53 protein-coding genes (2 of these 53 only partly in view) are annotated in these 115343 nt (G+C 73.2%); 34 read left to right on the forward strand and 19 right to left on the reverse strand.

Annotated features, from left to right (window positions below):
• Window positions 1-3971, forward strand: partial view of an SDR family NAD(P)-dependent oxidoreductase gene (locus ACZ59A_RS15220; protein WP_470958430.1) — the final stretch only. Its footprint begins 6160 nt before the window's first position; only the last 3971 of its 10131 coding nucleotides appear in the window; the start codon falls outside the window, past its left edge; the stop codon is at window positions 3969-3971.
• Between the two features lie 85 nt (window positions 3972-4056).
• The gene (locus tag ACZ59A_RS15225; protein WP_470958433.1) at window positions 4057-5295 is read left to right on the forward strand and encodes a cytochrome P450; all 1239 of its coding nucleotides are present in this window, start codon (window positions 4057-4059) and stop codon (window positions 5293-5295) included.
• A 92-nt stretch (window positions 5296-5387) separates the two neighbouring features.
• On the opposite strand, the gene ACZ59A_RS15230 is transcribed toward ACZ59A_RS15225, so the two are convergent.
• Window positions 5388-6980, reverse strand: a complete 1593-nt coding sequence (locus ACZ59A_RS15230; protein WP_470958436.1) for an MFS transporter — start codon at window positions 6978-6980, stop codon at window positions 5388-5390.
• 85 nt (window positions 6981-7065) lie between these two features.
• Between ACZ59A_RS15230 and ACZ59A_RS15235 the strand changes: the two genes are divergently transcribed.
• Entirely contained in the window at window positions 7066-7662 is a 597-nt protein-coding gene (locus ACZ59A_RS15235) for a TetR/AcrR family transcriptional regulator (protein WP_470958437.1), read from the forward strand.
• Window positions 7663-7696: 34 nt separating this feature from the next.
• Here the strand turns inward: ACZ59A_RS15235 and ACZ59A_RS15240 are convergent, their stop codons facing one another.
• Entirely contained in the window at window positions 7697-9211 is a 1515-nt protein-coding gene (locus ACZ59A_RS15240; protein WP_470958440.1) for an AMP-binding protein, read from the reverse strand.
• A gap of 134 nt (window positions 9212-9345) precedes the next feature.
• Between ACZ59A_RS15240 and ACZ59A_RS15245 the strand changes: the two genes are divergently transcribed.
• Window positions 9346-9582 (forward strand): acyl carrier protein, encoded by a 237-nt coding sequence (locus ACZ59A_RS15245; protein WP_468044963.1) that lies wholly within the window; start codon window positions 9346-9348, stop codon window positions 9580-9582.
• 35 nt (window positions 9583-9617) lie between these two features.
• Here ACZ59A_RS15245 and ACZ59A_RS15250 read toward each other — a convergent pair whose 3' ends face one another.
• Window positions 9618-10559, reverse strand: a complete 942-nt coding sequence (locus ACZ59A_RS15250; protein WP_470958443.1) for an ACP S-malonyltransferase — start codon at window positions 10557-10559, stop codon at window positions 9618-9620.
• A 262-nt stretch (window positions 10560-10821) separates the two neighbouring features.
• Here ACZ59A_RS15250 and ACZ59A_RS15255 point away from each other — a divergent pair, with 262 nt between their 5' ends.
• Genes ACZ59A_RS15255 through thiO form a run of 5 tightly spaced genes read left to right on the forward strand, consistent with a single transcriptional unit; the run spans window position 10822 to window position 26854 of the window.
• Window positions 10822-12420 carry an AMP-binding protein gene (locus ACZ59A_RS15255; RefSeq protein WP_470958446.1) on the forward strand — a complete coding sequence of 533 codons (1599 nt, stop codon included), beginning with the start codon at window positions 10822-10824 and terminating at the stop codon, window positions 12418-12420.
• Between the two features lie 56 nt (window positions 12421-12476).
• Window positions 12477-23081 carry an SDR family NAD(P)-dependent oxidoreductase gene (locus ACZ59A_RS15260; RefSeq protein ID WP_470958449.1) on the forward strand — a complete coding sequence of 3535 codons (10605 nt, stop codon included), beginning with the start codon at window positions 12477-12479 and terminating at the stop codon, window positions 23079-23081.
• Window positions 23078-23641: an FcoT family thioesterase gene (locus ACZ59A_RS15265; RefSeq protein WP_468044971.1), complete on the forward strand. Its 564-nt coding sequence runs from the start codon at window positions 23078-23080 to the stop codon at window positions 23639-23641. The genes ACZ59A_RS15260 and ACZ59A_RS15265 overlap by 4 nt, the downstream gene beginning before the upstream one ends.
• Window positions 23642-23666: 25 nt before the next feature.
• The gene (locus tag ACZ59A_RS15270; RefSeq protein WP_470958452.1) at window positions 23667-25760 is read left to right on the forward strand and encodes a type I polyketide synthase; all 2094 of its coding nucleotides are present in this window, start codon (window positions 23667-23669) and stop codon (window positions 25758-25760) included.
• Entirely contained in the window at window positions 25757-26854 is a 1098-nt protein-coding gene (gene thiO / locus ACZ59A_RS15275) for a glycine oxidase ThiO (RefSeq protein WP_470958453.1), read from the forward strand. Before ACZ59A_RS15270 ends, thiO begins: the two co-directional genes overlap by 4 nt.
• A 70-nt stretch (window positions 26855-26924) precedes the next feature.
• On the opposite strand, the gene ACZ59A_RS15280 is transcribed toward thiO, so the two are convergent.
• The 4 genes from ACZ59A_RS15280 to ACZ59A_RS15295 form a co-directional block, all read right to left on the reverse strand.
• Window positions 26925-30038 carry a type I polyketide synthase gene (locus ACZ59A_RS15280; protein ID WP_470958456.1) on the reverse strand — a complete coding sequence of 1038 codons (3114 nt, stop codon included), beginning with the start codon at window positions 30036-30038 and terminating at the stop codon, window positions 26925-26927.
• 55 nt (window positions 30039-30093) lie between these two features.
• A complete protein-coding gene (locus ACZ59A_RS15285) occupies window positions 30094-49158 on the reverse strand; it encodes a type I polyketide synthase (protein WP_470958459.1) in 19065 nt (6354 codons plus the stop codon).
• A gap of 203 nt (window positions 49159-49361) precedes the next feature.
• The gene (locus ACZ59A_RS15290; RefSeq protein WP_470958462.1) at window positions 49362-52145 is read right to left on the reverse strand and encodes an AAA family ATPase; all 2784 of its coding nucleotides are present in this window, start codon (window positions 52143-52145) and stop codon (window positions 49362-49364) included.
• Window positions 52146-52529: 384 nt separating this feature from the next.
• On the reverse strand, window positions 52530-53390 hold the full coding sequence (locus tag ACZ59A_RS15295) for a calcium-binding protein (RefSeq protein WP_470958464.1): 861 nt from the start codon (window positions 53388-53390) through the stop codon (window positions 52530-52532).
• Window positions 53391-55656: 2266 nt separating this feature from the next.
• Here ACZ59A_RS15295 and ACZ59A_RS15300 point away from each other — a divergent pair.
• Entirely contained in the window at window positions 55657-56118 is a 462-nt protein-coding gene (locus tag ACZ59A_RS15300; protein WP_470959659.1) for an ATP-binding cassette domain-containing protein, read from the forward strand.
• Here ACZ59A_RS15300 and ACZ59A_RS15305 read toward each other — a convergent pair.
• A complete protein-coding gene (locus ACZ59A_RS15305; RefSeq protein ID WP_470958466.1) occupies window positions 56103-56813 on the reverse strand; it encodes a haloacid dehalogenase type II in 711 nt (236 codons plus the stop codon). The two genes, ACZ59A_RS15300 and ACZ59A_RS15305, sit on opposite strands and share 16 nt — an antisense overlap.
• 84 nt (window positions 56814-56897) lie before the next feature.
• On the opposite strand from ACZ59A_RS15305, the gene ACZ59A_RS15310 reads away from it, so the two are divergent.
• Window positions 56898-57470, forward strand: a complete 573-nt coding sequence (locus ACZ59A_RS15310; protein ID WP_470958469.1) for a CGNR zinc finger domain-containing protein — start codon at window positions 56898-56900, stop codon at window positions 57468-57470.
• Between the two features lie 183 nt (window positions 57471-57653).
• A complete protein-coding gene (locus ACZ59A_RS15315; protein WP_470958472.1) occupies window positions 57654-58523 on the forward strand; it encodes an MBL fold metallo-hydrolase in 870 nt (289 codons plus the stop codon).
• A 14-nt stretch (window positions 58524-58537) separates the two neighbouring features.
• On the opposite strand, the gene ACZ59A_RS15320 is transcribed toward ACZ59A_RS15315, so the two are convergent.
• Window positions 58538-59410, reverse strand: coding sequence for an SAM-dependent methyltransferase (locus tag ACZ59A_RS15320; RefSeq protein WP_470958474.1), 873 nt, complete (start codon window positions 59408-59410; stop codon window positions 58538-58540).
• A 154-nt stretch (window positions 59411-59564) separates the two neighbouring features.
• Between ACZ59A_RS15320 and ACZ59A_RS15325 the strand changes: the two genes are divergently transcribed.
• Entirely contained in the window at window positions 59565-59792 is a 228-nt protein-coding gene (locus tag ACZ59A_RS15325) for a VOC family protein (RefSeq protein WP_470958477.1), read from the forward strand.
• A 189-nt stretch (window positions 59793-59981) separates the two neighbouring features.
• Window positions 59982-60917 carry a D-alanyl-D-alanine carboxypeptidase family protein gene (locus ACZ59A_RS15330; protein WP_470958480.1) on the forward strand — a complete coding sequence of 312 codons (936 nt, stop codon included), beginning with the start codon at window positions 59982-59984 and terminating at the stop codon, window positions 60915-60917.
• 68 nt (window positions 60918-60985) lie between these two features.
• On the opposite strand, the gene ACZ59A_RS15335 is transcribed toward ACZ59A_RS15330, so the two are convergent.
• The 3 genes from ACZ59A_RS15335 to ACZ59A_RS15345 all read right to left on the reverse strand — a co-directional run bounded on the left by ACZ59A_RS15335 (window position 60986) and on the right by ACZ59A_RS15345 (window position 75286).
• Complete coding sequence (locus ACZ59A_RS15335) at window positions 60986-73003, reverse strand: amino acid adenylation domain-containing protein (RefSeq protein WP_470958483.1); 12018 nt, start codon at window positions 73001-73003, stop codon at window positions 60986-60988.
• A gap of 102 nt (window positions 73004-73105) precedes the next feature.
• A complete protein-coding gene (locus tag ACZ59A_RS15340) occupies window positions 73106-74368 on the reverse strand; it encodes an MFS transporter (protein ID WP_470958485.1) in 1263 nt (420 codons plus the stop codon).
• Between the two features lie 114 nt (window positions 74369-74482).
• Window positions 74483-75286: a DeoR/GlpR family DNA-binding transcription regulator gene (locus tag ACZ59A_RS15345; protein WP_470958486.1), complete on the reverse strand. Its 804-nt coding sequence runs from the start codon at window positions 75284-75286 to the stop codon at window positions 74483-74485.
• Between the two features lie 108 nt (window positions 75287-75394).
• Here ACZ59A_RS15345 and ACZ59A_RS15350 point away from each other — a divergent pair, with 108 nt between their 5' ends.
• Genes ACZ59A_RS15350 through ACZ59A_RS15370 form a run of 5 tightly spaced genes read left to right on the forward strand, consistent with a single transcriptional unit; the run spans window position 75395 to window position 80811 of the window.
• On the forward strand, window positions 75395-76063 hold the full coding sequence (locus ACZ59A_RS15350) for an HAD family hydrolase (RefSeq protein WP_470958489.1): 669 nt from the start codon (window positions 75395-75397) through the stop codon (window positions 76061-76063).
• Window positions 76064-76068: 5 nt separating this feature from the next.
• On the forward strand, window positions 76069-77151 hold the full coding sequence (locus ACZ59A_RS15355) for a 2-hydroxyacid dehydrogenase (RefSeq protein ID WP_470958491.1): 1083 nt from the start codon (window positions 76069-76071) through the stop codon (window positions 77149-77151).
• Window positions 77148-78608: an FGGY family carbohydrate kinase gene (locus ACZ59A_RS15360; protein WP_470958493.1), complete on the forward strand. Its 1461-nt coding sequence runs from the start codon at window positions 77148-77150 to the stop codon at window positions 78606-78608. The genes ACZ59A_RS15355 and ACZ59A_RS15360 overlap by 4 nt, the downstream gene beginning before the upstream one ends.
• The gene (locus tag ACZ59A_RS15365; RefSeq protein WP_470958495.1) at window positions 78605-80350 is read left to right on the forward strand and encodes a dihydroxyacetone kinase family protein; all 1746 of its coding nucleotides are present in this window, start codon (window positions 78605-78607) and stop codon (window positions 80348-80350) included. Before ACZ59A_RS15360 ends, ACZ59A_RS15365 begins: the two co-directional genes overlap by 4 nt.
• The gene (locus ACZ59A_RS15370) at window positions 80347-80811 is read left to right on the forward strand and encodes a ribose-5-phosphate isomerase (RefSeq protein WP_468045009.1); all 465 of its coding nucleotides are present in this window, start codon (window positions 80347-80349) and stop codon (window positions 80809-80811) included. The genes ACZ59A_RS15365 and ACZ59A_RS15370 overlap by 4 nt, the downstream gene beginning before the upstream one ends.
• A gap of 4 nt (window positions 80812-80815) precedes the next feature.
• Here ACZ59A_RS15370 and ACZ59A_RS15375 read toward each other — a convergent pair whose 3' ends face one another.
• Window positions 80816-82342: an amidase family protein gene (locus tag ACZ59A_RS15375; protein WP_470958498.1), complete on the reverse strand. Its 1527-nt coding sequence runs from the start codon at window positions 82340-82342 to the stop codon at window positions 80816-80818.
• Window positions 82343-82652: 310 nt separating this feature from the next.
• On the opposite strand from ACZ59A_RS15375, the gene ACZ59A_RS15380 reads away from it, so the two are divergent.
• Window positions 82653-83933: a YeeE/YedE family protein gene (locus ACZ59A_RS15380; protein WP_470958501.1), complete on the forward strand. Its 1281-nt coding sequence runs from the start codon at window positions 82653-82655 to the stop codon at window positions 83931-83933.
• Between the two features lie 33 nt (window positions 83934-83966).
• On the opposite strand, the gene ACZ59A_RS15385 is transcribed toward ACZ59A_RS15380, so the two are convergent.
• From ACZ59A_RS15385 to ACZ59A_RS15400, 4 genes are all read right to left on the reverse strand, one after another.
• Window positions 83967-84545 carry a toxin gene (locus tag ACZ59A_RS15385; protein WP_470958504.1) on the reverse strand — a complete coding sequence of 193 codons (579 nt, stop codon included), beginning with the start codon at window positions 84543-84545 and terminating at the stop codon, window positions 83967-83969.
• Window positions 84542-85006 carry a helix-turn-helix domain-containing protein gene (locus ACZ59A_RS15390; RefSeq protein WP_470958506.1) on the reverse strand — a complete coding sequence of 155 codons (465 nt, stop codon included), beginning with the start codon at window positions 85004-85006 and terminating at the stop codon, window positions 84542-84544. Before ACZ59A_RS15390 ends, ACZ59A_RS15385 begins: the two co-directional genes overlap by 4 nt.
• A gap of 248 nt (window positions 85007-85254) precedes the next feature.
• Window positions 85255-86418 (reverse strand): MAB_1171c family putative transporter, encoded by a 1164-nt coding sequence (locus ACZ59A_RS15395; RefSeq protein WP_470958509.1) that lies wholly within the window; start codon window positions 86416-86418, stop codon window positions 85255-85257.
• Between the two features lie 12 nt (window positions 86419-86430).
• Entirely contained in the window at window positions 86431-87369 is a 939-nt protein-coding gene (locus ACZ59A_RS15400; RefSeq protein ID WP_470958512.1) for a GlxA family transcriptional regulator, read from the reverse strand.
• A gap of 210 nt (window positions 87370-87579) precedes the next feature.
• Between ACZ59A_RS15400 and ACZ59A_RS15405 the strand changes: the two genes are divergently transcribed.
• The 11 genes from ACZ59A_RS15405 (at window position 87580) to ACZ59A_RS15455 (ending at window position 108880) form a co-directional block, all read left to right on the forward strand.
• On the forward strand, window positions 87580-88269 hold the full coding sequence (locus ACZ59A_RS15405; protein WP_470958515.1) for a DJ-1/PfpI family protein: 690 nt from the start codon (window positions 87580-87582) through the stop codon (window positions 88267-88269).
• A gap of 26 nt (window positions 88270-88295) precedes the next feature.
• Window positions 88296-88760 (forward strand): hypothetical protein, encoded by a 465-nt coding sequence (locus ACZ59A_RS15410; RefSeq protein WP_470958517.1) that lies wholly within the window; start codon window positions 88296-88298, stop codon window positions 88758-88760.
• 3 nt (window positions 88761-88763) lie between these two features.
• The gene (locus tag ACZ59A_RS15415; protein WP_470958520.1) at window positions 88764-89108 is read left to right on the forward strand and encodes a DUF3817 domain-containing protein; all 345 of its coding nucleotides are present in this window, start codon (window positions 88764-88766) and stop codon (window positions 89106-89108) included.
• A gap of 112 nt (window positions 89109-89220) precedes the next feature.
• Window positions 89221-90087, forward strand: coding sequence for an AraC family transcriptional regulator (locus ACZ59A_RS15420; RefSeq protein WP_470958522.1), 867 nt, complete (start codon window positions 89221-89223; stop codon window positions 90085-90087).
• A gap of 77 nt (window positions 90088-90164) precedes the next feature.
• The gene (locus tag ACZ59A_RS15425; RefSeq protein ID WP_470958525.1) at window positions 90165-90647 is read left to right on the forward strand and encodes a hypothetical protein; all 483 of its coding nucleotides are present in this window, start codon (window positions 90165-90167) and stop codon (window positions 90645-90647) included.
• A 519-nt stretch (window positions 90648-91166) separates the two neighbouring features.
• Complete coding sequence (locus ACZ59A_RS15430; protein ID WP_470958526.1) at window positions 91167-102851, forward strand: amino acid adenylation domain-containing protein; 11685 nt, start codon at window positions 91167-91169, stop codon at window positions 102849-102851.
• Complete coding sequence (locus tag ACZ59A_RS15435) at window positions 102848-104833, forward strand: class I adenylate-forming enzyme family protein (RefSeq protein WP_470958528.1); 1986 nt, start codon at window positions 102848-102850, stop codon at window positions 104831-104833. The genes ACZ59A_RS15430 and ACZ59A_RS15435 overlap by 4 nt, the downstream gene beginning before the upstream one ends.
• A 1-nt stretch (window position 104834) precedes the next feature.
• Window positions 104835-105401, forward strand: coding sequence for a cupin domain-containing protein (locus ACZ59A_RS15440; RefSeq protein WP_470958531.1), 567 nt, complete (start codon window positions 104835-104837; stop codon window positions 105399-105401).
• 118 nt (window positions 105402-105519) lie between these two features.
• A complete protein-coding gene (locus tag ACZ59A_RS15445) occupies window positions 105520-106974 on the forward strand; it encodes a glyceraldehyde-3-phosphate dehydrogenase (RefSeq protein WP_470958534.1) in 1455 nt (484 codons plus the stop codon).
• A 203-nt stretch (window positions 106975-107177) separates the two neighbouring features.
• Complete coding sequence (locus ACZ59A_RS15450) at window positions 107178-108089, forward strand: helix-turn-helix transcriptional regulator (RefSeq protein ID WP_470958537.1); 912 nt, start codon at window positions 107178-107180, stop codon at window positions 108087-108089.
• Entirely contained in the window at window positions 108086-108880 is a 795-nt protein-coding gene (locus ACZ59A_RS15455) for an SDR family NAD(P)-dependent oxidoreductase (RefSeq protein WP_470958540.1), read from the forward strand. The genes ACZ59A_RS15450 and ACZ59A_RS15455 overlap by 4 nt, the downstream gene beginning before the upstream one ends.
• A 51-nt stretch (window positions 108881-108931) precedes the next feature.
• Here ACZ59A_RS15455 and ACZ59A_RS15460 read toward each other — a convergent pair whose 3' ends face one another.
• Window positions 108932-111151, reverse strand: a complete 2220-nt coding sequence (locus ACZ59A_RS15460; protein ID WP_470958541.1) for a glycoside hydrolase family 43 protein — start codon at window positions 111149-111151, stop codon at window positions 108932-108934.
• Window positions 111152-111290: 139 nt separating this feature from the next.
• Window positions 111291-112535 carry a cytochrome P450 gene (locus ACZ59A_RS15465; RefSeq protein WP_470958542.1) on the reverse strand — a complete coding sequence of 415 codons (1245 nt, stop codon included), beginning with the start codon at window positions 112533-112535 and terminating at the stop codon, window positions 111291-111293.
• 265 nt (window positions 112536-112800) lie between these two features.
• On the opposite strand from ACZ59A_RS15465, the gene ACZ59A_RS15470 reads away from it, so the two are divergent.
• From ACZ59A_RS15470 to ACZ59A_RS15480, 3 genes are all read left to right on the forward strand, one after another.
• A complete protein-coding gene (locus ACZ59A_RS15470; RefSeq protein ID WP_470959661.1) occupies window positions 112801-113583 on the forward strand; it encodes a PaaX family transcriptional regulator in 783 nt (260 codons plus the stop codon).
• A gap of 199 nt (window positions 113584-113782) precedes the next feature.
• Window positions 113783-115171, forward strand: a complete 1389-nt coding sequence (locus ACZ59A_RS15475; RefSeq protein WP_470958545.1) for an MFS transporter — start codon at window positions 113783-113785, stop codon at window positions 115169-115171.
• Window positions 115168-115343, forward strand: partial view of a hypothetical protein gene (locus tag ACZ59A_RS15480; RefSeq protein WP_470958548.1) — the beginning only. 1252 nt of this gene lie beyond the right edge of the window; the window shows 176 of its 1428 coding nt (coding positions 1-176); the start codon lies at window positions 115168-115170; the stop codon falls past the right edge of the window. The genes ACZ59A_RS15475 and ACZ59A_RS15480 overlap by 4 nt, the downstream gene beginning before the upstream one ends.

Below are 115343 nucleotides of genomic sequence, written 5' to 3' on the forward strand. Positions count from 1 at the left end.
CCGAGCCGAGGGAGTGGCCGCGTGGCGAGCGGCCCCGCCGCGCGGGGATCTCCTCCTTCGGCATCAGTGGGACGAACGCCCATGTGATCGTGGAGGAAGCCCCGCCCGTCGAGGACGAACCCGAAGAGCGCCGTGAACTCCCGGTGGCGCCCATCGTGGTGTCGGCGAAGACACGTGACGCCCTCCACGCCCAGATTCAGCGGATCGGTACTTTCGCGGCAGACCACGATGAGCTCGATGTGGCGTTCTCGGCGGCGACGGGGCGTGCCGCGCTGGAGCATCGTGCGGTGCTGGTCGGGTCGGAGACGGTCAGCGATGCGGCGGTGGGCGGGGGTGGCAAGGTCGCGTTTCTGTTCACCGGGCAGGGGAGTCAACGTCTGGGGATGGGGCGGGAGCTGTATGACACCTTCCCGGTTTTCGCGGCGGCGTTCGATGCGGTGTGCGAGGCGTCGGGGCTGCCGTTGAAGGAGGTGATGTGGGGCGATGACGCGGCGGCGTTGCACCGCACCGAGTTCACCCAGCCCGCCATCTTCGCCCTCGAAGTGGCCCTGTTCCGGCTGATGGAGTCCTGGGGTCTCCGCCCGGATTACCTGGCCGGTCACTCCATCGGCGAACTGGCCGCCGCCCATGTCGGGGGAGTGCTGAGTCTGGAGGACGCCGCGCGGCTGATCGTGGCGCGGGGTCGGCTGATGGGGGCGCTGCCGTCGGGTGGGGCGATGGTGGCGATTCAGGCCACGGAGGAGGAAGTGGCGCCATTGCTGGTGGGCGAGGTGGGGATCGCGGCCGTCAATGGCCCCTCGTCGGTCGTCGTCTCCGGCGCCGAGGAGGCGGTCACCGCGATTGCCGCCCACTTCAGCGACCGTAAGACGAGCCGCCTGTCGGTCTCGCACGCGTTCCACTCGCCGTTGATGGACCCCATGCTGGAGGACTTCCGTAAGGTCGCGGAGAGCGTGGAGTACCGCGAGCCGGTCGTCCGCTTCGTCAAGGATGTGGCGTCGGCGGAGTACTGGGTGCGGCATGTGCGGGAGGCGGTGCGGTTCGCCGATGACGTACGGCAGCTGCACGCCGAGGGCGTGACCCGGTTCCTGGAGATCGGCCCGGATGGTGTGCTGACGGCGATGGCGCAGCAGTCCGTCGAGGGCGCGATGGCGGCCACGCTGCGGCGCGACCGTCCCGAGGTGGAGAGCTTGTTCGCCGGGGTCGGGCGGTTGTATGCGGCGGGTGTGGCGGTGGACTGGGCCCAGGTCTTCGCGGGGCGCGGGGCGCGGCGGGTGGAGTTGCCCACGTACCCCTTCCAGCGCAAGCGCTACTGGGCGATCGAGCAGCAGACGGCCCTCGCCGGGGCCGACTCCGTCGACCATCCGCTGCTGGGCGCGAGGGTCGTGCTGCCGGACACCGGCGGGGCCGTGTTCACCGGGCGGCTCTCCCCCGACTCCCAGCCCTGGCTTGCCGATCACGATGTGCTGGGTACCTTGCTGCTGCCCGGGACCGGACTGGTCGAGCTGGCGTTGCAAGCCGCCCATCAGGTGGGGTGTGAGGCCATCGACGAGCTGACGCTCGAAGCGCCACTCGTGGTGCCCGAGAAGGGCGGAGCAGCGGTACGGGTCGTGGCAGGCGGCCCGGACACCTCCGGCGCGCGCACCATCGAGATCTACTCCTCCCTCGACGACGAGACGTGGACCCGGAACGCGACCGGTGGCATCATCCCGTCCGCCACACCACCGTCGTCCGATCTGCGCGTCTGGCCTCCGGCCGACGCGACGCCGCTTCCGGTGGACGGCGCCTATGAGGCTCTGCTCGCCCGCGGTTATGGCTACGGTCCGGCCTTCCAGGGGCTCAGGGCGGCCTGGCGGCGCGGCGATGACGTCGTGTTCGCCGAGGTCACGCTGCCGGAAGGGGCGGAGGCGGCCCGGTTCGGTGTGCATCCGGCGCTGCTGGACGCGGCCATGCACGTCGGGCTGATCGAAGACGAGAACGACACCGGGGCGGCGCCCGAGTTGCCGTTCTCCTGGGGCGGCGTCTCACTCCATCGGGCCGGTGCCGCGGCGCTGCGCGTGCGGCTGTCGCGCCGGGACGGGGGCGACGGTACGGAGGTGCTGGTCGCCGACGAGACCGGGGCGCCCGTCCTCTCCGTCGCGAACCTGGTGTCGAGGCCCGTTTCGGCCGAGCAGCTGCGGAGCGGCGGTGACCACCGCGAGTCGCTGTTCGCCCTCACCTGGACCAAGGCCACCGCCCGCCCCCGCCCGGAGGCACCCGTCGAGGTGTACGAGGTCCCGCGGGCGGCGGGGGACACGCCCGAGGCCGTACGGGCGGTCCTGGGCGAGGTGCTGGCGCGCCTCCAAGAGTGGCTGGCCGACCACGGCAAGGACGAGGAGAAGCTCGCGGTCATCACCCGTCGTGCGGTACCGGTCGAGGGGGAGGACGTCGATCTGGGCCGGGCGCCCGTGTGGGGTCTGGTGCGGGCGGCCGCGGCGGAGAACCCCGGCCGGTTCCTGCTGCTCGACCTCGATGACGATGCCACCGTGCCGCCCCCGGCCGATGTGGTCGACGCGCCCGAGATGGCGATCCGGGGCGGTGAATTGCTCGTTCCCGAGTTCGCCCGCGTTCCCGCCGCGGCGGTGGACGAGGCCCACACCCCATGGGACCGGGCGTCCACGGTGCTGATCACGGGCGGGACCAGTGGCCTCGGCGCCCTGGTGGCCCGCCACCTGGTGAGCGCACACGGCGTCCGGCGGCTCGTCCTGACCAGCCGCCGGGGCGAGAGCGCGCCGGGCGCGGCGGAACTGCGCGCCGAACTGGCGGCCCACGGTGCGCACGTGGCGATCGAGGCGTGTGATGTGGCCGATCGCGCCGCGCTCGCCGGGGTGCTGGACCGGCATCCGGTCGACGCGGTCGTACACGCGGCCGGTGTCGTGGACAACGGGCTGGTCCGAGGGCTGACGCCGGAGCGGATGGACGCGGTCCTGCGGCCCAAGGTGGACGGAGCCTGGAACCTGCACGAGCTGACGGCCGGCCGCGACCTGTCGGCGTTCGTCCTGTTCTCCTCGCTCGCCGGGCTCGTGCTGGCCGCGGGGCAGGGCAACTACGCCGCCGCGAACGTGTTCCTGGACGCGCTCGCCCGCCACCGCCACCACGCCGGGCTGCCGGTGACCTCGCTGGCGTTCGGGCTGTGGGAGGCCGACACCGGGCTCGGCGAGCTGGCCGAGGCCGACCGGAAGCGCATGCTGCGCATGGGCCTGCCCGCGCTGTCGCAGAAGGAGGGGCTGGCGCTGCTGGACGACGCGTTGCGTACGCGGGAGCCCGCGCTGGCACCGTTCCGGCTGGACACGGCCGCCCTGCGGGCACGCCCCGCCGACCGGCTTCCCGGGATGCTGCGCAACCTGGTGCCCACCCCGCGCCGCAGGGCCGGGGGCCCGGGCGTGGCGGGTGACGGAGACGGCGGCGCGGGGCTGCGCCGGAGGCTGGCGGCGCTGGCCGACGACGCCGAACGCGACGGCCTGCTCATGGACCTGGTACGGACCCAGGTGGCGGCGGTGCTCGGCCACGACGGGGCCGACGCCATCCGGTCCGACCGGGCGTTCAAGGACCTGGGCTTCGACTCGCTCACCGCCGTGGAACTGCGCAACGGGCTGCGCGCGGCGACCGGGCTGAAGCTGCCCGCCACCCTGGTGTTCGACCACCCGACGCCCGTCGAGGTCGCCGACGAACTGCGCGCACAGCTGGGCGCGGACCAAGCACCGACCGCATCCCCGCTGGAATCCGAACTCGCCCGGCTGGAGGCGTCGTTGGCGTCGGCGACACCGGACGAGGAGGCGTACGGGCGTGTCGCCGACCGACTGCGCGCCCTGACGGCCGGGTGGATCGAGACCCATCGGCCGGTCGAGAGCGAGGAGACCGATCTCGCCTCGCTGTCGGCCGACGAACTGTTCGACGTCCTGGACGACGAGCTGGACACGAGGTCCGCGCCGTAGCAACGCGCCGGACCCGACCATCACCGCACCGAGGCACCACACCGAAGCACCGCCCAGAAGCACCACACCGAGGAGAACGCCCCACATGACCACCGAAACGACCCCGACGTCCCAGCAGGCCGACGAAGCGCTGATCGCGCTGATCTCGCCGCCCTTCCCCGCCGACCCCTTCCCCCTCTACGAGACGCTGCAGTCGGTGAACCGGGTCCACCACGCGTCCGCGCTCGGCGTATGGGTGATGTCCGGGTACGAGGAGGTCACCGAGTTCCTGCGGCTGCCCGACGTCCAGAGCGGCGCCCGCGCCGCCACCCAGATGCGCGAGGACTGGGCCGACCATCTCTCCCTGCGCATGTACCTGAACTCGATGGTCACCCTCAACCACCCCGACCACGGCCGGATTCGCGGCCTGGCCGCCCGCGTCTTCACCCCCAACAAGATCAAGACGATGCAGCCCGCGGTGGAGCGGCTGACCGCCGGGCTCATCGACAACCTCATCGAGCGGTCCGATGGTGGCGAGCCGGTCGACCTCGTGGACCTGCTCGCCGTGCCCTTCCCGGTCGCGGTCATCAGCGACATGCTCGGGCTTCCGTACGAGGACGGGAAACACCTCTGGAAGCTGGCCGACGACTGGTCGCACGTCTTCTCCGGCCTCTACACCGAGGAGGACCTGACGCGTGCCGACGCCGCGGCCGAGGAACTGGCCGGGTATTTCCGTGAGGTGATCAAGAATCGTCGCGCCGAACCGCGTGAGGACCTGATGTCCTCGCTCGTCCAGGAGGCCACCAACGGCCGTCTCGACGACGACGAGCTGATGGCGCTCATCCTGTTCCTGTTCACCGCGGGCTTCGCGGCCACCACCAACCTCGTGGCGACCGGGGTGCTCGCGCTCCTCGACCACCCCGACGAGCTGAACCGCTGGCGCGCGGACAAGAGCATCACGCCGTCGGCCGTGGAGGAATTACTGCGCCACACCACCCACACCACCGCGGCGAGCCGGGTCACCACCCGGCCGGTTTCCATCGGCGGTGCCGAGATACCCGAGGGCGTTCTCGTCCTGACCCTGCTCGCCGCCGCCAACCGCGACCCGCGCCGGTTCCCCGACCCGCACCGCCTGAACCTGACCCGCGACAACGGCCCCCACCTGAGCTTCAGCGCCGGAGCCCACTACTGCTTCGGCGGCAGCCTCGCGCGCATCGAGGGCGCCGAACTCTTCCCGAAGCTGATCGACACCTTCCCGAAGATCGAGCAGGCCGGTACGCCCGAGCGCCGCGCCATCATGGGCCTGACCGGCTACACCACCCTCCCGGTGACCCTCGGCCGCTGACGGCCCAACGGCCCCTGCGGACGGAGGCCCCGGTGTACGACGGAGTCCCTGCGCGACCTTCGCGCAGGGACTCCGTCGTACACCGGGGGCTGCTACTCCGGACCGGAGGCGGGCGCGGGCTCGGCCTTCGCAGGGGCGGCCGCAGCCGGTGCGGCGGCGGGAGTCGCGACGTGGCGCATGAGCAGTACGGCACCCGCGGCGCCCGCCAGCATGACGGCCCCGGCGACCACGGCGCTGATGTTCATCCCGCGGGTGAACGCCTCCCCGGCGACCCGGAGGAGCGGCTCGCTCGCCCGGTCGGACAGGTGCTTGGCCACCTCCGTGGCGCCGCCGAGCGAACCCTTGGCGGCGTCGGCGGCCTCGTGCGGAAGTGCGGACGTCGCGTCGGAGACCTCGCGGGTGTAGACGGCGGATCCGATGCTGCCCAGGAGCGCCACACCGAGCGCCCCGCCGAGCTGGTTGCTGGTCTCCGGCAGCGCCGAGGCCGCGCCCACGCGCTCCGGTGGTGCCGAGGAGACGATCAGGTCGGCGGTCAGGGGGATCGCCATGCCCACCCCGGCCGAGATGACCGACGCGCCGACCACCGCGACGGCCAGGCTCGAATCGGCGCGCAGCTGCGTCATGATGGCGAATCCGGCCGTGGCGATGACCATCCCGACGCCGATGATGTAGCCGGGGCGGATCGACTTGGCCAGCACGGCGGCGACCGATGTCGTCACCACGACCGCCAACGGCGCGGGCAGGGTCCATAACCCGGCCTCCAGCGGGCTCAGCCCGTAGACCAGCTGGATCCACTGAGTGGAGAACAGCAGGAAGCCGACCATCGCGAACAGGGCCACCAGGTTGACGCCGATGGACGCGCTGAACCCCCGGTCGCGGAAGAGACTCAGGTCGATCAGCGGATTGGCGGCCGAGCGCTGGCGCAGGAAGAACAGCACGCCGACGACGACTCCGGCGGCCGTGCTGGCGGCGTACTTCCAGGCGAAGCCGTCGTCGGCGAGTTCCTTGATGCCGTAGATGACCGGGAGCACGGTGCCGAGCGACAGGACGGCGCCGAGGATGTCGAAGCGGCCGGGCCGCGGGGCGCGGTACTCCGGCAGAAGGAACGGGCCCAGCAGCAGGATCAGGGCCATGACCGGGATGTTGATCAGGAAGACCGAGCCCCACCAGAACTTCTCCAGCAGCAGCCCCGACACGATCGGGCCCAGAGCGGCGCCCCCGGAAAGCCCGGCCGTCCAGATCGCGATGGCGGTACGCCGCTCGGTGGGATCGTGGAACATGTTGCGGATCAGCGCGAGCGTGGACGGCGCGAGCACGGCCCCGGAGATGCCCAGGACGGCACGCGCGGCGATCAGCAGCTCGGCGCTGCCCGCGTAGGCGGCGGCCAACGACGAGGCGCCGAACACCACGGCGCCGAGCATGAGCAGCAGCCGACGTCCGATGTGGTCGCCGAGGGTGCCCATGGTGATGAGCAGCCCGGCGAGCATGAACGCGTAGATGTCCACGATCCACAACTGCTGTGTGGCACTCGGTTCCAGGGACGCGCTGAGGAACGGCAGCGCGAAGTACAGGACGGTCATGTCCATCGACATCACGAGGACCGGGATGACGAGGACGGCGAGGCCGATCCAGTCCTTCCGGCTCGCTCGTTGGCGGCTCATGGGCTCAGGCGTGGGCTCACTCATGGGCGCGACTATAGATTTGTATAAGTAGTCTGTCTAGGACGCTTGTCTAAGACAGATCTCTGACGCTGCGGTTAGACTCGGCCGCATGGGACACCGACAGGACCTGCTGGCCGGGGCGAAGCGCTGCCTGTACGAGAAGGGGTACACCCGCACCACCGCGCGGGACATCGTCCAGGCGTCCGGCGCCAACCTGGCCTCGATCGGCTACCACTACGGCACCAAGGAGGCCCTGCTCAACGCCGCGCTCATGGAGGCGCTGGAGGAGTGGGCCCAGGAGCTGAAGGGGGTCCTCGCCGACGCGGGGGACCTGCCCGACGACCCGATCGGGCGGTTCGAGCGGGCGTGGACACGGGTGACCGAGCTGTTCGAGCGGCACCGCCCGGTGTGGGCCGCCCAGTTCGACGCGATCTCCCAGATCGAGCATGTGCCCGAGGTCCGTGACTTCATCGTCGAGGCGCAGCAGCAGGCCCAGAACGGCCTGGTCGAACTGCTCCTGGGCGGCGAGGAGCTGCCCCCGCACACCCGGGCCGCGGTCGGGCAGTTCTACCACGCGCTGCTCAGCGGCGTGATGATGCAGTGGGTCATCGACCCCGAGCACGCCTCGACGGGCGCGTCGCTCGCCGAGGCGCTGCGCACGGTCGTGGAGGACGCCCGCCGCTTCGGGTCGGGGATGGCCGTCTGAGCCGTGGCTCACGGGTGGCCGTCCGAGCTCTGGGTTACGGATGGCCGTCCGACATCGCGGCCGCCTCGCGGGCCAGCCGCCCCCGGTCGACCTTGTGATTGGCGTTCAGGGGGAACTCCGCCACGTGCCGGAACACCTTGGGCACCATGGGGTCGGGCAGATGCGCGGACAGCTCGCGGCGCAGCGCCACCGGGTGCACGCGGTCACCGGTGTAGTAGAGGACGAGTTCCAGCCCGCCGCCCGGCGCCGGGCGGGTCACGGTGGCGGCGTTCTGCACGCCCGCACACCGCCGCACGACATGGTCCACCTCGGCCAGTTCGACCCGGAAGCCCTGGATCTGCACCTGGGTGTCGAGGCGGCCGAGGTACACCAGCTCGCCGTCGTCCAGCCGTCGCACCCGGTCGCCCGTCCGGTACCAGCGGCGGCCGTCGCGCTCGAGGAACCGGCCCTCGTCGTCCTGGGGATCGAGGTAGCCGGGTGTCATCTGCGGCCCGGTGATGCACAGTTCGCCCTCGACCGCCGACTCGGTGTCCCCGTCGAGCAGCAGATGGTCATGGCCGGGATGCACCGCGCCGATCGGGACGACGCCGTTCACCGCCCGGCTCGGCGAGGTCTCCGGTGACCAGCGGTGGCCGGTGATGGTGACGGTCAGCTCGGTCGGCCCGTAGAGGTTCTCGATCCGCGAGTTCGGCGCGGCGGCCTGCCACGCGGCGGCGTCCTCGCACAGCAGCGCCTCGCCCGCGAAGAAGCTCCACCGCAGTGTGGGCATCGCCCCTGGGGTCAGGCCGCCCATCCGCCGGATGAAAGACGTGCCGCTCGGGGTGGAGAACCACACGGTCATGCGCCGCTCGGCCAGGAACCCCGGCAGGTCCCGGTGGGCCGCGGGGGGAATGGCGTGCACCGGGGCGCCGCGGCCCCAGGCGCAGAACAGCTCGAACATGGCGCAGTCGAAGTTGAGGCCCACGTTCTGGCAGAACACGTCGCCGGGTCCGAAGTCGTAGCGCCGGTCCAGCAGGGAGAAGTAGTGGTCGTTGGCGCCGTGTGTCATCGGCACGCCCTTGGGGCGGCCCGTCGACCCCGAGGTGAACAGGACGTACGCGATGTCGGACGGCCGGACGGCCACCGGCGCGTCCAGTGGGGGAGCGGTGGCGGCCTCGTCCAGGACGGGCAGGTCCAGCTCGGTTTCGGTGAGCGCGGCTCGGCCGACCGGATCGGCGATGACCGTCGAGACCCCCGCCGCGGTGAGCATGCGCCGGGTGCGCTCGGCGGGGAACCGCGGATGGAGCGGCACGATGGTGGCGCCCGAGTACAGCGCCGCCAGGATCCCCACATACGCGGTCAGGCTCTTGTCCGCGAGGATGGCGACGGTGTGCGGCCCCCGCGGGGCCCGGGCCAGCAGCGCCCCGGCCCGGCGCAGCGCCAGTTCGTGCATCTCCTCGTACGTCAGGGTCTCGTCGTCCACGCGGATCGCGGCCCGGCCGGGCGACAGCGCCAGGCCGCGCAGAAACCGTTCGTGCAGACCGTGTCCGGGGACAGGTGTTTCGATCATGTTCCTTCCTCCGGGGAGGGAAAAGGGGTGGATAGGGGTGCCGAATCGCGGGAGGCAGGGCCTAGGTTGGCCGCGACGCCGACTATTCGGCAGCCGGTAACTCCATAAAGGCCAGGAAAAACAGGGGAGCGCTCATGTGGGACGAGTCTTTCGGGCAACTGCTCCGCAAGCACCTTCCTTTGCTGGAATCGGGAGACGAACTCACCGCCGACCTGAGCCTGCGTGACTTCGGCCTCGATTCCATGGGAATGGTCGCGCTGCTGTCCTCGCTGGAGGACATGTACGGCGTCCGTTTCCTCGACGACGCGCTCAACGGCGACAACTTCGCCACCCCCGAGACCCTGTGGAAAACACTGGCGGCCATGCGCTGACCCGCTTTCCGTCCGCTGATGCGCTCTCCATCCGCTTATGCGATCGCGCTGCGCCGGCGCGGTCGCATGGCCGTCTCCGGCCGCACCGCCACCACCTCGAACGCCTGGGTCATGACGTCCACCCGGCCCCACAGCCCGTCCTGCCCGGTGACGTGCACCCGCTCGACGCCGAGCCCCTTGAGCGTCTCCACCACGGACGGCCAGCGCACCGTGCGGGTCACCGCGTCCAGCAGCAGCGTCCGCACCCCCGCGCCCGTCCGCACCAGCGACCCGTCGTGGTCGGACACCACGGGAATCGCGGGATCGCGGAACGGGACGGCCGTGGCGACGTCCGCCTCGATCTCCTCCCGCAGCGCGTCGAACACGGTCGAGTGCATCGGCGGCCGCATGACGTACAGCGGCAGGCCGCCCACCGCCTTGAGCCGCTTCTGCAGCCAGTCCACCATCTCCTCGCGGACCGACAGCATGTGGAAGTCGTGGTCGACGTGGCAGGCCACCTCGTTCCACTCGCCGCGCGCGTCCAGCTCCGCGCGGATCTCGGCCAGCCGGTCGGCCGGGACGCGGGCGAACGACTGGGCGACGAGGTCGCGGTGCTCGCGCGCGAAGTACGCGTCCACCAGACGGCCCCACGCCGCGGTCATCGCCACGGCCTCGGCGAACGGCAGCGCCCCGGCGAACACCGCCGCGGCCGTGCCGCCGAAGCTGGCACCGGCGCATGCCACCGGCGCCACCTCGTGCTCGGCGACCGTCCATTCGGCCAGCGCCAGGCAGGAGACCAGGAAGGCGATCCGGGCCGGTTCGGGGAACGCGCCCTGGTCGCCGCGGGCCTCGGCCTCCCGGTACCGGTCGAGCAGGGAATAGCCCAGGGCCCGGTCCGCCTCGGCGACGAGCCGGCGCGCCACCGGATGGACCGCCAGGAACCGCGCCGAGTCGGCGAACCGCGTCGGGCCGATTCCAGGAAAGACAATCGCCGACATATTCTCGCTCTCCCTTTTGTCACGCTCGTCGCGTGTGCATTCTGAAAGCCCAACAGTTCGATCTGATGCAGTTCGATCTTATTGTTTCCGGCCAGTCTTGTGGGCCCCCGGTACCCGCATAACCCCTAACGCCCCCTAGTTCACGGGCGGGTGGGCGAGAGTTCTTGTGGGCCGTAAAAGCACCCTGTTAGAAACAGCCTGGCATTTAGTGAGAAGGATGCCGAGAAGGCTGCTGAGAAGGACCGAATCGGAAGGGTGGCGCATGAGCCCGAATGGAGCGCGTCCAGCCCGGGCGCACGCATCGGTGGACAACCTGCGGACCTATCTGCTGGCCGCCGCCCGGAAGGATCCCGACCGGCCCGCCGTGATCCAGGCCGCGCCGGACGGCGGTCTGGAGACGGTTACCTACGGCGAACTCCAGTCCCGCACCGACCGCTGCGCCGAGGCGCTCGACGCGCTCGGCCTCGATGTCGGCGACCGCGTCATCCTGGAGTCGGACACCGACGCCGACGCCATCGCCGCCCTCCTCGCCTGCGCCACTCTGGGGCTGCCGTTCGTCCCGGCCAGTCCCGAGACCCCGGACGAACGGCTCCTGACGATCATCGACAGCGCCCGGCCCGCGCTGTATCTCCAGTCGGCGCGCGGACGGCGCACCGGCATTCCCGAGACGGTCGGCACCGCCCGGTTCGGCGCGGACGGACTCACCGTGGAGCGTCCGCCCGCGCCGCGCGTCCGCCGTCGCCGCGCGGTCACCTCCGTCGACACCGCGTACATCACCTTCACCTCGGGCACCACGGGGCGGCCCAAGGGCGTGGTCATGAGCCACCGCGGGGTCATCGCGTTCCTGCGCGGGGCGGAGGCCGCGGAGCTGATCACGGCCGAGGACCGGGTGGCGGGCACCGCGCCGCTGCAGTTCGACTTCGCCCTGTTCGACATCGGGTTCGCCCTCAGCCACGGCGCCGCGCTGGTGCCCGTACCGCGCGACCGGCTGGGCTGGCCCCGCCGCTTCCTGTCGTTCCTGCGCGACACCGGAACCACCCAGGTCGACGCCGTCCCGTCGGCGTGGCGTCCGGTGCTGCGCCACGAGCCCGGGCTGCTGGCCGAGCTGGGTGAGCAGGGCGTGCTGCGGCGCATCGCGTTCTCCGGGGAGGACTTCCCGCTGGAGGAACTGCGCGCCCTTCAGGAGCTGTTGCCGAAGGTGCGCTTCACCAACGGCTACGGCGCCACCGAGACGATGGCCGCGTCCATCACCGAAGTGCCCAACCCGCTGCCGCCCGGCACCGAACGCCTGTCGATCGGCTACGCGGTGGCGGGCGCGGAGATGATGCTCATCGGGCCCGACGGCGCTCCCGTGGACGAGCCCGGGGTGCTCGGCGAGATCTATCTGCGCAGCCCGTCGCTGTTCTCCGGGTACTGGAACGACCCGGAGGCCACCCGCGCCGTCGTCGTCCCCGATCCGCTCGACCCCAGGTCGGGGCAGCGGGTGTTCAAGACCGGCGACCTGGCCACCAGGGGAGCGGACGGCGAGCTGTACTTCCGCGGCCGCGCCGACTCCCAGGTGCAGATCCGTGGCAACCGCGTCGAACTGGGCGAGGTGGAGCGCCGCATCGGCGAGTACACCGGCGTCACCGGCGCGGTCGCGATGCTTCTGCCGCGCACCGACGGCGACCCGGTGCTGCACGCGTTCGTCACCCACGCCCCCGGTGGCCCCGCGCCGGACGCCAAGGAGGTGGTCGCGTTCTGCCGTGCCGCGCTGCCCGCGTACATGATCCCCCAGGGCGTGCACGTGGTGGACGCGTTCCCGCTGACCGTCAACGGCAAGGTCGACCGCGCCGCCCTGACCGCCCTCGCGGCGCCCTGAGCACTCCTGACCATCCCGATCACCCCCATGCCTCTTCTTCGTTGCGGAGTATGCACATGACCGAGCAGTCACAGGCCGCGATGCTGGAACTGGTGCTGACGCAGGCCGCTGCCGTGCTGCGGGCCGCCTACCCCGACGCCTACGGGGACGGGCCCGCCGACGTGGCGGCCGACCGCCCGTTCCTGGCGGAGGGGCTGGACTCGCTCGGCCTGGTCCAGCTGCACCGGCGGCTCACCGCCGAACTGGGCGTGGAACTCCCCGTCACCATCGGCTTCGACCATCCGACCCCGGCCGCCCTGGCCCGCCACCTGGCGGCCGTGGTGCACGGTGCCACCGGGCCGGAAGACCAGCCCGTGGCACCCGCCGCACCCGCCGCACCCCCCGTGTCCGACGAGCCGATCGCCATCGTCGGGATCGGCTGCCGCTACCCCGGCGGGGTGACCTCGCCCGAGGACCTGTGGCGGCTCCTGGCCGACGGCACCCACGTGCTCACCGACTTCCCCGCCGACCGCGGCTGGGACCTCGACCGCCTCTACGACCCGGACCCGTCCGCCACCGGCACCAGCTATGTGCGGCGCGGCGGATTCCTGCCGGACGCCGCCGACTTCGACGCGGACTTCTTCCAGATCAACCCCAAAGAGGCGCTGGCCATGGACCCCCAGCAGCGGCTGCTGCTGGAGACCTCCTGGGAGGCGCTGGAGCGCGCCGGCATCGACCCGGGCCGTCTGCGCGGCACCCCGTCGGGCGTGTTCATCGGCGTGGAGCCGCACGAGTACGGGCCCCGTACGCACGAGGCGCCGGACGGCCTCGACGGCTACGTCCTGGGCGGCAGCCTGCCCAGCGTCGTATCCGGCCGCGTCGCCTACACGCTCGGCCTCGAAGGGCCCACGCTCACCGTCGACACCGCCTGCTCGGGCTCGCTCACCGCCCTCCACCTGGCCGTACGGTCCCTCCAGCGCGGGGAGTGCGGGCTGGCGCTGGCGGGCGGCGTCACGGTCATCTCCAGCCCCGGTACGTTCACCACGTTCAGCCGCCAGCGCGGCCTGGCCCCGGACGGCCGCATCAAAGCGTTCGCCGCGGCGGCGGACGGCACCTCCTTCGCCGAGGGCGCGGGCGTGTTCGTCCTGGCCCGCCTGACCGACGCGCTGCGCGACGGACACCCGGTGCTGGCCGTGATCCGCGGCACCGCCATCAACCAGGACGGCGCCAGCAACGGCCTCGCCGCGCCCAACGGCCTCGCCCAGCAGCGCGTCATCCGCCAGGCGCTCGCCGACGCGCGCCTGGCCCCCGGCGAGGTCGACGCGGTCGAGGCACACGGCACCGGCACCACGCTCGGCGACCCCATCGAGGGACAGGCCCTGGTCGCCGCCTACGGGCCCGGACGCGCGGCCGACAAGCCCCTGTGGCTGGGGTCGGTGAAGTCCAACATCGGGCACACCGGCGCGGCGGCGGGGGCCGCCGGGATCATCAAGATGGTGCAGGCGATGCGCAACCGCACGCTGCCCCGCACCCTGCACGTGGACGCGCCGACCCCGCACGTCGACTGGTCGGACGGCACCGTCCGGCTGCTCACCGAGCCCGTCCCGTGGGAGGCCGCGGACGCCCCGCGCCGGGCCGGGATCTCCTCGTTCGGCGCGAGCGGCACCAACGCCCACGTCATCATCGAAGAGCCGCCCGCCCCGGCCCCGGAAACCCCGGAGGCCCCCGCGGCCGACCGCCCCGTCCCCGTCGTGCTGTCCGCGCAGGGCGAGGACGCCCTGCGCGGCCAGGCCGCACGGCTCCTGACGGCCGTGGACAAGGCGTCGCCGCTGGACCTCGCGTACGCGGCCGCCACCACCCGCGCCGCGCTGCGCCACCGGGCCACGGTCGTCGCCACCGACCGCGACCAGCTGCGCCGCGCCCTGACCGCCCTCGCCGAGGGCACGGCCGCGCCCGGGCTGCTCACCGGCACGACGCGGGCGACGGGCCGGACCGCGTTCCTGTTCACCGGCCAGGGCAGCCAGCGCGTCGGCATGGGACGCGAACTGGCCCGGGCCTTCCCGGTGTTCGCCCAGGCGCTCCAGGAGGCCGCCGACCACCTCGACCTCCATCTCGACGAGCCCCTGGGCGAGGTGCTGTTCGCCGCGCCCGGCTCGCCGCGGGCCGAACTCCTGCACCGGACCGGGTACGCGCAGGCCGCGCTCTTCGCCGTCGAGACGGCCCTGTTCCGGCTGCTGGAGTCGTGGGGCGTCACCCCCGGCCTCGTCGCCGGACACTCCATCGGCGAGATCGCCGCCGCACACGCCGCCGGGGTCATGACCCTGGCGGACGCGGCCCTGCTGGTCGGGGCGCGCGGCACGCTGATGGACGAACTTCCCGGCGGCGGCGCGATGGTGGCCGTGCAGGCCGAGGAGGCGGAGGTCACCCCGTATCTGACCGGGCGGGTGGGACTCGCCGCCGTCAACGGCCCGGCCGCGGTGGTGCTGTCCGGTGAGGCCGACGCCGTCCTCGCCGTCGCCGCCCGCTTCGCCGAGCAGGGCCGCAAGACGCGACGGCTGCGCGTCTCGCACGCGTTCCACTCGCCGCTGATGGACCCCATGCTCGACGACTTCCGCCGGGTCGCCGAGACCCTGACGTACGCGCCGCCGCGCATCCCCCTGGTGTCCGCCCTGACCGGGGAGGCCGGTACCGCGTTCGACGCCGACCACTGGGTGCGCCATGTGCGCGAGCCGGTGCGGTTCGCCGACGCCATGCACCGGCTGGAGGCGCACGGCGTCACCACGTATCTGGAGCTGGGCCCCGACGCCGTGCTGTCGGCGATGGGCCGCGACTGCCTCGCCGACGGCGGCCCCGACACCGCGTTCGCCGCGCTGCTGCGCGATGGGCACGACGAGGAGCGCCAGGCCGTCACCGCGCTCGGCGTGGCGCACGCCCATGGTGTCGCCGTCGACTGGGAGCGCTTCTTCGCGGGCCGGGGCGCCCGCCGGACCGCGCTGCCCACCTACGCGTTCCAGCGCAAGCGGTACTGGCTGGACGCCGGGAGCGGCCCGGGCACCATCGGACACCCGATGCTGGACACCGCCGTCAGCCTCGCGGGCGTCGACGGACTGGTCCTGACGGGCCTGCTGTCCACCCGGTCCCAGCCCTGGCTGGCCGACCACGTCATCGCGGGCGTCGTCCTCGTCCCCGGCACCGCCCTGGTCGAGCTGGCGGTGCGGGCCGGGGACGAGGCGGGCTGCGGGGTGGTGGAGGAACTCACCCTGGAGACGCCGCTGTCGCTGGCCGGGGACGCCGCGGTGGAGGTACAGGTCGTCGTCGGCGCGCCCGACGCGGCGGGCCGCCGTACCGTCGAGATCTACTCGCGCCCCGCGCGCAGCGAGGAGAGCTGGACCCGGCACGCCAGCGGGGTGCTGGCCGAACACGGCGAGGGCACGGCCGCCGACGGGGCCGTGTTCGCCCAGTGGCCACCGGCCGACGCCGAGCCCATCGACGTGGACGGCCTCTACGAGCGCCAGGCCGCCCAGGGGTACGGCTACGGGCCCGCGTTCCAGGGCGTGCGCGCCGCGTGGCGCCGCGGGGACGAGGTGTTCGCCGAAGTCGCCCTGGACGAGGCGGGCGCCGACCGGTTCGGGCTGCATCCGGCGCTGCTGGACGCCAGCCTGCACGCCGCCGAAGGGCCGGAGGACGACGGTCAGGTACGGCTCCCGTTCGCCTGGCTCGGCCTCGAACTGCACGCTGCGGGCGCCACCGCCGTACGCGTCCATCTGCGCCGGACGGCCCCCGACGAGGTCGCGGTCGAACTGGCCGACACCACCGGCGCACCGGTCGCCACCGTACGGTCCCTCGTGCAGCGGCCCGTGCCGCTGAACGGGGTGCTGGCCGGGGCGCGGGACGGCGCGCTGCTGCGCGTCGAATGGACCGAGATCCCGGCCCCGCCGGAGCCGGACGCCACGGCCGGGGAGTTCCGGCTCGCGTTCGTCCCCGCCACCTTCCCCGGCGCCCCCGCCGAGGCGGCGCGGGAGGCCACGCTGTACGGCCTGAAGCTCATCGAGGACGCGCTGCGCGACGACACCCGGCTGGCCATCGTCACCCGTGAGGCGCCGGGCGATCTGACGCTCGCGCCCCTGTGGGCGCTGGTGCGCTCCGCCCAGGCCGAGAACCCCGGGCGGTTCGTCCTCGTCGGCACCGGCCGCGAGGTACCCGAACGCGACATACGCGCCGCCCTGGCCACCGGAGAACCCCAACTGGTTCTGCGCGACGGCGCGGTGCTCGTGCCACGCCTGGCGCGTACGCCGCTGCCGGACGCCCCGCGGCCCGTCGCCTGGGACCCGGACGGCACGGTGCTGATCACCGGCGGCACCGGAGGGCTGGGCGGCCTGGTCGCCCGCCATCTCGTGCGCCGGTACGGGGTGAAGCACCTGCTGCTCACCGGGCGGCGCGGCCCGGACGGCCCCGGGGCGGCCGAACTCGCCGCCGAACTGGGTACGTTGGGCGCCCGGGCGACCGTGGCCGCGTGCGACGTGGCCGACCCCGCCGCCCTGGCGGCGCTGCTGGCGGCGATCCCCGACGAGCATCCGCTGACGGCCGTCGTCCACGGCGCCGGAGTCATCGACGACGGGCTGGCCGGATCGCTCACCCCCGAGCAGGTCCGCACCGTCTTCCACGGTAAGGCGGAGGGCGCCTGGCAGCTGCACGAGCTGACCCGGGACCGTCCGCTGGCCGCGTTCGTGCTGTTCTCCTCCGCGGCCGGGACGCTGGAGTCCGCCGGACAGGGCAACTACGCCGCCGCCAACGCGTTCCTCGACGCGCTCGCCGAACACCGGGCCGCCCGCGGCCTCACCGCCACGTCCCTGGCCTGGAACCTGTGGGCGGGCGACGCGGGCATGGGCGCCCGGCTGGACGAGGTGACCCTGCGCCGCGCCGCACGGTCCGGGCTCCCCGCCCTCGGCTCCGAGGAGAACCTCGCCCTCTTCGACCAGGCGCTCACCTCCGGCGTACCCGCCCTGGTGCCGCTGCGCCTCGACGTCCCCGCGCTCCGGGCCCGCCCCGACGGCATCCCGCCGATGCTGCGCGGCCTGGTCCGCACCCCCGCCCGCCGCACCGCCGCCACCACGGCCGCGGGCGCCCCGGGCGGCGCGCTGGCCGACCGGCTGGCCGGGAAACCCGACGCCGAACGGGCCCGGATCGTCCTCGACCTGGTCCGCGCGCAGATCGCCGTCGTACTCGGCCACGACAGCGGCACCGCCATCGACCCCCGCCGCGCCTTCACCGAGCTGGGCTTCGACTCCCTGGCCGCCGTCGAGCTGCGCAACGCGCTCGGCGAGGCCACCGGGCTCCGGCTCACCTCCACGCTGATCTTCGACCACCCGACCCCCGGCGCCCTCGCCGATCACGTGCTCGACAAGGTGCGCGGCACCGTGCCCGCCACCACCCCGGCGCGGACCACCGCGCGGGCCGCGGCGGACGAGCCCATCGCGATCGTGGCGATGGCCTGCCGCTACCCCGGCGGCGTCACCTCACCCGAGGAGCTGTGGCGCCTGGTGGCCGACGGCACCGACGCGATCGCCGACTTCCCCGAGGACCGGGGCTGGAACCTGGAGGAGATCTACCACCCCGAGCCCGGCAGACACGGCACCACCGCCACCCGCGAAGGCGGCTTCCTCTACGACGCCGCCGACTTCGACCCCGCCTTCTTCGGCATCAGCCCGAAGGAGGCCCAGGCGATGGACCCGCAGCACCGGCTGCTGCTGGAAACCGCGTGGGAGGCGCTGGAGCGCGGCGGCATCGACCCGCTGTCCCTGAAGGGCAGCGCCACCGGGGTGTTCGCCGGGGTCATGTACCACGACTGGGCGCCGCCGTCGGGCTCCGTCCCCGAAGACCTCGCGGGCTTCACCGCGGGCGGCGGCCTCGGCAGCGTCGCGTCCGGCCGTATCGCCTACACCCTCGGACTCCAGGGCCCGGCGGTCACCATCGACACCGCCTGTTCCTCCTCCCTGGTGGCGATGCACTGGGCCATGCAGGCGCTGCGCCAGGGCGAGTGCGCGTACGCCCTCGCGGGCGGCGTCACCGTGATGGCCACGCCCGAGACGTTCATCGGGATGAGCCTGCAGGGCGGACTCGCCGCCGACGGCCGCTGCAAGGCGTACGGCGCGTCCGCCGACGGCACCGGCTGGGGCGAGGGCGCGGGACTGCTGCTGCTGGAACGCCTGTCGGACGCGCGCCGCGCCGGACACCCGGTGCTCGCGGTGGTCCGCGGCTCGGCCGTCAACCAGGACGGCGCGTCCAACGGCCTGTCCGCGCCCAACGGGCCCGCACAGGCGCGGGTGATCCGGCAGGCCGTGGCCGCCGCGGGCCTGACCCCCGCCGACGTCGACGTGGTCGAGGGCCATGGCACCGGCACCACCCTCGGCGACCCGATCGAGGCCCAGGCGCTGATGGCCACGTACGGGCAGGAGCGGGGCGCGGACGGCGAACCGCTGTGGCTGGGATCGGTCAAGTCCAACCTGGGACACACCCAGGCCGCCGCCGGAGTGGCGGGCGTCATCAAGATGGTGATGGCGATGCGCCACGGTGTGCTGCCCCGCACCCTGCACGCCGACACCCCCTCCCCGCACATCGACTGGACCGAGGGCGCCGTCGAACTGCTCACCGAGGCCAGGGAGTGGCCGGGACACGGCCGCCCGCGGCGCGCCGCGGTGTCCTCGTTCGGCGTCAGCGGCACCAATGCCCATGTGGTGCTGGAGGAGGCGCCGCCGTCCGGCCCGCGCGAACCGCGCGGCGAGCGGCCCCCGGTCGTGCCGCTGACCCTCTCGGCGGCATCCGCCGAGGCGCTGCGCGCCCAAGCGGCGCGCATCGCCGCCCAGCTGCGCGGCAACCTCAGCACCGACCCCCTCGACGTCGCCGCCTCGCTCGCCCGTGGCCGCGCCGCGCTGGAACACCGGGCCGTGATCGTGGACGGCGACCGCGACGGGCTGCTCGCCGGGCTCGACGCGGTGGCGGCCGGGAAGACGCCCGCCTCCGTCGTCCAGGGCGTGCGGCGCGGCGACCCGCGCGCCGTGTTCGTCTTCCCCGGGCAGGGCTCGCAGTGGCCCGGCATGGGCGTGGAACTGCTGGAGCACTCACCGGCCTTCGCCACCCGCCTCGGCGAATGCGCCAAGGCCCTGGAACCGTACGTCGACTGGGACCTGCTCGACGTGCTGCACGGCGCGCCCGGCGCACCGCCGCTGGAGGCCGTCGACGTCGTACAGCCCGCGCTGTGGGCGCTGATGGTGTCCCTGGCCGAGGCGTGGCGCGCCGCCGGGGTCGAACCGGCCGCCGTCGTCGGCCACTCCCAGGGCGAGATCGCCGCCGCCTGCGTCGCCGGAGCGCTGTCGCTGGAGGACGGCGCGCGCGTCGTCGCCCTGCGCAGCCGAGTCATCCGCCAGGACCTGGCGGGCCGGGGCGGCATGATGTCGGTGGCCCTGTCCGCCGACGTCACCTCCGGACACCTGGCCGACTGGGACGGCCGCCTCCAGCTCGCCGTCATCAACGGCCCCGGCTCCGTCGTCGTCTGTGGCGACCCGCGGGCGCTGGACGAGCTGCGGGACCGGCTGGACGCCGAGGGGGTCCAGACCCGACGCATCCGCGTGGACTACGCCTCCCACTCGGTGTTCGTGGAGGAGATCCGCGACCGGCTGCTCGCCGAGCTGACCGGTCTGACCCCGCGCGCCTCGGCCATCCCGTTCTACTCCACCGTCACCGCCGGGCAGCTGGACACCGAGGGTCTGGACGCCGCGTACTGGTACACCAACCTGCGGCAGCCCGTACGGTTCGAGGAGACCACGCGGGCGCTGCTGGCCGACGGCTTCGAGATCTTCGTGGAGGCCAGCCCGCACCCGGGCCTGCTGGCCGGGCTCGGCGAGACCGCCGAATCCGCCGGGGCGGCCGCCACCCTCGTCGGCACGCTGCGCCGCGACGCCGGAGGCCCGCGCACCTTCCTCACCTCGCTGGCCGAGGCGTACGTACGGGGCGCCACCGTCGACTGGGAGACCCGGTTCGCCGGAACCGGAGCCCGGCGCGTGGACCTGCCCACGTACCCGTTCCAGCGCAAGCGGTACTGGCTGCCCGCGCCCGAACACACCGGCGACGCGCGGGGCATCGGCCAGCTGCCCGCCGACCATCCGCTGCTGGGCGCGGCGGTGCCGGTCGCCGGGGCCGGGGGAGTGCTGCTCACCGGGCGGCTGTCGCGCTCCGCCCAGCCGTGGCTGGCGGACCACGCCGTCGGCGGCACCGTCCTGTTCCCCGGCTCCGGCTTCGTGGAACTGGCCGTCCGCGCCGGTGACGAGGTGGGCCGGGGGCGCGTGGCGGACCTGACGCTGGAGACGCCGCTCGCCCTCCCGGCGCGCGGCGGCGTGGCGATTCAGGTCGTCGTCGGCGCCGATCTGCGCACCGTGTCGATCCACTCCCGGCCGGACGACGCCCCCGCCGACACCGCGTGGACCCGCCACGCCCAGGGCACGCTGGCCGACGCCGGACCGGAGCCGGCGCCCGGCCCCGCACCCTGGCCGCCGCCGGGCGCCGAACCGGTCGACCTGGCGGACTTCTACACGCCGTCGTCCGCCGACGGACCGGTCTACGGCCCCGCCTTCCAGGGGCTGCGCGCCGCCTGGCGGTCCGGCGGCTCCGGCGACCTTGAGGTGTACGCGGACATCGCGCTGCCCGAGCAGGCCGCCGCCCAGGCCGCCCGGTTCGGGCTGCACCCGGCCGCACTCGACGCGGCGCTGCACGCCACCGCGCTGCTCGCCTCCGACGCCGAGCGGGTCACGCTGCCGTTCGCCTGGACGGGGATCGATCTGCACGCCTCGGGAGCCGCCGCGCTCAGACTGCGGATGACCCGGCTGGGCGAGGACGAGGTGGCGCTGCGCCTCACCGACACCGCGGGCCGCCCCGTCGCCTCCGTCGACTCGCTCGTCCTGCGCCCGATGGCCACCGGCCCCCTGACACCCGCGGACGCGTCCCACGACGCGCTGTACGAACTCGCCTGGGCACCCGCCACCTCGCACGAGGCCACCCCGTCCCGGACGGTCGTGCACCGCTGCGCGGGCGGCACGACCGCCGAGGCCGTACACACCGCGACCGCCGAGGCGCTAGCGGTCCTCCGGACTTGGCCGGAGGAGGAACGGGACGACGACGCCACGCTCGTGGTCGTCACCCGCGGCGCCGTGGCGGTGGACGGCGAGGACGTCACCGATCTCGCCGGGGCCGCGGTCTGGGGGCTGGTCCGCAGCGCCCAGACCGAGAACCCGGGGCGCATCGTCCTCCTCGACCTCGACCCCTCCGGCACGGGGGCCGCCGACCCCACCGAGGCCGGTCTCGGCGCGGCGGTGGCCACCGGAGAAGCACAGCTCGCCATGCGCTCCGGCACCCTCCACCGGCCGCGCCTGACCCGCGTGGCCGCACCTGAACACGGCGCTCCCGCCACCGCCTTCGGCGACCGGCCCGGCACCGTGCTGATCACCGGCGGCACCGGCACCCTGGGCGGCCTGGTCGCCCGCCACCTCGTCACAACCCACGGCGTCACCGACCTGCTGCTCACCAGCCGCCGCGGCCCCGGCGCGCCCGGCGCCGACGGCCTGGCCGCCGACCTCACCGCGCTCGGCGCCCGCGTCGAGGTGGCCGCCTGCGACGCCGCCGACCGCGACGCGCTGGCCGCCGTGCTGGCGGGCCGTACCCTCGCCGGAGTCGTGCACACCGCGGGCGTTCTCGACGACGGGATCATCTCCTCGCTGACACCGGAGAAGATGGCCACCGTGCTGCGCCCCAAGGTCGACGCGGCGCTCAACCTCCATGAACTCACCGCCGGTCAGGACCTCTCGGCGTTCGTGCTGTTCTCGTCCGCCGCGGGCGTGACCGGAGGCGCCGGTCAGGGCAACTACGCCGCCGCCAACACCTTCCTCGACGGCCTCGCCGCGCACCGCCGCGCCCATGGCCTGCCCGCGCAGTCCCTGGCCTGGGGGCTGTGGGAGGAGGCCAGCGGCATGACCGGCGCGCTGGAGGCCGCCGACTTGGCGGACATGCGGCGCGACGGCGTCCTGCCCCTCGCCTCCGACGAGGGCATGGCGCTGCTGGACGCCGCCGGAGCGCTCGACCGGGCGTTCCTGGCGCCCGTACGGCTCGACCTGACGGGGCAGCGCCGCGCCGACGTGCCGTATCTGATGCGCGACCTGGTACGCGGCCCGGCCCGCCGGGCCGTCGACCCCGCCGCGTCCCTCCCCGAGCCCGCCGAGAGCCTGCGCGACCGGCTCGCCCGCCTGGCGCCCGCCCGCCGCGAACAGGCCCTGCTCGACGTCGTCCGCGACCGGGCCGCCGCCACCCTCGGCTTCGCCGACGCCGACGAGGTCGACGCCGAACGGTCGTTCCGCGACATGGGCTTCGACTCCCTCGCCGCCGTGCGGTTCCGCAACGCCCTCGGCGAGGCCGTCGGGGAACGCCTGTCCGCGACGCTCGTCTTCGACCATCCGACCGCGCTCGTCCTCACCCGCCACCTGCTGGACGAACTGGGCCTGACCGAGCCGGAAACCACACCGGAAGCCGCACCGGGCGCGGAGCCGGGCCGGGACATCGAGGACCGCACCGCGGCCATCCAGAACATGAGCCTCGCCGAACTCCTCCGCACCGCGCAACGATCAGGAGATCCGACATGACCCGGTTGCTCGACGACACCGACCAGCGCGTCTACCCCACCGACGAGGCGCTGCTGCACCGCGTGCTCACCCCCTACCGGGCGAAGCGGTGCGAATACCTCACCTCGGCCTCGGTCACGGTGGCGGGCGACCCCCTCGACGGCGGACGGCTCGGCGCCGCCTGCACCTTCCTGATCCCCGAGTCCTGCTACATCGACGACACCGGACACTTCAACTCGGTGGAGTTCAACATCTGCTTCAACCAGATGGCCTACTACCTGATGGCCAAGTCGGTGAAGGAATCGCTGGTCGCGCCGTTCTCCCGGTGGACGATGGAGCAGTTCTGGACCCGGCAGCTCGCGGACGTGTTCATCACCGACTTCAAGAGCACCTTCCGCACCGCCATGAGCGGCCGCCACTTCCGCGGCGAGATCGAGATCGCCGACATCGCCGAATGGGACGCCAACGATCTGCGTGACGCCCTGGTGATGCTGCGCACCCGCTGCCGCTACTGGGATGAGCAGGGCGGCGAAAGCCACGGCGAGATCGCCGCCGCCATCACCAACCCGCCCGAAAACTGACCCGCCCGGCCCCGCGGAGGCGACCATGAGCAATCCGGAACCGCCCGGACTTCCCCAGGAAGCCCGGCAGGTCGACATCGCACACATCTACCGCCGTCTCGCCGACCGCGGCCTCCCGTACGGGCCCGCCTTCCGCGGCCTGCGCGCCGTGTGGGCGGACGGCGAGGAGGTCTTCGCCGAAGCCCGGCTCGACGGCGCCGCGTCCGGCGGCGAGAGCGACTACCACCTCCACCCGGCGCTGTTCGACGCCGCGCTGCAGGCCGCGCTGGTCCCGGGCCTCGACCGCGACGAGGGCACCTTCCTGCCCTTCGCCCTGCGCGGGGTGCGCCTCCACCGGGCGGGCACGCGGCGCCTCGGCGTCCACGCCCGGCCCGGCGAGGGCGGTGTTTCCCTGGCCCTGACCGGCGACGACGGCGAACCGGTCGTCACGGTCCAGTCCCTGGTCAGACGCTCCGTCACCGCCGACCAGCTCGACGCCGCGGCACAGCGCACCCAGCTGCTGCGCGTCGCCTGGAAGGCCGTCGAGCAGCCGTCGGCCGCCGCTGACCAGCGGCGCTGGGCGTTCCTCGGCACCGACCACATCGGCGTCACGGGCGCCCTGAAGTCCATCCGCCGCTCGTTCGACTCCTACCCCTCCCTGGCCGCCCTCGACTCCGCACTCCGCGACGGCACGCCCGCACCCGACGTGGTCGTGGTCTCCTGCACGGACCAGGACTCCCCGGTGCGCTCGGCCGCACAGCGCGCCCTGATGCTCGTCCAGGAGTGGTCGGCCGACGAACGCCTCGCCGACGCCCGCCTCGTCCTGGTCAGCAGCGGCGCCCTCGCGACCCGCCCCCAGGAAGCCCTGTCCGACCTGCCGGGCGCGGCCGTGTGGGGCCTGCTGCGCAGCGCCCAGTCGGAACATCCCGGCCGCTTCGTCCTCGTCGACGTCGACGACCCCGAGGACTCGGGCCGCGCCCTTCTCGCCGCCGTGGCCTCCGGCGAACCGCAACTCGCCGTGCGCCACGGCGCCCTGTTCCGGCCCCGCCTCGTCCGCTGCCCGCCACCACCGGGCCGTACGAGCCTCACGGGCACCGTCGTCATCACCGGCGGCACCGGCGCCCTGGGCCGCCTCATCTCCCGGCACCTGGTCACCCGGCACACCGTCCGCCACCTCGTGCTGCTCAGCCGCCGCGGCCCGGACGCCCCCGGCGCCGACGAGCTGGCCGCCGAACTCACCGCGCTCGGCGCCCGCGTCGACGTCATCGCCTGCGACACCGCCGACCGCACCGCGTTGGCGCGCGCCCTGGCCGACATCCCCGCACCCTCCGCCGTCATCCACACCGCGGGTGTGCTGTCCGACGCCACGGTCGACACCCTGACGCCGCGCAGGCTGGATACGGTCCTGCGGCCCAAGGCCGACGCCGCGCTCCAGCTGCACGAGCTGATCCGCGACCCGGACTGCGCGTTCGTGGTGTTCTCGTCCGTCGCCGGGCTGACCGGCAACGCGGGACAGGGCAACTACGCCGCCGCCAACGCCGTCCTCGACGCCCTCGCCCACCACCGCCGCACCCTCGGGCTGCGCGGCGTCTCCCTCGCCTGGGGCCTGTGGGAGAGCGAGGACGGCATGGGCGCCGAGCTGTCCACCGCCGACCTCAACCGCATCAAGCGCTCCGGCTTCGCCCCGCTCGGCCACGACCAGGGCCTGACCCTCTTCGACGCCGCTCTCGCCGGTGACGAGGCCGTCCTCGCGCCCGTACGGCTGAACGAGTCGGCCCTCACCGGGAACGTCCCGCCCGTCCTGGCCGACCTGGCGCCCGGCTCGGCGCCCCGGCCCACCGCGACCGACACCCTGCGGGCCCGCCTGGCGGACCTGCCCGAGGCCGAACACGACGGCGCCGTGCTGGAGTGCGTCCGCACCGCGGCCGCCACCGTCCTCGGCTACGACGGCCCCGACGACATCGACCCCGACCGGGAGTTCCACACCGTCGGCCTCGACTCCATCGGCAACCTCGAACTCAGCCGCCACCTGTCCGCCGCCACCGGACTGCGGCTGCCCGCGACCCTCACCTTCGACCATCCGACGCCCGCAGACCTCGCCTCCCAGCTGCGGCGACTTCTTCAGGAGAGCACATCATGAACACCGTTGTCGTCGGCGGAGGCGTCATCGGCCTCGCCACCGCCTGGCGGGCCCTGCGCCTCGGCGTCACCGTCACCGTGATCGACCCGGCCCCGGCCTCCAAGGCATCCCACGCCTCGGCGGGCATGCTCCCGCCCAGCAGCGAGCAAATCGACGGCGAGAACGACCTGCTGCGGCTGTGCCTGGCCTCGCGCGACCTCTACCCCTCCTTCGTCGCCGAGCTGGAGGAGTTCGCCCCCGCCGGGTTCCGGCGCGACGGCGTCCTGGACGCGGCCTTCGACGAGGACGCCCTCCGCGTCCTGGAGTTTCAGGAGTCCTTCCGGGAGTCGCTCGGCATCCGCAGCGAACGCCTCACACCCGAGGAGTGCGCCAAGCTCCAGCCCGCCTTCGCCCCCGCCCTCGGCGGCCTGCTGGGACCCGACGACGGCGCCGTCGATCCGCGCACCCTCAGCGCGGCGCTGCTCACGGCCATCGAAGCCCTCGGCGGCACCGTCATCCGCCGGCGCGCCATCCGGGTCGCCCACCACGCCGTCACCCTCGACAACGGCGACGCGGTGACCTTCGACCGCGTCGTCCTGGCCGCCGGGTGCTGGACGCACCACATCGGGGGCCTCCCCGAGGACGCCATCCCCGAGATCCGTCCCGTCAAGGGCCAGATCCTCCGGCTGCACTCCGAACCGCCGCTGCTGGGCGTGACCTCCCGCGCCCTCTCCAAGGGCTCGTCGCTGTACCTGGTTCCCCGGCTGGACGGCGAACTCGTCATCGGCTCCACCTACGAGGAGCGCGGCTACGACGAGACCGTCACCGCCGACGGCACCCGCGACCTGCTGGCCCGCGCCGCCGAGGTCATCCCCGGCGTCGGCGCCCTGCGGTTCGCCGAGATCAGCGCGGGCCTCCGCCCCGCCTCGCCCGACGGCCTCCCGCTCATCGGCCCGACCGCCGTCCCTGACGTCTACCTGGCCACCGGCCACTTCCGCATGGGAGTCCAGCTCACCCCCATCACCGCCGAGGCCATGGCCGCCTACCTCACCGACACCGCCCCGCACGCCTCGGCTGTGCCGTTCACCCCGCTCCGGGTGGGACGCGCCGCCTGATCCCGCCACGCCACAGGGCCGGACACCTCCGATGGTGTCCGGCCCTGTGGCGTGGCGCGTACGCGGGCGGTCAGGCGACCGGCACGGCCGCGCTCAGGTGGCCGGTGGCGTTCTCGGTCCACGAGTGGTCCTCCGCCGAGCGGGACCTGATGGTCAGGGCGCGGCCCGTGGCAGGATCCTCGGGCCCGACGATGACCTGGAGCAGCGCGGCGCCCTGGGCGCCGAACGTGACGGGGGCATTCAGGACGAGTTCCGCTATCTCGTCGGTCCCCACCGTATGGGCGGCGTGGAACGCCAGCTCCACGAAGGCGGTGCCGGGGAGGATGACGGTCCCCATGACGATGTGGTCGCCGAGCCACGCATGGTCGGCCAGCGTCACCCGGCCCGTGAACAGATGGCTGCCGTCCGGGAGTTCGGTGGCGGTGGCCAGCAGCGGATGCGAGGCGGGCTCCAGCCCCAGACCCGCGGGTGAACCGGCCGGGTCGGGCGCGCCGAGCCAGTAGCGGCGGCGCTGGAAGGCATACGTGGGAAGGGCGACGCTCCGGCCACCGCGCTTCGCGAGAAACCCCTTCCAGTCGACGGCGACGCCGTAGGCGTGCGCCTGGGCAAGCCCGGTGACCAGGCTGGTCGGCTCGTGATGACGGGGGCGCAGCAGCGGTACGGCGGCGGCCTCGGGCAGCGCCTCCCGGGTGAGCGCGGTGAGGACGGCGTCGGGGCCGATCTCCAGACAGGTGGTGACGCCGAGGCCGTGGAGCGCGGTGAGGCCGTCGTGGAAGCGGGTGGTGCGGCGGATGTGCTCGGTCCAGTAGGCGGCGTCGAACGCGGTGACGGCCTTCCCGGTCAGGGTGGACACCAGGGGGATACGTGGCGGCGCGTACGTCAGGGTCTCGGCGACCTCGCGGAATCCGTCGAGGACGGGGTCCATACGCGGCGAGTGGAAGGCGTGGCTGACGGTGAGGCGGCGGGTGCGCCGCCCCTGACCGGAGAACTCCTCGGCGAGGGCGGTGACGTCGGTCTCGTCGCCGGAGACGACGACCGCGCGGGGTCCGTTGACGGCCGCGATGCCGACGCGTTCGGTGAGACGCGGGGCCACCTCGTCCTCGGTCGCCTCGACGGCGACCATGGCGCCACCGGGCGGCAGGGCCTGCATGAGGGTGCCACGGGCCGCGACCAGGCGGCAGGCGTCGTCCAGCGGGAGGACCCCCGCGGTGTGGGCGGCGGCGATCTCACCGATGGAGTGGCCGATGACGTGGCTGGGGTCGATGCCGAAGTCCTCGGTGAGGAGCCGGGCGAGGGCGGTCTGGAGCGCGAACAGGGCGGGCTGGGTGTAGCGGGTCTGGTTGAGGAGGGTGGGGTCGTCGGCGAAGACGACGTCCTTCAGGGGGCGTTCGGCCGTGAGGTGGCGGTCGAGGGCGGCACACACGTGGTCGAACGCGTCGCGGAAGGTGGGGTAGGCGTCGTACAGCCCGCGGCCCATGCCCGGGTGCTGGGCGCCCTGGCCGGTGAAGAGGAACGCGACCTTCTTGGTGCGGGGCCGGGCGGGGAGAGCGGCGCGGGCGGGGTCCTGGGCGAGCGCGTGGAGCTGGGCGAGGAGTTCGTCGCGCGTGGCACCGACGACGGCGGCGTGATGGTCGAAGGTGGCGCGGGCCGTGGCGAGCGTGTGGGCGATGTCGGTGGGGTGGAGGGTGGGGTGTTCGGTGGTGTGGTCGAGGAGTCGTTGGGCCTGGTCGCGGAGGGCTTGTTCGGTCTTGGCGGAGAGGAGCCAGGGGACGGTGGTGGTGTGGCTCGGGGGTTCTGCGGCGGGAGCGGTGGGGGCTTGTTCGAGGATGAGGTGGGCGTTGGTGCCGCTGATGCCGAAGGAGGAGACGGCGGCGCGGCGGGGGTGGTCGGTGGCGGGCCAGGCGCGGGCCTCGGTGAGGAGCTGGACATCGCCGGTGGTCCAGTCGATGTGCGGGCTGGGCTCGTCGACGTGGAGGGTCTTGGGCAGGGTGGCGTGGCGCATGGCCTGGATCATCTTGATGACGCCACCGATGCCCGCGGCGGCCTGGGCGTGGCCGATGTTGGACTTGAACGAGCCGAGCCACAGCGGCTCTTCGCGGTTCTGTCCGTAGGTGGCGAGCAGGGCTTGGGCCTCGATGGGGTCGCCCAGGGTGGTGCCGGTGCCGTGGCCCTCCACCGCGTCCACCTGGTCCGGGGCGAGCCCGGCGTTGGCCAGGGCGGCGTGGATGACCCGCTGCTGGGCGGGGCCGTTGGGCGCGCTCAGCTGGCTGCTCTTGCCGTCCTGGTTGACCGCCGAGCCGCGGATGACGGCCAGGACGGTGTGGCCGTTGGCCTGGGCGTCGGAGAGCCGTTCGAGCAGGATCGTGCCCGCGCCCTCGGCCCAGGTGGTGCCGTCGGCCGCGGCGGAGAAGGACTTGCACCGGCCGTCGGGCGCCAGTCCGCGCTGGCGGCTGAACTCCACGAACATCCCCGGCGTCGGCATCACCGCGGCGCCACCGGCCAGCGCCATGGTGGACTCGTCGTTCCGCAGCGACTGGCAGGCCATGTGGAGTGCCACCAGCGAGGACGAGCACGCGGTGTCCACGGTGACCGCCGGGCCCTCCAGACCGAGCGTGTACGCGATCCGCCCGGAGGCCACGCTGAGGGTCGTACCGGTCAGCAGATGGCCCTCGACATCCTCCGGGCCCCGGTGGATGAGCGAGGCGTACTCGTGCCCGGACACCCCGCTGAACACCCCGGTACGGCTGCCGCGCAGCTCGCCCGGGGACAGCCCGGCGCTCTCCACGCACTCCCAGCTGGTTTCGAGGAGCAGCCGCTGCTGCGGGTCGAGCGCGAGGGCTTCACGGGGACTGATGCCGAAGAACTCCGGATCGAAGCGGTCGGCGTCGTACAGGAAGCCGCCCTCGCGGGCGTAGGTCTTCCCGGTGGCGAGGGGATCCGGGTCGTACAGGCCGTCCAGATCCCAGCCGCGGTTGTCCGGGAACGGGCCCACCGCGTCACGCCCCTCGGACACCAGCTCCCACAGCCCCTCGGGCGTGGTGGCCCCGCCGGGGAACCGGCAGGCCATGCCCACGACCGCGATCGGCTCACTGTTCCGGGACTCCGCCTCGGCCAGCCGCTGACGGGTGCGCTGGAGGTCGGCCGTCACCCGCTTCAGATAGTCGCGCAGCTTGTCCTCGTTCATGATGCGACGCCGCTCCTCCTGAGTTGCCGAGCCCGTCGGCGGGCCCCTGGCCGGGTCATGAGAGCCCCAGCTCGTTGTCGATGAAGTCGAAGATCTCGTCGTCCGTCGCGGATTCGATCGTCATGCCCTCCGGTCCGGCGTCCTCCGGGGCGTCCGGACCGTCCAGCGTCAGCAGAAGATCCCGCATGCGCGCGGCGACCGCGGTACGGACACCGGGGACGGCGCTCCGCAGACCGCTCTCCAGCCGGTCCAACTCGGCCACCAGCGGCTGCGGCACCTCGTCGGGGGCCCGCTCGGGTGCCAGTTCGGCACGCAGCATGGCGGCCAGCTGGACCGGTGTGGGGTAGTCGAACAGGGTGGTGGGAGGCAGCCGGAGGCCGGTGGCGTGGTTGAGGTTGTTGCGGAACTCGACGGTGGTGAGCGAGTCGAGCCCCATCTCCAGGAAGCCGCTGTCGGCGTCGATGGCGTCCGGCGAGCCGTGGCCCAGCACCGCGGCGACCTGCCCACGGAGATACGTGAGGAGGATGTCCAGCTGCGTGGCCTCGTCATGCGGGGCGAGCCGCTGCCGCAACGTGTCCGGGTCCGCCGCACCGCCCGCGGCGGCGGCCCGCCGGGCCCGGGAGCGGACCAGCCCCTGCAACACGGCGGGGATGGGCGCATCGCCCTCGCCCAGCCGCGCCAGGTCCAGCTTCGCGGGCACCAGGAGCGCCTGGGGCGAGTTCAGGGCGAGGTCGAGCAGGCCGAGGGCTTGCGCCGTGCGCATCGCGCCGATGCCACCGCGGCCCAGCCGCGCCCGCCCGGCCGGGTCAAGACCCGCGGTCAGTTCGCTGGTCTGCGCCCACAGGCCCCACGCCAGCGAGAGGCCCGGCAGGCCCCGTCCTCGGCGGTGGGCGGCGAGCCCGTCGAGGAAGGTGTTCGCCGCGGCGTAGTTGGCCTGCCCCGCGTTGCCGATCGCCCCCGCCGCGGAAGAGAACAGCACGAACGCGGCCAGGTCCATGTCCTCCGTCAGCCGGTGCAGATGGGAGGCGGCGTCGACCTTGGGCCGCAGCACCGCCGACAGCCGCTCCGGTGTCATCGAGGCGAGGGCGGCGTCGTCCAGAACCCCGGCCGTGTGGAACACCCCGGTCAGCGGATGGGCGCCGGGAATCGACCGCAGCAGTCCGGCCACCGCCTCGGCGTCCGCGGTGTCGCAGGCGGCGAGGGAAACGTCGGCGCCCAGTTCCTTCAGCCCGGCGGCCAGCTCCGTCGCGCCGTCCGCCGCCGGTCCGCGCCGACTGGCCAGCAGCAGATGCCGTACGCCGTGCCGCTCCACCAGGTGCCGGGCCAGCAGGCCGCCGAGGGTGCCGGTGCCACCGGTGATGAGCACGGTCCCCTCGGGGTCGAGCCGGGTGGCGTTCCCTCCGTCGTCGGTCTCCGGCGCGGGCAGCGTCGCGCGCACCAGCCGGGGCACGCGCAGCTCTCCGTCGCGTATGGCGAGCTGCGGCTCTCCGGTGGCGAGCGCCGCCGGGAGCGCGCGGTACGAGGCGTCCGACCCGTCCAGATCGACGAGCACGAACCGGCCCGGATACTCCGCGTCCGCCGTGCGCATCAGCCCCCACACGGTGGCCGCCGCCGGATCCGGCACCCGCTCACCGTCCGCCGCGGCCACCGCCCCCCGGGTCAGCACCGCCAACCGCGCGTCGGCGAGGGCGTCGTCGGAGACGAACTCCTGTACCAGAGCGAGGAGTTCGCTGGCCGCAGTGTGCGCGTCCGCCGCCAGATCGCCGCCATCGGAACGGGCAGGACCCGCCACCACGATCTGCGGTGGCTTGGCGCCCTCCGCACCGAGCGCGGCGAGCGTGGAGTGGTGCACGGCGTCGATTCCGGCGGTACGGAGCGCCTTGGCCACCTCCGCCGCGCCGACCACCGCCCACGGGCCGCTGCTCTGCGACGCGGGCGCGGACACGGGGAGCCAGCCCGGCTCGTACAGGGCGTCGCTCTGCCGGGCCCGGGCGGCGGCCAGCTGATCCGGGGCCACCTCGCGCATGGCCAGCCCGCCGATGGTGAGCACGGGGGCGCCGGTGGCGTCGGCCACGGAGAGGGACATCACGTCCCGCTCCGCGCGGGACAGCCGCACCCGCAACCGGGACGGTCCGACGGCGTGCAGTGCCGCACCGCTCCAGGAGAAGGGCAGCCGTACGCGCTCCGACTCGTACCAGAACAGCATCAGCGGGTGCAGCGCCGAGTCCAGGAGGGCGGGGTGGACGCCGTACGCCTCGGGGTCCGTGCCGTCCGGGAGCGCGATCTCCGCGTAGAGGGTGTCGCCGACCCGCCAGCCCGCCCGGAAGCTCCGGAACAGCGGCCCGTACTCGTATCCGCGCCCGACGAACCCGCGGTAGAACTCCTCGATGTCGACGGACTCGCCCTCGGCGGGCGGCCACGCCGTGAGATCGAACGCGGGCTCCGGCGCGGATTCGGCGAGGAAGCCACTGGCGTGTCGGGTCCACTCGGCCGTCTCCTCGGCCGCGTCGCTCTCCGACGAGAACAGCGAGAACGACCGCCGCCCTGCCTCGTCCGCGGCGCCCACGGTGAGCCGCAGCTGCCGGGCACCCCGCTCCGGCACGGCCAGGAAGGCATGGTGCGTCAGCTCTTCGATCTGCTCGCATCCGACATACCCGGCCGCGTGCAGCAGCAGATCCACGAAGGCCACGCCCGGCAGCACCACCGTCCCGTGGACGACGTGATCGCTCAGCCACGGCTGGGCCTTGAGTGAGACCTCACCGGTGAACACGGCGCCTTCCCCGTCGGGGAGGGTGATCGCCGCGGTGAGGAGGGGGTGGGTGGAGGTGTTCGGGGCGCTGGGCTTCGCCGTCTCCAGCCAGTAGCGCCGGCGTTGGAAGGGGTAGGTGGGAAGCGTGAGGGGGGTGCTGGTTCCGCCGGTCAGGGGAGCCCAGTCGACGGCGATGCCGTGGGTGTGTGCGGTGGCGAGGGCGGTGAGGAGCGTGTGGTTCTCGTCCCGGTCGCGGTGGAGGGTGGGGACGAGGGTGGCGCCGACGTCTTCCGGCAGGGAGTCCTGGGCCATGGTGGTGAGGGTTGCGTCGGGGCCGAGTTCGAGGTAGTGGCGGACGCCGTGGGTGTGGAGGGTGGTGATGCCGTCGCCGAAGCGGACGGCTTCGCGGATGTGGCGTACCCAGTAGGCGGGGGTGGTGATCTCGTCGGGGTCGGCGAGCCGCCCGGTGAGGTTGGAGACGAGGGGGATGGTGGGGGAGTGGTAGGTGAGTTCGCCTGCGACGCGTGCGAACTCGTCCAGCATGGGGTCCATGTGGGGGGAGTGGAACGCGTGGGAGACGGTGAGCCGTCGGGTCTTGATGCCGCCTTCGGTCAGGGTGGTGGCGATTTCGGTGGTGGCTTGTTCGTCGCCGGAGAGGACCAGGGAGGTGGGGCCGTTGATGGCGGCGATGGCCACCTCGTGCTCGCGGCCTTCGAGTAGAGGGCGAACGTCGTCTTCGGTGGCCCGTACGGAGATCATCGCTCCGTTGGAGGGAAGCGCCTGCATGAGGGTGCCGCGCGCGGCGACCAGGCGGCAGGCGTCGTCGAGGGTGAGGATTCCGGCGATGTGGGCGGCGGTGAGTTCGCCGATGGAGTGGCCGGTGAGGTAGTCGGGTGTGATGCCGAAGGATTCGATGAGGCGGTAGAGGGCGGTTTCCAGGGCGAACAGTGCGGCCTGGGTATGCCGGGTCTGGTTCAGCGGTCCCTGGTCCTCGGCGAAGATGACGTCCTTCAGCGGCTGTTCCGCGCCGAGATGGCCGTCGAGGGTGGTGCAGACCTTGTCGAACGCGTCGCGGAAGGCCGGGTGGGTGTCGTAGAGCCGTCGTCCCATGCCTGCCCGTTGGGCGCCCTGGCCGGTGAACAGGAACGCGGTCTTGCCCGGGTGGGGCGTGCCGCGGACCACGGCCGGGGAGGGCTCGCCGCGGGTGAGGGCGTCCAGCGCGCGGTCGAATCCCTCGCGCTCGTCCGCCACCACCACAGCGCGGTGGTCGAAGAGCGACCGTGTGGTGGCGAGTGCGTACGCGACTCGGTTCGGGCGAAGCTCGGTGCTCGCCTCAAGGTGGGTGCGCAGCCGCTGGGCCTGGTCGCGGAGGGCTTGTTCGGTCTTGGCGGAGAGGAGCCAGGGGACGGTGGTGGTGTGGCTCGGGGGCTCTGTGACGTGAGCCGCGGGGGCCTGTTCGAGGATGAGGTGGGCGTTGGTGCCGCTGATGCCGAAGGAGGAGACGGCGGCGCGGCGGGGGTGGTCGGTGGCGGGCCAGGCGCGGGCCTCGGTGAGGAGTCGGACGTTGCCCGAGTCCCAGTCGATGTGCGGGCTGGGCTCGTCGACATGAAGGGTCTTGGGCAGGGTGGCGTGGCGCATGGCCTGGATCATCTTGATGACGCCACCGATACCGGCCGCCGCCTGGGCGTGGCCGATGTTGGACTTGAAGGAGCCAAGCCACAGGGGCTCTTCGCGATCCCGCCCGTAGGTGGCGAGCAGGGCTTGGGCCTCGATGGGGTCGCCGAGGGTGGTGCCGGTGCCATGGCCTTCGACGGCGTCCACCTGGTCGGGGGTGAGCCCGGCGCTCGCCAGCGCGGCGTTGATGACGCGCTGCTGGGACGGTCCGTTGGGGGCGGTCAGGCCGTTGCTGGCGCCGTCCTGGTTGACGGCGGAGCCGCGGATGACGGCCAGGACGGTGTGGCCGTTGGCCTGGGCGTCGGAGAGGCGTTCGAGCAGGACCATGCCCGCGCCCTCGGCCCAGATCGTGCCGTCGGCGGCCGCGGAGAAGGACTTGCACCGGCCGTCGGGCGCCAGCCCGCGCTGACGGCTGAACTCCAGGAACATCCCGGCATTGGCCATGATCGTGGTTCCACCGGCCAAGGCCATGGTGGACTCGCCGCTCCGCAGCGACTGGCAGGCCAGGTGGAGTGCCACCAACGAGGACGAGCACGCGGTGTCTACGGTGACCGCCGGGCCCTCGAAGCCAAAGGTGTACGCCACCCGCCCGGACGCGACACTCGCCGTCGTACCCGTCAGCAGATAGCCCTCGACGGGTTCGCCGCCGTGGTGGGTCAGCGAGACGTACTCCTGGGCGGCCACTCCGGCGAAGACTCCGGTGGCGCTGCCGCGCAGGGTCTCGGGCCGGATCCCCGCGTCCTCGAACGACTCCCAGGCGGTTTCCAGAAGGAACCGCTGCTGCGGGTCGAGCGCGAGCGCTTCACGTGGGGTGATGCCGAAGAACTCGGGGTCGAAGCGGTCGGCGTCGTAGAGGAAGCCGCCCTTTTGGACGTAGGTCTTGCCGCGCACATCGGGGTCGGGGTCGTAGAGGTTCTCGACGTCCCAGCCGCGGTTGTCCGGGAACGCCCCCACCGCGTCCCGGCCCTCGGCCACCAGCCGCCACAGCTCCTCCGGCGTGCTCGCGCCACCGGGGAAACGGCACCCCATGCCCACGATCGCGATCGGCTCGGCCGTGTCGGTGCTCGCCGGTGCGGTACGGGCGGTGCGCCGGGCCACCTGGGCACCGGCCTCCGCCTGCCCGCTGCCCATCAGCTCGCCACGTATGTAGGTCGCCAGCACCGCGGGGGTCGGGTAGTCGAACAACAGCGTGGAGGGGAGGCGCATCCCGGACGCCTTGTTGAGCGAGTTGCGCAGCTCCACCGAGCTGAGCGAGTCGAATCCGAGGTCCTTGAACGAGTGCACGGGGTCGATGGCGTCGGGCGAGCCATGTCCGAGGACGGTGGCCACATGACCGCGCAGGAAGTCCAGCACGATCCGCTCCTGCTCGGGCTCGGGGTGTCCCATGAGCGACTGCCGCAGCCCGCCCGTGCCCCCTCCGGCCGTGGCCGATTGCGCGGCGCTGCGCAGCGGTGTGCGGACCAGACCGCGGAAGATCGGCGCCACCGGGGCGGATGTGGCGCGGGCGCGCAGGCCCGCCAGGTCGAGCTTGGCCGGGACCACCACCGCCGGGGCCGCCTCCAGCGCCGCGTCGAAGTGTGCGAGTGCCTGTTCGGCGGGCATCGGCAGCAGCCCGTTGCGGCTCATGCGCGCCCGGTCCTGCTCATCGAGGGTGCCTGCCATGCCGCCGCCCTGATCCCACAGGCCCCAGGCGAGCGACGTCGCGGGCAGCCCGCACGCCCGGCGGTGCTGGGCGAGTCCGTCCAGGAAGCTGTTGGCGGCCGCGTAGTTGGCCTGCCCGGGAGAGCCGAGGACACCGACCGCCGACGAGAACAGCACGAACGTGTCCAGGTCCAGGTCGCGGGTCAGCAGATGGAGGTTCCACGCGGCGTCCACCTTCGGGCGGAGCACTCCGTCGAACCGCTCAGGGCTGAGCGCCGTCACAATGCCGTCGTCCAGTGTCCCGGCGCAGTGCACCACCGCGCCGAGCGGATGCTCCTCCGGCAGGCTTCCGAGCAGGGTTTCCAGCGACTGCCGGTCGGCGGCGTCGCAGGCCGCGATCGTGACCTCGGCGCCGAGTTCGGAGAGTTCTGCGGCGATGGTGCTCGCTGCCCGCGGCCCGCTACGGCTGATGAGCAGCAGCCTCCTGGCGCCGTACGTGCTGACCAGATGGCGCGCGAGGAGCGTGCCCAGGGCGCCGGTTCCACCGGTGATGAGCACGGTCTTGTCCGGGTCGAACCGCGCCGGTGAGGTGTCAGGGGTGTCGGTTTCCGTGGCGGCTTCCGTGCCGGTGTCGGGACGGGCGAGGCGAGGGGCCAGCAGCGCGCCGTCGCGCACGGCGAGTTGGGGTTCTGCCGTGGCGAGGGCGGCCGGAACGGCCGTGAGCGAGGAATCCGAGCCGTCCAGGTCGATCAGTGTGAACCGGTCCGGGTGTTCCGACTGAGCCGTACGGATCAGCCCCCAGACCGCCGCTCCGGCCAGGTCGGTGGGCTCGTCCCCGGTGCCCGTGGACATCGCGCCCCTGGTGAGGATCACCAGGCGGGAGTCCGGCCGGTCATCGGACACGACCGCCTGGACGAGGCCGAGCACGCGGTGGGTGAGGGAGCGGGTGGACTGGGCCGGGTCGGCGCCGTTCTCGGAGTTCTCGGAGTTCTGCGAGACACACCACGTGACGAACACCTCGGGGCCGGTGGTGCCGTCGTCCCGCTGCGCGGTCGGCAGCGCCACCGCGTCCTGCGGGACCTCGACCGTGCCCTGCAGCTCCTCCTCGGGTGTCGGGACGGCCAGCCAGTCGACCTCGTACAGCTCTCCGGCGTCGGCCGCACGCGCGGCGGCGAGCTGGTCGGCGCCGACCGACCGCATGATGAGGGCGTCGATCGTCATCACCGGCGCACCCGTCTGATCCGCGATGACCAGCGACACCGTGTCCGGTGTGGGCCACATGAGGCGGATCCGCAGGGCCCTCGCCCCCGTCGCGTGGAGGGTTACGCCACTCCACGAGAACGGCACCCTGATGGTGTCGTCCGCAGCCTCGTGTCCCGCGACCAGCGCGGCGGGCTGGAGCGCCGAGTCGAGCAGACCGGGATGGATGCCGTACGCGCCCGGGTCCGCGTCCGTGGGAAGGGACACCTCCGCGTACGTGGTGTCCCCGTCCCGCCAGGCCGCCCGCATCCCTCGGAACAGCGGTCCGTAGCCGAAGCCCGCGTCGGTGACCCGTCGGTAGAACTCCTCCGTGTCCATGGGGACGGAGGAGGCCGGAGGCCAGACGTCGTCCGTCAGCACGCCCGCCGTCGAGGGCGCTTCCCTCTCTTCGGCCGCGAGCACGCCCGTGGCATGGCAGGTCCACTCGTTCTCGGCCGGGGCGTCCTCCGGCCGGGAGTAGACCGCGAGGGAGCGCCGCCCGGAGTCGTCCGCCGGTTCGACCAGGACCCGTAGCTGGAGCGCGCCGCGCTCCGGTACGGCGAGGAACACATGGTGAGTGAGTTCCTCGATGTGATCGCAGTCCACGTGGCGCGCGGCGTGGAGGAGGAGATCGACGAAGGCCACACCGGGCACGATCATCGCGCCGAAGATGGCGTGCTCGGCTACCCAGGCGGGGTCGGATCCGGAGACCCGGCCGGTGAAGAGGTGTCCGCCCCCGTTGGGAAGTTCGGCCAAGGTGGTCAGCACCGGATGGCCGGTCGCCGTCAGCCCCAGGCCGTCGGCACCCGCGGTGGGCCTGGGCCTTTCCAGCCAGAAGCGCTGACGCTGGAACGGGTAGGTCGGAAGCGCGAGGGGAGTGGTGGTCTCGCCGATCAGTGGAGTCCAGCGGACGTGGACGCCGTGGGTGTGCGCGGTGGCCAGGGCGGTGAGGAAGGTGTGGTTCTCATCCCGCTCCCGGTGGAGGACGGGGATGAACGCGATGTCGTCGGTGTCGTCGGCCAGGCTGTCCTGGGCCATGGTGGTGAGAGTGGCGTCGGGGCCGAGTTCGAGGTAGTGGCGGACGCCGTGGGTGTGGAGGGTGGTGATGCCGTCGCCGAAGCGGACGGCTTCGCGGATGTGGCGGGCCCAGTAGGCGGGCGTGGTGATCTCGTCGGGGTCGGCGAGCTGCCCGGTGAGGTTCGAGACGAGGGGGATGGTCGGTGGCCGGTAGGTCAGTTCACCTGCGACGCGTGCGAACTCGTCCAGCATGGGATCCATGTGGGGCGAGTGGAACGCGTGCGAGACGGTGAGCCTGCGGGTCTTGATGCCGTCCTCGGCGAGGGTGGTGGCGATTTCGGTGGTGGCTTGTTCGTCGCCGGAGATGACCAGGGAGGCCGGGCCGTTGACGGCGGCGATGGCCACCTCGTGCTCGCGGCCGTCCAGCAGCGGGCGTATCTGCTCCTCTGTGGCGCGCACCGAGATCATGGCGCCCCCGGTGGGGAGCGCCTGCATCAGTGAGCCACGGGCGGCGACCAGGTAGCAGGCGTCGTCCAGGGTGAGAACTCCGGCGATGTGGGCGGCGGTGAGTTCGCCGATGGAGTGGCCGGTGAGGTAGTCGGGGGTGATGCCGAAGGATTCGATGAGGCGGTAGAGGGCGGTTTCCAGGGCGAACAGTGCGGCCTGGGTATACCGGGTCTGGTTCAGCGGGCCCTGGTCCTCGGCGAAGACGACGTCCTTCAGCGGCCGCTCGGCTTCCAGGTACTGGTCCAGCGTGGTGCAGACCTCATCGAACGCGTCGCGGAAGGCCGGGTAGGTGTCGTAGAGCCGTCGTCCCATGCCTGCCCGTTGGGCGCCCTGGCCGGTGAACAGGAAGGCCGTCTTGCCCGGGTGCGGGGTGCCACGGACCACGGCCGGGGACGGTTCGCCGCGGGTGAGGGCGTCCAGGGCGCGGTCGAATGCCTCGGGCTCGTCCGCCACCACCACGGCACGGTGGTGGAAGAGGGACCGTGTGGTGGTGAGTGCGTATGCGACTCGGTCCGGGTGCGGCTCGGGGCTCAGCTCAAGGTGGGTGCGCAGCTGCTGGGCCTGGGCCCGCAGGGCCTGCTCGCTCTTGGCGGACAGGATCCAGGGGACCGTGGTCGGCCGCGGTGTGGTGTGCGTTGAAGGTTCTGCGATGGGGGTGGTGGGGGCTTGTTCGAGCACGAGGTGGGCGTTGGTGCCGCTGATGCCGAACGCGGAGACGGCGGCGCGACGGGGGTGGCCGTTGTCGGGCCAGGGCCGGGCCTCGGTGAGCAGCCGCACGCTGCCGGTGGTCCAGTCGATGTGCGGGCTGGGCTCATCGACGTGGAGGGTCTTGGGCAGGGTGGCGTGGCGCATGGCCTGGATCATCTTGATGACGCCACCGATGCCCGCGGCCGCCTGGGCGTGGCCGATGTTGGACTTGAACGAGCCGAGCCACAGCGGCTCTTCGCGGTTCTGTCCGTAGGTGGCGAGCAGCGCCTTCGCCTCGATGGGGTCGCCGAGCGTGGTGCCGGTGCCGTGCCCCTCCACCGCGTCCACCTGGTCGGGAGTCAGCCCGGCGCTCGCCAATGCGGCGTTGATGACGCGCTGCTGGGACGGTCCGTTCGGGGCGGTGAGGCCGTTGCTGGCGCCGTCCTGGTTGACCGCGGAGCCGCGTATGACGGCCAGCACGGTGTGGCCGTTGGCCTGGGCGTCGGAGAGGCGTTCGAGCAGGACCATGCCCGCGCCCTCGGCCCAGATCGTGCCGTCGGCGGCCGCGGAGAAGGACTTGCAGCGGCCGTCGGGCGCCAGCCCGCGCTGGCGGCTGAACTCCAGGAACATCCCGGCATTCGCCATGACGGTGGCGCCACCCGCGAGCGCCATGGAGCATTCGTCGCTCCGCAGCGACTGGCACGCCATGTGGAGTGCCACCAGTGAGGAGGAGCACGCGGTGTCGACGGTGACCGCCGGGCCCTCGAAGCCGAAGGTGTACGCCACCCGCCCGGACGCCACACTCGCCGTCGTACCTGTCAGCAGGAAGCCGTCGACGGGCTCGCTGCCCTCGTGGACGAGGGAGCCGTACTCCTGGGTGACGACTCCGGCGAAGACGCCGGTGGCGCTGCCGCTCAAGGTGTCGGGCCGGAGCCCCGCGTCCTCGAACGTCTCCCAGGCCGTTTCCAGCAGCAGCCGCTGCTGGGGGTCGAGCGCGAGGGCTTCACGGGGGCTGATGCCGAAGAACTCGGCGTCGAACTCGGCCGCGTCGTACAGGAAGCCGCCCTCGCGGGCGTAGGTCTTGCCGCGCACATCGGGGTCGGGGTCGTACAGGCCGTCGAGGTCCCAGCCGCGGTTGTCGGGGAACGCCCCCACCGCGTCGCGGCCCTCGGCCACCAGCCGCCACAGCTCTTCCGGCGTGCTGGCGCCACCGGGGAAGCGGCACCCCATGCCGATGACCGCGATCGGCTCGTCGTCGTCCACGGCGGGCGCGGAGGTGCTGCTGACCATGGCGTCGGCGGCGCGCGGGGTGCTCGCGGTGTCCGGTGCCTCGGCGGGGGCGAGCGGCGGCGGGGCGTCGCCGACCAGTTCGTCCTTGAGGTGGGTGATCAGGGCGGCGGGGGTGGGGTGGTCGAACAGCATGGTGGACGGCAGGTGCAGCCCCAGCGCCTCGCCGAGCACGATGAGAAGTTCGATGCCCGCGAGCGAGTCGAAGCCCAGGTCCTTGAAGGAGGTTCCGGGGTCGATGGCGGGCGGCGAGCTGTGGCCCAGGACGGTGGCGATGTGCATGCGGAGGACGTCCAGCAGCAGGTCGCGCTGTTCGGCCTCGGGCAGCCCGGCGAGCCGCCCGCGCAGCGAGCCGTCCTGGCCGGTGTCGCTCTCCCGGCCACCGGGCGCGGCCTGAGCGGGAACGAGGTCGGCGAGCAGCGGGGACAGCGGGCTCGGCGCCCGCTGCGCGCGGATGCCGGTGACATCGAGCCCGGTGGGCACGAGCACCGTGTGCCCGGTCGCGAGGGCCGCGTCGAAGAGCGCGAGGGCCCGGGCGGTGGGCATCGGCGCCAGTCCCTCGCGGCTCATACGGGCCAGGCCCCGCCGGTCCAGCGTGCCACCCATGCCGCCGTCCTCCGCCCAGAGCCCCCAGGCGAGGGAGGTGGCGGGCAGGTCGGCGGCGCGGCGGTGGTGGGCGAGTGCGTCGAGGAAGGCATTGGCGGCGGCGTAGTTGGCCTGTCCCGCCGTGCCCAGGGTGCCCGCCACGGAGGAGAACAGCACGAACGCGGTCAGGTCGGCGTCCCGGGTCGCCACGTGGAGGTTCCACGCGCCGTCGGCCTTGGGGCGCAGCACCGTGCCCAACCGGTCCCGGTCGAGTTCGGTGACCACCCCGTCGTCCAGGACGCCCGCGCAGTGCACCACCGCGCCGAGCGGGTGTTCCTCGGGCAGGGCCGCCAGCAGCGCGGCCAGGGCCGCGCGGTCGCCGACATCGCAGGCGGTGACGGTGACCTCGGCGCCGAGGGCGGTCAGCTCCTCGGTGAGGGCGCCCGCCGCCTCGGGGCCGCTTCTGCTGGTCAGCAGCAGCCTCCGGACGCCGTGCCGGGTGACCAGGTGGCGCGCGAGGAGGGCACCGAGGGCGCCGGTGCCGCCGGTGATGAGCACCGTTCGTCGCGGATCGAAGGAGGTGGCGGGCGTCGTGGCAGAAGGCGGTCCCGATGCCAGCGGGGCGAGGCGGGGTACGAGTAACCGGCCCTCGCGTACGGCAAGTTGAGGCTCCCCGGAGGCCAGGGCCGCGGCGATGGCCTCCTCGGATATCTCCGCACCATCGACGTCGAGGAGCGTGAACCGGTCCGGGTGCTCGGTCCGGGCCGAGCGGATCAGACCCCACACCGAGGCGGCGGCCGGTGCGGCGCCGCTTCCGGTGTCCGCCTCGGTGGACACCGCGCCCGTCGTGAGGACCACCAGACGGGAGTCCGGCTCCCCGTCGGCCAGAACCGTCTGCACCAGGTCAAGGGCGTGGCGCGTCGCGGAGTGTGCCGCTTCGGCCGAGTCGTCGCGGTCCTCGGCGGTCCCGGCGCACCGGGCGACGACCGTCTTCGGCCGGGCCGCACCGGACCGCAGCGCCGCGCGCAGGGCTTCGGCGTCCGGGTACGTCTCGGCGTCCGGGCCGAGCGCTGCCAGCGCCGCGGCGACCAGCCGGTCGTCCGCGTCCCCGACCACGGCCCACCCGGCCCCCTCCGGGGACACGGCGTCCGGTGGCGTGGCCACCGCCCGCCAGACGACCTCGTGGAGCGCGCCGTCGCGATCGGGCCTGGCCGCGGCGAGCTGTTCGGCGCCGACCGCCCGCAGGGCGAGGGAGTCGACGGTCAGGACCGGCGCCCCGGCCGGGTCCATGACCCGCAGCGCGACCGCGTCCGGCGCCGAGCGCGTGAGCCGGACCCGCAGGGCGCGTGCGCCGGTCGCGTGCAGGGTCACACCGCTCCAGGAGAACGGCACCTGAAGCGTGCCGTCCTCGGAGTCGCCCGCGGCGAGCGCCAGCGGGTGGAGCGCCGAGTCGAGCAGTCCGGGGTGGACGCCGTACGGGCCCGGGGCGGTGCCCGCGGGCAGGGCGACGTCGGCGTACAGCGTCTCGCCGTCCTGCCAGGCGGCCTTGAGCCCCTGGAAGAGCGGGCCGTAGCCGAATCCGGCGTCGGCGATCCGCCGGTAGAAGCCGTCGGTGTCGAGGGGGTCGGCGGAGGCCGGGGGCCAGGCCGCGTCGTCGGGGGCGCTGATGGATTCCGCGGCGGCGCCGAGCGCACCCGTGGCGTGGCAGGTCCAGTCGGTGCCCGGCGGGGCGTCCTCGGGCCGCGAGTGGACGGCGAAGGCCCGCCGCCCCGCGTCGTCCGCCACCCGGATGAGGACCCGCAGCTGGAGCGCGCCGTGCTCGGGCAGGGCCAGGAAGACGTGGTGGGTCAGCTCCTCGACGCGGCCACACCCCACCCGTGCCGCGGCGTGCAGCAGCATGTCCACGAAGGCCACGCCCGGCAGGACGGGCGTGCCGAAGACGGCGTGGTCGGCCGCCCAGCCGGGGGCGGCGGCGTTCACCCGGCCGGTCAGGAGCAGTCCGCCCGGGTCGGGGAGTTCGGCCGCGGTGGTCAGGATCGGATGGCCGGTCGCCGTCAGCCCCAGGCCGTCGGCGCCCACGGCGGGCTTCGGCGTGTCCAGCCAGTAGCGCTCGCGCTGGAACGCGTACGTGGGCAGGTCGACGGCCGGGGCCGGGGCGTCGCCGAACAGGCGGGCCCAGTCGACGGCGATGCCGTGGGTGTGCAGTCGGCCGAGGGCGCCCATCAGCGCCCGCGCCTCGTCGCGGTCGCGGTGGAGGGTGGGGACGAGGGCGGCGGCGTCGGGGTCGGTGAGGCTGTGGCGGACCATGGCGGTGAGGACGCGGTCCGGCCCCAACTCCACGTAGTGGGTGGCGCCTTCGGCCTCCAGCCGGGTCACCGCGTCGGCGAACCGGACCGTCCCGCGCACATGCCGCACCCAGTACTCGGCGGTGGCCACATCGCCATCCGCCACCACCGGGATCCGCGGCTCGGCGTACGTCACGGTCCGGGCGACCCACCCGAAGTCCTCCAGCATCGGGTCCATCAGCGGCGAGTGGAACGCATGGGACACGCTCAGGCGGTTCGTCCTGCGCTCACCGAGCCGTTCGAGGACCGCGTTGACGGCGTCCTCGGCGCCCGAGAGCACTACCGAGGTGGGGCCGTTGACGGCGGCGAGGGCCACCCGCCCCGTCAGATACGGGGCCACCTCGTCCTCGGTGGCCTCGACCGCCACCATCGCGCCCCCGGGCGGCAACGCCCCCATCAGCCGACCGCGCGCGGTGACCAGCGCGGCGGCGTCCTCCAGCGAGAACACCCCCGCGACATGCGCGGCGGCCAGCTCCCCGATCGAGTGACCGGCGACGAAGTCGGGCCGTACGCCCCAGGACTCCAGCAGCCGGAACAGCGCCACCTCCACCGCGAAGATCGCGGGCTGGGTGAACTCCGTACGGTGCAGCGCCTCCTCGTCGCCCCACATCACCTCGCGCACCGCGGGGTCGAGTTCGGCGCACACCTCGTCGAAGGCGCGCGCGAACGCCGGGAACGCCTCGTACAGCCCCCGGCCCATGCCCAGTCGCTGGCTGCCCTGCCCCGTGAACAGGAAGGCAGTCCTGCCGGGGCGGGAGGTGCCACGCACCAGGGCGGGCGACGGTTCGCCGCGGGTGAGCGCGCCGAGGGCCTGGTCGAACGCCTCGCGGTCGGCCGCGACGACGGCGGCGCGGTGGACGAAGTGGGCGCGTGCGGTGGCCAGGGAGTGGCCGACGGCGGCGGGCGTGAGACCGGGGTGGTCGGCCAGGTGGCCGCGCAGCCGCCGGGCCTGGTCCCGCAGGGCCTGCTCGGACTTGGCGGAGAGCACCCACGGCAGCAGGGTGTTCCGCGGAGCGTCCTGCCGCTCCTCCGTGTCCGTGTCCGCGTCCTGGGGCGTGGGCGGGGCCTCGAGGATGAGGTGGGCGTTGGTGCCGCTGATGCCGAAGGAGGAGACGGCGGCGCGGCGGGGATGGCCGTTCTCGGGCCAGGGCCTGGCCTCGGCGAGAAGCCGGATGCTGCCGGTGGTCCAGTCGACGCGGGGGCTGGGCTCATCGACATGGAGGGTTCTGGGCAGGGTGGCGTGGCGCATGGCCTGGATCATCTTGATGACGCCACCGACACCGGCCGCCGCCTGCGCATGGCCGATGTTGGACTTCAACGAGCCGAGCCACAGGGGCTCTTCGCGGTGCTGTCCGTAGGTGGCGAGCAGGGCCTGGGCCTCGATGGGGTCGCCCAGCGTGGTGCCGGTGCCATGACCTTCCACCGCGTCCACCTGGTCGGGGGTGAGTCCGGCGCTCGCCAGCGCGGCGTTGATGACGCGCTGCTGGGACGGTCCGTTGGGGGCGGTGAGGCCGTTGCTGGCGCCGTCCTGGTTGACGGCGGATCCGCGGATGACGGCCAGCACGGTGTGGCCGTTGGCCTGGGCGTCGGAGAGGCGTTCGAGCAGGAGCATGCCCGCGCCCTCGGCCCAGATCGTGCCGTCGGCACCGGCCGCGAACGACTTGCACCGGCCGTCCGCGGCCAGCCCGCGCTGCTGCCCGAACTCCACGAACATGCCCGGGGTCGCCATGACCGTGACGCCGCCCGCCACCGCCAGCGCGCAGTCCCCGACGCGCAGCGCCTGCACCGCCTGGTGCATCGCGACCAGCGACGACGAGCAGGCCGTGTCGATCGTCACCGCCGGGCCTTCGAGCCCGAAGGTGTAGGCGAGCCGTCCCGACGCGACGCTCGCGGTGTTGCCGGTGAGCAGATAGCCCCCCAGCCCGTCGTCGCCCTCGTGCAGCCGCGGGCCGTACTCCTGTGACATCGCGCCCACGAACACCCCGGTGCCGCTGCCGTGCAGCGTGCCCGGATCGATCCCGGCGCGCTCGAACGCCTCCCAGGTGACCTGCAACAACACCCGCTGCTGCGGGTCCATCGCGGTGGCCTCGCGCGGGCTGATGCCGAAGAACTCCGCGTCGAACTCGGCGGCGTCGTCCAGGAATCCGCCGTGCCGGGTGTACGTCTTGCCCCGCACACCGGGCTCGGGGTCGTACAGGGCGTCCAGATCCCAGCCCCGGTCGGCGGGGAACCCCGAGATGGCGTCCACACCGCCGTCGACCAGCCGCCACAGCTCCTCGGGCGAACCGGCGCCACCGGGGAAGCGGCAGGCCATGCCGACGACCACGATCGGATCGTCGGCGTCCACCGCACGCGATGCGGACGCCACCGGCAACGCGTCCTCTCCCAGGGCCAGTTCGCACAGCTTCCGCGCCAGCCGGGACGGGCTCGGGTGGTCGAAGACGACGGTCTCCGGCAGCGTCAGCCCGGTGGCGTCCATCAGGTTCTGCCGCAGCTGGACCGCCATCGTGGAGTCCATGCCCAGCTCACGGAACGCCCGGTCGACATCCACCGTGTCCGTGCTCAGATGGCCGAGCACGATGGCCGTGCGCAGCCGCACCAGCTCCAGCGCCGTACGGCTCCGCTCGTCCTCCGGCAGCCCGGCGAGCCGCTCCGGCCACGTCGTCGTTTCGGAGTTCCCCGCGGGGGCCTCCGCGCGCTCCGCCTCCTGACGTGGCACCGGCTCGAACGCGGTGGACACCTCCGGCCAGTAGCGCTCGCGCTGGAACGCGTACGTGGGCAAGTCCACGGAACGCGGCGTCCGCCCCTCGAAGGCGGCGGACCAGTCCACGGGCAGGCCGCGCACATGCAGCTCCGCCAGGGAGGTCAGCAGCGGCGGCCACGGCGCTTCGTTGCGCCGCAGCGACCCCACGACCAGCGCCTCCGGCAGCGTCTCCCGCAGTCCGAGCGTGAGCACGGGGTGCGGGCTCGACTCTACGAACGTGCCGAACCCCGCCTCCGCCATGGCCCGGAGCGTCGTCTCGAAGAGGACGGGCTGACGGAGATTGGTGTACCAGTACGAGGCGTCCAGCCCGGCTGTGTCGATGGCGCTCGCGGTGACCGTCGAGTAGAAGGCGATGTCACACGAGCGCGGCGTCACCCCCGCCAGCTGCTCCAGCAGCTGTTCCCGGATGGCCTCCATATGCGGCGAATGCGACGCGAAGTCCACGGCGGAAACGGCCTTCGCCCGGATCCCGTCCGCCTCGCAGCGGGCCAGTAACGCGGCCACCTCCTCGGGAGCCCCGGCCACCACCGTGGTGCCGGGCCCGTTGACCGCGGCGATGCTCAGGCCCTCGCCGAAGGGGGCGAGATACGCGGCGACCCGGTCGGCCGCCAGCGGCACCGACGCCATGGCCCCGGTGCCCGCCAGCGTCATGATGGTCCGGCTGCGCAGCGCCACCACCCGGGCGGCGTCCTCCAGGCTGAGCGCCCCCGCGATGTGCGCCGCGGCCACCTCGCCCTGCGAATGCCCGACCACCGCGTCCGGCCGCACACCCAGCGACTCCCACACCCGGGCGAGCGACACCATCACCGCGAACAGCACGGGCTGGACGACATCCGCGCGGTCCAGCGACGGCGCGCCGGACTCGGCGGTCAGCGTGTCCAGCAGCGACCAGCCGACGTACGGGGCGAGCGCCGCGTCGCACGCCTCGATCGACGCGCGGAAGACGGCCGACGTACGTAACAGCTCGCGCGCCATGCCCTCCCACTGCGAGCCCTGCCCGGGGAAGACCAGCGCCACCTTCCCGTGGTCGCCCGTGACACCTGTGACCAGCCCCGGCACCTCGGCCCCGGCCCGCAACGCCGCCAACTGCGCGTCATGGTCGAGCCCGAGAGCCACGGCGCGGTGCTCGAAGTGCGTACGGGTGCGGGCCAGCGCCGAGCCGGTGTCGTACGCATTCGCGTCAGCCGTCCGGTGCTCCACCAGCCGTCCGGCCTGGGCGCGTAGCGCGGCCTCCGTACGCCCGGACACCAGCCACGGGGCCAGCGGGACCGCCGGCTCGCCGCTCTCCGAATCGTCCGGTGCGGCCCGCTCGGGCGCCTCGGCGAGCACGACGTGGCAGTTCGTCCCGCCCACGCCGAAGGAACTCACACCGGCCACCAGCGGCGCGTCCGGCCACGGGCCGCACGCGGTCTGGACGCGCAGGTTCAGCGCCTCCGGGTCGATGCGCGGATGCGGCGACTCGTAGTTCAGGCTCGCCGGAATCTCCCGGTGCCGGATGCTCAGCGCCGTCTTGATCAGCCCGACGATGCCCGCCGCGCCCTCCAGATGCCCGACGTTGGTCTTGGCCGAGCCGACCACCACGGGCGAGCCCGCGGGCCGTGCGCTGCCGTACGCGGCGCCCACGCCCGCCGCCTCCAGCGGGTCGCCCGTCGGCGTGCCCGTCCCGTGCAGCTCCACATAGCGCACCCGCGCCGGATCCACCCGGGCGTCCGCACACGCCTGCCGCGCCACCGCCGCCTGGGCCTCGGCGCTGGGCACGGTGAGCCCGTCGGTGGCGCCGTCGTTGTTGACCGCGCTGCCGACGATGACCCCGTACACGGTGTCCCCGTCGCGCACCGCGTCCGCCAGCGGCTTCAGTACGACGACCCCGCCGCCCTCGCCGCGGACGTAGCCGTTGGCCCGCGCGTCGAAGGTGAAGCAGCGCCCGTCCGGCGACAGCCCGCCGAACCGCCCGGCGACCTCGGCGCTCTCGGGCGCGAAGTTGAGCGCCACGCCGCCCGCGAGCGCCAGCGTGCACTCGCCCTTGCGCAGGCTCTCCACCGCCAGGTGCACCGCCACCAGCGACGACGACTGCGCGGTGTCGACCGCCAGGCTCGGGCCGCGCAGGCCCAGCGCGTACGACACCCGGTTGGCGATGACACCGCGGTTCAGCCCGGGCAGCGAGTGCTGGGTGATCGCACCGCCGCGCTGTGCCAGCGCCGCGTAGTCGGCGGCGATCGCCCCGACCATCACACCCGTCGCGGTGGAGCGCAGCGTCTCCGGGACGATGCCCGCGTCCTCCAGCGCCTCCCAGGCCAGTTCGGCGAACAGCCGCTGCTGCGGGTCGATCGCCACCGCCTCGCGCGGCGAGATGCCGAAGAACGCCGCGTCGAACGCGTCCACCCGGTCGAGGAATCCGCCGTGGCGCAGCCCGGCCCGATGCTCCTCCGGGGAGTCCGGCAGCACCGCGTCCGGGTCCCAGCGGTCCGGCGGCACCTCGGTGATCGCACTGCGCCCCGCGCGCAGCAGCTCCCAGAAGGCACCGGGGTCGGGCGCCTGGGGGAGGCGGCATGACACGCCGGTGATTGCGATGGCATCAGTACCGTGAACAAGATCACTCGTCATGGTGGCGAGTGCCTCCCTCATCGCGCGCTGTCGAAAACGCCGGGCTGGCGTTCGTCCTGAGGGACGATCGTCGGCTCCGCCACCCGCCCCTAGCTACCCGTAGAGCCCCCTAGGAGGCCGTGTCCCGCGCGGCGGCGGCGCGGCACCCACCCGCACGTCCGCCCGCCCCGCCGGGAGACGGGACGGGCGGACGACGGCCCCTCGCCGGGGCCGGAGGGAAGGGGTCAGGCGGACTCGTAACTGACGGCGTGGGCGCCCTGCAACAGCTGCTCGCGGTTCCTGATGCCCATCTTGCGGTAGACGCGGGTCAGATGCTGTTCCACGGTGCTGACCGTGATGAACAGCCGGTCGGCGATCTCTCGGTTGGCATATCCCTGGGCGGCCAGCATGGCGACGCGCCGCTCGGATTCGCTCAGCCCGCCGAACGTGTCCTGGCCCGCGCGGTCGCCCTCGCGCGGCCCCGCGCTCCCTTGGGTGCCGATGCTCCGCGGCGTGGACGTCGGAAGCAGCTCCTGGCACAGCGGCTCCGCCTGGCAGCTCTTGGCCAGCCGCCACGCCCGCCGCGCGGTCGGCCGGGCCCGCTTGTCCCCCAGCTGCTGGTACGCACGGCTGAGATCGGCCAGCACGGCGGCCGCCTCGTACCGCGCGCCACTGCTCTCCAGCAGGCGGAACGCGTCCCGCAGTACGGGGGGCTGCTTGGCGGGCGGCTGGACCAGCGCCAGGCTGTGCAGGGCCATGCCGCGCGACCGGGTGAGCCCGGTGTCCGGCCTCGCGAGCTGCTTCTCGACGAGCCGGGCCGCCCGCTCCCGGTCGCCCAGCCGCAGCCACGCCTCGGCCTCGCCCAGCCGCCAGGGCGCCACGGCGGGAGTGTCGACGTTCCAGCGCCGCATCAGGCTGCCACACCCCTGGAAGTCGGACAGCGCCAGATACGTGTTGCCGGTGGCGAGATGGTGGCGGCCGCGCGCGTACAGATAGTGCAGCCCCGCGCGGGTGAGGAACAGCTCGGGCGGCGGCTCCGGCGTCAGATACCCGGCCGCGGCCCGGTGGTCGCCCATCGCCGTATGGGCTTCGACGAGGATCGCCAGCGCCAGCGCGCTGCTGACGTTCCATCTCGGCCCGGACAGCCGGGCGTACGCCGCCTCCGCCTGGCGCACGGCGTCCGCCAGCCTGCCCCGGCGCAGCGAGACGAGGGCGCCGACGCAGGCGATCTGCGCCCGCCAGGCCGGGGCGTCGTGGCGCTCCGCGTCGTTCGCCAGCTGGTCGTGCCACTTGGCCGCCGCGTCGAGCCGATCCGCGTAGCACAGGGCGAGCAGCGCCTTCGGTAAGCTGCTGAGCTGCGAGGTCACCGCGTTCTGGCTGCTCTGGAACACCTGCTCGGCCAGGGCGATGGCGTACTCGTCGGCCCCCCGCTCCATCACCAGCGCGAGGGCGTGTCTGGCGCGCAGCTCGGAGTGGGACGTGGCCGGGGCGGCGGTGGCGGGCAGCGGACGGCGCAGCCGGTCGAGCACCCCGGGGACCTCCGAGGCCATGAGCATCCGCATGCCGTGCAGCGCGGTCGCCATCCCCTCGTCGCCGTCGTTGAGATGCTCGACGGCCGCCAGCGCCTCGTCGAAGCCGAGGTGGAACAGCATGCCCTCGGCGGCCCACAGCGCGTCGTCGCCCGTCAGCTTTCCCTCGACGATGGGGCCCTTGAGCGCGAGGAAGTGCGGGGCTGAGTCGGCGGGCCGCAACTGCCACTGGCCGCAGGCATATTGCGACTTCACCGCCAGGCGCTGCGCCTCGTCCACGCAGCATTCGCGGGCCAGCTCAAGACACCGGATGCCGCGTTGTACGTCGCCTTCGTTCAGGGCCTGGCAGGCGGCATCCCGCAGCACGTCCAGCACCCAGTCCTCGTGCAGCGGACCGGCGCCGAGCAGGTGCGCGGCGACCGCCTGGGGCGGCGCCCCGCTGTCGTACAGCAGCCGGGCGGCGCGGCACCGCAGCTGCGTCGCCTCGTCGTGCGGCATCTCGCCGAGGACCGCCTGCCGTACGCCCGCGTGCCGCAGCCGCGCACCGTGCAGCACGCCGATACCGGCGAGCAACCGGAGGTAGCGTTTCAGCAGTTCCGTGTCGATACCGCTCAACCGGCTCAGCAGCAACGGCGTGGCCGCCTCGTCCAACAGCGCCACACAGCGGGCGAGCAGGACCGCGCGCGGGCCGATCCGGTGCAGATACGCGAGGACCGCCTGATGGAAGACGGGCCCGACCGACACCCCTCCCTCCTCGATGAGCGCCTGCGCGAGCAGCGGATTGCCGCCGCTCAGGGCGTGTATCTCGGCGATGAACTGGTCCGAGGGAGGGGACGGCGAAGGGGCCGGGGGACGGCTCGCGGCCAGCTCCCTGATGCCCACCCGGGAGAGCGGCCCCAGGTGGAAACGGCGCACGCTCGTCCGGTACAGCAGGTCGTGCAGGATGCGTGGCGGCTGCTCCTCGACGGAGACCCCGCGCGTGAACACCAGCGCGAGGCAGAGCCGGTTCATGCGCTGCGCGAGATAGCGCAGACACGAGAGGCTGGCCGTGTCGGTGTGCTGGATGTCGTCCACCGTGATCAGCAGCGGACGCCGGGCCGCCAGATCGGCGATGAGCTGGTACGTCTGCCCCGAGACGGCAAGCGAATCGTCCTCGGCCACGGGCGGTCCGGGAACGGGCGGTCCGGGAACGGGCGGGACGGGAACGGCGGACACGTCCGCGTCCGCCCGCAGGGCCCGCACCGCCTGCAGAAGTTGGGCGAGGGCGCTGTACGGGACGTCGCGCTCGTGCGGCGAACTCACCACACCGAGCACCGTGCTGCCCGCCGCGGTGGCCCGCTCCGCCAGGGCGTTGAGCACCGTGGTCTTGCCCATCGCCGTCGAACCGCTGACCGCCGCGATGGCCCCCCTGCCCCGCGCGGACTGCACCAGGAGATCATCGAGCTGTTCCAGTAATTTTCTTCGTTCCACCAACACTGCTGAGCTTCCCCCTGTCGGCATCTTTGATCACGAAGCCGGTGCCGTTTTCCAGCACGCCCGGAACCGGAATGGACTCGTCAATGCTGGAAGTGCGCGTCCTACATTTGGCGACTATCCGGGCGGTAGGATATTCGGCGCGACGCCGCTGAACACCCCTTGGAGATGTTCCTAGGGAAATCTTAGTCCCGGGACCCCGTGGTTTCCGGGAAGGAGCCGGTCGGGTCTTTCCGGAGCGATTAATTCCTTGTGTCCTGGCGCGCGTGGATCATGAAAATGCCAAAGCAGTAGAGAAACAGGGTATTTTGTTGTAGACACCTGTCACGCACCGAGACCAGAGGTCATGGTCATGAACGTGGCGAAGGCCGCGGCGATGACCGCCGCGGCCTCGGGAGACGGCTGGCGCCGTCAGTCCTGGTAGACCTTGTTGGTGCCCGGCCCGCCGGAGAGCGTGTCCGTGCCCTTGCCGCCGTACAGCGTGTCGTTGCCACTGTTGCCGTACAGCGTGTCGTTGCCGTCTTCGCCGTACAGCGTGTCGTTGCCCTTACCGCCGTATACGTAGTCGTTGTCGGCCCCGGCGCGCAGGATGTCGTCACCGTCGTCGCCGTACAGGTTGTCGGCACCGCCGGTTCCGGTGAGGGTGTCGTTCCCGGCGTCGCCGCGGCACTCGTAGTCGCAGGCACCGGTGATGATGTCGTCGCCCGGGCCGCCTCCGGCCCCCATGCCGTCGCCGCCGTCGATGCGGTCGTTGCCGTCCTCGCCCCGGAAGTCGTTCTGCCCGGTGCCCTTGAGGACGTCGTTGCCGGAGCCGCCACGGATCGCGGCGATCGTACCGGCCCCGCCGTCGACCGTCGCGGTGTCGGCGCCATCGCCGAGGAAGACCTCGAAGGTGGTCGAGTCGTCGGAGCCCAGGGGCTCGGGGATGACGCACCGTACGGTGGTGTGATCGGCCGCCGAGGGGTACGCGCACTTGTCCCACTGCGCCGCCGACGCGTCGATGGCCATGCCGGCCCGGTCGCGGAAGGTGATGAGGAAGTCGGTGCCGAACTCGTCGGGGTCGGCGTCGATGTTCTCCGTGGAGACCGTCAGCTTGTTCGTCTGTCCGGCGGCGGCGAGGTACGAGAGCACGCCGTCCTCGTGGGCGAGGGTGGCCTGCGACGCCGTGGCCGCCGTGTCCGCCCGGGCGGCGGGCGCCCAGAGCATGGCCCCGGCTAAGGCGGCGGCGAGTACGGCGGTGGCGGTGGAGGCGAGGATTCTGCGCTGAGCCATGCGGAATTACCCCTTCGGGGAACGGGTGGATGATCACCCACTCAGACAGCGCTCCCAGGGAGTGGGTTGTGCCGGAAAGTCCTGGTCAGTTGCCTGGGGCGAATATGTCATCCCGGGGCTTCCCGGTGTTCTCCCGGACGGCACCGTGCGGCAACCTCCGGGGCTGACCGGGGGCCGGTCGGAGAGCGATCAGAGACCGGTCAGAGATGGAGAAGCGCGAGCGCCGGGGGGCGAGACATACTGCTCGAAGCCGGTCAGGCCGAGCCAGGCGATGCCGACGGGACCGCGACGGCGGCCCCATCCCACCGATGGAGACACGATGAGCAAGCCCACGAGGACGGACACGCAGTCGCCGCCCGCATCGCACGTTGCCGACAGCCACGACCTGATCCGCGTGCACGGTGCGCGCGAGAACAACCTCAAGGACGTCAGCATCGAGATCCCGAAGCGCAGGCTGACGGTGTTCACCGGGGTCTCCGGCTCGGGCAAGAGCTCGCTGGTGTTCAACACCATCGCCGCCGAGTCCCAGCGGATGATCAACGAGACCTACAGCACCTTCGTACAGGGCTTCATGCCGACGCAGGCACGGCCCGAGGTCGACGTGCTCGACGGGCTCACCACCGCGATCATCGTCGACCAGCAGCGGATGGGCGCCGACCCCCGCTCCACGGTCGGCACCGCCACCGACGCCAACGCGATGCTGCGCATCCTCTTCAGCAGGCTCGGGCAGCCGCACATCGGCCCGCCCGGCGCGTTCGCCTTCAACGTCCCCTCGGTCCGGGCGAGTGGCGCGATCACGGTCGAACGAGGCAACAGCAAGACCGTGAAGGCGACCTTCAGCCGGACCGGCGGCATGTGCCCGCGCTGCGAGGGCCGGGGCGCGGTCTCCGACATCGACCTCACTCAGCTCTACGACGACTCCAAGTCGATCTCCGAGGGCGCGTTCACCATCCCCGGCTGGAAGTCGGACAACGTGTGGACCGTCGGGCTCTACGCCCAGTCGGGCTTCCTCGACCCGGACAAGCCGATCCGCGGGTTCACCAAGAAGGAGATGCAGGACTTCCTGTACGGCGAGCCGACCAAGGTGAAGGTCAACGGCGTCAACCTCACCTACGAGGGGCTGATCCCCAAGCTCCAGAAGTCGATCCTGGCCAAGGACCGGGAGGCGATGCAGCCGCACATCCGGGCGTTCGTGGACCGCGCGGTCACCTTCACCACCTGCCCCGAGTGCGACGGCACCCGGCTCACCGAGGGGGCCCGGTCCTCGCGGATCGGCGGAGTCAACATCGCCGACGCCTGCGCGATGCAGATCAGCGATCTGGCCACCTGGGTCCGCGGCCTGTCCGAGCCGACGGTGGCGCCGCTGCTCGCCGCGCTGCTGCACACCGTCGAATCGTTCGTGGAGATCGGCCTCGGCTATCTCTCGCTCGACCGGCCGTCGGGCACGCTGTCGGGCGGCGAGGCGCAGCGCGTCAAGATGATCCGCCACCTCGGCTCCTCGCTCACCGACGTCACCTATGTCTTCGACGAGCCCACCATCGGGCTGCACCCCCATGACATCCAGCGCATGAACAACCTGCTGCTGCGGCTGCGGGACAAGGGCAACACGGTGCTCGTCGTGGAGCACAAGCCGGAGACGATCGCCATCGCCGACCATGTGGTCGACCTCGGCCCCGGTGCGGGTACGGCGGGCGGCAGCGTCTGTTTCGAGGGCACCGTCGAGGGGCTGCGGACCGGTGGCACCATCACCGGCCGCCACTTCGACGACCGGGCCGCCCTCAAGAAGACGGTACGGACGTCCACCGGCACCCTGCCGATCCGCGGCGCGACGGCGCACAACCTGCGCGACATCGACGTCGACATCCCGCTCGGAGTGCTGGTCGCCGTCACCGGCGTGGCCGGTTCCGGCAAGAGCTCGCTCATGCACGGCTCGCTGGTGGGCAGCCCGGAGGCCGCCGAGGCGGGTGTGGTGGCGATCGACCAGAGCGGGATCCGCGGCTCCCGGCGCAGCAACCCGGCGACGTACACCGGGCTGCTCGACCCGATCCGCAAGGCGTTCGCGAAGGCGGGCGGCGTGAAGCCCGCGCTGTTCAGCGCCAACTCCGAGGGCGCCTGCCCCCATTGCAACGGCGCGGGTGTCATCTTCACCGACCTGGGGATGATGGCCGGTGTCGCGACCACCTGCGAGGAGTGCGACGGGAAGCGGTTCCAGGCGTCGGTGCTGGACCACCACCTCGGCGGCCGCGACATCAGCGAGGTGCTGGCGATGTCGGTGGCCGAGGCCGAGGAGTTCTTCGGCGCGGGCGAGGCGCGCACCCCGGCCGCCCACCGCATCCTCGGCCGCCTCGCCGACGTCGGGCTCGGCTACCTCAGCCTGGGCCAGCCGCTCACCACGCTGTCCGGCGGTGAGCGGCAGCGGCTCAAGCTGGCCACGCACATGGCCGAGAAGGGCGGCGTCTACGTCCTGGACGAGCCGACCACCGGTCTGCACCTCGCCGATGTCGAGCATCTGCTCGGCCTGCTCGACCGGCTGGTCGACTCCGGTAAGTCGGTCATCGTCATCGAGCATCACCAGGCGGTGATGGCGCATGCCGACTGGATCATCGACCTCGGCCCGGGCGCGGGCCACGACGGCGGCCGGATCGTCTTCGAGGGCACTCCCGCCGACCTCGTCGCCGCCCGCTCCACCCTCACCGGCGAACACCTGGCGGCCTACGTCGGCGCCTGAGCGAGAGGTGCCGTCAGCGCGGTGGTCAGCTCGTCCAGTCCGTTGAACCGCCCGTCGAACGCATCGGAGCCGGTCGGCGGATCCCCGGCCGGTCGCCGGACGTAGGCGGTCCGCATGCCCGCCGCCCGGGCGCCCCGGAGGTCCCAGGCGTGGGCGGCCACCATGAGTACGCGTTCCGGTGCGCATCCGGCGGTGTCGATGGCGAGCCGATAGACCTCCGGCGCGGGCTTGTAGGCCGCCGCGGCCTCGGCGGACACGGCCTGGTGCCAGCGCAGCCCGGCATGTGCGTCGAGCCGCAGCAGAGCGGTGTGGCTCGCGTTGGAGAGCCCGAGTACCGGGAAGTGCCGCGCGAGCCGTTCGAGACCGGTGGCCGAGTCGGGCCAGGGAGGCAGGCGCCGCCCCGCTGTCGCCAGCCGGGCGATGGCCGCCGGATCCGTGAGTCCGGCATGGTCGGCCACCCGCCCGGCGGCCTCCGCGTCGATGGTGTCGGTGTTGACGTACGCACGGCGCCCTTGCGCGATGCGCTGCTGCTCGCGTTCGACATGCCGCTGCCACACGGTGAGCAGCGCGTCGACGGACGTGTCGTCCGGTCCGGGCACCGCCTCGCGCAGGGCCGCGCGGAGCCCGCCTGGTTCGTCGACCAGGGTTCCGAGGACGTCGAAGACGACGACCTCGATGTCGCGGATCTCGGCCACGCGCTCTCCTGTGCTCGTACGGGAATCACCGGTTCAGCTGGTGACGACGTTGCCATCGGCCTCGTCACCGGTCAAGATGGTGACGTGGATTTCGCGTATGTGAGCGGCAACCCGGCCCTCGATCTGACCGGCACCGTGCTGTCCCGTCGGGGCGAGCCCATCGACACCCTGGCGGCGCCCGCGGACCTGGAGCGGTGGGTGGCCCGATGCGACGCGCTCCCCGACCGGGTGACCGCCGACGTCGCCACCTACGAATCCGCACTGTCGCTACGAGAGGCGATCTACCGGCTCGCCCTCGACCGCGTGCGCAACCGGCCCTTCGACCCGGGCAGCCTGAAGATTGCCAACGCCACGGCCGCCGGGCCCGTCCCCACGGTCGAACTCAGTGACGCGGGGCTGCGGATGGCGGGAGACCTCCCGGCAGTGCTCTCCCACCTGGCCAGAACCGGTATCGCCCTGCTCGCCGACCCCGACGCCTGCCTCAAGGAGTGCGGCCGCGGTGGCTGCACACGCATCTACCTCGACCGCTCACGCGGCGCCCGGCGCACCTGGTGCGGGATGGACGCATGCGGCAACCGCGTCAAGGCCGCGGCCTATCGAGCCCGCAAACGAGCGGCGGCCACGGCCGAGGGCCAGGGCCCCGAGGAAGCCAGCTGACGATGGCGATGTCTACGCAAATCACCGCAAATACCCTACGCCCCGCCGGGCCGTCAGAGTGACCCGGGGGTCGAAATACAAGATCGGCAGGGCCTACCGATTCCCGCACCGGGTGGGATACCCCTGAAGGCACGGCCCCGGTCGGGGCCGTCCCTCCCCTGATCTCCCCGAAGGAGCCATGCCATGGACGGCTGGTACGTGGACGACCGCTGTACGAACTGCGACGCGGCCCGCCAGCTCGCGCCCGGGCTGATCGGCGAGATCGAGGGAAAGTCACGGATCCTGCGGCAGCCGAAGGACACGGCGGAGACCCGCGGCCTCCATGCCGCCGCGTTCGCGTGCCCCACCCGCTCGATCCGCCCGGCGTCCGGACGGCCGGACCGGACGCTGGACCCCTTTCCCATGGCCCTGGACGACACCGTCCTGATCTGTGGGCACAACTCCCCGCACACCGCCGGGGCCAACTCCTATCTGCTCCTGCGGCCGTCCGGCACGGCCATGATGATCGACACTCCCCGCTGGAGCCAGGAACTCGCCGCGCGGTACGGGGAGTCGGCCCCCGTCACCGATGTGCTGCTCACGCACCGCGATCACGCCGCACACGGCCGCCGCTACGCGGACCACTTCGGCGCCCGGCTGTGGATCCACGAGGGCGACCTCGACGCGGCGCCGGACGCGGACCGGGTGATCCGGGGGCTCGAACCGCTGGAGATCGCCGAGGGGGTCACCGCCCATCCGCTGCCCGGCCACACCCGGGGCAGTGTGCTCTACCTCGCGGATGGCCGGTACTGCTTCAGCGGCGACAGCTTCTACTGGTCCCGTACGACCGGTGATCTGGCCGTCGCGGACAGCGTGACCTGGTACTCCATCGAGGAACTGGCCCGCTCCCTGGGCAGGGTGGCCGAAACGCTGCGATACGAATGGGTCCTGCCGGGCCACGGCGACCGCCACCGTCTGACCGCCGACCAGATGTCCCGGCGGCTGTGCGCCCTGGCGGAACGCACCCGGCTGCTCCGGCCCCGGCCGGTCGACTTCACCGCGGTCCGCTGGTGAGGTGCGGGCGTACGTCAGGAGAGCCCGCGGGGCCGGATCTCGGCGACCCCGGCGAAGGCCCACACCCGCTCAGGGTCGTAGCCCAGTCCGTCCTCCGGCCGTGGCGCGGGGCCGAGTTCGGGATGCCACTCGGGCAGCCGTACCACTCCGGGCTCCACCGGACGCGTTCCGCCGAACAGCCGGCGGACGTCGGCGTAGCTGCGCAGCACCATCGGAGCGGCGACCTTGCGCTCGGCGTAGACGGCGGCTCCGGCGGAGGTGGTGGGGGAGTAGTCGCCGGTCGCGTGCGACATCGCCAGGTAGCTGCCGTCGGGCAGGGCGTCGCAGTAGGTGCGGATGAGGGCCGCCGGGTCCGCCTCGTCGGGGACGAAGTGAATGATGGCGGAGAGGATCAGCGCGATGGGCCGGTCCCAGTCGAAGATGTCCGCCGCGCGCGCCTCGTCGAGTACGGCGGCGGGCTGGTGCAGATCCCCGTGCCGGTAGGCCACGCGACCGGCCGGTCCGGACGTCAGCAAGGCCCTGGCGTGCGCCAGGACGATGGGATCGTTGTCCATGTACAGCACCCGGCAGGCCGGATCCACCTGCTGGGCGACCTCATGCAGATTCGGTGAGGTGGGCACCCCCGTGCCCAGGTCGAGGAACTGCCGCACGCCCGCCGTCTCCGCCAGATACCGCACCGCCCGATGCATCCACGCCCGGTTCCCGCGCGTGCTGTCCCGCACCTGCGGCGTACGGCGTAACACCTCCTCGGCCGCCTCCGCGTCGACCGAATAGTGGTCCTTGCCGCCGAGGTAGTAGTCGTACATGCGGGCGGGGTGCGGCCGACCCGTGTTGATCTGCTCGGGTGCGAAGCCGAGTGTCTGTGGGGTCTGGCCATCGGCGGGCATCGGTGCTCTCCTCGAACGCGCGGGGGCGGGCGGTGCGGTCCTGCGTAGGGTATGCGGCCCGCAACGAACCGAACGCCCGTTCCTTCCGTTCCGAGGGGAATGGGGCAGACTTTCCGCCAGGGGCCTGCCCTCTGCCTGACTTGGAGGTCCTGACGTGGCCAGTAAGTTCACCGAGCTTGCGATCGACTGTGCCGATCCCCGCGCTCTCGCCGGGTTCTGGTGCTCGGTCCTCGACTACGAGGTGCAGGACGAAGAGGTCCGTCGCCTGCTCGACCTGGGCGCCCGACACGCCGACGTCGGCCAGAAGGGCGAGGAAAGCTGGGTCACGCTCGCCGACCCGGAGGGGAACGAGTTCTGCGTCCTCGCGAGCCGCTGCCCCTGATCGGTGCGCTTCCGCCGACGCTCGACGCCGCCGTGGCATGCGGCGTCTTCTTGGTGTGCCCACAGCGGGGGTTGACGGTCCGCCACCCCGCGGACACCTTCCGGTATGTCCTACCCCGAAGCATGTTCGCCCTGCGTACAGTGAGACGATGCGCCCGCCGAATCGATTTTCGACTCAAACGGAGGGCGAATGCATAAACGTCGTGGAACCGTGACCCGTCGCTGGAAGGTGGCGGCGGTCGCGTCCACGGTGGCCGTGGCGATCGTGGTCCCGGTGGCGGTGGCTCAGGCATCGACCGAACCGCCGGAGGTCAGTGCCAAGGGCGCGTACCTGCTCGACACCGGTTCCGACGAGGAACTGATGGCCAAGGACGCCGACACCAAGCGTCCGATGGCGAGCACTACGAAGATCATGGCCGCGCTCGTGGTACTCGAGACCAAGAACGTGGATCTCGACAAGCAGATCACCGTCAAGCAGGACTACCGGGACTACGTCACCAAGACGGAGGCCAGCACGGCGGACCTGCAGACCGGCGACAAGCTGACCGTGAACCAGCTGCTGTACGGGATGATGCTCCCGTCGGGCTGCGACGCGGCGATGGCGCTGGCCGACACGTTCGGCACCGGCGACACCGTGGCCGAGCGCACCAAGTCGTTCGTCTCCAAGATGAACGCCAAGGCGAAGGACCTGGGGCTCACCAACACCCACTACGACTCCTTCGACGGTGTCTCGGCGAGCAGCGAGAACTTCTCGACGCCCCGCGACGTGGCGGAGCTGACACAGCGGGCGATGGAGAACTCCACGTTCCAGACGGTCGTCAAGTCGGTGTCCAGCAAGCAGGAAGCACCGGCGGCCAACGGCCGTACCCGGTACTACTCCTGGGACAACACCAACCGCCTCCTGGGCTCGTACAAGGGCGCCATCGGAGTCAAGACAGGGACCACCACCCCCGCCGGTCCCTGCCTGGTGTTCGCCGCCGAGCGCGATGGCCGTACGGTCGTGGGAGTCATCCTCAACGACGCCGCGGACCGCTACCCGGACGCGCAGAAGATGCTCGACTTCGCGTACGACGCCGACACCTCGGTGAAGTGGCGCAAGCTGCCCAAGGACGCTCAGCGGGACTGACCCGTAAGCTCCTTGTGTCGAGAGCGCGGTGCCCCGGCCGGATGGGTTCCGGCCGGGGCACCGGTGTGTCAGCCCCCGTCGCCGACCATGTGGCCGAGCAGATGAAGCGGCGCCGCGCTCACCCCGGCCGCCTCGACCGCCGCCCAGTACGCGTGCGCGTGGGAGGCGTCGACCAGCCCGTGGACCAGCGGCAGCCCGGACACGGCGGTGTGCAGCAGGGATTCGAGCCGACAGGAGGCGACCGTGCCCGGCAGCCACGCCTGTTGCGCATAACCGGAGGCGGCGGCCCGCGGCAGGCCGTCGGCGATGTGCCGCTCGGTGTCGCCGACCGCGAGCAACCCGCCCCCGACCGCCAGCACATCGCGTCCTCGGCGCATCCGGTCGAGGGCGCGTGCGGTGTCGAAACAGTGCGGGAAGGAGTCGTCGACCACGACGGTTCCGGCGCGCAGCCGGTCGACGTCGAGGACGGCCGTACCACCGCTGACGGCCGCGACGATCAGATCGGCCTCGTACACCACGCCGGGCACGGCCGGGGCGGACTCGGCCGTCTCCACCGACCCGGCCGCACCGCTCGCGCGCAGCTCCGCGGCGAACGCGCGCAGGCGGGGCGCGCTGCCCGCGAGGTCGCACAGCACCAGGCGGGCGGGCGGGCGCGGGGCGCCGCTGAGGAGCAGGTGGAGGGACGAGGTGCCGATCGAGCCGAGCCCGACCATGGCGACGGTCAGATCCCCCAGGTCGCGTCCCGTCGCCGCGAGCGCCGCGTGGACGGTCTTGACCACGGACACCGCGGTGGCCGCGTGGCCGGTGGTGACCGTCGTCGCCCCGCTGATGGCGCGCACCACCTCGAATCCGTAGCCGGTGTACGCGGGGATCATCCCGGCCAGGGAGACGCAGCGCGCGCCGAGGGAGGCGGCGTGGGCGACGGCGCGGGCGGTGTGGCCGGTGAGCCCGTCCCCCGGGGCCAGTTCGTCGGCGAACAGCGGCAGCGAGACGAACGCCGAGCGGCCCAGCGGTGTGCTGATCTCCTCCAGCAGGCGGGGACCGCCGTCCGGGAAGAGCAGGGCCCGCAGGTGTTCGCGGGGCAGCCCCGCGGCCGGTACTCCGGCGAGCGCCGCCAGGTGTCCGGCCGCGGGCAGGTAGCCGACGAGCGCGGCGTCCGTACGAGGGGTACGCACGGTATGGCGTGGGCGCGGGCGCGGTGCCACGGCTGCGGTCAGCTCGTCCCGCAGGGCATGGGCGAACGCGTCCGTGGCCGCCGGGCCGAGGGCGGCGGACGAGGCCCGCACGGTGACACGCAGACCCTCCCCGGCCGGCCGGACGGCGAGAAACACGTCGGTGCCCACCGGAGGCGGGGCGAGTTCCGTGTCGTGGCCGTCCCAGTCGAGGGTCAGGGACTCGCCGGTGGGTCGGCCGAGGGCGGAGAAGTCTAGGTAGCTGAAGAGGAACTGCGTGGCCCTCGGCAGGCCGTGGCCGTCGGACGGCTCGCCACCGGTGGCGTACGTCCGCGCGGCGGCGGCCTCCTCGGCGATGCGGCGCAGATCGTCGCGGAAGTCCTCTTGCTCCGTGCGCTCCACGTGCTCCATGTGCTCCATGGCCGGGCGCAGCGGTACGGCGGCGGCCAGCGGGCCGAACAGTCGGCTGATGTCGGGCAGCGCATGGTCACGTCCGGTGACCGCGAGCCCCAGGACGAGGTCCCGTCGGCCGGTGAGATCCGCCAGCGCCCGGTAGTAGGCGGTCAGGACGGGGGCGTACGGCGTGGCGCGGACGGTGGCGGCGAGGCGGCGCAGCCCTGCCGTCACCGCGGCGTCGAGGGTGAACCCCGCCGACCCGAACCCCGCCTCGGCTGTGTCACCGCGCCGCAGGTCGGGCCGCTCGTACGGGGCGTCGTGGCGCGCGCGCCGGGCAGTGGCCGCCGGGTCCGGGGCCGACTGCCGGAGCAGGGCGACATAATCGCGGAACGTGCTGCGCAGCGGCGGCAGTTCGGGCTGCTCGCCACGGACGAGCCGGTCGTAGACGGTGATCAGCTCACGGCCGAACAGAGCCGCGCTGTAGCCGTCGCCGATGAGGTGATGGGCATGGACGACGAGCGTGTGCTCGCCGGGGGCGAGGGTCAGCACCCGCAGGCGCAGAAGCGGCCAGGCCCACGGCTCGAACCGGCGACGGCGTTCGTCGGCGATCCGCTCGTCGAGCTGGGCCGGGGACGTCAGGGTCTCGAAGTCGACCGGGAGCCGCAGCGCGGGCGGCAGTTCCTGCTGGACCGGCGGGCGGGCACCGGCGGGGAAGACGGTGCGCAGCATGGGGTGACGGACGACGAGCGCGTCGACCGCGCGCTGGAACACCTCGGCCCGCAACGGGCCGCGCAGCCGCAGCCGGGCGAGCCACGCCGAGCCGGTCCCGGGCGCGATGGCCTCCGCGACCAGGAACCCGCGCTGGGTGGGGGTGAGGGGATACGGCGTGACGTCCGCCCCGGCGGGGGAGGCGGGGACCCGTTGGGCGCTGGTGGTCTCGTCGATCGCGGTGGCCAGCGCGGTGAGTGTGCTGTGCTCGTAGATGACCGTCGGCCTGGGCAGGGGGCTGTTCCCCGGCGCCACCTCGTGTGTCTTCTCCAGCCGGGCGAACACCTCCAGGACGAGGATGGAGTCGCCGCCGAGCGCGAAGAAGTCGTCCTCGCGGCCGACCCGCGCCACGCCCAGCACCTCGGACCAGATGCGGGCCAGGGTGTGTTCGGTCGGTGTGGCGGGCGGGGTTCCCGGGGCCTCCGCCGGGGCGGGCGCGGCCTCGTCCGGCGCCGCCTCTTCGTGCGCCGCCTCTTCGGTGTCCGCGTCGAGGCGGCGGCGGTCCACCTTGCCGGTGCCGGTGAGGGGCAGCGCATCGAGGTAGTGGAAACGGGCCGGGAGCATGTAGTCCGGCAGTGTGCCGCGCAGATGGGCACGGAGCTGCACCGATTCGGGCCGCGCCCCGCTCGGCAGGGGTTCCACGAAGGCGATCAGGCGGCCGTTCCGGTGCAGTACGGCGGCCTGCGCGACGCCCGGGTGGGTGTGCAGCACCGCCTCGATCTCGCCCGGTTCGACCCGATGGCCGCGGATCTTCACCTGGTCGTCAAGACGCCCGAGGAACTCCAGTACGCCGTCGGGCCGCTGGCGGACCCGGTCGCCGCTGCGGTACCAGCGCGTGCCGTCGCGCTCGGTGAACGCCGCCGCGGTCCGCTCGGGGTCGCCGAGGTAGCCCGGCGTCAGCCCCATGCCGCCGATGAGCAGCTCACCGGGCTCGCCGGGGGCGCAGCGGCGCCCGTCCTCGGCCACCACCGCCACCTCCGTGCCGGAGATGGGGCGGCCGATCGGCAGTCGGCGCGCCTCGTCGCCGGGACGGGCCTCGATGAGGTGGCAGGTGGCGTTGATGGTGGCCTCGGTGGGCCCGTACAGGTTGGCGATGCGGTGGCCGGGCCCGAACAGGTCGTACCAGCGGCGGACATGCGCGGCGGGCAGTGCCTCCCCGCCGACGTGGATCCAGCGCAGCGCCGACAGATCGGGCCGGGGCCCACCGCGCCGCACCCGGGTCTCGGCGGCGGTCAGCAGCCGTTCCCACAGGGTCGGCACCGAACTCCACACGGTGATCCGGTCCCGTACGACCCGGTCCAGAAGCGCTTCGGGGTCGCGGACGAGGTTGCGCGGCAGCGTGTGCACGGTGGCCCCGACCAGGAGCGGCGCCAGCAGCTGGCGTACGGACGCGTCGAAGCACACCGAGGCGGTCTGGGCGAGCCGGTCGCCCGCCCGGTAGCCGAAGGTGTCCACGGCCCAGTCCAGGTAGTTCACCATCGCCCGGTGGGTGATGGGCACGGCCTTGGGGCGGCCGGTGGAGCCCGAGGTGAAGATGGTGTAGGCAATCGCGTCGGGGTCGGAGTTGGGGGCGGGGTCGACGGGCGCCGGGTTTGCCACCGGGGAGGGGTCCTCGATGGCGACCGCCGTTACCTCCTCGAACGCTTCGGCCAGGGCGCGGGTGGCGGCGTGGCACACCACGGTCCGGGCCCTCGTCCGCCGGAGCTGATCGGCCAGGCGCGCGGCCGGATGCGCGGCGTCCAGCGGCACCCACCCGGCTCCGGCCCGCAGGATGCCGACCACACCGACGACGGTGTCGGCGCCCGGCTCGGTGAGCAGGCCGACCAGATCGCCGGGGGTGACGCCGTGGGCGCGCAGGCGGGCGGCGAGGGTGGCGGACGCGCGGTCGAGCGCCGCGTACGTCAGGGTGGTCTCGCCGGTGTCCACCGCGACCTGGTCGGCGGCCGCCCGGAATCGCGCGCCCAGGCGCGCGACGATTCCGCCGGGCCCGGTCCCGGGAGTGGTGTGCGCGGTGAGCTTGGTGAGTTCGGCGAGGTGTTCGCGGGCCAGGCGCTCCACGGTGGTCGGCGTGAACAGCCGGGCCGGGAAGTTCCACGAGAAGTGCAGGGCCCCGTCGCTCTCCCAGCACAGCAGCCCCAGGCGCGTGGCGGCGGAGGCGGTCCGTGCCGCGGCCGGACGTACCGTGACCGGACAGTCGGGGGCCGCGGTGACGGGGAAGCGGGCGAAGCTGAACCCCGCCGGGGAGGCGGTGCGCGGTCGTGTCCCCGCGGCTGGCAGCAGCTGCGCGATGTCGAGGCCGGTGAGCCGTGCGTGCCGCTCGGTATCCAGCCAGCTCTCGCGCAGCCGCTGTGCCAGGGCGGGCACCGGTTCGTCCGGGTCGACGGTGGCCAGCAGCGGCAGGGTGTCGGCGAGCGGGCCGACCAGCCGGTCGAGCCCGGCTAGCCGCAGCTCACGACGGGCGCGGGCGACGTTGACCGCGATGTCGCGCCGCCCGCTCCACCGCGCCAGGCAGCGCGCGTACGCGGCCAGCAGCAGGTGGAACAGCGAGACGCCGTGGTCGGCGGCGCAGGTGCGCAGCGCGGTGGTGAGGCCGGGGCCGGTGGCCACCTGATGTGCGGTGAGCGGCGCCGCGGGTGGTGCGTCGGGGTCGCCGTCCCAGGGCAGGTTCAGGGGGTGTGTGCGGTCGGCAAGCCGGTCCTGCCAGTACCGGCGGTCCTCGGCGGACTCCGGGGAGGACCGCTCCGCCTCGACGGCGGTGGCGTAGTCGGCGAAACCGGCCCGCAGCGGTGGCAGTTCGGGGGAACGGCCGTGTGCGAGCGCGGTGTAGACCGACCACAGCTCCTCGCCGAGGACGTTGAGGCTGAATCCGTCCGCGGCGGCGTGATGCAGGACGAGCAGCAGATGGGCCAGGTCCGCGCGTTCGCGCACCAGTACGGCTCGTACGGGTGCCTCGGCGGCGAGGTCGAAGGGCCGGTTGCACAGCGCCTCCTCCAGCTCGGCCAGCGGGCTGCCGTCGTCGGCGTCGCGGACCTCGTACCAGGACGGTGTGGTGTGTGGCTCGGGCGGCCCCACGCGCTGCGTGGGTGACGCCGCACCACCGGGCTCGATCCTGAGGCGCAGCATCGGGTGGCGGTCGGCGAGGAACGCGAGTGCCCGGCCGAGCAGTTCGGTGTCCAGACCACCGCTGACGGTCTGGCGCACATACGCGTACGCGGCCACCTCGGGGTGCAGCCTGCCGCCCGTGTGAAAGGCGAGCTGTACGGGGGTGAGGGGGAGCGGGGCACCGGCGGCGAAGGCGTCCGTGCCGCTGTCGGCGAGGTGCGGCGGGGGTACGAGCGGCTGGGGGCGCACCGGGTCGGCCGACAGGTGAGCGGCCAGCTCGCGGATCGTCCGGTACTCGAAGAACAGGGTGGGCGGCAGCGTCCGGCCCCACTCCGACTCCAGCCGCCGGACGAGGTCCACGGCGGAGAGCGAGTCGAGGCCCATGGAGAGGAACGGTTCGTCGTCGGCGACGTCGGAGGGCGCCCGGCGCAGGACCTCGGCCAGGAGGCGGCGCAGGGTGTCGGCGATGCGGGACGGGTCGGTTCCGGGCGTGGCAGGAGCCGAGGCGGCGGTGGCCGACGTGGCGGAGGCCGACGCCGTCATGGCTGACGTGGCGGGGACCGACGTGGCGGGGGTGGGCCTACCGGCTGCTGACCCGACGGTGGCCGACGCCTCGACGGGTGGCGTGGCCACCCCGGCCGCCGACTCCGCCACCACCTCCGCCACGACCAACTGGGCGGTGTCCATACCGCAGGCCGTGTGCAGCGCCGCCAGCCCCGCGCCCGTGGTCAGCGGCGCGATGCCGCGGGCCGCGACGGCGGCCCGGGACGGCTCCCGGGCGGCCAGCCCCGTATCGGCGAACGCGGCGAAGTTCAGCGACTGCCACGGCCGCCCGGCGGCCCGTTCCGCCGCGGCGAACGCGTCGAGGAAGGCGTTGGCCGCGGCGTAGTCACCGAGCGCACCGGCCAGCCCGGGCAGCACGGCGGCGACCGAGGAGAACGCCACGCACACCGCCGGGCGGTGGCCGTGCCGCCACAGGGCCCGGGACAGCAACTGGCTCCCGCGCACCTTGGCGGCCATGACCCCGGCCATCTCCTCCGGAGACTTGGCCCGCAGCGTGCCCGGCCGCGCCACTCCCGCCGCGTGGAACACCCCGTCCAGCGGCGGCAGACCGGCCATCAGGGCCTCGACATCGGCCTCGGCCGACACATCCGCCACGCGGTACTCCGCGGTGGCGCCGAGCGCGCCGAGTTCGGCCAGCAGAGGGCCCGCCGGACGGGCCGACCGGCCCACCAGAACGAGCGTCGGCCGGCCACGCCCGGCCAGGTCGCGCGCCAGCGCGGCGCCGATCCCGCCCGTACCGCCGGTGATCAGGTAGGTGCCGTCGGGCGGCAGTGGCGACGAGGGCGGCGGGTCGGCCGCCACCGGGGCGAGCGTACGGACCAGGCGGTGGCCCGCCCGCCACGCCACCACCGGGCCACCGTCCCCCGGTGCGCACCGCCCGAGCACCTCCCGTTCCAGCGCGTCGAGCCGTACGTCCAGGGAGTCGTACGAGGACAGGTCGACGCTGTGCGCGGTGAGACCCGGGAACTCCTCGGGGAGCGCGAGCGTCAGGCCGGTCAGCAACGCCTGGGCGGGGCGGAGCCGTTCGGCGGCGGCGCCGGTGGCGTGCACATCCTCGGTGACCGCCACCAGACGGGCACCGTCCTGGCTCATCGGGGTGAACAGGCCGCGCAGCGTGGACAGTACGGTGTTTGTCGCGGCGTCGAGGTCCGCCACGGCCGCACACTCGGCGGCGGGTCCGGCGATGAGCACAGTGGCGCGTGGGAACGGCTCGGCGGGGGAGAAGTCCCCGTCCCTCCGCACCGCGACACCGCGCCGCTCCAGCCGCCGGGCCAGCGCGCGGGCCAGCTCCGAATCCGGTCCGGCCAGCAGGACCGCGCGCGGGGCCTCCGAAGTGCCCCCGTCCGCCTCCGGAGGCGCATCGCACCAGGTGAGGCGGTGCAGCAGCGGTGCCGCCACGGGCTCGGGCCAGTACCGGCGGCGCTGGAACGGGTACGTCGGCACGGTGACGCGGGCCCGCCCCGCGCCCAGTGCCGCGTGGTCCACCTCCACTCCGCGTGTCCACATCCGCCCCAGGGCCGTCAGCAGCGCCTGCCCGGTATCGGTGCCCGTGCCCGGGGCGGTGGCCAGTGCGCACACGTCCGGCGCCAAGTCCGCGCCGTCGCGTCCGGCCGCGACGGAGCGGACCGGCCCCGGCAGGGTGGTGCCGGGCCCCAACTCCACGAACGTGTCGTATCCGTCGTCCAGCAGACGTGCCACGGCGGGGCCGAAGCACACGGGCCGCAGGGCGTGTTCGCGCCAGTGCGCCGGGTCCAGCGGCGGCTGCCAGCGGGCGGTCAGTGTGCTGAGCAGGGGCACCGACGGCGGACGGGGAGCCAGCGTGGCGGCGGCCGTGGTGGCGAGCGGGTCGGCCACCGGGAGCATCGCGGGGGAGTGGAAGCCGTGGGACACCGGGAGGGTGCGGGCCGGAATCCCCTCGGCGGCCAGCCGCGCCACGGCCCGGTCGACGGCTTCCCGGGGTCCGGAAATCACCGTCTGATCGGGGGCGTTGACCGCCGCCACGCACAGCGCGTCCGCGGATTCGGCCAGCACCGCGGCAAGGGCGTCCGCTCCGCAGCGTACGGCGGCCATGGCGCCCGGATCGGCCAGGTCACGCATCAGACGACCCCGCTCGGCGGCGAACCGCACCGCCTCCGCCAGGGTGAGCGCCCCGGCCACGCACGCGGCGGTGACCTCGCCGACGCTGTGCCCGGCCACCGCGTCCGGGCTCACGCCCCAGGCGCGCAACTGCCGGGCGAGCGCGACGCCGTACGCGACGAGCAGTGGCTGCGCGACCTCCGTACGGGCCAGATCGGCGGGCGCGGCATCGGGGTCCAGACACCACTGGGCCAGGGTGCGCCCGCACACCGGGCCGATGAGCGCGGACGCCTCGTCCAGCGCGTTGCGGAACGCGGGCGCGGACCGGTACAGGGCGCGGCCCGCGCCCGGCCGGACGGTGCCCTGGCCGGGCAGCAGGAACACCAGCCGGGGCCGGGCGTGGGCCACGGCGGGAGCGGGGTGGGCTTCGAGGCGTTCGGCCAGGTCGTCGCCCCGGGACACCACCGCCAGCCGGTGGCGGCCGTGGTCGCGGGCGGTGTTGACGGTGGCGCACACGTCGCCGTCGTCGAGTTCGGGGTGGGCGCGCAGATGGGCCGCGAGGTCGCGGGCCGCGGCCGCCAGGGCGTCGGCGCCGCGCGCCGAGAGGGTCAGCAGCTGCGGGCCGCCGTCCTCACGCGGGGCGTCTTCACGCGGACCGTCTTCACGCGGGGCGTCTTCACGCGGACCGTCCTCACATGGCCCGTTCTCACGTGCGGCATCGGCCGGGCGCGGAGGCGCCTGCTCAAGGATCGCGTGTGCGTTGGTGCCACCGAACCCGAAGGCGTTGATCCCCGCCACCAGCGGGCCGGGCGCCGTCCACGCACGATGCTCACCGACCACCGCGAAACCCTCCGCGCCGCCCTCGGGAAGCGACGCGGGCGGATCGTGGTGCAGCGAGGCGGGCAACTCCCGGTGGCCCAGGGCCAGGATCACCTTGACCAGGCCCGGCATGGCGGCGGCGTTGAGCAGATGGCCGACGTTGGTCTTCACCGAGCCGAGCAGGCGGGGCCGCCCGTCCGCGCGCGGCCCGAACGCCTGGCGCAGGGAGCGCAGTTCGACGGGGTCGCCGAGGGCGGTCCCGGTGCCGTGCGCCTCGACGTAGGACACGCTGTCGGGGTCGACCCCGGCGTCCCGGTACGCCTGGACGATGATCTCCCGCTGGGTGAGCGCGTTGGGGGCCAGGAGACTCAGCGAGCGCCCGTCGTTGTTCACGGCGGTGCCGCGCAGCACGGCCAGGACCGGGTCGTCCGCGCGATGCGCGTCGTCCAGCCGGGCCAGGACGATCGCCGCGCCGCCCTCCCCGGGGACGAAACCGTCCGCCGCGGCGCTGAAGGCGCGGCAGCGCCCGGTCGGCGACAGCACCCCCGCCTGCTCCAGCAGCCGGTGACCGGTCGGGGACAGTTCGAGGTTGACCCCGCCGACGACGGCGAGATCGCACTCGCCGGACTGCAGGCTGCGGCGCGCCAGATGCAGCGCGACCAGCGCCGAGGAGCAGGCGGTGTCGACGGCGAGGGCCGGGCCGGTCAGGTCCAGGCTCTGCGCCACCCGGGCGGCGACGAGGTTGGGCAGGTTGCCGGTCAGCGCGGCGGGCGGCAGCCCGCCCGCCGGGCCGAAGACCCGGGCCAGCACATCGCGGTAGCCGCTCTCCCCGGTCGCGGCGAACACGCCGACGCGGCGGCCCGACCGCCGGGCGCCCGCGTAACCGGCGCGCTCCAGGGCTTCGTGGGCCAGTTCCGAGAAGATCCTCGCCTGCGGGTCGGTCGCGGTCGCCTCCTGGTCGTCCATGCCGAAGTACGCGGCGTCGAAACCGGCCGGGTCGGCGAGGAAGGCGCCCCACCGGGCGGTGGCCTCGGGCCGGGTGTCCCACCGGGCGGCCGGTACGGGTCCGACGGCGTCGTGACCGGCCACGAGCCGGTCCCAGAAGGCGTCCGGGGTGTCGGCCCCGGGAAAGCGGCAGGCCATGGCGACGACCGCGATCGCCGCCGAGTCACCTGTGGCGGGGCGGTGGCGGCCGGGCTCGGGCGCTTCGCCCCCGCGCGTCGCCAGCACGTGTTCGGTGAGCGCGGCGACCGTGTCACGGTCGCGCAGCACACCGGGCGGTACGGAGACCCCGAAGGTGTCCTCCAGCGCGGCCAGCACCTCCATCGCCTTCAGCGACGAACCACCGAGGTCGAGGAACCGGTCGTGCGGCCCGATGCCGTCCACGGGCCGCTCCAGGACCCGAGCCCAGACCCCCGTGACGACCCCCGCCACTTCCCGCCACGAACGCGCCGCCCCCGCGCTCCCCGCCGCCGCGCTCCCCGCCGCCGCGCTCCCCGCCCCCGCGGGGACCCCGGCCGCGGGGACCACGGCAGCGGCCCAGCGGGTCTCGACCGCCGCGTACGCTCCGGACTCGTAGCGCTCGCGCATCGTGCGCCGACGCAGCTTGCCGCTCGTCGTCCGGGGGAACGCCCCCGGTGGCAGCGGCAGCACCCGTACGTCGTCGTGCGCCAGGGCCCGTCGTACCCGGGCCGCCACCCGGGCGAGCACCGCCGCCGCCTCCCCCGGTGGCCTGGGCCAGCGTACGAAGACGACCACCCGCTCGGTGCCGTCGGGCGGGCCGGTCGAGCCGATCACCGCGGCCAGCGGGGTGGGCAGGCCGGGAGTGGCGGCCGCCACCTCCTCCAGGTCCGGGGCGTGGAAGGTGCTGCCGTTGACGAACACCACGTCCTTGTGGCGGCCGGTCACGCACAACCGGCCGTCGTCCACGAAGCCCAGGTCGCCGGTGTGCAGCCAGCCGTCGGCGAACGTGGCGGCGGTCGCCTCGGGGGCATCCCGGTAGCCGCGCGCCACCTGGGGGCCGCGTACGTGGACGTGGCCGACCCGCCGGTCGCCCAGGGGGCGGCCCGTGTCGTCCGCGACGCGCACCTCGCATCCCGACACCGGCAGGCCGACGTCCATCAACTCCACCGCGTCCGGGCCCGGGGCGGTGTCCACCGCGCGGCCCCGACCGAGGGCCGCGCGGTCCAGCACGCGGGGCGCCGCCACCTCACCGAGCGGCGGGAAGGTGACCGCCAAGGTGGCCTCGGCCAGGCCGTAGACGGGTTGCGGGGCCCGGGCGTCGAGCCCGGACGGCCGGGCCTTCGCGGCGAACCGCCGCCACACCGCCGGGGCGATCGGCTCGGCACCCACCAGAACCAACCGCACGGCGGTCAGGTCGAGTCGGCCGAACACCTCGTCGGGAATCCGGCGTGCGGCGAGCGCGAGGGCGAAGTTGGCCGCGGACAGGAGCGTGGCCCGGTGCCGGGCCGCCGTCTCCAGCCACAGCGCGGGGCGTTTGGCGAACGACAGCGGCTCCAGCCGCACCTGCTTGGCGCGCGCGGCGAGCGGGGCCAGATGGGTGCCGATGAGCCCCATGTCGTGGAAGTACGGCATCCAGCTCGCCACCACATCGTCGGACGTGAGGGCGGCGGCGGAACAGATCTGCGCCAGATTGGCCAGCACGCAGGCGTGCGTCAGCTCCACGCCCTTGGGTGCCCCGGTGCTGCCCGACGAGAACTGCAGGAAGGCCACGTCACCGGGGGCGGCCACGGGCAGGCGGCCGGGCGGGCTGCCCTGCCGCAGCGTCTCCAGCCGCAACGGCCGCAGTTCGGAGGGGAGTTCGTCCAGCAGCGCCGCGGTGGTCCCGTCCACGGCCACCGGCGGGCGGCCGAGCAGCTCCCACACCGGCAGCACCCGCCGCGCGTTGGCCGCGAGCGGCACCGGGACGAGCCCTGCCGCCAGCGCGCCCCAGAACATCGCCTGGAAGTCGTCACCGCGGTCGGCGAGCAGCGGGACACAGGTGCCGGGGGCCATACCGGCCGCGAGGTAGCCCCCGGCGACGCGCAGTGCCTCGTCCCGCAGCTGAGCGTAGGTGACGGTCCGCTCGGCACCGTCTCCCCGCACATGCACCAGCACTTGGTCGGGAGCCACCTCGGCGGCGTCCAGCAAGACCTGCGGCAGTGTGGTCTCGCCATGCGGTCCGGACATCACGGCTCTCCTCGTTCGCTCGCTTCCACCCTGAGGGAGGGGCGAACAAGAGCACCAGGTTCCGGCCAGGGACGCACGACGGCCGGACCACCGGGCGGAGAGCTACGACGAGGCCGTGGCCGCGTCCTTCCGGGCCGCGTCGGTGGCCACCGGCGAGCCGTCCCGCTCCTCCGGCAGCTTCAGCAGCAGCGTCAGCACGAAGGCCACCAGGTACAGGGCGAGGAAGACGATCGTGACGCCGCCCGCGCCGACCAGGGGGAAGAAGAGGCTGGCGAGCGCCGGGCCGACGAAGGCCGCGCCGCCCGCGCCCAGGTTGAGCAGGGCCATCGAGCCGCCCTTGTTCTCCGGGGCCATCGACGGGATGAGTGCCGAGATGGGAACGAAGCCCGCGAGGGTCGCCCCGTAGAACATGCCCGCGAGCACCGCGACCCAGAAGTAGTCCGGACCGAGCCACACCGGTACGAAGTACAGCGTCGTGACGCTGATCGCGCAGCCCAGGGCGCCGAAGCCCGCGATGGTCGTGCGCCAGCCGATGCGGTCGGAGAGGACGCCGAAGATGAGGTTGAAGAAGATGTTCGTGCCGTAGATGATCGCCAGCAGCTGAAGCCACTTGTCCTCGCCGAACCCGACGTCGTCGGAGAAGATCCGCGGCAGGTACACCAGCATGCCGAACTCGGGCGCCGTGTTGATGACCCGGACCAGGCAGCCCACCAGGACGCGCGGATGGGTCCAGACGATGGAGACGGAGTTGAGCAGGCTCTCACGGGTGGTGACCTCCGGCGGCGCCATCCGGTCACCGCCGGGCCTGCGGCGCGCGCCGACCAGGGCGATGGCACCGCCGAGGAGGATGAGGGCGAGCGCGGACCACAGCGTGCCGAGACGGCCGAACGAGGGGATGGTCAGGCTCGACCACAGCGAGCCGAGGGTGGGCAGGCCCCCGGTGAAGGCGAAGTAGAACCAGCCGACCGCGGTGCCCAGCCGGGCCTTCGGCGCCGTGTTGGTGATCCAGACGAGGAAGCCGAACGCGAAGAGCGGGTAGCCGAAGCCCCGGATGCCGTAGAAGAGCAGCATCAGCGGGTAGTTCTCCGTGCCCAGTGCGAAGAGCAGATACGCGGCGTCGAAGACGGCCCAGATCACCAGGCCGATCCACATCACCCGGCGCGGCCCCCACACCTGGCAGAGCGCGCCGGAGAACCAGGACGCCAGCATGACGGCGATGCCGTACACGGTGATGACGTACCCGGCCCGTACGTCCGTCGCGGCGCCGTGGTCGGCCATGTACGGGGCGATGAAGCCGGATTCGACACCATCGCCGATCATGAACAGGAGCACGCCCACATAGCCCAGGACCAAGGCTTTCGGCATCGCTACCTCCACTCTGAGGTGTGTCTGCGGTGAGACGGAGTACGACCGCAGATACTCAAGCGCGCCGAGAGAAATATCAAGAGTCTTGGTAAGAATAACGGGAAGCGATGTTAATTATCTCGCGTCGGCCGCCTCGACCGCCTCGACCACCCGCACATCGGTCAGCTCCCGCATCTCCCGCAGCAGCTCCTCGTCCACCGGGCCGGTCAGCAGCACATGGTCGAATGAGTCCACGCTTTCCAGCCGGTGCAGCGCCCGGCGGCCCACCTTGCTGTGGTCCATGAGCAGCACGCTCGTCGCGCCCGCCTGCCGGGCCGCCCGCTTGATGCTGACGATCTCCTGCTCCTGATGGAACGTCATGCCCGCGGTCATCCCGGAGGTGGACAGCACGGTCAGATCGACGGAGACGCCGCTGATCATGTCGATCGCGGGCAGTCCGATCCATGAGTCGTGGGTGCGCGAGTACTCGCCGCCCACGCAGATCAGCCGGATGCCCTCGGCGTTCCTCAGCTCCTCCGTGATCAGGCGGTAGTTCGTCACTACCGTCAGCGGCCCGACCTCGGGCAACAGCCGCGCCAGGGCCAGCGCCGAGGTCGAGTCGTCCAGCATCACCGACATCCCCGGCGCCACGAACGACAGCGCGGCGCGGGCCAGCGCCTCCTTCTCCCCGGTGTGCGCGTGCAGCCGGAAGTCCGAGCTGGACTCGAAGACCATCGAGGGCTGCGCGGAGACACCGCCGTGGTATTTGCGCAGAATGCCGCGGTCCGCCAGCTCGGCGATGTCCCGGTGGACCGTCATCAGGCTGACGCCGGTCAGCTCGGCCAGCTCGGCCACGGTGGCGTCCCCCCGGGCCAGAACGTGGTCGACGATCAGTTGGTGTCGCTGTTGCCGCGCACCGCGCGAGGACGGGAGAGTCATGACTCCATCCTGCCGTGCCGATTTCTCACATGTAACCAGTGACAAGTCACATGTGGACTGTTAATTTCGCTGTGACGCAATCATCAGCCAGGGGAGACAGGGGTACGCATGGCCGACGCAGTGGTGTTCGACATGGACGGCGTACTGGTGGAGAGCGAGCATCTGTGGGAGGAGCTGTGGACCGCGTACGCCGCCGCACACGGCCGTTCCTGGGGCCCGGAACAGACGCGTGACGTCCAGGGGATGAGCGCCCCCGAGTGGGCCGCCTACCTCACCCGGTTCTGCGGGGCGGGCGAGCCCGCGGAAACCACCGAGCGGACCGTCGTCGACGGCATGGTGCGGGCGCTGGCCGACGGGCGCATCGAGCTGCTGCCCGGAGCCCGCGAGATGATCACTGCCACCGCCGAACGCGGACCGGTCGCGCTCGCCTCCTCCGCGCCGCGCCGGGTCATCGACGCCGTCCTCGTCCACCACGCGGTCGACCACCACTTCAAGGCGACCGTCTCCAGCGCCGAAGTGGAGCGCGGAAAGCCGAGCCCGGACGTCTACCTCGCCGCCGCGAGCGCACTCGGCGTGGCACCGGAGCGCTGTCTCGCGGTCGAGGACTCCAGCAACGGACTGCGCGCCGCCGCGGCGGCCGGGATGACCGTCGTGGCCATCCCCAACCCGCAGTATCCACCGGCCGAGGACGCCCTGGCGGCCGCCGCCTTCCGCTCCCCGGACCATCCCGCCGTCACCGAGTTCCTGCTGCAGCGGCTCGACGCCCGAGGGGAGTGACCGACATGACCACGGTTCTGGTAGCAGGCGACGACTTCATCGCCCCCGAACTCTTCTCCGGCGCCCTCAACAGGGCCCTGGGCGACGCCCTGCCCGCCACCGGGCTGAGCTTCCGTACGCTGCGCACCCGCTGGCCCAACGAGCCCTTCGGGCCGGTGGGGGCCGACGCCCGGGGAAGCGGCGGCGTCAAGGAGGCCAGCGGCACCGAGGAACAGGTGCTGGAGGCGCTCGGTGACGCGAGTGTCGCCCTCACCCAGATGGCCCCCTTCACCGCCCGAGTCATCCGCGAGGCACCGCGGCTGAAGTTCATCGGCGTGGCCCGCGGCGGCCCCGTCAACGTGGACGTGGCCGCCGCCACCGCCGCCGGAATCCCGGTCACCTTCACCCCCGGGCGCAACGCCGCCGCGGCTGCCGAGTTCGCCGTCGGCCTGATCCTCGCCGCCCTGCGCCGCATCACCTTCGCCGACGCGGCCCTCAAGGAGGGCCTGTGGCGCGGCGACTACTACGCCTACGAGAACGCCGGACTGGAACTCGACGGCGCCACCGTCGGGCTCGTCGGGTACGGGGCCATCGGCGCGATCGTCGCCCGCGTGCTGCGCGCCTTCGGCTCCCACGTCCTCGTATCCGATCCGTACGCGGATCCGGCCAAGGCGCAGGCCGACGGGGTCGAACTCACCTCCCTGGACGACCTGTTGCGGCGCAGCTCCGTGGTGAGCCTGCACGCCCGGGTCACCCCCGAGACGCGCCATCTGCTCAACGCCCGCAACCTCGCCCTGCTGCCCGAGGGCGCCGTCCTCGTCAACTCGGCCCGTGGCGATCTGCTCGACTACGCCCCGCTGCCCGGGCTGCTGGAGTCCGGCCGGCTCGGCGCGCTCGCCCTCGACGTCTACGACGTCGAACCGCCCCCGGCCGACTGGCCGCTGCACCACGCCCCCAACGTCATCACCACGCCGCATCTGGCGGGCGCCACCCGGCAGACCGCCGACCGGGCCGCCACGATCACCGCCGCCGAGGCCGCCCGGTTCCTGCGCGGCGAACCGCCGCGGCACGTCGCCAACCCGGAGGTGCTGACCGGAGGCCGATCGTGATCGTCGGAGTGGACATCGGGACGTCGGTCACCAAGGCCCAGCTGATCTCCCGCGACGGCCGCACCACCCCCGCGCACGAGGCCCGCAGCACCGTCTACACCCTGCCCGGACAGCGCGTCGAGCAGGATCTGGACGATGTCGTGGGCACCGTGGAGACCGTCATACGGGCGGCCCTCGCCGACTCCGCCGAAATGAACGGGGAACCGGTCGAGGCGCTGGCCCTCACCGGGCAGGGCGACGGCCTGTGGCTGCGCGACGCCACCGGCGCCCCCGTCGGCCGCGCACTGTCCTGGATGGACGGCCGGGCCGCGGACCGGCTCGACCGGTGGACCGCCGACGGCACCCTGCGCGCCCTGCACCGGCGTACCGGCGTCGGCCTGTTCCCCGGCTCCGCCGCGCCCCTGCTGGCCCATCTCGCCGAACACGAGCCGGAGCGGCTGGCCGCGGCGCACGTCGCCGGGTACTGCGTGGACGCCGTCGTACAGCGGCTGACCGGCGCCGTGACCGTCGACGCCTCCGACGCCTCGCAGCCGTTCCTCGACGTCGCCACCCGTACGTACGACGAGACCGCGCTCGACCTGTGCGGGCTGTCCGACCACCGCCGGCTGCTGCCGGACCCGGCGCCGCCCGGCACCCTGCACCGGCTGCTGCCCGACGCCGCCCGGCGGCTGGGCCTGCCCGCGGGACTGCCGGTCTCCGCCGGTCCGTTCGACATCCCGGCCTGCGCCTTCGGCTCGGGAATCGCCGAACCCGGCGAGGGCAACCTCATCATCGGCACCACCCTCGCCGCCCAGACCCTCGACAGCGAGCCACGCCCGGCCGCCGCCGACGAACCCGCCGGAATGGTCCTGGCCACCCCGTACGAGGGCCGGTTCCTGCGCGTCATGCCCGCCATGATCGGCACCGCGGGCCTGGACTGGCTGCTGAAACTGCTCGACGTGAAGATCGAGGCGCTGGACGCGCTGCTCGTCCAGTCCCCGCCCGGCGCCTCCGGCGTCACCGCACTGCCGTTCCTGTCCGCCAGCGGCGAGCGCGCCCCCTTCGTCGACGCGCGGGCCCGCGGCCGGTTCGACGGCCTCTCCCCGCTGACAGGCCGCGCCGACCTGGTGCGGGCGCTGTGCGAGGCCGTCGCCTACTCGGCCCGGCACTGCATGGAGACCCTCGGCGTCTGCGGCGCCATCACCGCGTGCGGCGGCGGCGCGCGCTCCGGGGAATGGGCGCGGATCTTCGCCGGAGTCCTCGGCCGCGACCTGGACATCTGCGACGACGCCGTGGGCATCCGGGGCGCCGCCCAGACCGCCTGGCACGCGCTCGGCACGCCCGTCGACCCCGCCGCCTGGCGCGCGCCCCGCCGCACCGTGCCCGCCGAGCGCGGGCTGATCGACCACTACGACGAGGGCTACGCCGACTACCGCCTCGCCCTCGATGCCGCACGCGACGGCTGGAGCACACGATGACCAGGCTCTTCAACGACCCCGCCCGGTTCATGGACGACATGATCACCGGGTTCGCCGCCGCCCATCCCGACCATGTACGGGCCGTGCCCGGCGGCGTGGTGCGCGCCCGCCCCACCGCCACGGGCAAGGTGGCCGTCCTCACCGGCGGCGGCTCCGGCCACTACCCCGCCTTCTGCGGCGTCGTCGGCCCCGGATTCGCCGACGGCTCCGTCATCGGCGACGTGTTCACCTCCCCGTCGGCCGCCCGCGCCCGCTCGGTCGCCGAGGCGGCGGAGGCGGGCGGCGGTGTCCTCTTCCTCTTCGGCAACTACGCCGGTGATGTGATGAACTTCGGCCTCGCCGCACGGCAGCTCACGGGCGACGGGATACCCGCCCGCTGCTTCGCCGTCACCGACGACATCGCCTCCGCGCCCGCCGACCAGACGGCGCGCCGCCGGGGCATCGCGGGCGGCTTCGTCGTCTTCAAGACCGCCTCGGCGGCGGCCGAGGAGGGCGCCCCGCTGGAGGAGGTCGTCCGCGTCGCCGAACACACCAACGCCCGGACCCGCACCCTCGGCGTGGCCTTCGACGGCTGCACCCTGCCGGGCGGCGAGGCACCCCTGTTCACCGTCCCCGAGGGCCGCCTGGGCCTCGGCCTCGGCATCCACGGCGAACCGGGCGTCAGCGAGGACACCCTGGGCACGGCGGAGGAACTGGCCCGCACCCTGGTCACGGGGGTGCTGGCGGAGCGGCCCGCCGACGCGGGCGACGGCGGACGGGTCGCCGTCGTCCTCAACGGCCTCGGCGCCACCAAGTACGAGGAGCTGTACGTCCTGTGGGGCACCGTGGCCCGGCTGCTGGACGAGGCCGGGCTCACCCCCGTACGCCCCGAGGTCGGCGAACTCGTCACCAGCCTCGACATGGCGGGCTGCTCCCTCACCCTGACCTGGCTGGACGACGAACTGGAGCGGCTGTGGCGGGCCCCCGCCGACTCCCCGGCCTTCCGCCGCGGCGCCCCGCCCGAACCCCCGGCCGACGCCCCCGCCGTACGGCCCGCGGCGGCCCCGCGCAGCCTGGAGCGGTCCGCCGCCACCGCCTCCGGCGCGGCGGCCGAGGTCGCCGAACTGGCCGTCCACGCCCTGCGCGTCGCCCGCGACGCGCTGCACCGGGACGCGGAGGAACTGGGGCGGCTGGACGCGGTCGCGGGCGACGGCGACCACGGCCGCGGCATGTGCAAGGGCGTCGACGCCGCGCTGACGGCCGCCGAGAAGGCCCACGCCGAACGGCTCGCCCCGGCGGCGGTACTGACCGCCGCGGGCGACGCCTGGGCGGCGGAGGCCGGGGGCACCTCGGGTGCGCTGTGGGGCGCGGCGCTGCGCGCGCTCGGCGGCGTACTCCCGGCGGACCGGACACCCGGGCGCGAGGAGCTGGCGTCCGCCGCCACGGAGGCGCTCACCGCCGTCACCTCGCTCGGCGGGGCCGAGGTGGGCGACAAGACCCTGGTCGACGCCCTCGCCCCGTTCGCCACCGCCTTCGCCGGACAACTGCGCGCCGGGGCCCCGGTGGTCGAGGCGTACGCGTCCGCCGTGGTGGAAGCCCGTACGGCCGCCGAGCACACCGCCGCCCTGCGCCCCCGCCTCGGCCGCGCCCGTCCCCTCGCCGACCGCAGCGTGGGCACGCCCGACCCCGGAGCCACCTCACTCGCCGCGGTGCTGACCGCGGTCGCCACCCTCCCCGCGACGACAGGAAGCGATGCCGTATGACCACCGCGACCCCGTTCCGGATCGTCGTCGGCTGCGACGACGCCGGTTATGGCTACAAGGAAGCCCTCAAGCAGGACCTGCTCGCCGACCCCCGGGTCGCCGAGGTCATCGACGTCGGCGTGGGCAGCGACGAGCACACCGCCTACCCGCACGTCGCCGTCGAGGCGGCCCGCCGCGTCGCCGACGGCACCGCCGACCGCGCCCTTCTGGTGTGCGGCACCGGCCTCGGCGTGGCCATCAGCGCCAACAAGGTCCCCGGCATACGCGCGGTGACCGCCCACGACAGCTACTCCGTACGCCGCTCCGTCCTCAGCAACAACGCCCAGGTGCTCTGCTTCGGCCAGCGCGTCATCGGCATCGAACTCGCCCGCGCGCTCACCGACGACTGGCTCGCCCAGCGCTTCGACGAGACCTCCCCCTCGGCGGAGAAGGTGGCCGCCATCCGCAGCTACGAGGGCTGACCCCCTAGGGAGTGTCCGAGGGCAAGTAGCGCGGTGCCCGCCAGGCGTGCAGCCGCCGCTCCACCGCGGCCCCCAGCGAGAGCAGCGCGCCGTCCCGGTGGCCACCGGCCATCAGGAGCAGCCCCACCGGCAGTTCGCCCACCGACCCGGCGGGGACCGACAGGGACGGGTATCCGGCCACGGCCGCCGGGGTCGAGGACGGGATCACATCGTTGTCGCCCCGCGCGCAGTCCGTCGTCCAGGCGGGCGGGTTCGTCGGCGAGGCGATGGCGTCCAGCCGGTGGGCGGCCATGGTCTCGTCGATCGAACGCCGGGACAGGTCCTTCAACTCGGCGCGCTTGGCCCGGTACGCGGGGTCGCTGGTGGACGGCGCGGCGAGGGCCTGCTCGAACAGCTCCTGACCGGCGAAGCAGGTTCGCTCCGCCGGATGGGCGCGGTTGAATTCGACCAGCTCGGCGAGGTCGCGCGGCCCTTCACGAGTGGCGAGGTAGGCGTCGATGTCCCGGTGGAACTCGCTCAGCAGCGCCGGGAATTCCAGCTCGGCGAGCCGCTTCTGATGCGGCGGCGTCACCTCGACCACCTCGGCTCCCGCGCTGCGCAGCCTCTCCGCGGTCCGGGTCATCACGGCATCCACCTCCGGCCCGAGCGAGGACAGCCGCCACAGGCCGATCCGCTTGCCGCGCAGGCTGCCGGGGCCCCCGTTCGGGCGGGGCGGGACGGCGCCGCCGCTGAGCACCGACAGGGTGAGCGCGGTGTCGGTCACGTTGCGCGCCATGGGCCCCGCGGTGTCCTGCTCGGCGGAGATCGGGAGCACTCCGTCCCCGCTGACCAGGCCGAGGCTGGGCTTGTGGCCGACCACCCCGTTCATCCCGGCCGGGCACACGATGGAGCCGTCCGTCTCGGTGCCGATCGCCACCTGCGCGAGCGACGCGGCGAGCGCGGCGGCCGAACCGGCGGAGGACCCGCAGGGGTTCCGGTCCAGTACGTAGGGGTTGTTGGTCTGCCCGCCCATCGCCGACCACCCCGACGTCGGCTTCGCCGCACGGAAGTTCGCCCACTCGGACAGATTGGTCTTGCCGAGGATCACCGCCCCCGCGTCGCGCAGCCGCGTCACCAGAGCGGCGTCGGCGTCCGGCGGGCTCCCGGCCAGTGCCAGCGACCCGGCCGTCGTGGGCAGGTCGCGGGTGTCCACGTTGTCCTTCAGCAGGACGGGAATGCCGTCGAGCGGGCCACGGATCTCGCCGCGCCGATGCCGGGCGTCGCTGGCGGCGGCCTGGCGCCGGGCCGTGGGGTCGGTGCGCAACACCGCGTGGATCATGGGGTCGATGGCCTTGATCCGCCGCAGATAGGCGGTGGTCAGGGCGGACGAGGTCAGGGAGCCGTCCGCCATGCGCGCCTGTAATTCCGGGATCGTCACCGTATCGAGGTCGACCCCGGCTTCGGCGGCCTCCGCACGCGGATGCGGCGCGCCCGCACACAGCGATCCCACGACCAGGGTGGCGACCGCCACGACGGTGCTCCGCCTGCTCATGACCCTCATGTTCCTCATGGGAGTCAGCGGACTACGGGGCAGCGGCCCCGCGCAAGACCCTTTCGCGCCGCCGCCCGGACGATCTGTGGCTCACTCCACAGCTCGGCCGGTGACCTGCGGTTCCGGATAGTTGGCGGTGGAACGTATCCTCGAGGGCATGTCCGCACCCGCCCGCCTGCTGTGTCTCGCGCTGTTCGCGAACTCGGCGTGGTGTGTCGACGACGGCCTCTGTCGCCGCTGAACGGGAACCACCGGCTTTCCCCCAGCGCCGCCGCCACCCCTCCCTCTCGAACGTCCCCGGAGTCCGCCCGTGACCACCGCCCCGCCCGCCGTGGCGGCGAAGACCGCCGCACTGCTGTCCCCCTCACCCACTTCCGCGCCCCCGCCGGAGCCGCCCGCCGCACCGCCGGTCCGCCGGGTGCCGCTCGCCGTGTCCGGGCTGCTCGCCGTGGCGCTGACCGCGTATGTCTGGTCCGCCCACGGAGCCAAGCCCGGTGTTCTGCTGCTGCTCGGGCTCGCACTGGGCATCGCCCTCTTCCACTCCCGCTTCGGCTTCACCTCCGCCTGGCGGCAGCTGGTCGCCGTCGGCAACGGCACCGGGCTGCGCGCCCACACCCTGCTGCTCGGTACCACGGCCACCCTCTTCGCCCTGCTCATCGGCACCGGCACCGGCCTGTTCGGCTCCGTGCCCGCGCCCTCCGGCGGACCGCTGGGCCTGGGACTGCTGATCGGCTCGTTCGTCTTCGCGATCGGTATGCAGCTCGGCGGCGCCTGCGCCTCCGGCACCCTCTTCGCGGTCGGCTCCGGACAGACGTCGATCGTGCTCACCCTCGGCGGCTTCATCGGCGGTGCGACCCTCGCCGCCTGGCAGTTCGACCTGTGGAAGGACCTGCCCGCGCTGGAGCCGGTCGTCATGGCCGACCACATCGGCTGGTTCGGCTCCTGGGCGGTGACGACCCTCGTGCTCGTCGCCATCGCCCTGGTCAGCCGACGCGTGCAGGCCCGCCGCACCCCGCCGCCGACCGGCCCGGTGCCCTCGGCGCGCGGTGCCGCCGCCCGGGTGCTGCGCGGCTCGTGGCCGCTGGCCGTCGGCGCCCTGGCACTGGCCGTGCTGGGGGCCGGAGTGCTGCTGGTGTCCGGCGGTGCGTGGGGCGTCACCAGCGCCTTCAGCCTGTGGGGAGCGGAGCTGGTACGAGCCCTCGGCGGCCACCCGGAGAGCTGGAGCTGGTGGCAGCAGCCCGGGAACAAGGAGATGCTCGCCGGGCCGGTGCTCGGCGACAAGACCAGCCTCACCGACATCGGCATCATGATCGGCGCGGCCGCCGCCGCGGCGCTCGGCGGCACCTGGACGCTCCACCGCGGCGTGCCGTGGCGGACGGCGGTCGCGGCGGTGCTCGGCGGGGTGCTGATGGGCATCGGCGCCCGGCTGGCGGGCGGCTGCAACATCGGCGCCTACCTCGCGGGCATCGCCTCCGGCAGCCTGCACGGCTGGCTCTGGGGAGCCTTCGCGCTCCTCGGCACCTGGGCCGGGCTGAAGCTCCGGCCGCTCTTCGGGCTCGGCAATCCGAAGCCGGGCGACGGCATCTGCTGACGGCACGGGCGCTGACGGCACGGGGGCGAGAGCTCAGATCAGGGTGCGTTCGATGCGGCTGAGCGTGGCGTCCCGCCCCGACGCGGCGCCGTCGCCCGCTTCCTCGGCGGGCGGCGTGCCCCGCGGTTCTCCGCCGCTGCCCACCCGCTGGGAGAGCAGATAGGCGATGATCTCCGCTTCCTGTTCCGACACGTCGTCATAGGTGGCGCGCAGGAGCATGTCCCGCACGAGGTCGGGGTCGAGGTGCGGGAAGAGGAGGCGGGAGCTCGCCTCGTCCAGCCAACCCGCCCCGCGATGACGGCAGATGATGTGGCCCAGCTCGTGCAGGACGATGTGCTCCTGATGCGCGCTGGTCGTGTTGGCGTCGCAGAAGATCAGGTCCTCGTCGCGCGCGGCGACCCACATCCCGCACGGGTGCGACGTGGGGATCGGCATCGGGACCAGCGTGATCGGACGTTCGCGGATCTCGCCGAGGTAGCGGCAGAGTTCGGCCACATCGGCCACCTCCGGCAGATCGAGTTCGGCGATGCGCCGCGCACCGGCCTTCCGGAGCCTCTTGAGCTGGCTGCGGCGCTCCTGGCCGGCCGACCGCCCTCCTCCGAGGCCCCTCACCCGGGGTCCGAGGTGTCGGCGACCTCGGAGTCCGAGGCGTCGGTGACGGGCGGAAGGCCCTGCAACTGCCGGTACTGGTCCATGATGGTCGTGATGGCCCGCAGATTCTCCTTCTTCATCCCGGCCGCCCGCATCGCCACCGCCCGGACCCCCGCCTGCCGCAGCGCCTCGATGGCGGCGATCTCGCTGAGCACCGACTCGGCGACCGTGTCGTCGAAGAAGTAGGCCACCGATACGCCGAAGAAGCGTGCCAGGGCGGCCAGGAGGTCCGGTGAGGGGTTGGAGCGCTTGCCCGTCCGCAGCTGCGACAGATACACACCCCCGACCTTCAGCTCGGGGCTGGCCCGTTTCAGCTCCTCCGCCACCTCGGCGTTGGTCCAGTGCCTCCCCTTGGGACGAACCGTCTTGAAGAGGTTGTCCAGACGCACTGCCAGCATGGGCCGATCGTCGGTCTCGGACATGCGGTCCCCTTCCCCCACCTCCCCGAATTTTGCTCTCGGCTAATCGTCAGCTTCCCAGATTAGCTGTCAGTTGACAATCTGCCCCGACTCCGCCACCGTGGGACCTCGCCGATAGCTGCCAGCTAACTCCGCTTGCGGGGGTAGCGGAGTTGGCGGGCGGTTCATCGGCCTGGCCCGCGGGGGACGGGCCAGGTCCGGCCGGCCGGGGACACCCGGCCCGGCCGGACCGGCAGTCCGGGCGGGAATTCTCACCTCGCGCCGCTGAGCTTGCGATAGGCGGACGCCACCTTGGTGAGCCAGGCGACCTCCGCGGTGAAGTTGTCCGTGTCGCGGTCCTCGAAGTCGCCCGCGTCCTTGCTGTCCTCGGGGAGGGTGCCGTTGCGCTTCGCGTGCAGGGCCTGCCGGATCCGCGCCGCTTCCGCGAACGCCTGCCGGAACTCCTCGCCGTCACTCGCACCCGGCTCCGCCGCACCGCCGTCGGCGCCCGCGGCGCGGTCGATGTAGGGCCGCAAGTCCCGCCACCCGTCGCGGATTTCGACGACCCGGCGGTGGAGGCGGTAGTCGAGGTCGGACACCACGGCCCCGGGCGGCTCCAGGACGATGTCCGGGGAGGACTCGTACAGGTCCCGCCAGAGCGGGTACAACGCCCGGTACGACCGGTAACTGCGCGGCCACTCCAGTAACTTGGCGGCCGAGGCGCCCCAGGACGAGATGGTCAGGCTGACCGAGAGGATGGCGATGCCCGCCGCGCTGAAGAGGGACGCGGCGACCGACCAGGCCCCGATGTCGATCCCGAGCGCGGCGGTCAGGACGTTGACCGTCCTGGCCAGGCAGTAGAGGAAGAGGACCACCGCGGCCACGGACATCAGCCGCAGGGCCTGCCGCAGCGAGACCTTGTCGGTCATCCGGGCGTAGGGGCGGCACTGCCGGAAGATGGTCACGCACGGAACCGCCTGGGACGTGATGAAGGCCAGGAGGTAGCCGAGGATCAGCGGCTGGCCGCTGCCGCTGTTGAAGTCCGACGCCGGGCGGCCGGGGCCGTCGGCGAGGAAGAAGAGCGCGATCAGTAACGCGGTGAGGGCGATGCCGGTGATCAGCCAGTAACGCGCCTTCCGCACCGCCTCCGTATCGGCGGTCGACCAGTGCAACAGGATGATCTGCGCGGTCACGCAGACGGCGACCGCCGACACATGCATCAGCAGGATGGCGAGGTTGCGGACGCCGAGGAAGCTCTCGCTCCCCATGATGACGACACCCATCGTGAAGGTGACGCACTGGAGCAGCAGCGTGAGGACCAGCGCGCGGTAGGCGTTGTCCCGCCAACTGCGCCTGGCCTGGCCCAGCCGGTAGACGAGCGCGGCATACGACGAGAGCGCCGCGATGACGAAGCAGAGGGTCTTGGTGGTGTTCACGGCCCCGCCCCCTCAGCTGAAGGTGCGGCGGTAGGTGTGCGGGCTGACGCCGGTCGTGCGTTTGAAGCGGTCGCGGAAGGCGGTGGGGGAGCCGAAGCCGACCTGGGCGCCGATGCGCTCGACGGAGTGCGGCGTGGTTTCCAGAAGGTGCTGTGCCTGACGGATGCGGGCGCGGTGCAGCCACTGGAGCGGGGTGGTGCCGGTCTGCTCGCGGAAGCGGCGTATCAGGGTCCGGGTGCTGGTTCCGGCGTGGGCGGCGATGTCGGCGAGGGCGAGGTCGCGGCCCAGGTTGTCCTGCAGCCAGGCGAGCAGGGGTTCGAGGACGGAGCCCTGCGGTGTGGGCGCGTAGTCGTAAACGATGAACTGCGCCTGCCCGCCCTCGCGTTCGAGCGGCATGACGGACAGCCGGGCGGCGTGGGCCGCGACGGCCGAGCCGTAGTCGCGGCGGATCATGTGCAGGCACAGGTCCAGCCCGGCGGCGGCGCCCGCGGAGGTGAGGAACTGGCCGTTGTCGACGTACAGGACGTCCGGGTCCACCTCGATGTCCGGGTAGGCGGTGGCCAGGAGACCGGCCGCGATCCAGTGGGTGGTGGCCCGCAGTCCGTCGAGCAGTCCGGTGGCGGCCAGGATGAAGGTGCCCGAGCAGATGGAGGCGATCCGTGTGCCGTTCTCGGCCGCCGCCCGCAGGGCGTCGCGGACAGCGGGCGCGAGCGGGGCCGTGGGGGCGGCGGTACCGGGCACGATGATCGTGTCGGCCCCGTCGAGCCCGTCGAGGCCCCAGGGCGCGCGCAGTGCGAAGGCCCCGGCGTCGATCTCCTGGCGCTCGCCGCACACCCGGATCTGGTAGCCGGGGCGCCCGTCCGGCAGACGGGTGCGGGTGAAGACCTCGATCGGAGTGGACAGGTCGTACGGGATCACCTGGTCCAGAGCAAGAACGGCGATGGTGTGCATGGCCGGAACATACCCGCTCGCCGGACGGCCCGCAGCGGCCCGGAGTGCGGGATTCTCGGCTCCACCGCACGTCAAGGCGCCCTTGCCGAGGATGGCACTATTCCGTTGAAAGGTGGCACTCATGCCACTGGGAGGCGGCGCGGCAGCCGATTAACTTCGGGGCATCGCCCGGCACAAGCCGGGCTTCCCGCCTCTGAGAGAGAGCCCCGCATGCATGCCCAGGTTGTCCTGCTCGACGGCTTCGATCCGCTTGATGTCATCGCCCCCTACGAGGTGCTGTACGCAGGTGGCGGCGCCTCGGCGGGCGCGGTGAGCGTGGAACTGGTCTCCGCCGAAGGGCCGCGCGAGGTGGCCAGCGGCATCGGGGGCCTGACCCTGCGGGCCACCGCCGCCCTCGACCCCGAACGGGCCGGTGTGATCGTGGTCCCCGGCGTCGCTGGACGCTTCGGCGAGCCCGGCGAGGCCCCCGAGCGGGACGCGGGGGAGGGGAAGGGGCAGCCGGAGGCGTTCCTGTCCGTGCTGCTGGACCGCGCCATGTCCACCGAGCTGCCCGCGCTGTTGAAGGCCGCGATGGAGAACCCGGCGGTGACCGTCGGCACGGTGTGCGGCGGGTCGACCCTCCTGGCCATGGCCGGTCTGCTGGAAGGGCGCCACGCCACCACCCACCACATGGGCCTGGACGCGCTCGGCGGGAGCGGCGCCCACGCGGTGCGGGCCCGCGTCGTCGACGACGGCGACCTCGTCACCGGCGCCGGGGTCACCTCCGGTCTCGACGTGGGCCTGTATCTGCTGGAGCGCGAGGTGGGTCCCCGGGTCGCACACGCCGTCGAGGAACTGGTCGCCCATGAGCGCCGCGGCGTCGTATGGCGCGCTCAGGGCCTGGCGCCCGTCGGCTTCTGACCACTCTCCGATCCGGATCACCGACCATGACGAAACTCTTCCTCATCCTGCATGTGCTGGCCGCCGTGGTGGCCATCGGCCCCGTCACCGTCGCCGCGAGCATGTTCCCGCCCGCCCTGCGCCGTGCCCACGGCGACCCGGGTGACCACGAGGCGCTCACGACCCTGCGGATGCTGCACCGCATCTGCCGCGTGTACGCGGCCATCGGCGTCGCCGTGCCCCTCTTCGGATTCGCCACCGCCAGCAGCCTCGGCGTCCTCGGCAGCCCATGGCTGATCGCCTCGATCGTCCTGACCGCCGGGGCCGCCGCCGTCCTGGCCCTGCTGATCCTGCCCGCGCAGGAGGGTGCCCTCACCGCGGCAGGGATTCCAGGCCCCGCCGCCACCCGTGCACCGGGCCGCCTCGCCATGCTCACCGGCATCTTCAACCTGCTGTGGGCCACGGTCACCATCCTGATGATCATCCGCCCCGGCTCCACCACGGGAGCCTGACCCGTGCACCCGCGGCCCTTGCGCATCGCGGCACACGCCGAACTCATCTCGCTGGTCATCATGCTGGCCAATCTCGCCACCGTCCACGTCAAGCCCGTCTCCTCGCTGATGGGCCCCACCCACGGCTGTGCCTATCTGTTCGTCATCGGCGCGACCTGGCGCCTTCGGCAGGCTACGAACACCACCAGGGCCATGGCCTTCATCCCCGGCGTCGGCGGCCTGCTCGCCCTGCGGCACGTCAAGCCGGGAGTTCCCCTCGGTGTCCCGGCGGGGGCTCCGCTCCCACACCCCCGCTCCTCAAGCGACGGAGGGGCTGGAGCGGGTGCTTCTGGGGCGGCCCCTCGCTGATCGGCCCCGTCCGTGACCGGGTCGGGTCCACCCGACCGGACCGGGCACAGGATGTCGGGTCCGGCAGGGTGATGCCTTCCTAATGTGAGGGTCGTAAGGGAAGGAGGCCGAGGTGCTGGAGCGGCTGAACGAGGCCCTGGAACACATCGAGTCGCATCTCGATCAGCGGATCGGGGTGACCGAGCTGGCGCGCATCGCGATGACGTCGGAGTACCACTTCCGCCGGATGTTCTCCGCGCTGGCCGGGATCTCGCTGTCGGAGTACATCCGGCGCAGACGGCTCACCGTCGCCGGGGCCGAGGTGCTGGCCGGGCAGCGGACGCTGCTGGAGATCGCGGTGCGCTACGGCTACGGCTCGGGGGAGGCGTTCGCGCGTGCGTTCCGCGCCCTGCACGGGGTGGGTCCGGGCGAGGCCCGGCGCGGCGGTGCCGCGCTGAACTCCCAGCCACGGATGTCCTTCCGCCTCATCGTCGAAGGGAGTAGCACCATGCGATACCGGGTTGTGGAGAGGGAGCGGTTCCACGTGGTCGGCAAGAAGGCCCGGGTGCCGCTCGTCCATGTGGGGGTGAACCAGGCGATCGCCGCCTTCATCCGCGGCATCGACCAGGAGACGCTACGGCGCATCACCGCGCTGTCCGATCAGGAGCCGGAGGGGATCGTCGCGGTCAGCGACGACCTCGACCCGAGCCGGGCGGAGGGAACCGAACTCGACTACTACCACGGTGTGGTGGCCGGGACCGCCGGGCCGGAGGACCTGGACTCGCTCACCGTCCCGGCGGGGACCTGGGCCGTGTTCGAGAATTCCGGGCCGTTCCCGCAGGCGCTCCAGTACCTGTGGCGCGATGTGTTCACGCAGTGGTTCCCGTCCAATCCGTACCAGAGCAGGCCGGGACCCGAGATCCTGCGCACCCGGGTGTCGCAGGACGGGTCGGAGGCGGACGCGGAGCTGTGGATCCCCGTGGAGCGGACCCCGGTCTGAGCCGGCACCGGCTCGGACGACCTCACCGGAAGCCTCATCCGTTGTTTGCATCGGCCGGATCGGGCAATTCGCACAGCATGGCTAACGCACGAGCGAACAACGAATCGACCGACCGCGCCACCAAGGCCACGGAGGCGACAGCCGCCAAGGCCAAGGAGACCTCCGCGAAGGCGGCGGAGAAGGCGGCGGCGAAGGCGGAGTCCGCGGGCCAGTCGACCGCCGATGCCGCCAAGTCCGCCGCGAACGGCGCGGGACGCGCCGCGACCAGCGCGGGCAGTGCCGTCGGCAACGCCGTGACCTCGGCGGGGGCGAAGGCGGGCAAGGCGGCCGGGTCGGCGGGCACCGCCGTGACGTCCACGCTTAAGGGCGTGACCTCGGCGGCCGGGCAGGTGACCTCTGCCGCCACGACCGCCTGGACCGTCCTGAAGAACCGCAAGCTGGTCGCGGCCGGTGCCGCGGCCGGGGTCACCGCCCTCAGCGCGGCCTCGTACGCCGTGGGCCGTCATGCGGAGCGCAGCGGCCACGGTCCCGTCACGCGGCTGACGGGCGGCCGCATCTGACGGGCCGCCCGCCCGTCGAACCGTCTGCCCGACCGCGCCGCACACGCACCACCAACCGCCCGCCCAAGGCCGCCCCAGGTGGCCTTGGGCGGGCGGTTTCGTGCGTACGCGCCCGGCGTCGTATTTGCGGATGGGACGGTTGCTCAACAGGAGGCGGCGCGAGCGGGTGTTCAGGGACCGGCGCATGGGCAAGCAGGGGAGGGAGTGGCGGCCGAGGGCTCGGGTGTCTCTGAAGGCGGGGGCGCGAATCGGCCTTTCTCGTGGCCGAGTTGCCGTCCCAGGGCCGTGAGCTGCCGCGATCTGCCGTGTGCCACCGCAATCCCGAGGGGCGGAGTGATGATCCTCTCCATTGCCATCCCTTTGCGATGACTTTACTCCCCTGTTAGTCTTCCGGCGACCGGACAAGATCGGACCACCGCCCAGCGGCCCCGTGCCCGAACAGCCCGACGACTGATGCAAATCGCCCTGTGAAGCCACTTCTACGTTGAGGTCGTCACACGGCGACCGGGCGGGAACCCCATGGCCCTGGACGAAACCGGCCCCGAACTCCCCCTTTCCGAGGCGCAGTCAGGCGTATGGCTGGCCGAGCGGTCCCGGCCCGACCTCTCCTCGCCGTACCTCTGGGGCGAGTACACCGACATCACCGGCACGCTCGACACCGGCGTCCTCGTGGCCGCCGTCCGGCAGGCCGTGCGCGAGACCGAAGCCCTCCACGTCCGCTTCACCGAGGCGCCGGACGGGCGGCCGGTCCAGCACCTGGTGCCCCCGCGCTCCGTCCCCTTTCCGGTGCGCGACCTGCGGCACGAGCCCGACCCGTACGAGACGGCCCTCGCCTGGATGCGCAAGGAGCTGTCCCGGCCCGTCGACCTGGCCGAGGGCGAGCTGTTCGACGGCGCGGTCCTGCAAGTCGGCGACCAGCGGCATCTGCTGTTCACCCGGGTGCACCACATCGCCCTCGACGGCTTCGGCATGACGCTCTTCTCGCGCCGCGTCGCGGACCTCTACGGCAGCCTCCTCGACGTCGGCCCGGTCCCGGGAACCGGCTGGAGCCCGCTCCGCGCCGTACTCGACGAGGAGCGGGCCTACCGTGGCTCACCGCAGTGGGAGGCCGACCGGCGGTGGTGGCTCGGGCAGATGGAAGGGCGCCCGGAATTCCTCAGCCTGGCCCCGCGCCCGGCCCCGGTACCGGCCGCCTCGCTGCGGCTGACCAGTACCCTGCCCGAGGCGGAGTTCGCCCAACTGCGTGCGGCCGCCGAGGACATGGGGCAGCGCTGGTCGCGGCTGGTCATCGCCGCGACCGCCGTCTTCGTCCACGCGATGACCGGCAGCCGGGACGTCGTCCTCAGCCTGCCGGTCACCGGGCGGGTCAGCGAGCAGAGCCGACAGGTGCCCGGGATGGCGGCCAACGTGCTGCCCCTGCGCCTGTCCGTCGACCCCGCCGCCCCCTTCACGGACCTGGCGGCCCGGGCCGACGAGGCGATCGCCCTCGTCCAGCGGCACCAGCGCTACCGGGGCGAACAGCTGCGCCGCGACCTGGGATACCCCCAGGACGGCCGCCGCTTCTTCGGGCCCGTCCTCAACATCCAGCGCTTCGCCTACGGGCTGCGCTTCGGGCCCGCCACCGCCACCGTGCACAACCTCCAGGCGCCGCCGTCGGAGGACCTGTCCCTGGTGGCGTACGACCGTGGCGACGGCCCGCTCACCCTCGACGCCGACGCCAACCCGGCCAACCACTCCCCGGAACTGCTGCGCGACGCCAGCGACCGCTTCCTGAGCGTGCTGCGCCAGGCCGCCACCCGGCCGGGCGGCACGCCCGTGGCCCGTTACGCCGTCACCTCGGCCGCCGAGTCCGACCGGATCGGGACGGCGGGCAGCGGGCGGCCGCAGCGGCACACCGGTCCGGCGCGTACCGCGCTCGCGAGGTTCCAGGACCAGGCAGCCGCCGCGCCCGAGGCGTTCGCCGTCACCTCGGCCGCGACCGGCGAACGGCTCACCTACCGGGAGCTCGACGCCCGCGCCACCGCCCTCGCGGCCCGGCTGACCGAGGCGGGCGTGACCGCCGAGACGCCGGTGGTACTTCTCGTCGAGCGCTCGCCCGATCTCGTCGTCGCCGTGCTGGGCGTGGCCAAGGCGGGCGCCGCGTATCTGCCGCTGCACCGCGCGGACGGCCCGAGCCGCCTGGCCGCGATCGCCGCCGGAGCCGGGGCGCGGTTCCTGATCACCGACGCCACGACCCGGGACGACGACATCGCCACGTGGTTCCGCGACCGGGGACACCGCACCTTCGTCCTCGGCGACGAGCCGTCCGCCCCGCGCCACGGTGTTCCGCCGACCGCGCACCCGGAGCAACTCGCGTGCGTGATGTACACATCGGGCTCGACCGGCGCCCCGAAAGGCGTCGCGATCACCCACGCCAATCTCGTACGGCTCGCCTCCGACCGCTGGTGGGACGAGGGCGGCGCGGAGCGGGTGCTGCTGCACTCCCCGCACGCCTTCGACGCGCTCACCCTCGAACTGTGGGTGCCGCTCCTCACCGGCGGCGAGATCGTCATCGCCCCGCCGGGCCGTACGGACCTCGGCGTCCTGCGCGACGTCGTCGCCGCGCACCGCGTCACCGGCCTGTGGCTGACGGCGGGCCTGTTCGCGGCGGTCGCCGAGGAGGACCCCGACTGCCTCGCCGGTGTCCGCCAGGTGTGGACCGGCGGCGACGTGGTCGCCCCCGAGGCCGTACGGCGCGTACGCTCCGGGCGCCGGGCCCCCGCCGTCGTCAACGGCTACGGACCCACCGAGACCACCGTCTTCGCCACCCGGCACCCGGTGGGCGACCTCCCCGGACACACCGCCTCGATCCCCATCGGCGCCCCGCTCGACGGCACCGGTGTGCATCTCCTCGACGACGCGCTGCGGCCCGTCCCGCCCGGTGGCACCGGTGAGGTCTACCTTTCCGGCACCGGGCTCGCCCGCGGCTACCTCGGCGCGCCGCTCCGTACGGCGGAGCGCTTCGTGGCCTGCCCGTTCGGCCCGCCCGGCGCCCGGATGTACCGCACCGGCGACCTCGCCCGCTGGAACCCGGACTGGACCCTCGACTTCGCGGGCCGCGCCGACAGCCAGGTCAAACTGCGCGGCTACCGGATCGAACCCGGCGAGATCGACGCCGCGCTGTGCCGCCACCCCGCCGTGACCCGCGCCGCCACCGTGCTCCGCGAGGACCGGCCCGGCGAGCGCAGGCTCGTGGCGTACGTCGTCACCGCGCGGCCGGAAACGGAAGACGAGGCCGATGCGGACACGCTGAAGCGCCACGCCGCCGAGCACCTTCCGGCGTTCATGGTGCCGTCGGCGATCGTCCCCGTCGAACGGCTCCCCCTCACCCGCAACGGCAAGCTCGACCGCGCCGCACTGCCCGCACCGGCCACCACGCGGCCGGGCGGCGCGGACGGCAGCGGCGCGGCCCGGCCGCCCCGCACGCCCACCGAGGAGACGCTCACCGCGCTGTTCCGCGAGGTGCTGGGCGAGGAGGACATCCCGCCGGACACCGGCTTCTTCACCCTGGGCGGAGACAGCATCCTGGCGATCCACCTGGTCAGCCGGGCCAGGCGGGCAGGACTTCCGGTCACCTCCCAGGACGTCTTCCGCCACCCCGCGGTCGCCGCGCTGGCCACGGCCCTGGCCGACCGGTCCCCGCTGCCCATGGGCCCGAACGTCCCGGCCCCGGGCGACACCGCCACCGACACCGATCCGGCGGTGGAGCCGACGCCCGTGATGCACTGGCTGCGCGAACGCGGCGGTCCCGTCACCGGGTTCGCGCAGTCGATGGCGCTGCGCACCCCCGCCGCACTGGACACGGCGAAGCTGCGCACGCTCCTCGAAGCGCTGCTCGACCGGCACGACATGCTGCGCCTCCGGCTGGTGGCGCGGGACTCCTCCTGGGAGCTGCGGACCGAACCCCATGGCCGGATCGAGCTGGTCCGGCACGATGCGTCCGGCCTCGACCGGCTGGCGCTGGAGGCCGCCGTACGGGAGCACGCCGCGCGGGCCGGAGAGCGGCTGGACCCCGCCGAGGGGCGCGTCGTGCACGCGGAGTGGTTCGACGCCGGAGCCGACCGGCCCGGCACGCTCGTCCTCACCGCGCACCACCTCGCCGTCGACGGGGTGTCGTGGCGGATCCTGCTCGACGACCTGCGCGACGGCTGGCGCGCGCTGGCCGATGGCAGGACCCCGGCGCCGCCGCCGGTCGGCACGGGCTTCGGGAGGTGGAGCAGGGCGCTGGCGGCGCATGCCCGGGACGCGTCGGTCCTGGCCGAACTCCCCTACTGGACCCAGGTCGCCAACGCGGTCGGCCACCTCCAGGCCGAGCCGCGCCCGGACCCGGCGCGGGACACCGAGGCCACGCGCCGCCACCACACCCGCACCCTTCCGGCCGCGCTGACCGCGGCCCTGGCGGAGCGGGCCACCGCCGCGTTCGGCGCCTCGCTGAACGACCTGCTGCTGACCGCGTTCGTCCGGGCCGTCGCGGACTGGCGCGGTGCGGGGGAGAGCGCCGTCGGGCTGGACCTGGAGGGCCACGGCCGGGAGGAGTTCGCCGCCGGTCTCGAACTGTCCCGTACGGTCGGCTGGTTCACCGTCATCCACCCGGTGCTGCTCGACGCGGGAGACGGGGACACGCCCTGGGACGTGGCCGTGGCCCGGGTCCGGGCGGCACTGCGCGACGTACCGGCCCATGGCCTCGGCTACGGCCTGCTGCGCCACCTCAACCCGGACACCGCCACCCGGCTGGCCGCACCCGCACCGCCCCGGATCGCCTTCAACTACCTCGGCCGCTTCGAGGCGGACGGCGAGCGGGACTGGAGCCCGGACGGGAGCGTCCTCAGCTCCGGCGCGTCGCCGGAGCTGCCGCTGGCACACGCCGTCGAACTCGACTCCGTCATCGTCGACCACCCCGAAGGCCCCCGGCTCACCGCGATGTGGTCCTGGGCCGGTCGCCTGCTGGACGACGCGCCCATGGCGGACCTGGCCGGGCGCTGGTTCGACCATCTCGCGGCGCTGGCCGCCGGGGCGGACGAGCGACCCGCGGCACCCGCGGCAGGCGGGGCGGACCGCGAGGGCGAGGCGTTGCCGCTGGCGCCCCTCGCCCAGGGGCTGCTGTTCCACTCCCAGTACGACCATGGCGAAGACGGCGCAGCCGACCCGTATCTCGTCCAGTTCGTCTTCGAGCTGACCGGCGAACTCGACGCCACGGCGCTGCGTGAGGCACTGCGCGCCTTGGTGCGCAGGCATCCGAATCTGGCCGCCGGGTTCCGGCCGGACGCCGTCGGCAGGCCCGTGCAGAGGGTGCCGGACCACATCGACGTTCCGTGGCGGGAGGAGCGGGTGGCGTCCCCCGAGGAGGAGGCCGCCTTCCTCGACCGGGACCGGCGTGTGCGCTTCGACCTCGCCCAGCCGCCCGCGCTGCGCGCCACTCTCCTGCGGGCCGCCGGGCGGCGCCATGTCTTCGTGCTGACCGCCCACCACATCCTGCTGGACGGCTGGTCCTGGCCGATAGCGGTCCGGGAGCTGTTCACCCTCTACGCGGGCGGCACGCCCCCGGCCGCCACGCCGTACCGCGCCTACCTGGACTGGCTCGCCACCCGCGATGCCGAGGCCGACGAGGCCGCGTGGCGCGGTGTCCTGGCCGGGCTGGACGGCCCCACCCTGGTCGGCGGAGAGCGCGGCCGGGACGGCGCCGGCCACCACGGACAGGCCGACGCCGAGCTGGACGCCGAAGTGACGGACGCGCTGCGGCAGGCGGCCCGTGCGCACGGGCTGACCGTCAACACCCTCGTACGGCTCGGCTGGGCGATGCTGCTGGGCGCCCACACCGGCCGTGACGACGTCGTCTTCGGCGCCACGGTCTCCGGCCGCCCGCCCGAGCTGCCCGGTGTGGAGAACATCGTCGGCCTGCTGATCAACACCATCCCGGTCCGGGTCCGCCTCGACCCCTCCCGCACCGTCGAGGAGACGCTGCGCGCGCTGCGCGACCAGCAGCTCGCCGTCGTCGAGCACCAGTACACCGATCTCACCAGGCTCCAGCGCCTGGCCGGACACGGCGAACTGTTCGACACCCTGGTCGTGTTCGAGAACTACCCGATCGACGCCGATGTCCTGCGGGATGTCGCGCCCGGCATCGAGATCGCCGGACTGCGGGTGATGGACGGTACGCACTACCCCCTGTCGCTCATCGTCCTCCCCGGCGACGGAACGCGACTGGGCCTGCGGCTCGACCACCACACCGGGGTCCTCGACGCGGACGCCGCCCGGCGCCTGCTCGACCGGTTCGGCGCGCTGCTGCGCCGCATCGCCGCCGCGCCCGGCGCCCGGCTCGCCGACATCGGCCTGCTGCTGCCGGACGAGCGGACACCCCGGGCCCCGACCGCCGCGAGCACGCCCCGGCCCCCGGCCGTCGCGCGGCCACCGGGCCCCACCCTGCCCGCGCTGTTCGAGCAGCAGGCGGCGCTGCGGCCCGGCGCCCCCGCACTGACCGATGGCGAACACACCCTCGGATACCGGGAGTTGAACGAGCGGGCCAACCGCCTCGCGCGGCTGCTCATCGCCCACGGCGCGGGCCCCGGCCGACTCGTCGCCCTCGCCCTGCCCCGCGCCGCCGACCTGGTGACCGCCGTCCTCGCCGTGCTCAAGTCCGGCGCGGGCTATGTGCCGCTGGACCCGGCCACCCCGCCCGAGCGCGTCCGCCATGTGCTCGACGAGACCGACCCGCCGCTGGCCGTGGCCACGGCCGACACCGCGGCCCTGCTGCCGCCCGGCCGGGACCGATTGCTGCTGGACGCCCCGGAGACGGCCGCCGCCCTGGCCACCGGACCCGCCGGTGACCTCGGCCGATGTACCGACCCGCACACAGCCGCCTACGTCATCCACACCTCCGGCTCGACCGGCACCCCCAAGGGCGTCGTGGTCACGCACGACAACGTCGTACGGCTGCTGGACACCACCGATGAGCGGTTCGGCTTCGGCCCGGACGATGTGCACGCCCTGTTCCACTCGTACGCGTTCGACGTGTCCGTGTGGGAGCTGTGGGCGGCGCTCGGCCGGGGCGGGCGGCTCGTCGTCGTGCCGCACACCGTCAGCCGGTCGCCGCGCGAGATGTGGCGGTTGCTCGTACGGGAGGAGGTCACGGCGCTGTGCCAGACGCCGTCGTCCTTCTACCAGCTCGCCCAGGCGGAGGCCGACATGAGGCGGGAGGCCGACGGCCCGCCCCGGCACGCGCTGCGCGTCGTGGTCTTCGCCGGGGAGGCGCTGGACCCGCGCCGCGTCCGCCACTGGTATCCCGAGGGCCCCGGCACCCACGGCCGCCCCCGGCTGGTGAACATGTACGGCATCACCGAGACCACCGTGCACTCCACGTACGCCGAACTGACCGACCCCGCCGACACCCGCAGCGCCATCGGCGAACCGCTCGCCGACCTGCGGCTGTACCTGCTCGACCACGCGCTGCGGCCCGTGCCGCCCGGCTGCCCCGGCGAGATCTACCTCTCCGGCCCCGGTGTGACCCGCGGCTACCTGGGACGGGAGGCGCTGACGGCGACCCGTTTCGTGGCCGACCCCTTCGGCCCGCCCGGCGCCCGGATGTACCGCTCGGGAGACCTTGCGCGCCGGTGGCGGGACGGCACCCTGGAGTACCTGGGCCGCACCGACCAGCAGGTGAAGGTGCGTGGTTTCCGGATCGAACCGGGCGAGATCGAAGCCGCCCTGGAGCGCCACCCCGACGTCGTCCAGGCCGCGGTCATCGCCCAGGACGACCCCGCGGGAGGCGGCACCCGGCTCGTGGCGTACGCGGTGCCCGCCACGGCGGACACCCGCCTCGACCCCGCCGCGCTGCGCCACCACGTGGCCGACCACCTGCCCGGATACATGGTGCCCGGCTTCGTGGTGCCGATCGCCGGGCTGCCGCTGACCCGCAACGGCAAGCTCGACCGCCGCGCGCTGCCCGCACCCACCGAAGGGCTGCGGGCCGGGGCCGGACGGGCGCCCGCCACCGAGCTGGAGCGGTTCCTGTGCCGCGCCTTCGCCGAAACGCTCGGCGTACCCGAAGTCGGGGTGGAGGACGGCTTCTTCGACCTCGGCGGACACTCGCTGCTCGCCACCCAGCTGATCAACAAGATCCGCGCGGGCCTCGGCGTCGACCTCGCCATCCGCACGCTGTTCGACGCGCCCACCGTGGCCGCGCTCGCCCCGCGCGTCACCGCGCAGCGCGAGCCCCGCCGAACCCCGGCCGGACGCCCGGCGCGGCGCCCGCCGCTGCGCCCCGGACTGCGCCCGGCCCGGGTCCCGCTGTCGTTCGCCCAGCGCCGCCTGTGGTTCCTCCACCACTTCGAGGACGCCGGGCCGACGTACCACATGCCCTTCGCCTTCACGCTCGACGGCCCGCTGGACACCGAGGCGCTGCGCGCCGCGCTCATGGACGTCCTGACGCGCCACGAGATCCTCCGCACCGTGGTGGAGGTCCACGACGGTGAGCCCTGGCAGCGCGTGATCACCCCCGTCGAACCGCCCTTCGAGACCGTCGAGGTGGCCGAGGCGGAGGGACCGGGCCTGGCCGAACGCCTCGCCGCCGACGCCGCCCGCCCCTTCGACCTGGCCACGGAGCCGCCCCTGCGGGCGACGCTGTACGTGCTGGGCCCGGACCGGCACGTCCTGCTGCTGCTGCCGCACCACATCGCGGCCGACGGCTGGTCGCTGACCCCGCTCACCCGCGACCTGTCGGCCGCCTACCGGGCCAGGGCCGCGGGCCACGCCCCCCGGTGGGAGCCGCTCACCGCGCAGTACGCGGACTTCGCCCTCTGGCAGCGGGAGCTGCCCACCGACGCCGCCACCGCGTACTGGACCCGCGCCCTGAGCGGCATCCCGCAGCTGCTGCCCCTGCCCGCCGACCACCCGCGCCCGCCGGCCACCTCGCACCGCGGCGGCACCGTGGAGCTGGCCCTCGACGCCGAACTGCACCGAGGGCTCACCGTCCTCGCCCGCGAACACGAGGCGAGCGTGTTCATGGTGCTGCACGCCGCGCTCGGCGCCCTGCTGTCCGGGCTCGGCGCGGGCGAGGACATACCCATAGGCACGGCGGTCGGGGGCCGCCATGACGCGGCGCTGCACGACACCATCGGCTGCTTCGTCAACACCCTGGTCCTGCGCACCGACCTGTCGGGGACCCCCTCCTTCGCCGAGTTGCTGCGCCGGGTGCGCACGGCCGACCTGGACGCCTTCGAGCATCAGGAGCTGCCGTTCGAGCAGCTGGTGAAGCTCCTCAATCCGCCGCGCTCCACCGCGCACCACCCCGTTTTCCAGGTGATGCTGGCCTTCCAGGACACCGGACGTGCCGACATCGAGCTGCCGGGGATCACCGCGCGGCAGGTGCCGGTGCACGGCGACCGGGCCCGTCTGGACCTGCTGTGGAGCCTTCAGCAGGAGTACGACGCGGCCGGCGCGCCCGCGGGGCTGTCCGGGGTGCTGGAGTACAACGCCGACCTGTTCACCCGGCCCACGGCCGACGCGCTGAACGAGCGGCTGGACCGGCTGCTCCGTGCCGCCGTGGCCGACCCCGGCCGCGCCGTCGCGGACCTGCCGCTGCTCACGGAGGACGAGGAGCGACGGACCGTCACCACCTGGAACGACACCGCGCACGAGGTGGCCGGGGCGGGCGTGGCCGAGCTGTTCACGGCCCAGGCGCGCCGTACGCCGCACGCGCCCGCCCTGATAGGGGCCACGGAGACGCTGGACTTCCGGCAACTCGCCGAACGGGTCGCGGACCTGGCCCGGACGCTACGGGACGGTGGCGCGGGCCCGGGCCGGCTGGTGGCCGTCGGCCTGCCGCGCGACACCTGGCTCATCACCGCGTGCCTGGCCGTGATGTCCACCGGGGCCGCCTATCTGCCCTACGACCCGGAACTGCCGCCCGACCGGATCGCCGCCCTGCTCGCCGACGCCCGCCCCGCCCTCGTCCTGAGCGCGCCGGACACCGGTGGCGAGCCGTGGACACTCGCCACCTCACCCGACCCGGCCCGGCTGCCCGACGACGCCGCGTACGCGATCCACACCTCCGGCTCCACCGGCCACCCCAAGGCCGTGGTCGTCCCCCGCTCGGCACTGGCCAACCTGCTGGCGACCATGCGCCACCGCCTCGATGTCCACGAAGGCGACCGCGTCCTGGCCGCTGCGCCCGCCAACTTCGACATGTCGGTGCCCGAACTGTTCCTCGGCCCCGTCACGGGGGCCGCCACGGTGGTCGCCGACGCCGCGACGCTCCGCGACCCGGACGCCCTGCTCGCCCTCCTGGCCCGGCACCGCGTCACCGTCATGCAGGCCACCCCCTCGCGCTGGCAGACCCTGGCCGACCGGCGGCCGGGCGTGCTGCGCGGCATGCGCGCGGTGATCGGCGGCGAGGCCGTCCCCGGCCCGCTGGCCGAAACGCTCACCGGCCTCGGCTGCCGTCTGTTCGCCTACTACGGCCCCACCGAGACCACCGTCTGGTCCGCCTGCCATCCCGTCACCGGCCCCCAGGAGCCCGGGGTACCCCTGGGCCGACCCGTCGCCAACACGCGCGTGTACGTCCTGGGCCCCCGGCTGCGGCCCGTGCCGCCCGGCGCCATCGGCGATCTGTATCTGGCGGGCGCGGGCGTCGCACACGGCTATCTGCACCGCCCGGCGCTCACCGCGCAGCGCTTCGTCGCCGACCCGTTCGGCCCGCCCGGCACGCTCATGTACCGGACCGGCGACCTGGCCTCGTGGCGGGCCGACGGCACGCTGCGCTTCCACGGCCGCGACGACGACCAGATCAAGTTGCGCGGCCACCGCGTCGAACTCGGCGAGATCGAGGCGGCGTTGGCCGCCCACCCCCAGGTGGGGGCCGCCGCCGCTGCGGTGTGGGACCTGGGCCCGGACGACCGCAGGCTGGTCGGCTACGTGGCCCCCGACCCCGCCGGAGCCGACCCCGCCGGAGCCGACCTCGACTCCGTACGCGAACACCTCGCCGCGCGCCTGCCCGGCTATATGCTCCCGGCCCGCCTCCATACGCTCGACCGCCTCCCGCTGACCCGCAACGGCAAGGTGGACCGGCGGGCGCTGCCCGAGCCGGACTGGGGGAGCGGCACCGAGGGCCGGGCGCCGAGCACGCTGCGCGAGGAGACGCTGTGCCGGTTGTTCGCCGAGGTGCTCGGCGTGGACCGGGTCGGCGCCACGGACAGTTTCTTCGCCCTGGGCGGCCACTCGCTGAGCGCCACCCGGCTCGCCACCCGCATCCGCGAGGTACTGGGCCTGCGGCCCACCATCCGCGACCTGTTCGAAGCGGCCACCCCGGCCACGCTCGCCGCCCGCCTCGACGACGGCACCCCCGCCGCTCGGGGCCATCTCCTCGCGTACCGCGCCACGGGCGAGGCGGCACCCGTCTTCTGTGTGCACCCCCTCAGTGGCATCGGCTGGCTGTACGCCGGGCTGCTGCACCACGTCGACGGCGCCCATCCGCTCTACGCCCTGCGGGGCGAGGACCCCGGAGGCATCGGCGAACTCCCGGCCAGCATCGAGGAGATGGCCGAGCGGTACGTGGACGAGCTGCGGTCGGTACGCCCGCACGGCCCGTACCACCTGGTGGGCTGGTCCTTCGGCGGAGTCGTCGCCCACGCCATGGCCGTACGGCTGCGGGAGCTGGGCGTGGCACCGGGGCTGGTGTGCGTCGTCGACGCCCTGCCACCCACCGGAGACGGCGACGACGGCGGCGAAGCACCCGGCGCACCCATCGACGAGGAGCGGATCCACCGCATCCTGGTGACGGCCGCAGGACACGACGAGCGGCGATTCCCGCCCGGCGGGGTGGACTTCGCCACCGTCACCGCCCTGCTCCGTACCGAGGGCAGCGCGCTCGCGACCCTCACCGAGGACGACATCGGCCGCATCGTCGCGGTGGCGAAGAACAACGCCCGGCTCCTGCGCGCCTACCGGCCGCCCGTCCTCGACGGCGATGCGGTGCATGTGGCGGGTGCCGGAAACCGCCCGGCGCTGGAGAGGGCGTGGCGCCCCCTCGTCACCGGCTCGCTCTCGCTCCACGAAGTGGACAGCGACCACGAGCGGATCATGCAGCACCAGCACATCGGCGACTTCGGCCGGATCCTCGCCGAGGAACTGCGCCGCCACGCCCCCACCGCCCGAGGGACGGAGAACCCATGACATCCGTGGCGCACCGCGCCCCGCTGGACACCGCGGAACTGGCGCAACGCCACCGAGCGGAGCTGCTCGGTCTGGACGCCCTTACCGAGGGCGCCCGTGTCGTCATCCGGCTCCCGCACGGCGAGCCGCTGGCCGCGGCCCTGCTCACCTGCTTCGACCTGCGGCTCGTCGCCGTACCGCAACACCCGCGCACCTCCGACGCGGAACTCGTCGCCGCCGTACGGCGCGTGGACGCCTCAGCCGTCATCGACACCCCCGCCGACCGCACGCACCCGATCGGCCTGCGGATACTCCCCGGCGCGCCCGCCGAGCCCGATCCCGGGGCGGCGGAGCTGGCGTTCATCATGTTCACCTCCGGGTCCACGGGCACCCCCAAGGGCGTGATGCTCAGCCGCCGCGCCGTCCTCGGCAACGCCGCCAAGACGGCGCGGCTGCACCGCTTCGCGCCGGACCGTCCGCATGGCACCTGTCTGCCGCTGTACCACTGCAACGCGCTCGTGATGTCGCTCATCGGCGCCCACACCACGGGCGCCCCGCTGATCCTGCACACCGCCTTCGACCCCGACCGCTATCTGCGCGAGCTGGCGGCGGACGGCGCCCGCACCGCCTCGATCGTCCCCGCCCTGCTCGCGGAGCTGGTGGAGGCCGCACCCGCCTGGCCGGACGGTCTGGACTATCTGATCACCGCGGCCGCCCCGCTCACCGGCGACCTCGCCCGGCGCTTCCACCAGCGCTACGGGCCCAGGCTCCGCCAGGGATACGGGCTCACCGAAGCGGTCAACTTCAGCTTCACCATGCCCGAGCTGACCGGCGAGGACTTCACGTCGCAGTACCTCGACCGCTTCCCGCCGGTCGGACTCCCGCTGCCCGACACGCAGGTGCGGCTCGAATCCGGCGAGGTGTGGATCAGGACACCGGACATGATGGACGGCTACTGGCACGACCCGGCCGCCACCGCCCGGGCGCTCACCCCCGACGGCTGGCTGCGCACCGGCGACCTCGGGGAGCTGCGCGACGGACTGCTCGTCCTGCGGGGCCGCGCCAAGGAGCGCATCGACCGCGGGGGCGAGAAGCACTACCCGCTGGATGTGGAGCGCACCTGGCACGACGCGGGGCTGCGCGGCCGCTTCGCCGCCGTCCCCGTCGCCGAGGCGGCTCTCGGCCATGAGGTCGGTCTCGTCGCCGACGGTCCTCCCGCCGCCACCCTCGACGCGGTGCGCGCCGTGTGCGAGCGGGCCGCCGTACGCCCCGCCGCCGTCCGGTGGGGCGGCTTCCTCGCCACCGCCACCGGCAAACCGCAGCGCACCGCGATGGGCCGCACCCTGGCCGTGCGCCGGATCTCCGCCGTGCGCTACGAACGGCTGCTGCGCTACGCCGCCGTCACCGCCCGGACCCTGCTCGGCACCGGCCCCGCACCCTCGCCGGATCTGCCCTCGGGCGACCTGAACGGCGATCTGCACCGCGCGCTGCGCGCGATCGCGCCGTACGCCGTGTACGAGCCGGTCCCCACGGGCGAGGAGCCCGTCTTCGCCGCCTTCGACTTCCTGCGCGAACACATGCGGGCACACGGGCTGTGGGAGCCGCTGCCGGAGGCCGAGAAGGCGCGGTGGCGCGCGTATCTGCGGTCGCAGTGGCCCCTTTCGGAACACGCCGCAGTTGCCGCGGAGATCTGCGCCACCGAAGGCGTTACGCCGGCAGAGCCCGATATGCCCCAATTCGGTGCGTGGTGGGAATCCGAGGACGGCGGGCTGCGGCTGCTGCCCCATGCCCCTGCTTCCACCGCCACCTCCGACGGCATGCCATGGGCGCTCGACTACCTGTGGCGCTGTCTCGCGGACGACCACGGGACCGCCCGTGCCGACCGCTGGACCTGGGTGCGACAGCCGCGCACCCGCCACCCGGCCACGGTGGGCTTCTCCGTGCTGCGATCCGGCCGCCACGACCTGGGCGGCGTCGTCTGGGATTCACAACCGAGGGAGTGACATGCAGGAACAGGACACCAAGTCCCCGCTGAAGATCGCCACGTGGGCGGAGAAGGCGATCCGCCCCCAACACACCGGACTGCACGTGGAGCACGCGCCGCTGCCGGTTCCGGTGCACGGCACCTCGTCGGCCAGCGGGCGCGAACTGGTGACCAACGGAACCATCGGCGCCGACCTGATCCGGCTGCCCGCGGGCGCCGGGTTCGTCCCGCACACCCACCCCGGACACCACATCCTGACCGTGGTGGCCGGTATCGGCACCATCACCTACGACGGACGTATCCACGAGACCCAGGCCGGACAGACCCTGCTGATCGAGGGCGGCATCCCGCACGCGGTCGGCGCGATCACCGACCACCTGATCCTGGCCGTCGGCTCCCCGCACAAGCGGATCGGTGCGGACGACCGGATGACCCCGGTGGCGTACGAGGAAGTGGTCGCCGAAGACGGCGAGCTGACCTGCATGATCTGCCTGTGTACGGCCGGTCCGCCGCGCTTCCTGCACTCCGTGGGCTGTCCGCACTGTCCCTGCCGGACGTGCGCGGGCATGCCCGGCGAGGAGGGTTAGGCCCGGGGGGTGACGAGTCCGGCCGGGGCGCCCATCGGGGCCTCGGCCGGACCGCCTGGCTGATCAAAGGTGCAGGCGGGTTACCATATGAGCACCGCCTAGCTCGAAAGATGAACTTGTGACTGTCAACGAGGACTCGTTCACCAACTGGAACACTCGCGAGGAGATCGCGGAGTCGATGATCCCGATCATCGGGAAGCTGCACCGTGAGCGGGACGTCAACGTCCTTCTCCACAGCCGCTCCCTGGTGAACAAGTCGGTGGTCAGCATCCTCAAGACCCACCGGTTCGCCCGGCAGATCGCCGGAGACGAACTGTCGGTCACTGAGACGCTGCCGTTCCTGCAGGCCCTCTCCACGCTCGATCTCGGCCCGTCCCAGATCGACATCGGCATGCTCGCCGCCACGTACAGGACCGACGACCGCGGTCTGTCGGTGGAGGCGTTCACCGCCGAGGCCGTGGCCGGTGCCACGGGCGCCAACAAGATCGAGCGCCGCGAGGGACGTGACGTCGTCCTCTACGGGTTCGGCCGCATCGGGCGGCTCGTGGCCCGGCTGCTCATCGAGAAGGCCGGTTCCGGCAACGGCCTGCGGCTGCGCGCCATCGTCGTCCGCGGAGGCGGCGGCCGGCAGGCCGACGATCTCGTCAAGCGCGCCTCGCTGCTGCGCCGTGACTCCATCCACGGCCAGTTCCAGGGCACGATCACCGTCGACGAGGAGAACGGCAAGATCGTCGCCAATGGCAACGAGATCAAGGTGATCTACTCCGACGACCCGACGTCGGTGGACTACACCGCGCATGGCATCAAGGACGCCATCCTCATCGACAACACCGGCAAGTGGCGGGACCGCGAGGGGCTGTCGAAGCACCTGCGCCCAGGCATCTCCAAGGTCGTCCTGACCGCGCCGGGCAAGGGCGACGTGCCCAACATCGTCCATGGCGTCAACCACGACATGATCAAGCCGGACGAGCAGATCCTGTCCTGCGCGTCCTGCACCACCAACGCCATCGTCCCGCCGCTGAAGGCGATGGAGGACGAGTACGGCGTCGAGCGTGGCCACGTGGAGACCGTCCACTCGTTCACCAACGACCAGAACCTGCTGGACAACCACCACAGCTCCGACCGCCGCGGCCGTTCGGCGCCGCTCAACATGGTCATCACCGAGACCGGTGCCGCCTCGGCCGTCGCCAAGGCGCTTCCCGACCTCAAGGCGAAGATCACCGGCAGCTCGATCCGGGTCCCGGTGCCGAACGTCTCGATCGCGATCCTCAACCTCCAGCTCGCGCGCGAGACCACCCGCGAAGAGGTCCTCGACCACCTTCGCGATGTGTCGCTGACCTCACCGCTCAAGCGCCAGATCGACTTCATCAGCGCCCCCGACGCGGTGTCGAGCGACTTCATCGGCTCGCGCCACGCCTCGATCATCGACGCCGGTGCCACCAAGGTCGAGGGCGACAACGCGATCCTCTACCTCTGGTACGACAACGAGTTCGGCTACTCCTGCCAGGTCATCCGCGTCGTCCAGCATGTGTCCGGGGTGGAGTACCCGACCTACCCCGCCCCGGTGGTCTGAGCCACCCGACACCCTTGACGCGTCCGGGGCCCGGCCGGGCCCCGGACGCGTATCGGCGGTTGACCGGCCGCGCGCACGCCGAGCCCGCGATTCCAGGGCCGCTTCGCCCCAGGGCCGCTTCGCCCCAGGGACGCGGCTTCCTAGGACGCGGCGACCCACCCATCGCGATCGCGACACCCACACCGGGGCGTGAGGATGGAGGCATGGTCGGCAATGTGGACCTCTCCCAGTTCCTGCGCCGCTGCCGGGACCGCGTCGACCCCGCATCGGCCGGCCTCCCCGAGCGCGGCGCCTACCGCCGCGTGCCAGGGCTCCGCCGCGAGGAGGTCGCCCAGCTCGCCGGGGTGAGCACCGACTACTACACCCGCCTGGAGCAGGGCCGGAACATCACCCCCTCCGACAGCGTCCTGGACGCCGTCGCCGAGGCACTGCGCCTGGACGACGCGGAGCGGGCACACCTGCACGATCTGGTGAAGGCCAGGCCCGGCCGCCGCGCCCGGCGCGGCCCGCCCGGTGTGCAGCGGGCCCGCCCCGGGCTGCTGCGGTTCCTGGAGTCCTTCCACGACCACGCCGCGTTCATCCTCGGCAGGCGCGGCGACATCCTGGCCACCAACCACCTGTGCCGGGTCCTGATCGCCGACTTCGACTCCATGCCTTACCGGGAGCGCAACCTGACCCGGTGGATCGTCCTGTCCCCCGAGGCCCGCGAGCTGTACGTGGACTGGGAGCGGCTGGCGGCGGAGATGACCGCGATCCTGCGCCTGGACGCCGGCCGGTACCCGGACGACGCCCGCACCGCCGAACTGGTCGGCGAGCTGACGATGAAGAGCGAGCACTTCCGCCGCTGGTGGGACGACCACAGGGTCCTCACCCGCACGCACGGCCAGAAACGCTTCAACCACCCACTGGTCGGCGAGCTCACCATCGACTACCAGGCGCTCACCCCGCCCGGCGAGGACGACCAGACCCTCTTCCTCTACCTGCCCGCCCAGGACCGCACCTCCCAGGAAGCCTGGCGCCTGCTCGCCGACTGGAACACCCCCGACCCCGGCCACCCCCGGCCGGACGACGCCGACCACACCTCCTCCGCCTCCGACGACGGGAGCAACCTGTGAGCACCCCCGCCACCCGCCCCCTGGCCCTGGTCACCGGGGCCTCCAACGGCATCGGCTACGAGATCGCCCGGCTGTGCGCCGCCAACGGCTTCGACCTCGTCGCCACCGGCCGCGGCGAGAAGATTGACGAGGCCGCCGAGCAGTTCACCCTCGACGGCGCCCACGTCACCCCCGTCCGGGCCGACCTCGCCGAGGCGAACGGAGTCGAGACGGTGTGGAAGGCCGTGGAGGCCACCGGCCGCCCCCTGGCGGCAGCGGTACTCAACGCCGGACGCAGCATCGGCGGCGCGTTCATCGACACCGACCTGGCCGACGAACTCTCCCTGATCTCCCTGAACATCACCTCGGTCGTCCACCTCGCCAAGCGCGTGGCCCGCCACATGACCGCCCGCCACGCAGGCAGGATCCTCATCACGTCGTCCCTGTCCGCCACCCTGCCCACCCCGTACGAGACCGTGTACGGGCCCTCCCGCGCCTTCACCCGCATGTTCGCCCTCGGCCTGCGCGAGGAACTGAAGGAACACGGCGTCACCGTCACCACGCTCATGCCCGGCGCCACCGACAGCGACTTCCACGGCCGCGCCGGTATGAACAACACCGCCTTCGGCCCCGGCATGAAGAAGAACAGCCGCGGGGAGGTCGCCCGCCAGGGCTTCGTCGCGATGATGGAAGGCCGCGCCGAGGTCGTCGGCGGCGACGCCGCCACCAAGCGCACCGCCCTCGAACACCGCTTCCTGCCCGAGACCTACAAGGCCGCCCGCCACGCCACCAAGGCCAGGCCACGGGGGTGACAGAGCGGTGCCGGGCCCTGTGACGTCACAGGCCCCGGCACACGGTCAGCGTCAGCGGAGCGGGTCGATGGACTGCAGCGTCGGCACCACCGGCTTGATCGTCCCGTCGGCCGCGAACTCCATGCGGTCGATGGTGGTTTCCCGGTGCGTACCGTCGCCGCCCGCCTTGCCGGGGCCGTTGACGGCGAACCGGTGGTAGGCCATGTACCACTCGTCCGTGCCGGGGACGTTCACCACCGAGTGGTGGCCCGGTCCCTTGATCCCGTAGTCGAGGCGCTTGGAGAGGATCGTGCCCCGCTTGGTCCACGGGCCCATCGGCGACGAGCCGGTGGCGTAGGCGACGTGGTAGTTCTCGCTGCCGGTGTCGTCCTCGGACCACATCAGGTAGTAGGTGCCCTTGCGCTTGACCACGAAGGAGCCCTCCCGGAAGTTGTCCGGGGTGAACTTGCGCATCTTCGAGGAGTCGAAGGACGTCATGTCGTCGTTCAGCGGCACCCCGTACGCCTGGCCGTTGCCCCAGTACAGATAGGACTGGCCGTCATCGTCGGTGAACACCGACGGGTCGATCATCTGGCCTTCCAGCTGGCCCTTGGGCACCAGCGGCTTGCCCAGCGCGTCCTTGAAGGGACCGGCGGGGGAGTCGGCGACCGCGACACCGACCTGCTGTTCGGCGCAGAAGTAGAAGTAGTACTTGCCGTCGCGCTTCGCCATCGCGGGCGCCCAGGCGTACTTGTCGGCCCACGTGACATCCGGACCGAGGTCCAGGATCACCCCGTGGTCCTTCCAGTGGACCAGATCCTTCGAGGAGTACGCCTTGAACTTGGTCCCGCCCCAGCCGCGGTAGCCGTCCGTCGTGGGATAGATCCAGTAGCGGCCGTCGGCGTAGCTGATGTCCGGGTCGGCGTTCAGCCCGGGCAGGACGGGGCTGCGTGTCGGCACGGCCTCGACGGTCCACTCACGGGCCGTTCCGTCGGCCGACGTCAGCGTGTATGTCCGGGGCTTGCGGAAGTCCCGCCGGGTGCCGGAGGGCGGGCTGAGGGTGGCACCGGCCGGGAGCGCGAAGCGGGGCGCCAGCCGCCGCAGATCGGCCTTCGGGTCCATCGGCAGCACGGCCTTGGCCGCCGCCTCGGTGACGACCGCGTACCCCTTCTGGCCCTTCGCCGTCACATCGGCGGGCGCGGCCTGGGACGCGGGGTACGTGCGCAGCAGCCGGTCGTACTCGGCCTGCGTCACCGGGAGCACCGTGCCGTGCCGGGGGCTGGCGGGCAGCTGGTAGTTCGTGGACGGGGTCCACTTGCCGGAGGCGAGGTCGGTGGTCTCGAAGGGGATGTAGCCGCGGCCGCCGAACTCGTCGATGAACAAGTACCACTTGTTCTCGGTGTTCGACTTGAAGATGGTCGGGCCCTCACCCTGGTCGATGGCGCCCTTGCCGATGCAGTCGGAGACGAAGTCGTACGAGGTGTCCGTCAGCGAGGCGGACTTCTCGGCCGTGATGAACTTCGAGCAGGGCGTGCCGGAGGACGGGTCGCGCTCGTCCTTGGTGAAGCGGTAGTAGGAGCCCTTGTCCTTGATGACGGTGGAGTCGATGACCGAATAGCCGGGGTCGTTCCACACCTTGGGCTCGCTGAAGGTGCGGAAGTCCTTCGTCGTCGCGTACATCATCTTGTTGTACGTCGAGCCCGTGTGCTGCGGGTCGTCCTCGCCGTAGAGCTTCGAGGCCCAGAAGACGACGTACTCGCCGAGCTTGTCGTCGTAGTACGCCTCGGGCGCCCAGGTGTTGCCCGCGGTGTCCGGGGAGACCTTGACGAGGCGCTGGTCGGTCCAGTTGACGAGGTCCTTCGACTCCCACACCATGATCGACTTGCTGCCGGTGCGCTGCACCTGGTCCCAGGAGCCGCTGCTGTTCTTGTACATCCGCAGATCGGTGGCGATCAGGAAGAACTTGTCGCCCTTGGGGGAGCGGATGACGAACGGGTCGCGCAGGCCCTTCTCGCCGAGGCCGGAGGTGAGGACGGGCTTCCCGGCGTTCAACTCCCTCCAGTGAAGGGGGTCGTTGCCGCGGCTGAGCGCCATCCGTATCTGTTCGCCGTCGGCGGTGCCCTCACCCGTGAAGTAGGTGAAGAGATACCCGGCGTACTTGGTCTTGTGCGGGGCCGCGGACGGCGCTCCGCTCAGCGCGGGGCTGGGCGGAGCGGTGAAGATGCTCGTCACCAGCGTGAGCAGGGCGGCGAGCAGCGGCAGGAGGAGCATGCGGGTTGTGCGGGGACCCATGACACATCCTGTGGGAGTCTGGTGGGTTCTGTTGAGCTGGATGCACCGGAGTGTGTCCAGTGGGGACCCCGTGCGTCAACGGTGTGTGGCGCCACATGCCGGGCGAAAGTTTTCGGGACGCGGATCCAGGGACGCGGATTCAGGGACGCAGCACGACCGGCAGTTCCTTCAGGCCGTTGACGCCCAACGCCGGGACCCGGGAGGCAGGCCGGTCCACGAGGGCGAGGTCGGGATACGTCTCGAACAGCCGCCGCAGGGCGATCCCGGCCTCCAGCCGCGCCAGCGGCGCGCCCGGGCAGCGGTGGGCACCGGCCCCGAAGGCGAGGTGGCCGAGGGCGCTGCCGGACGCGTAGCGGCCGGGGTCGAACCGGTCCGCCTCGGGGTACGCGTGGGGGCAGCGCTGGATGGCCGCGAGCGGGACGAACACCGCTTCCCCCGTGCGGATGTACTCGCCGTCGATCTCCACGTCCTCCGTGGCGTAGCGGAACATCACATGGCGGGCGGGGGACTCCCAGCGCAGGGCCTCCTCCACGACATCGGGCCACGGGTCCTCGCCCGCCTCCTGGCGGGCGCGCGCGGCGGCCAGCGTCCCGGGGTGCGTCAGCAGGCCCCTGACGGCGTGGCAGATCAGCTGGACCGTGGTCTCGTGACCGCCGATGATGGTGATCACCAGATTGCCGATCACCTCGGCCTCGGAGAGTTCCCCGGCGTCCAGCGCGGCCACCAGGTCCATGGTGAGGTCGTCCCGGTCGCCCCCGGCGCGCTTCCGCTCGATCAGCGACATCAGGGCGGCGGGGAAGCGCCGCCCCACGGTGCCCGTGATCTCCTCGACGCTCGCCTCGGAGTTCATCGCCGCCATCGACAGCTCGTGCAGCTCCTCGCGCACGGTCCCCTCGCCGGGCACGCCGAGCAGCAGGCAGATGACGTCCAGCGGCAGCGGGAGCGCGAAGTGGCGCAGCAGGTCGGTCTCCTGCCCGGCCGGCGTGGCGGCCAGACCGGCCAGCAGACGGCGGGTGACGTCCTCGACCCGGGGGCGCAGGGCCTCCACCCGGCGCGGTGAGATGGCGCGCTGGACGGGGCGGCGCAGACGGCGGTGGGTGTCGCCGTCGGCGGTGAGCAGCCCCTTGCCCTCCACGATGAACAGCAGCGGCCAGTCCGCGGGGATCAGGCCGCGCCGGTACGCCTCCCAGTGCTGGATCTCCTTGGCGAACCGCGGGTCGGTCAGCACCCGCAGCCCCGCCTCGGGCGTGGTCACCGCCTTGGCCACCACACCACCGGGGAGCGCCACAGTGGCGATCGGCCCGGCCGCCCTGAGGGCTGCTCCCTCGCCTCCGTGGAGGTCGGCCGGGGCGGGCTCGATACGAACGTGTGCTGTCGCGTCCATTGCTGTCGCTGTCCGTTTCTCCCACAGGCGTTCAAGGCCGGTGCGCACGATGAGGCTTCCCAACTCCAGGGCCGGACAACCATGTTCGCCCGCACCTCGGGCCGGATGCGCCCGTCACCGGTGCGACGGGGTGCCCCGGCCGCGGAGGACAACAGGGGGTGGCTCCCGGTTCCCGCCGGGCAGCCGCGACAGCGGGATCCGGGGGAGTGCGCGTACCGTGGGCAGCGTGACCACTGCTGATGCCGCCCCCCGGCCCCAGTCGCTGATGCTCACGTTCCTGGGGGACTGGGTGCTGGGCCGGGACGTGTGCGTGTACTCGGGGAGCGTCATCGACCTCTTCGGCCGCGCCGGTGTCGGTGAACACGCGACCCGCTCGACGCTCACCCGCATGGTGGGGCGCGGCCTGCTGCGGCGGCAGCGCGAGGGCCGCCGCATGTACTTCGGGCTCACCGAGCGCTCCGAGGCGGTGCTGCGGGACGGCGAATGCCGCATCTGGCAGACCGGCGCCGTCAACCGGCACTGGGACGGCACCTGGACGCTGCTCGGCTTCTCGCTGCCCGAAGCCTGGCAGCGCCAGCGCCACGACCTCCGCGCGCAGCTCACCTGGAACGGCTTCGGGCCGCTGTTCAGCGGGCTGTGGATCGCACAGGGCGAGGTCGAGGTGGGCCCGATCCTCAACGAGCTGGGGCTGGCCGCGCACGTGAAGGTGTTCCGCGCGCACGCCGACGCGGGCATGGACATCGGCGCGATGATCGAGGAGACCTGGGAGCTGCCCGCACTGGCCGGACGGTACGAGGAGTTCGTACGCCGCTGGCAGCCCCGAGAGCACGCGTCCGCCGCGGACGACGAAGCGCTGGCGGCGCGGTTGCGGCTGTCCACCGAGTGGCTGCGGATCATCCGGCAGGACCCCCGGCTCCCGGTCAAGCACCTGCCCGACGACTGGCCCGCCGAGCGGGCGGAGAAGACGTTCCGCGCGGTCCACGAGCGCCTCACGCCGGGCGCGCGGGCGGCGGCGGAGCGCCTGCTCGACCTGGTGCCGGTGCGCTAGCCGGGGCGTAAGCCCGGCATCGCCGCCCCTCCGCTCTCCGTACGACGCTGCCCCGGTCCGTCGTGCCCGCTGCCTGCTGCCCGCTGTCCGCTGCGCACAAATGTTGTGCAGAACATTGACCGCGGTTTGAGAAGTGCCTACCTTCGCGGGAACACCGGCACGCCTCGATACCACCCCCGACGGCACCAGGGAGCTCCCCGTGCAGCCAGCCCCCGTCCCCATTTCCCCGCCGCCCCCGGACCACCGCCAGCTGCGCCGCGTCGCGCTGTCCGGCCTGCTCGGCACCGCGGTCGAGTTCTACGACTTCCTCGTGTACGGCACGGTCGCCGCGCTCGTCTTCGGCGAGCTGTTCTTCCCCGAGGCCGACCCCGCGGTCGGCACCATCGCCGCGTTCGGCACCTTCGCCGCCGGATACCTGGCGCGGCCGCTCGGCGGCATCGTCTTCGGACACTTCGGCGACCGGCTCGGCCGCAAGTCGATGCTGCTGCTCACGATGGTGCTCATGGGCACCTGCAGCTTCCTCATCGGGCTCCTCCCGACCTACGACGCGATAGGCGTCTGGGCGCCGGTGCTGCTGGTCGCCCTGCGCGTCGTACAGGGCCTCGCGATCGGCGGCGAGTGGGGCGGCGCCATGCTCATGGTCGTCGAGCACGCCGAGCGCACCGGAGGTGCCCGGCACCGCCGCGGCCTGTGGTCGAGCTTCACCCAACTCGGCGCCCCGCTCGGCTCGATGCTCTCCGCGGGCGTGGTCACGATCGTCTCGACACTCCCGGACGACGAGTTCCGGGACTGGGGCTGGCGGGTGCCGTTCCTGCTGAGCGTGGCGCTGCTGGCCGTCGGGCTGTTCGTACGGCTGAGGGTGGCCGAGAGCCCGCTGTTCACCGAGACCCGGACCCGGCCGGAGGACCCGCGGCCGCAGGACAAGCCCCCGCTCGCCGAAGTGCTGCGCCGCCCCCGGCCGCTGCTGCTCGCCGGGTGCGTCGGCATCGGCGCGTTCACCGCCCAGGCGCTGCTGACCAGCTTCATGATCTCCTACGCCGTCCGCCACGGATACACCCGGCCGCAGGTGCTCACCGCCGTGACCGTCGCGTCCTGCGTGGCGCTCTTCGCGCTGCCCGCCGCCTCCGCGCTGTCCGACCGGGTGGGCCGCCGCCCGGTCGTGCTCGCCGGGGCCGTCGCGTCGGCCGCGCTGGCCTTCCCCGTCCTGGCGCTCGTCGACTCCGGATCCCCCGGGCTGCTGATCCTGGCCCTGGCGCTGGGCCACGGCGTGGCGCAGTCCACCATGTACGGACCGCTGGGGGCCCTGCTCAGCGAGATGTTCGGCACCCGGGTCCGCTACACCGGCGCCTCCCTCGGCTACCAGCTCGCGACCCTGGTCGGGGCCGGTTTCTCGCCGCTGATCGCGAGCAGCCTGCTGGCGGCGTACGACGGCAGCAGCACCCCGCTCTCGCTGCTGCTGTGCGGCGGTGCGGCCATCACCGCGCTCACCGTGTGGCGGCTGCGCGAGACCCACACCGACACCCTCGACGCCCGCGCCGCCACCGCCACCTCCACCGACCTCCCCACCGCTGAAGGAGTACGCCCATGAAGCCCCGCGCCCTCGCCCTCGCCGCGGCCGCCGTGCTCGCCGCCACCGCCCTGCCCGCGCTGCCCGCTCAGGCCGCGAGCGCCGAGGACGCCGGGGGCGAGCATCTGGAAGGCCAGCTGGCGTCCGGGGCCGCGTACATGATGGACATGCCCGCGCGGTGGAACGGCACCGT

It is taken from the genome of Streptomyces sp. NPDC040405 (genome assembly GCF_055595765.1).

Excerpts from the sequence above, each read along its gene's own strand:
- ACZ59A_RS15225 (WP_470958433.1), top strand. The coding sequence starts at position 4,057 with ATGACCACCGAAACGACCCCGACGTCCCAGCAGGCCGACGAAGCGCTG.
- ACZ59A_RS15230 (WP_470958436.1), bottom strand. The coding sequence starts at position 6,980 with ATGAGTGAGCCCACGCCTGAGCCCATGAGCCGCCAACGAGCGAGCCGG.
- ACZ59A_RS15235 (WP_470958437.1), top strand. The coding sequence starts at position 7,066 with ATGGGACACCGACAGGACCTGCTGGCCGGGGCGAAGCGCTGCCTGTAC.
- ACZ59A_RS15240 (WP_470958440.1), bottom strand. The coding sequence starts at position 9,211 with ATGATCGAAACACCTGTCCCCGGACACGGTCTGCACGAACGGTTTCTG.
- ACZ59A_RS15245 (WP_468044963.1), top strand. The coding sequence starts at position 9,346 with ATGTGGGACGAGTCTTTCGGGCAACTGCTCCGCAAGCACCTTCCTTTG.
- ACZ59A_RS15250 (WP_470958443.1), bottom strand. The coding sequence starts at position 10,559 with ATGTCGGCGATTGTCTTTCCTGGAATCGGCCCGACGCGGTTCGCCGAC.
- ACZ59A_RS15255 (WP_470958446.1), top strand. The coding sequence starts at position 10,822 with ATGAGCCCGAATGGAGCGCGTCCAGCCCGGGCGCACGCATCGGTGGAC.
- ACZ59A_RS15260 (WP_470958449.1), top strand. The coding sequence starts at position 12,477 with ATGACCGAGCAGTCACAGGCCGCGATGCTGGAACTGGTGCTGACGCAG.
- ACZ59A_RS15265 (WP_468044971.1), top strand. The coding sequence starts at position 23,078 with ATGACCCGGTTGCTCGACGACACCGACCAGCGCGTCTACCCCACCGAC.
- ACZ59A_RS15270 (WP_470958452.1), top strand. The coding sequence starts at position 23,667 with ATGAGCAATCCGGAACCGCCCGGACTTCCCCAGGAAGCCCGGCAGGTC.
- thiO (WP_470958453.1), top strand. The coding sequence starts at position 25,757 with ATGAACACCGTTGTCGTCGGCGGAGGCGTCATCGGCCTCGCCACCGCC.
- ACZ59A_RS15280 (WP_470958456.1), bottom strand. The coding sequence starts at position 30,038 with ATGAACGAGGACAAGCTGCGCGACTATCTGAAGCGGGTGACGGCCGAC.
- ACZ59A_RS15285 (WP_470958459.1), bottom strand. The coding sequence starts at position 49,158 with ATGAGGGAGGCACTCGCCACCATGACGAGTGATCTTGTTCACGGTACT.
- ACZ59A_RS15290 (WP_470958462.1), bottom strand. The coding sequence starts at position 52,145 with ATGCCGACAGGGGGAAGCTCAGCAGTGTTGGTGGAACGAAGAAAATTA.
- ACZ59A_RS15295 (WP_470958464.1), bottom strand. The coding sequence starts at position 53,390 with ATGGCTCAGCGCAGAATCCTCGCCTCCACCGCCACCGCCGTACTCGCC.
- ACZ59A_RS15300 (WP_470959659.1), top strand. The coding sequence starts at position 55,657 with ATGTCGGTGGCCGAGGCCGAGGAGTTCTTCGGCGCGGGCGAGGCGCGC.
- ACZ59A_RS15315 (WP_470958472.1), top strand. The coding sequence starts at position 57,654 with ATGGACGGCTGGTACGTGGACGACCGCTGTACGAACTGCGACGCGGCC.
- ACZ59A_RS15320 (WP_470958474.1), bottom strand. The coding sequence starts at position 59,410 with ATGCCCGCCGATGGCCAGACCCCACAGACACTCGGCTTCGCACCCGAG.
- ACZ59A_RS15330 (WP_470958480.1), top strand. The coding sequence starts at position 59,982 with ATGCATAAACGTCGTGGAACCGTGACCCGTCGCTGGAAGGTGGCGGCG.
- ACZ59A_RS15335 (WP_470958483.1), bottom strand. The coding sequence starts at position 73,003 with ATGTCCGGACCGCATGGCGAGACCACACTGCCGCAGGTCTTGCTGGAC.
- ACZ59A_RS15340 (WP_470958485.1), bottom strand. The coding sequence starts at position 74,368 with ATGCCGAAAGCCTTGGTCCTGGGCTATGTGGGCGTGCTCCTGTTCATG.
- ACZ59A_RS15345 (WP_470958486.1), bottom strand. The coding sequence starts at position 75,286 with ATGACTCTCCCGTCCTCGCGCGGTGCGCGGCAACAGCGACACCAACTG.
- ACZ59A_RS15350 (WP_470958489.1), top strand. The coding sequence starts at position 75,395 with ATGGCCGACGCAGTGGTGTTCGACATGGACGGCGTACTGGTGGAGAGC.
- ACZ59A_RS15355 (WP_470958491.1), top strand. The coding sequence starts at position 76,069 with ATGACCACGGTTCTGGTAGCAGGCGACGACTTCATCGCCCCCGAACTC.
- ACZ59A_RS15365 (WP_470958495.1), top strand. The coding sequence starts at position 78,605 with ATGACCAGGCTCTTCAACGACCCCGCCCGGTTCATGGACGACATGATC.
- ACZ59A_RS15370 (WP_468045009.1), top strand. The coding sequence starts at position 80,347 with ATGACCACCGCGACCCCGTTCCGGATCGTCGTCGGCTGCGACGACGCC.
- ACZ59A_RS15375 (WP_470958498.1), bottom strand. The coding sequence starts at position 82,342 with ATGAGCAGGCGGAGCACCGTCGTGGCGGTCGCCACCCTGGTCGTGGGA.
- ACZ59A_RS15390 (WP_470958506.1), bottom strand. The coding sequence starts at position 85,006 with ATGTCCGAGACCGACGATCGGCCCATGCTGGCAGTGCGTCTGGACAAC.
- ACZ59A_RS15400 (WP_470958512.1), bottom strand. The coding sequence starts at position 87,369 with ATGCACACCATCGCCGTTCTTGCTCTGGACCAGGTGATCCCGTACGAC.
- ACZ59A_RS15405 (WP_470958515.1), top strand. The coding sequence starts at position 87,580 with ATGCATGCCCAGGTTGTCCTGCTCGACGGCTTCGATCCGCTTGATGTC.
- ACZ59A_RS15410 (WP_470958517.1), top strand. The coding sequence starts at position 88,296 with ATGACGAAACTCTTCCTCATCCTGCATGTGCTGGCCGCCGTGGTGGCC.
- ACZ59A_RS15425 (WP_470958525.1), top strand. The coding sequence starts at position 90,165 with ATGGCTAACGCACGAGCGAACAACGAATCGACCGACCGCGCCACCAAG.
- ACZ59A_RS15430 (WP_470958526.1), top strand. The coding sequence starts at position 91,167 with ATGGCCCTGGACGAAACCGGCCCCGAACTCCCCCTTTCCGAGGCGCAG.
- ACZ59A_RS15435 (WP_470958528.1), top strand. The coding sequence starts at position 102,848 with ATGACATCCGTGGCGCACCGCGCCCCGCTGGACACCGCGGAACTGGCG.
- ACZ59A_RS15440 (WP_470958531.1), top strand. The coding sequence starts at position 104,835 with ATGCAGGAACAGGACACCAAGTCCCCGCTGAAGATCGCCACGTGGGCG.
- ACZ59A_RS15450 (WP_470958537.1), top strand. The coding sequence starts at position 107,178 with ATGGTCGGCAATGTGGACCTCTCCCAGTTCCTGCGCCGCTGCCGGGAC.
- ACZ59A_RS15460 (WP_470958541.1), bottom strand. The coding sequence starts at position 111,151 with ATGGGTCCCCGCACAACCCGCATGCTCCTCCTGCCGCTGCTCGCCGCC.
- ACZ59A_RS15465 (WP_470958542.1), bottom strand. The coding sequence starts at position 112,535 with ATGGACGCGACAGCACACGTTCGTATCGAGCCCGCCCCGGCCGACCTC.
- ACZ59A_RS15470 (WP_470959661.1), top strand. The coding sequence starts at position 112,801 with ATGCTCACGTTCCTGGGGGACTGGGTGCTGGGCCGGGACGTGTGCGTG.